At 65.2% G+C, this 114994-nt stretch carries 102 protein-coding genes, 2 tRNA genes and 6 pseudogenes (2 of these 110 only partly in view); 57 read left to right on the top strand and 53 right to left on the bottom strand.

Annotation, left to right across the window (positions count from 1 at the left end; translation table 11 throughout):
• The 4 genes in view from HG421_RS00230 to HG421_RS00245 are tightly spaced (each overlapping or abutting the next) and all read right to left on the bottom strand, a layout consistent with a single transcriptional unit that may run on beyond the window.
• Positions 1 to 170: the start of a Na+/H+ antiporter subunit E gene (locus HG421_RS00230; protein WP_168968203.1), read on the bottom strand. 337 nt of this gene lie to the left of the window's left edge; only the first 170 of its 507 coding nucleotides appear in the window; its start codon is at positions 168 to 170; the stop codon falls past the left edge of the window.
• The gene (locus HG421_RS00235; RefSeq protein ID WP_168968205.1) at positions 167 to 1711 is read right to left on the bottom strand and encodes a monovalent cation/H+ antiporter subunit D; all 1545 of its coding nucleotides are present in this window, start codon (positions 1709 to 1711) and stop codon (positions 167 to 169) included. The genes HG421_RS00230 and HG421_RS00235 overlap by 4 nt, the downstream gene beginning before the upstream one ends.
• Positions 1708 to 2082, bottom strand: a complete 375-nt coding sequence (locus tag HG421_RS00240) for a Na+/H+ antiporter subunit C (protein WP_168968207.1) — start codon at positions 2080 to 2082, stop codon at positions 1708 to 1710. The genes HG421_RS00235 and HG421_RS00240 overlap by 4 nt, the downstream gene beginning before the upstream one ends.
• Complete coding sequence (locus HG421_RS00245) at positions 2082 to 4910, bottom strand: monovalent cation/H+ antiporter subunit A (RefSeq protein ID WP_168968209.1); 2829 nt, start codon at positions 4908 to 4910, stop codon at positions 2082 to 2084. The genes HG421_RS00240 and HG421_RS00245 overlap by 1 nt, the downstream gene beginning before the upstream one ends.
• 169 nt (positions 4911 to 5079) lie before the next feature.
• Between HG421_RS00245 and HG421_RS00250 the strand changes: the two genes are divergently transcribed.
• Complete coding sequence (locus HG421_RS00250; RefSeq protein ID WP_168968211.1) at positions 5080 to 5982, top strand: NAD-dependent epimerase/dehydratase family protein; 903 nt, start codon at positions 5080 to 5082, stop codon at positions 5980 to 5982.
• Between the two features lie 280 nt (positions 5983 to 6262).
• Here HG421_RS00250 and HG421_RS00255 read toward each other — a convergent pair whose 3' ends face one another.
• From HG421_RS00255 to HG421_RS00285, 7 genes are all read right to left on the bottom strand, one after another.
• Positions 6263 to 6748 (bottom strand): DUF962 domain-containing protein, encoded by a 486-nt coding sequence (locus HG421_RS00255; protein ID WP_168968213.1) that lies wholly within the window; start codon positions 6746 to 6748, stop codon positions 6263 to 6265.
• 108 nt (positions 6749 to 6856) lie between these two features.
• Positions 6857 to 8452: a M4 family metallopeptidase gene (locus tag HG421_RS00260; RefSeq protein ID WP_168968215.1), complete on the bottom strand. Its 1596-nt coding sequence runs from the start codon at positions 8450 to 8452 to the stop codon at positions 6857 to 6859.
• 445 nt (positions 8453 to 8897) lie between these two features.
• Positions 8898 to 10664: a peptidoglycan-binding protein gene (locus HG421_RS00265; protein WP_168968217.1), complete on the bottom strand. Its 1767-nt coding sequence runs from the start codon at positions 10662 to 10664 to the stop codon at positions 8898 to 8900.
• Between the two features lie 73 nt (positions 10665 to 10737).
• On the bottom strand, positions 10738 to 11274 hold the full coding sequence (locus HG421_RS00270) for a hypothetical protein (RefSeq protein WP_168968219.1): 537 nt from the start codon (positions 11272 to 11274) through the stop codon (positions 10738 to 10740).
• Between the two features lie 224 nt (positions 11275 to 11498).
• Positions 11499 to 11753, bottom strand: coding sequence for a hypothetical protein (locus tag HG421_RS21125; protein WP_248279443.1), 255 nt, complete (start codon positions 11751 to 11753; stop codon positions 11499 to 11501).
• Between the two features lie 523 nt (positions 11754 to 12276).
• Positions 12277 to 12942 (bottom strand): hypothetical protein, encoded by a 666-nt coding sequence (locus HG421_RS00280; protein ID WP_168968223.1) that lies wholly within the window; start codon positions 12940 to 12942, stop codon positions 12277 to 12279.
• 132 nt (positions 12943 to 13074) lie between these two features.
• Positions 13075 to 14001: a phosphoribosylaminoimidazolesuccinocarboxamide synthase gene (locus tag HG421_RS00285; protein ID WP_168968225.1), complete on the bottom strand. Its 927-nt coding sequence runs from the start codon at positions 13999 to 14001 to the stop codon at positions 13075 to 13077.
• Between the two features lie 207 nt (positions 14002 to 14208).
• Between HG421_RS00285 and HG421_RS00290 the strand changes: the two genes are divergently transcribed.
• Positions 14209 to 14538: a J domain-containing protein gene (locus tag HG421_RS00290; protein WP_168968227.1), complete on the top strand. Its 330-nt coding sequence runs from the start codon at positions 14209 to 14211 to the stop codon at positions 14536 to 14538.
• Positions 14539 to 14633: 95 nt separating this feature from the next.
• On the opposite strand, the gene HG421_RS00295 is transcribed toward HG421_RS00290, so the two are convergent.
• Positions 14634 to 15473 carry an outer membrane protein gene (locus HG421_RS00295; RefSeq protein ID WP_168968229.1) on the bottom strand — a complete coding sequence of 280 codons (840 nt, stop codon included), beginning with the start codon at positions 15471 to 15473 and terminating at the stop codon, positions 14634 to 14636.
• 283 nt (positions 15474 to 15756) lie between these two features.
• Between HG421_RS00295 and rpe the strand changes: the two genes are divergently transcribed.
• The 11 genes and pseudogenes from rpe to HG421_RS00350 all read left to right on the top strand — a co-directional run bounded on the left by rpe (position 15757) and on the right by HG421_RS00350 (position 30983).
• Entirely contained in the window at positions 15757 to 16458 is a 702-nt protein-coding gene (gene rpe, locus HG421_RS00300; protein ID WP_211161763.1) for a ribulose-phosphate 3-epimerase, read from the top strand.
• Positions 16455 to 16946 carry a GNAT family N-acetyltransferase gene (locus HG421_RS00305; RefSeq protein WP_168968233.1) on the top strand — a complete coding sequence of 164 codons (492 nt, stop codon included), beginning with the start codon at positions 16455 to 16457 and terminating at the stop codon, positions 16944 to 16946. Before rpe ends, HG421_RS00305 begins: the two co-directional genes overlap by 4 nt.
• A gap of 260 nt (positions 16947 to 17206) precedes the next feature.
• A pseudogene (locus HG421_RS00310) lies at positions 17207 to 17328 on the top strand (IS3 family transposase); the annotation flags it as partial.
• 120 nt (positions 17329 to 17448) lie between these two features.
• Positions 17449 to 18510: a XopE/AvrPphe family type III secretion system effector gene (gene xopE, locus HG421_RS00315; protein WP_168968235.1), complete on the top strand. Its 1062-nt coding sequence runs from the start codon at positions 17449 to 17451 to the stop codon at positions 18508 to 18510.
• A 375-nt stretch (positions 18511 to 18885) separates the two neighbouring features.
• Positions 18886 to 19488, top strand: coding sequence for a recombinase family protein (locus tag HG421_RS00320; RefSeq protein WP_057661332.1), 603 nt, complete (start codon positions 18886 to 18888; stop codon positions 19486 to 19488).
• Positions 19472 to 22501, top strand: a complete 3030-nt coding sequence (locus tag HG421_RS00325) for a Tn3 family transposase (RefSeq protein WP_168968237.1) — start codon at positions 19472 to 19474, stop codon at positions 22499 to 22501. Before HG421_RS00320 ends, HG421_RS00325 begins: the two co-directional genes overlap by 17 nt.
• A 170-nt stretch (positions 22502 to 22671) precedes the next feature.
• The gene (gene yegS / locus HG421_RS00330) at positions 22672 to 23601 is read left to right on the top strand and encodes a lipid kinase YegS (protein ID WP_168968239.1); all 930 of its coding nucleotides are present in this window, start codon (positions 22672 to 22674) and stop codon (positions 23599 to 23601) included.
• A 575-nt stretch (positions 23602 to 24176) separates the two neighbouring features.
• The gene (trpE, locus tag HG421_RS00335) at positions 24177 to 25652 is read left to right on the top strand and encodes an anthranilate synthase component I (protein ID WP_168968241.1); all 1476 of its coding nucleotides are present in this window, start codon (positions 24177 to 24179) and stop codon (positions 25650 to 25652) included.
• A complete protein-coding gene (locus tag HG421_RS00340; RefSeq protein ID WP_168968243.1) occupies positions 25652 to 26740 on the top strand; it encodes a threonine aldolase family protein in 1089 nt (362 codons plus the stop codon). The genes trpE and HG421_RS00340 overlap by 1 nt, the downstream gene beginning before the upstream one ends.
• Before the next feature lie 5 nt (positions 26741 to 26745).
• Positions 26746 to 27528 carry an SIMPL domain-containing protein gene (locus tag HG421_RS00345; RefSeq protein WP_169708042.1) on the top strand — a complete coding sequence of 261 codons (783 nt, stop codon included), beginning with the start codon at positions 26746 to 26748 and terminating at the stop codon, positions 27526 to 27528.
• 419 nt (positions 27529 to 27947) lie between these two features.
• Positions 27948 to 30983 (top strand): HrpF/NolX family T3SS translocon protein, encoded by a 3036-nt coding sequence (locus tag HG421_RS00350; protein ID WP_248279444.1) that lies wholly within the window; start codon positions 27948 to 27950, stop codon positions 30981 to 30983.
• 152 nt (positions 30984 to 31135) lie between these two features.
• Here the strand turns inward: HG421_RS00350 and HG421_RS00355 are convergent, their stop codons facing one another.
• Both HG421_RS00355 and HG421_RS21130 read right to left on the bottom strand, forming a co-directional pair.
• Positions 31136 to 32503 carry an IS5 family transposase gene (locus HG421_RS00355; RefSeq protein ID WP_168968245.1) on the bottom strand — a complete coding sequence of 456 codons (1368 nt, stop codon included), beginning with the start codon at positions 32501 to 32503 and terminating at the stop codon, positions 31136 to 31138.
• Positions 32504 to 32777: 274 nt separating this feature from the next.
• A pseudogene (locus HG421_RS21130) lies at positions 32778 to 32963 on the bottom strand (IS30 family transposase); the annotation flags it as partial.
• Positions 32964 to 33234: 271 nt separating this feature from the next.
• On the opposite strand from HG421_RS21130, the gene hap3 reads away from it, so the two are divergent.
• Positions 33235 to 33681 (top strand): Hpa3 family type III secretion system protein, encoded by a 447-nt coding sequence (hap3, locus tag HG421_RS00360; RefSeq protein ID WP_168968247.1) that lies wholly within the window; start codon positions 33235 to 33237, stop codon positions 33679 to 33681.
• On the top strand, positions 33678 to 35780 hold the full coding sequence (xopF1, locus tag HG421_RS00365) for a type III secretion system effector XopF1 (protein WP_211161764.1): 2103 nt from the start codon (positions 33678 to 33680) through the stop codon (positions 35778 to 35780). Before hap3 ends, xopF1 begins: the two co-directional genes overlap by 4 nt.
• A 465-nt stretch (positions 35781 to 36245) precedes the next feature.
• Here xopF1 and HG421_RS21470 read toward each other — a convergent pair.
• The 14 genes and pseudogenes from HG421_RS21470 to sctU form a co-directional block, all read right to left on the bottom strand.
• A pseudogene (locus HG421_RS21470) lies at positions 36246 to 36633 on the bottom strand (CesT family type III secretion system chaperone); the annotation flags it as partial.
• Between the two features lie 141 nt (positions 36634 to 36774).
• Entirely contained in the window at positions 36775 to 36933 is a 159-nt protein-coding gene (locus tag HG421_RS21585) for an HrpE family protein (RefSeq protein WP_429001929.1), read from the bottom strand.
• 840 nt (positions 36934 to 37773) lie between these two features.
• Positions 37774 to 38913 carry a pectate lyase gene (locus HG421_RS00380; protein WP_168968249.1) on the bottom strand — a complete coding sequence of 380 codons (1140 nt, stop codon included), beginning with the start codon at positions 38911 to 38913 and terminating at the stop codon, positions 37774 to 37776.
• Positions 38914 to 39061: 148 nt separating this feature from the next.
• Positions 39062 to 39544: a CesT family type III secretion system chaperone gene (locus HG421_RS00385; protein WP_168968251.1), complete on the bottom strand. Its 483-nt coding sequence runs from the start codon at positions 39542 to 39544 to the stop codon at positions 39062 to 39064.
• A gap of 55 nt (positions 39545 to 39599) precedes the next feature.
• Positions 39600 to 40013, bottom strand: a complete 414-nt coding sequence (gene hrpE, locus HG421_RS00390) for an HrpE family protein (protein ID WP_429001905.1) — start codon at positions 40011 to 40013, stop codon at positions 39600 to 39602.
• Positions 39958 to 40200, bottom strand: coding sequence for an HrpD6 family protein (hrpD6, locus tag HG421_RS00395; RefSeq protein WP_168968255.1), 243 nt, complete (start codon positions 40198 to 40200; stop codon positions 39958 to 39960). Before hrpD6 ends, hrpE begins: the two co-directional genes overlap by 56 nt.
• 10 nt (positions 40201 to 40210) lie before the next feature.
• Positions 40211 to 41149, bottom strand: a complete 939-nt coding sequence (gene hrpD5 / locus HG421_RS00400) for an HrpD5 family protein (protein WP_168968257.1) — start codon at positions 41147 to 41149, stop codon at positions 40211 to 40213.
• Complete coding sequence (locus tag HG421_RS00405) at positions 41146 to 41961, bottom strand: 4-hydroxyphenylacetate catabolism regulator HpaA (protein ID WP_168968259.1); 816 nt, start codon at positions 41959 to 41961, stop codon at positions 41146 to 41148. The genes hrpD5 and HG421_RS00405 overlap by 4 nt, the downstream gene beginning before the upstream one ends.
• Positions 41958 to 42218: a type III secretion system export apparatus subunit SctS gene (gene sctS, locus HG421_RS00410; protein ID WP_168968262.1), complete on the bottom strand. Its 261-nt coding sequence runs from the start codon at positions 42216 to 42218 to the stop codon at positions 41958 to 41960. The genes HG421_RS00405 and sctS overlap by 4 nt, the downstream gene beginning before the upstream one ends.
• A gap of 4 nt (positions 42219 to 42222) precedes the next feature.
• Positions 42223 to 42867, bottom strand: a complete 645-nt coding sequence (sctR, locus tag HG421_RS00415) for a type III secretion system export apparatus subunit SctR (protein WP_168968265.1) — start codon at positions 42865 to 42867, stop codon at positions 42223 to 42225.
• Entirely contained in the window at positions 42854 to 43858 is a 1005-nt protein-coding gene (gene sctQ, locus HG421_RS00420) for a type III secretion system cytoplasmic ring protein SctQ (RefSeq protein ID WP_429001906.1), read from the bottom strand. The genes sctR and sctQ overlap by 14 nt, the downstream gene beginning before the upstream one ends.
• Before the next feature lie 42 nt (positions 43859 to 43900).
• Positions 43901 to 44560 carry a type III secretion system protein SctP gene (gene sctP / locus HG421_RS00425; RefSeq protein ID WP_168968268.1) on the bottom strand — a complete coding sequence of 220 codons (660 nt, stop codon included), beginning with the start codon at positions 44558 to 44560 and terminating at the stop codon, positions 43901 to 43903.
• The gene (locus HG421_RS00430; RefSeq protein WP_168968270.1) at positions 44560 to 46482 is read right to left on the bottom strand and encodes an FHIPEP family type III secretion protein; all 1923 of its coding nucleotides are present in this window, start codon (positions 46480 to 46482) and stop codon (positions 44560 to 44562) included. Before HG421_RS00430 ends, sctP begins: the two co-directional genes overlap by 1 nt.
• Positions 46483 to 46490: 8 nt before the next feature.
• Positions 46491 to 47564: a type III secretion system export apparatus subunit SctU gene (sctU, locus tag HG421_RS00435; RefSeq protein WP_168968272.1), complete on the bottom strand. Its 1074-nt coding sequence runs from the start codon at positions 47562 to 47564 to the stop codon at positions 46491 to 46493.
• A gap of 213 nt (positions 47565 to 47777) precedes the next feature.
• Here sctU and HG421_RS00440 point away from each other — a divergent pair, with 213 nt between their 5' ends.
• From HG421_RS00440 to sctC, 9 genes are all read left to right on the top strand, one after another.
• Positions 47778 to 48233, top strand: coding sequence for an HrpB1 family type III secretion system apparatus protein (locus tag HG421_RS00440; RefSeq protein ID WP_168968274.1), 456 nt, complete (start codon positions 47778 to 47780; stop codon positions 48231 to 48233).
• A gap of 33 nt (positions 48234 to 48266) precedes the next feature.
• On the top strand, positions 48267 to 48662 hold the full coding sequence (locus tag HG421_RS00445; protein WP_168968276.1) for a type III secretion protein HrpB2: 396 nt from the start codon (positions 48267 to 48269) through the stop codon (positions 48660 to 48662).
• A gap of 1 nt (position 48663) precedes the next feature.
• Positions 48664 to 49422, top strand: coding sequence for a type III secretion system inner membrane ring lipoprotein SctJ (sctJ, locus tag HG421_RS00450; RefSeq protein WP_168968278.1), 759 nt, complete (start codon positions 48664 to 48666; stop codon positions 49420 to 49422).
• A 9-nt stretch (positions 49423 to 49431) separates the two neighbouring features.
• A complete protein-coding gene (locus HG421_RS00455; RefSeq protein WP_168968280.1) occupies positions 49432 to 50061 on the top strand; it encodes a type III secretion protein HrpB4 in 630 nt (209 codons plus the stop codon).
• A complete protein-coding gene (sctL, locus tag HG421_RS00460; RefSeq protein ID WP_168968282.1) occupies positions 50046 to 50747 on the top strand; it encodes a type III secretion system stator protein SctL in 702 nt (233 codons plus the stop codon). The genes HG421_RS00455 and sctL overlap by 16 nt, the downstream gene beginning before the upstream one ends.
• A complete protein-coding gene (gene sctN, locus HG421_RS00465) occupies positions 50737 to 52065 on the top strand; it encodes a type III secretion system ATPase SctN (protein WP_168968284.1) in 1329 nt (442 codons plus the stop codon). The genes sctL and sctN overlap by 11 nt, the downstream gene beginning before the upstream one ends.
• Entirely contained in the window at positions 52058 to 52567 is a 510-nt protein-coding gene (locus tag HG421_RS00470; protein WP_168968286.1) for a type III secretion protein HrpB7, read from the top strand. Before sctN ends, HG421_RS00470 begins: the two co-directional genes overlap by 8 nt.
• Positions 52564 to 53394 carry a type III secretion system export apparatus subunit SctT gene (gene sctT / locus HG421_RS00475; protein ID WP_168968288.1) on the top strand — a complete coding sequence of 277 codons (831 nt, stop codon included), beginning with the start codon at positions 52564 to 52566 and terminating at the stop codon, positions 53392 to 53394. Before HG421_RS00470 ends, sctT begins: the two co-directional genes overlap by 4 nt.
• Positions 53395 to 53568: 174 nt before the next feature.
• Complete coding sequence (gene sctC, locus HG421_RS00480) at positions 53569 to 55395, top strand: type III secretion system outer membrane ring subunit SctC (RefSeq protein WP_168968290.1); 1827 nt, start codon at positions 53569 to 53571, stop codon at positions 55393 to 55395.
• Positions 55396 to 55473: 78 nt separating this feature from the next.
• Here sctC and xopA read toward each other — a convergent pair whose 3' ends face one another.
• Positions 55474 to 55854 carry a XopA/Hpa1 family type III secretion system protein gene (gene xopA / locus HG421_RS00485; RefSeq protein ID WP_168968292.1) on the bottom strand — a complete coding sequence of 127 codons (381 nt, stop codon included), beginning with the start codon at positions 55852 to 55854 and terminating at the stop codon, positions 55474 to 55476.
• Between the two features lie 377 nt (positions 55855 to 56231).
• Here xopA and HG421_RS00490 point away from each other — a divergent pair, with 377 nt between their 5' ends.
• Positions 56232 to 56801: a lytic transglycosylase domain-containing protein gene (locus HG421_RS00490; protein WP_248279526.1), complete on the top strand. Its 570-nt coding sequence runs from the start codon at positions 56232 to 56234 to the stop codon at positions 56799 to 56801.
• Positions 56802 to 56885: 84 nt separating this feature from the next.
• Here HG421_RS00490 and HG421_RS00495 read toward each other — a convergent pair whose 3' ends face one another.
• From HG421_RS00495 to HG421_RS00505, 3 genes are all read right to left on the bottom strand, one after another.
• Entirely contained in the window at positions 56886 to 58466 is a 1581-nt protein-coding gene (locus HG421_RS00495; protein ID WP_211161765.1) for a hypothetical protein, read from the bottom strand.
• Between the two features lie 935 nt (positions 58467 to 59401).
• The gene (gene avrBs2 / locus HG421_RS00500; protein WP_168968294.1) at positions 59402 to 61552 is read right to left on the bottom strand and encodes a type III secretion system effector avirulence protein AvrBs2; all 2151 of its coding nucleotides are present in this window, start codon (positions 61550 to 61552) and stop codon (positions 59402 to 59404) included.
• 132 nt (positions 61553 to 61684) lie between these two features.
• Positions 61685 to 62842 (bottom strand): ROK family protein, encoded by a 1158-nt coding sequence (locus HG421_RS00505; RefSeq protein WP_168968296.1) that lies wholly within the window; start codon positions 62840 to 62842, stop codon positions 61685 to 61687.
• A gap of 106 nt (positions 62843 to 62948) precedes the next feature.
• Here HG421_RS00505 and HG421_RS00510 point away from each other — a divergent pair, with 106 nt between their 5' ends.
• The 8 genes and pseudogenes from HG421_RS00510 to HG421_RS00540 all read left to right on the top strand — a co-directional run bounded on the left by HG421_RS00510 (position 62949) and on the right by HG421_RS00540 (position 71634).
• A complete protein-coding gene (locus HG421_RS00510; protein WP_211161766.1) occupies positions 62949 to 65612 on the top strand; it encodes a TonB-dependent receptor in 2664 nt (887 codons plus the stop codon).
• Positions 65613 to 65622: 10 nt separating this feature from the next.
• The gene (locus HG421_RS00515; protein ID WP_168968300.1) at positions 65623 to 66411 is read left to right on the top strand and encodes a DUF1868 domain-containing protein; all 789 of its coding nucleotides are present in this window, start codon (positions 65623 to 65625) and stop codon (positions 66409 to 66411) included.
• A gap of 210 nt (positions 66412 to 66621) precedes the next feature.
• Positions 66622 to 66821, top strand: a pseudogene (locus HG421_RS21135) (IS3 family transposase); the annotation flags it as partial.
• 627 nt (positions 66822 to 67448) lie between these two features.
• A complete protein-coding gene (locus HG421_RS00520) occupies positions 67449 to 68027 on the top strand; it encodes an anthranilate synthase component II (RefSeq protein WP_168968302.1) in 579 nt (192 codons plus the stop codon).
• A gap of 169 nt (positions 68028 to 68196) precedes the next feature.
• Positions 68197 to 68829, top strand: a complete 633-nt coding sequence (locus HG421_RS00525; protein ID WP_168968304.1) for a flavin reductase family protein — start codon at positions 68197 to 68199, stop codon at positions 68827 to 68829.
• Positions 68830 to 68954: 125 nt separating this feature from the next.
• Positions 68955 to 69992, top strand: a complete 1038-nt coding sequence (gene trpD, locus HG421_RS00530; RefSeq protein WP_168968306.1) for an anthranilate phosphoribosyltransferase — start codon at positions 68955 to 68957, stop codon at positions 69990 to 69992.
• A gap of 135 nt (positions 69993 to 70127) precedes the next feature.
• Positions 70128 to 70925 carry an indole-3-glycerol phosphate synthase TrpC gene (gene trpC / locus HG421_RS00535; RefSeq protein WP_168968308.1) on the top strand — a complete coding sequence of 266 codons (798 nt, stop codon included), beginning with the start codon at positions 70128 to 70130 and terminating at the stop codon, positions 70923 to 70925.
• The gene (locus HG421_RS00540; protein WP_168968310.1) at positions 70918 to 71634 is read left to right on the top strand and encodes a haloacid dehalogenase-like hydrolase; all 717 of its coding nucleotides are present in this window, start codon (positions 70918 to 70920) and stop codon (positions 71632 to 71634) included. Before trpC ends, HG421_RS00540 begins: the two co-directional genes overlap by 8 nt.
• A 183-nt stretch (positions 71635 to 71817) precedes the next feature.
• Here HG421_RS00540 and crp read toward each other — a convergent pair whose 3' ends face one another.
• Positions 71818 to 72510 (bottom strand): cAMP-activated global transcriptional regulator CRP, encoded by a 693-nt coding sequence (crp, locus tag HG421_RS00545; RefSeq protein ID WP_029218612.1) that lies wholly within the window; start codon positions 72508 to 72510, stop codon positions 71818 to 71820.
• A 137-nt stretch (positions 72511 to 72647) separates the two neighbouring features.
• On the opposite strand from crp, the gene speD reads away from it, so the two are divergent.
• Both speD and HG421_RS00555 read left to right on the top strand, forming a co-directional pair.
• On the top strand, positions 72648 to 73442 hold the full coding sequence (speD, locus tag HG421_RS00550; RefSeq protein WP_007967854.1) for an adenosylmethionine decarboxylase: 795 nt from the start codon (positions 72648 to 72650) through the stop codon (positions 73440 to 73442).
• Positions 73443 to 73608: 166 nt separating this feature from the next.
• A complete protein-coding gene (locus tag HG421_RS00555) occupies positions 73609 to 73923 on the top strand; it encodes a DMT family transporter (RefSeq protein WP_168968312.1) in 315 nt (104 codons plus the stop codon).
• A 60-nt stretch (positions 73924 to 73983) separates the two neighbouring features.
• Here HG421_RS00555 and coq7 read toward each other — a convergent pair whose 3' ends face one another.
• Entirely contained in the window at positions 73984 to 74637 is a 654-nt protein-coding gene (coq7, locus tag HG421_RS00560) for a 2-polyprenyl-3-methyl-6-methoxy-1,4-benzoquinone monooxygenase (RefSeq protein ID WP_168968314.1), read from the bottom strand.
• A gap of 181 nt (positions 74638 to 74818) precedes the next feature.
• Between coq7 and rplM the strand changes: the two genes are divergently transcribed.
• Positions 74819 to 75247: a 50S ribosomal protein L13 gene (gene rplM, locus HG421_RS00565; RefSeq protein ID WP_003483082.1), complete on the top strand. Its 429-nt coding sequence runs from the start codon at positions 74819 to 74821 to the stop codon at positions 75245 to 75247.
• A gap of 2 nt (positions 75248 to 75249) precedes the next feature.
• Positions 75250 to 75642, top strand: coding sequence for a 30S ribosomal protein S9 (gene rpsI / locus HG421_RS00570; protein WP_005990700.1), 393 nt, complete (start codon positions 75250 to 75252; stop codon positions 75640 to 75642).
• A 449-nt stretch (positions 75643 to 76091) separates the two neighbouring features.
• On the opposite strand, the gene HG421_RS00575 is transcribed toward rpsI, so the two are convergent.
• A tRNA-Gln gene (locus HG421_RS00575) sits at positions 76092 to 76166 on the bottom strand.
• 52 nt (positions 76167 to 76218) lie between these two features.
• Positions 76219 to 76295: transfer RNA gene (locus HG421_RS00580), tRNA-Met, on the bottom strand.
• 118 nt (positions 76296 to 76413) lie between these two features.
• Here HG421_RS00580 and HG421_RS00585 point away from each other — a divergent pair.
• The 3 genes from HG421_RS00585 to bfr all read left to right on the top strand — a co-directional run bounded on the left by HG421_RS00585 (position 76414) and on the right by bfr (position 78169).
• Positions 76414 to 77031, top strand: a complete 618-nt coding sequence (locus HG421_RS00585; protein ID WP_168968316.1) for an RNA pyrophosphohydrolase — start codon at positions 76414 to 76416, stop codon at positions 77029 to 77031.
• Between the two features lie 80 nt (positions 77032 to 77111).
• Positions 77112 to 77321 carry a (2Fe-2S)-binding protein gene (locus tag HG421_RS00590; protein ID WP_168968318.1) on the top strand — a complete coding sequence of 70 codons (210 nt, stop codon included), beginning with the start codon at positions 77112 to 77114 and terminating at the stop codon, positions 77319 to 77321.
• Positions 77322 to 77698: 377 nt separating this feature from the next.
• Positions 77699 to 78169, top strand: a complete 471-nt coding sequence (gene bfr / locus HG421_RS00595) for a bacterioferritin (protein ID WP_005990707.1) — start codon at positions 77699 to 77701, stop codon at positions 78167 to 78169.
• A 327-nt stretch (positions 78170 to 78496) separates the two neighbouring features.
• On the opposite strand, the gene HG421_RS00600 is transcribed toward bfr, so the two are convergent.
• The 3 genes from HG421_RS00600 to HG421_RS00610 are packed head-to-tail and all read right to left on the bottom strand — an operon-like array spanning position 78497 to position 83430.
• Positions 78497 to 80803: an ATP-binding protein gene (locus tag HG421_RS00600; RefSeq protein ID WP_168968320.1), complete on the bottom strand. Its 2307-nt coding sequence runs from the start codon at positions 80801 to 80803 to the stop codon at positions 78497 to 78499.
• Positions 80804 to 82765: an EAL domain-containing protein gene (locus tag HG421_RS00605; RefSeq protein WP_168968322.1), complete on the bottom strand. Its 1962-nt coding sequence runs from the start codon at positions 82763 to 82765 to the stop codon at positions 80804 to 80806. It abuts the gene before it with no gap.
• A 38-nt stretch (positions 82766 to 82803) separates the two neighbouring features.
• Positions 82804 to 83430, bottom strand: coding sequence for a DUF4126 domain-containing protein (locus HG421_RS00610; RefSeq protein ID WP_168968324.1), 627 nt, complete (start codon positions 83428 to 83430; stop codon positions 82804 to 82806).
• Between the two features lie 127 nt (positions 83431 to 83557).
• Between HG421_RS00610 and HG421_RS00615 the strand changes: the two genes are divergently transcribed.
• From HG421_RS00615 to HG421_RS00635, 5 genes are all read left to right on the top strand, one after another.
• A complete protein-coding gene (locus HG421_RS00615; RefSeq protein ID WP_168968326.1) occupies positions 83558 to 84295 on the top strand; it encodes a DUF6776 family protein in 738 nt (245 codons plus the stop codon).
• 3 nt (positions 84296 to 84298) lie between these two features.
• On the top strand, positions 84299 to 84748 hold the full coding sequence (locus tag HG421_RS00620; protein ID WP_168968328.1) for a bactofilin family protein: 450 nt from the start codon (positions 84299 to 84301) through the stop codon (positions 84746 to 84748).
• Positions 84749 to 84828: 80 nt separating this feature from the next.
• Positions 84829 to 85215, top strand: a complete 387-nt coding sequence (gene erpA, locus HG421_RS00625; RefSeq protein WP_064507548.1) for an iron-sulfur cluster insertion protein ErpA — start codon at positions 84829 to 84831, stop codon at positions 85213 to 85215.
• A gap of 277 nt (positions 85216 to 85492) precedes the next feature.
• Entirely contained in the window at positions 85493 to 86392 is a 900-nt protein-coding gene (gene nudC, locus HG421_RS00630) for an NAD(+) diphosphatase (protein WP_168968330.1), read from the top strand.
• A 139-nt stretch (positions 86393 to 86531) separates the two neighbouring features.
• Positions 86532 to 87425, top strand: coding sequence for a cobalamin biosynthesis protein (locus HG421_RS00635; protein ID WP_168968332.1), 894 nt, complete (start codon positions 86532 to 86534; stop codon positions 87423 to 87425).
• Between the two features lie 254 nt (positions 87426 to 87679).
• On the opposite strand, the gene HG421_RS00640 is transcribed toward HG421_RS00635, so the two are convergent.
• The 3 genes from HG421_RS00640 to HG421_RS00650 all read right to left on the bottom strand — a co-directional run bounded on the left by HG421_RS00640 (position 87680) and on the right by HG421_RS00650 (position 90716).
• Positions 87680 to 88087, bottom strand: a complete 408-nt coding sequence (locus tag HG421_RS00640; protein ID WP_168968334.1) for a DUF2752 domain-containing protein — start codon at positions 88085 to 88087, stop codon at positions 87680 to 87682.
• 2 nt (positions 88088 to 88089) lie between these two features.
• Positions 88090 to 88470, bottom strand: a complete 381-nt coding sequence (locus tag HG421_RS00645; protein ID WP_168968336.1) for a CD225/dispanin family protein — start codon at positions 88468 to 88470, stop codon at positions 88090 to 88092.
• Positions 88471 to 88793: 323 nt separating this feature from the next.
• Positions 88794 to 90716 (bottom strand): MFS transporter, encoded by a 1923-nt coding sequence (locus HG421_RS00650; RefSeq protein WP_168968337.1) that lies wholly within the window; start codon positions 90714 to 90716, stop codon positions 88794 to 88796.
• A 128-nt stretch (positions 90717 to 90844) separates the two neighbouring features.
• Here HG421_RS00650 and HG421_RS00655 point away from each other — a divergent pair.
• A pseudogene (locus HG421_RS00655) lies at positions 90845 to 90979 on the top strand (MFS transporter); the annotation flags it as partial.
• Positions 90980 to 91099: 120 nt separating this feature from the next.
• Here HG421_RS00655 and HG421_RS00660 read toward each other — a convergent pair.
• The 4 genes and pseudogenes from HG421_RS00660 to HG421_RS00685 all read right to left on the bottom strand — a co-directional run bounded on the left by HG421_RS00660 (position 91100) and on the right by HG421_RS00685 (position 95539).
• Positions 91100 to 92083, bottom strand: coding sequence for an IS5 family transposase (locus HG421_RS00660; RefSeq protein ID WP_168968339.1), 984 nt, complete (start codon positions 92081 to 92083; stop codon positions 91100 to 91102).
• A gap of 346 nt (positions 92084 to 92429) precedes the next feature.
• A complete protein-coding gene (locus HG421_RS00670) occupies positions 92430 to 93020 on the bottom strand; it encodes a hypothetical protein (protein ID WP_168968091.1) in 591 nt (196 codons plus the stop codon).
• Positions 93021 to 93832: 812 nt separating this feature from the next.
• A pseudogene (locus HG421_RS00680) lies at positions 93833 to 94429 on the bottom strand (MFS transporter); the annotation flags it as partial.
• Between the two features lie 234 nt (positions 94430 to 94663).
• On the bottom strand, positions 94664 to 95539 hold the full coding sequence (locus tag HG421_RS00685; protein WP_168968341.1) for a LysR family transcriptional regulator: 876 nt from the start codon (positions 95537 to 95539) through the stop codon (positions 94664 to 94666).
• Between the two features lie 97 nt (positions 95540 to 95636).
• Here HG421_RS00685 and HG421_RS00690 point away from each other — a divergent pair, with 97 nt between their 5' ends.
• Complete coding sequence (locus HG421_RS00690; RefSeq protein ID WP_168968343.1) at positions 95637 to 96827, top strand: MFS transporter; 1191 nt, start codon at positions 95637 to 95639, stop codon at positions 96825 to 96827.
• 248 nt (positions 96828 to 97075) lie between these two features.
• Here HG421_RS00690 and yccS read toward each other — a convergent pair whose 3' ends face one another.
• From yccS to purH, 3 genes are all read right to left on the bottom strand, one after another.
• Positions 97076 to 99289: a YccS family putative transporter gene (gene yccS / locus HG421_RS00695; RefSeq protein WP_169708047.1), complete on the bottom strand. Its 2214-nt coding sequence runs from the start codon at positions 99287 to 99289 to the stop codon at positions 97076 to 97078.
• A 325-nt stretch (positions 99290 to 99614) separates the two neighbouring features.
• Positions 99615 to 100910 carry a phosphoribosylamine--glycine ligase gene (purD, locus tag HG421_RS00700; RefSeq protein ID WP_168968345.1) on the bottom strand — a complete coding sequence of 432 codons (1296 nt, stop codon included), beginning with the start codon at positions 100908 to 100910 and terminating at the stop codon, positions 99615 to 99617.
• A 136-nt stretch (positions 100911 to 101046) separates the two neighbouring features.
• Entirely contained in the window at positions 101047 to 102630 is a 1584-nt protein-coding gene (gene purH, locus HG421_RS00705) for a bifunctional phosphoribosylaminoimidazolecarboxamide formyltransferase/IMP cyclohydrolase (RefSeq protein WP_168968347.1), read from the bottom strand.
• Positions 102631 to 102704: 74 nt separating this feature from the next.
• Here purH and HG421_RS00710 point away from each other — a divergent pair, with 74 nt between their 5' ends.
• From HG421_RS00710 to HG421_RS00745, 8 genes are all read left to right on the top strand, one after another.
• Positions 102705 to 103319, top strand: a complete 615-nt coding sequence (locus HG421_RS00710; protein ID WP_168968349.1) for a CDP-alcohol phosphatidyltransferase family protein — start codon at positions 102705 to 102707, stop codon at positions 103317 to 103319.
• An 85-nt stretch (positions 103320 to 103404) separates the two neighbouring features.
• Positions 103405 to 105159 (top strand): bifunctional alpha/beta hydrolase/class I SAM-dependent methyltransferase, encoded by a 1755-nt coding sequence (locus tag HG421_RS00715; RefSeq protein WP_168968351.1) that lies wholly within the window; start codon positions 103405 to 103407, stop codon positions 105157 to 105159.
• Positions 105156 to 106493 carry a phosphatase PAP2/dual specificity phosphatase family protein gene (locus HG421_RS00720; protein ID WP_168968353.1) on the top strand — a complete coding sequence of 446 codons (1338 nt, stop codon included), beginning with the start codon at positions 105156 to 105158 and terminating at the stop codon, positions 106491 to 106493. The genes HG421_RS00715 and HG421_RS00720 overlap by 4 nt, the downstream gene beginning before the upstream one ends.
• Complete coding sequence (locus tag HG421_RS00725; protein WP_168968355.1) at positions 106490 to 106933, top strand: hypothetical protein; 444 nt, start codon at positions 106490 to 106492, stop codon at positions 106931 to 106933. Before HG421_RS00720 ends, HG421_RS00725 begins: the two co-directional genes overlap by 4 nt.
• Positions 106930 to 108438 (top strand): TIGR04222 domain-containing membrane protein, encoded by a 1509-nt coding sequence (locus HG421_RS00730; protein WP_168968357.1) that lies wholly within the window; start codon positions 106930 to 106932, stop codon positions 108436 to 108438. Before HG421_RS00725 ends, HG421_RS00730 begins: the two co-directional genes overlap by 4 nt.
• Positions 108438 to 109082, top strand: a complete 645-nt coding sequence (locus HG421_RS00735) for a CDP-alcohol phosphatidyltransferase family protein (RefSeq protein WP_168968359.1) — start codon at positions 108438 to 108440, stop codon at positions 109080 to 109082. The genes HG421_RS00730 and HG421_RS00735 overlap by 1 nt, the downstream gene beginning before the upstream one ends.
• Positions 109079 to 109711: a lysophospholipid acyltransferase family protein gene (locus tag HG421_RS00740; protein WP_168968361.1), complete on the top strand. Its 633-nt coding sequence runs from the start codon at positions 109079 to 109081 to the stop codon at positions 109709 to 109711. The genes HG421_RS00735 and HG421_RS00740 overlap by 4 nt, the downstream gene beginning before the upstream one ends.
• Positions 109708 to 110682, top strand: a complete 975-nt coding sequence (locus tag HG421_RS00745) for a phosphatidate cytidylyltransferase (RefSeq protein ID WP_168968363.1) — start codon at positions 109708 to 109710, stop codon at positions 110680 to 110682. Before HG421_RS00740 ends, HG421_RS00745 begins: the two co-directional genes overlap by 4 nt.
• 87 nt (positions 110683 to 110769) lie before the next feature.
• On the opposite strand, the gene fis is transcribed toward HG421_RS00745, so the two are convergent.
• The 3 genes from fis to HG421_RS00760 form a co-directional block, all read right to left on the bottom strand.
• On the bottom strand, positions 110770 to 111042 hold the full coding sequence (fis, locus tag HG421_RS00750; RefSeq protein ID WP_011035757.1) for a DNA-binding transcriptional regulator Fis: 273 nt from the start codon (positions 111040 to 111042) through the stop codon (positions 110770 to 110772).
• Between the two features lie 116 nt (positions 111043 to 111158).
• Entirely contained in the window at positions 111159 to 112103 is a 945-nt protein-coding gene (locus HG421_RS00755; RefSeq protein ID WP_168968365.1) for a DUF3426 domain-containing protein, read from the bottom strand.
• Between the two features lie 214 nt (positions 112104 to 112317).
• Entirely contained in the window at positions 112318 to 112695 is a 378-nt protein-coding gene (locus HG421_RS00760) for a helix-turn-helix domain-containing protein (RefSeq protein ID WP_168968367.1), read from the bottom strand.
• A 144-nt stretch (positions 112696 to 112839) separates the two neighbouring features.
• Here HG421_RS00760 and HG421_RS00765 point away from each other — a divergent pair, with 144 nt between their 5' ends.
• A complete protein-coding gene (locus tag HG421_RS00765; protein ID WP_168968369.1) occupies positions 112840 to 113337 on the top strand; it encodes a hypothetical protein in 498 nt (165 codons plus the stop codon).
• Positions 113338 to 113493: 156 nt separating this feature from the next.
• Here HG421_RS00765 and prmA read toward each other — a convergent pair whose 3' ends face one another.
• Complete coding sequence (prmA, locus tag HG421_RS00770; RefSeq protein WP_168968371.1) at positions 113494 to 114414, bottom strand: 50S ribosomal protein L11 methyltransferase; 921 nt, start codon at positions 114412 to 114414, stop codon at positions 113494 to 113496.
• Positions 114415 to 114836: 422 nt separating this feature from the next.
• Between prmA and HG421_RS00775 the strand changes: the two genes are divergently transcribed.
• A protein-coding gene (locus HG421_RS00775; protein ID WP_429001930.1) for a hypothetical protein crosses the window boundary here: on the top strand, positions 114837 to 114994 show its 5' end (the start). 637 nt of this gene lie beyond the right edge of the window; the window shows 158 of its 795 coding nt (coding positions 1-158); its start codon is at positions 114837 to 114839; the stop codon falls past the right edge of the window.

Raw genomic sequence — 114994 nt, forward strand, 5'->3', positions numbered from 1 at the left:
TCGCGGTCCAGCCGCGCGGCGAAGATCGGCACCACCACGCCCAGCACCGCACCCAGTACCCACTGCTGCGGCCCGAAGCTGTCGCTGAGCAGCAGCCAGAATACGAAGACCATCACGCTCAACGGTGCCGATGGAAACAGCCGGCGTCGCCATGAAACCGGTGCGTTCATGGCTGCCTCCGTAGCGGGGCGGTGGCACGCACCTGCTCGAGGTAGGCACCTGGATCGCGCAACTGCGCGGCGGCGGCATCGGTGTAGCGCATCAGCGGCTCGGCCCCCACCGTCATTGCCAGCAGACCGGTCAGCAACAGGACCGTGGCGGCGGTTTCCACCGGGCGCATGCGGCCACGGCGCGGCGGTTGCAGCCCGGGCGCATCCTCCACCGTGGCGGGCACGCGCCAGAACAGCCGCACGCCGGCACGCGTCAATCCCATCACCACCAGCAGGCTGCTGCCCAGCACCGCGCCCCAGACCGGGCCTACCAGGCCGGCGGGCACGTGCTGCAGCAAGGCGGCCTTGGCCAGAAATCCGGACAACGGCGGCAGGCCGGCCACCGCGACCGCGGCGATCAGGAACATGCTGCCGGGGATCGCCCGCCCCGGCAGTGGCGCCACCACTTCCTTGCGGTCGCTGGCGCTGCCACGGCGGCGCCGGATCAGGTCCGAAATCAAGAACAAGGCTGCCGCCACGAAGCTGCTATGCGGCAGGTAGTACAGGCCGGCGCCCAGTGCGCCAGCATCGTCCAGCGAAAACGCGATGAACAACGTCGCTGCCGAAAACACCACCAGGTAGGACACCATCACCCGCAGCCGCGATGCGGCCATCACCCCGAACGCCGCCATCAGCAGCGTTGCGATGCCCAGCCAGAGCAGGGCATGTCGTCCGAAGCCGTGCAGCGCGCCAGCACCGGCGCCAAACCACAGCGCCGAGACGCGCAAGGTTGCGTACAGCCCGACCTTGGTCATGATCGCGAACAACGCCGCCACCGCGGCCGGTGCGCGCGAGTAGGTTTCCGGCAGCCACAGATACAGCGGCAACAGCGCGGCCTTGCTGCAGAACACCAACAGCAACAAGCCCAGTGCGGCCTTGGCCAGCGGCACGTCCTGCGCCGGCAGTTCGGCGATGCGTTGCGACAGCTCGGCCATGTTGAGAGTGCCGAACACGCCGAACAGCAAGCCCAGCGCAATCAAGAACAGCGTCGACGCGCACACGTTGAACACCACGTAATGCAGGCCCACACGCATCTGCAGGCCGCGCCCGCCGCTGAGCAACAGCCCGTAGGAGGCGATCAGCATCACCTCGAAGAACACGAACAGGTTGAAGATGTCGCCGGTGAGGAAGGCACCGTTCAAGCCCATCAGCTGGAACTGGAACAGGGCATGGAAGTGCGGTGCGCGCCGGTCCCAGCCGGCGCAGGCATGCAGCAGGCAGGCCGAGCCCAGGATCAGCGTCGTCAACAGCATCCATGCCGAGAGCCGGTCGCCCATCAGCACGATGCCCAGCCGCGCCGGCCAGTCGCCGAGCAGGTAGACCAGCACGCCACCATCGGCGGCACGCGCGAACAGCGCGATGACCGCGGCCGCCAGCACCGCCATGCTCGCCCACGCCACGCTGCGCTGCACGCGTGGCCCGTAACGGCGGTGTTCGACGAACAGCGACGCCGACGCACCCAGCATCGGGATCAGGATCGGCAGGATCAGCAAATGATTCATCGCCGTCCCTGCCGCGTGGTCACAGCGGTGGCGGCATCTTCATGCGCGTCCACGTGATCGCTGCCGTTGTCGCTGCGGCTGCGGATCGCCAGTACCAGGCTCACTGCGGTCATTGCGAAGGCAATCACGATCGCGGTCAACACCAGCGCCTGCGGCAATGGGTCGGTGTAGTGCTGCAGATCCACCGGCACACCCTCGCGCAGCACGGGCGGCTGGCCGCTGCGCAGCCGCCCGCCGGCAAAGATCAACAGGTTGGTCGCATACGACAGGAAGGTCATCCCCAGGATCACATCGAAGCTGCGCGCACGCAGCAGCAGATAGATCGCCAATGCGGTGAGGACGCCGATCGCGCTTGCCACTGCCAGTTCCATCAATGCTGCTCCGCGGTGCGTGTCGAACGTTGGCTGGGATCGATTTCGCCGCGCTGCGAGGCGCGCGTGCGAGAAGGTTTGATCGTGCCCATCATCGACAACATCAACATCGCCGCACCGAACACCACCAGATACACGCCGGTATCGAAGCCCAGCGCGCTGGCGAGCTCCAGCTCGCCCAGCAGCGGCACATCAAGATCGAGGTGCCCACTGGTCAGGAAGGGGCGCCCGAACAGCAGCGAACCCGCACCGCTGGCCAGCGCGCACAGCATGCCGATGCCGATCAGCCGGATGTAGTCCAAGCCAAAGCGCGACTCCACCGAGGCGGTGCCCTGGATCACGTACTGCAGCAGCAATGGCACCGCCAGCACCAGACCGGCGATGAAGCCGCCACCGGGCGCGTTGTGGCCGCGCAGGAACAGGAACAACGACACCGTCAGCGTCAGCGGGAACATGATCTGTGCCAGGTCGGCCGGCACCGGCAGCTTGATCGGCGGCCCCGGCATGCGGCGCTCCGGCGCCATGCGCGAGCGCCGCAGCAGCGCATGCACCACCAGCCCGGCAATGGCGAACACGGTGATCTCGCCGAAGGTATCGAAGCCGCGGAAATCCACCAGGATCACATTCACCACGTTGCGCCCGTATGCCTCGGGCAATGCGCGCTGCAGCAGCTCGCCGGCCATGGTGTGGCTGGATTGGGTCATCAACGTATACGACAGCGCCGCCAGGCCGGCACCGCCGACCACCGCCAGGCAGACATCGCGGATCTTGCGCAGGCGTGCGTGCTCGGGCGGCGAACGCTCTGGCAGGTAGTTCATCGCCAGCAGCATCAGCACCAGCGTCACCATCTCCACCAGCAGCTGGGTCAGTGCCAGGTCCGGTGCCGACAGAAACACGAAGGTCAGGCTGACCGCCAGCCCGGTGCCGCCCAGCACCAGCACAGCCAGCAGGCGCTGCCTGTACAGGAACACGCTGCCCAGCGCGCAGGCGATCAACAGCAGCCACACCATCCAGCCCAGCAGCGGCATGGGCGTGGGAGCCGGCCAGGCCGGCAGCGTGCCGCCCTGCAGGAACGGCAGCGCCGCCACCACCACCGCGCTCAGCACCATCAGCATCAGCATGCGCTGCAGCGTGCCGGTGGTCACCGCGTCGGTCATGCGTGCGGTGGCCGCGAACAGGGCGCGCAGGTTCCAGTGGAACAGCGCCTTGCCGGGCGAACGGTTCTGCACCGCATACAGGTCCAGCGTGCGGCGGATCCCCATGTACAGCAGCGTGCCGCCGATCATGCCGGCGATGCTCATCGCCAGCGGCCAGTTGAAACCGTGCCACAGCGCCAGGCTGTAGTCGGGCAACCTGTCGCCGAGGATGGCGCCGGCACCGGCATGCAGCACCGGCGCCACCGTCCATGCCGGCACGATGCCGACCGCCACGCAGATCAGCACCAGCACTTCCACCGGAATCTTCATCCAGCGTGGCGGCTCATGCGGAGTGGTGTCCAGATCCAGCGGGCCTTTGCCGAAGAAGGTGTCGTGCACGAAGCGCAGGCTGTAGGCCACGCCGAGCAGGCCGGCCAGCAGTGCGGCGATGCTGGCGAGTACGCGCATCAGCTGCGGTGCATCGGTTTCCAGCGCCACGGCGAAGAACATTTCCTTGGACAGAAAGCCGTTGAGCAGCGGAATGCCGGCCATGGCCAGCGAGGCGGTGATTGCCAGCGCGCTGGTGAAGGGCATCAACCGGCGCAGATTGCCCAGCTTGCGCATGTCGCGCGTGCCGGTTTCATGGTCGATGATGCCGGCGGCCATGAACAACGAGGCCTTGAACACCGCGTGGTTGAGGATGTGGAACACCCCGGCCACCACCGCCATCGGCGTGGACAGGCCGAACAGCATGGTGATCAGGCCCAGATGCGAGATGGTCGAATACGCCAGCACGCCCTTGAGGTCGTGCTGGAAGATCGCATACCACGCGCCAAGCAGCAGCGTGATCGCCCCGATGCTGGTGACCGTATAGAAGAACAGATCGGTGCCGGCCAGCGCCGGGTGCAGGCGCGCCAGCAGGAACACGCCGGCCTTGACCATGGTGGCCGAGTGCAGATACGCCGACACCGGGGTGGGCGCGGCCATGGCATGCGGCAACCAGAAGTGGAACGGGAACTGCGCGCTCTTGGTAAAGATGCCCAGCAGCACCAGGCCCAGCGCGTACGGATACAGCGGGCTGGCGCGGATGACATCGCCGGCGGCCAGCACCGCGTCCAGCTGGAAACTGCCGACGATGCGGCCGATCATCAGCACGCCACCGAGCAGGGCGAGCCCGCCGCCGGCGGTCAGCACGAAGGCCATGCGGGCGCCTTCGCGCGCATCCTGGCGCTGCGACCAGAAGCCGATCAGCAGGAACGAGCTGATGCTGGTGAGTTCCCAGAACACCATCAATAGCAGCAGATTGCCCGACAGCACCATGCCGAGCATCGCGCCCATGAACAGCAGCAGGTAGGCAAAGAAGCGCGATGCGCTGTCGCGGGCGCTGAGGTAGTAGTGCGCGTACATCACCACCAGTGCGCCGATGCCCAGCACCAGCAGCGCAAACATCCAGGCCAGGCCATCGAGCCGCAGCGAGAACAGCAAGCCGATCTGCGGCAACCATGCATGCGTGCTGGCGATCACCTCGCCGCCCAGCACCGCCGGCGTCAGCGAGGCGAGTACCGCCAATCCGGCCAACGGCGCGGCCGCGGCCAACCACGCAGTGATCGAACGGCGCGCGCGCCAGGACAGCGCGGCGGCAGCGGCCATCAGGAACGGCAGCGCAAGCAGGATTTCCAGCGGAAATGACATGCAGGGAACACAGGATTCGCGAGCAGGCCAGAGAGCTTAACAAATCGTTGACTGACGCCAGTGTCAACGCCGCCGCTGCGCCCGCGCTGCCGGCGTGGCCGAACGGCGACGCATCGGCGTGGCGTACTCGGTATGCTGCAGTCATCCGTGACTCGTACTCTTTCGCCCTGTGACCGCTGCCAATCCCGCCCCAACCACCGCTGCATCTGCGCCACGCGCCCTGGTTTTTGGCGGGAGCGGGCAGATTGGTGAGCGCTTATTGGCCCGGCTGCTCAGCCGCGGCTGGCAGGTCACCGCATGGTCGCGCCAGCCGCGCGCTGCGCGCTCGGGCCTGATCTGGCGGCAAGGCGACCTGGCGGTGCCGGCAGCGGCGGGCGAGAGCTTCGAAGCGATCTTCAGCTGCGGCCCGCTGGACCACTTCGCACGCTGGTATGCCGAAAATCCGGTGCGTGCGCCGCGCATCGTGGCGTTCGGTTCCACCAGCCTGGAGGTCAAGCAGCATTCGGTCGATGCCGCCGAGCGCGATGTGGCGCAGCGGCTGGCGCACGCCGAGCAGGCGCTGTTCTCGGCCGCCCAGGCGCGTGGTGCCACGGCCACGGTGCTGCGCCCGACCCTGGTGTATGGCGCCGGACGCGACAAGACCCTGACCCAGATCGCCGGCCTGGCGCAGCGCACCGGCGCCTTCGTACTGCCGGCCAATGCCACCGGCCTGCGCCAGCCGGTGCATGTGGACGACCTGGCCAGCGCCGCGCTGGCGGTGATCGGCCACCCGGCCACCCAGCAACGCAGTTATGCCGTGGGCGGTGGCGAAGTGCTGGCCTACACGCAGATGGTGCAGCGTGTGCTGGCCGCACTGCCGCGGCCTGCGCGGCTGTATCAGGTGCCACCGGGCCTGTTCGGTTTTGCGCTCACGGCCGCCCACCGCCTCGGTCGCCTGCGCGGCATGAATGCCGCTGCGTTGCAACGCATGCGCGAAGACCTGGTCTTCGATCTGGAGCCGGCGCGTTGCGATTTCGGCTACGCACCACGCGCGTTCCAGCCGTTGCCGGAAGAGCTTGGTATCGGCGAGTGATGTCAGCGAGTACGTGCGCGGGTGTTGGCGCGCGGCGTTGGCCTCTGCCCAGCTGTCGACAACCGCAGCGCCATCGGCGTGCCCGCAAGCGCGCGCGGTGATATGGGCGGATATCACGCCGCGGTGGCTACCGTCGTGCCCAGTCCCTGGTTTGCGCGCATCGATCGATGCGCGGACAGGTCAACCTGGCCTTGCCTGAGATCGACCTGCACTTGCACGGTAGCGGCCTGACGCGGGGGCACTGACCGACTGCCCGCCTGCGTCCTGTCGCCAGGCACGCTCAGTAGCGCCAGCCCAGCTGGCGATAGGCCTTGGCCAGCACCCAGATCGGGCCGATCAGCAGATAGGTCAGGTCGGTCAGAAAGCTTGGCTTGCGGCCTTCGATCTTGTGGCCGACGAACTGGGCGATCCACGCCACCACGAACACCGAGACCCCCGCGGCGAACAGCCCATCGAGCCCGACCCTGCCTTCGATCAGCCGGCACAGGCAGCCAAAGAAAAAGAAGATGGCCAGCATGCCCAGCCCCAGCGGGCGCGAGAGCCGGTTGTAGTACGACCATGCGGCAAACATCGCCAGCGCCGCCCACACTCCGCTGCTGAACCAGGTGCCGCCAACCGGGATGCACCACAGCAGGGCAACCACCGACCACAGGATGGCCGGCACGGCCAGCACGTGGATGTGCTGATTGGTGGCGTTGCGGTGGTCGTCGGAATAGCTGGCGAAATAGCGGTCGATCGCGCGTGCGGTGGTGGTGCGTTCGGTCATGTTCCCTCCCAGGAATGACCCAAGCATACGCGTGCGAACGGCCGTGGTGGCACTGTGCGAGAAACCGGGCGCTGCCACGCGGCCATTGCATGGCAGCGCCGGAGAGCATCAGTTCACCGACACCGCACTCCAGGCCGCTGCCACGGCGCGGTACTGGGTGGAGCTGCCGCCATACAGATCGGTGGCCGCACTCAGCGTGGCACGACGTGCCGCCGCGTAGTTGCTGGAGGAGGTCATGTAGACCGTGAGCGCGCGGTACCAGATGCGGCTGGCCGCGGCACGGCCGATCGCGGTCAATGCGGTATTGCCGTTGCAGACCAGCCCGGCCGGGGTCACGTTCCAGCTGGTTCCGGATCCAAACCCGCTCGGCACCACCGCGCCTTCGGCCAGCAGATAGTAGAAATGGTTGGCCACGCCCGAGCTGTAATGCACGTTGAGCGAGCCCAGGCTGCTGCTGTAGCAATCGGGCGAATCGCCATCCAGGCTGGGCTTGAACATGTAGCGCAAGGCCAGCGTCCCGCTGCTGTTGCCCGGAACGATCTTCTCGCCGATCAGGTAGTTGCCCGGCTGCGCGCTGTTATTGGCGGAGTACTCCACCATCGCGCCCATGATGTCGGAGGTGGCTTCGTTCAATCCGCCCGATTCGCCTGAATACACCAGGCGCGCGGTGCGGCTGGTCACGCCGTGGGTCATCTCGTGGCCGGCCACATCCACCGACACCAGTGGCGTGAATGTAGCGCCGTCGCCATCGCCGAAGGTCATGCAGAAGCAGCTGTCCTGCCAGAACGCGTTGTTGTAGCGGCTACCGTAGTGCACGCGGCTGCGTGCGCCCTTGCCATCGTTGGCGATGCCGCTGCGCGCATGGGTGTTCTTGAAGTAGTCCCAGGTCAGCGCCACGCCATAATGCGCATCCACCGCCGCGGTCACCGTATCGCTGTTGGCGCCGCTACCCCACGCATTATCGGCATCGGTGACCAGCGTGCCGTTGCCGGAGGTGCTGTTGCGCATGTTGTAGGTGGCGCCGCTGCCGCGGCTCAGATCGGTCAACTCGTAACCGCTGCTGCAGCGTGTCGTTGCCAATGCCACGTTGCCCGCATACAGCGAACGCCCGCTGCCGGCGGCACTGGTGCCCCCCGCGCAGGCGGTATGTACGGTGTCCCAGGATTCGAGTAGGCGTTGATCCACCGCATCGACGATGTAATGCATTTCGGTTGGCGTCTGATCGGGCTTGATGCCGCGATAGATCACCTCATACGCAAGGAGTGGGGCACCCTGCCGTGCGTACAGCGCCAGGCTGGCACGCGGCGGCGCATCCTGCGGCACATCGAACTGCGTACCGGCCACGCGCACCGCGGTGTCGGCATCGATGCCAGGCACCAGGCTCGGACGTACCGGCGTGTCCAGGGTCTGGCTCAACTGCCGCATCACTCCGCGCCGCGAATGCACCACCACGTCGCCACCGATCACCGGCAGGCCCTGATACGTGCGATCGAAGCGCACATGCTCGCTGCCATCGGCATCGACGATGCTGTCGCGCGCGATGAAGACATCGGCCGGCGCGCGATGGACCACGGCCGATGCGGTATTGCCCAGCAATGCCTGTGCACGCGACACCGCCGCGTCGGCAGACAGGTCCGCCGCGGTAGCGGCAGCAGAAAACGACAGCGCGCAGCAGATCGCCGCGCCCAACAGATGGAATTGCATGACGACTCTCTCCAGAAAACGTGCAATGCAAAGACCGGCCGCCCCCCAAACAGCCGGTCGCCGATGGCACCTCGGGTGCCGGCAGTTACGCTTGCACAGTCCCGAACTGGACAGTAGTAAAAGTTACAGATCTATCGCGTTCTGTGCGCCCGGCCACTTTGCGCTGCGGACCGCATCGCAGAGATGTGCCCGTCTCAGTGCGCGCAAGGCATCTGTACGATTGGATCCGCGCAATCCCTGTATCGCGTTCGGCAGATTCGGTGGGTGGATGCGCCGACGTGCGTGTGTGTGTCAGGCAGTCGAGTGATTGGCGCGTCTCCACGACTTCAACACGCAAGAGAGTGACGTTTCACTGCTGCCCGGGCACATAAAGATGCGGTCGGTAACAGGCAGATACGAAAAAGCCGGCCAGACAGGCCGGCCGGCTTTCTCGTACATCGCAAGCTCAGCGGCCGCCGATGGCGGCCTTGTGTTGCTCTTCGTGCGCTTGGTGCTGCTGCGACTGGCCAGCCAGCAACTGCGCACTGGTGTGCTCCAATGGCGGGGCAGGCTGGTTCAGATCCACCGCCGCACGGAACCCCGGCGTGGTTCCCATCACGAACGCCTTGCCGTCCTGCACCGTCACGCTTTGCAACTTGTCCGCGCGATCGATACCGTTTTGTTTGGCCTGCAACGTGACATTGGCCGCCGCCTCATCGGAAATCATGCTCGGTAGTCTGTTGCGAATCGCGCTGTGCAACGCATGGTCCGGATGCGTGGCCTCGTTCAGCGACGGCCCCCTCGGTACCGCGACCGGCGCTTCGGTCGCCTTGGCCGCAGTCTGTGCCGCAGTCGCCGACAACGCCGCCCGCGTATCGCGGCCGACGACTCCGTCCTGCTGCAGCCCATGCTGCTTCTGGAACGCCATCACCGCCTCGCGCGTGTTGTCGCCAAAGCGCCCGTCCTCGGCAAGCCGATTGCCCTGCGCGTCGCGTACACCCAGGCGATTCAGGTCCTGCTGCAGCTTGCCGACGTCGCTGCCCTGCTCGCCATGACGCAGCGTGCCATTGCCGGCCGGTGTCGCTGGCTGGGAGTGGCGTGCGCCGGATTGCTGCTGATGCCCCTGATTCCAGAACGCCTCGGGACTGGTCAACTTGCCGTTGGCATCGCGCAGTTGGTAATGCACATGCTGCGCGTACTGGCTGTTACCGTTCGGGCCGCGTCCACCCATCGTGCCGATGGCATCGCCCGCGGACAGCGTCTGACCTTCCTTCACCTTGAGTGCGTCCAGGTGAAGGATCTCGTGCGAATTACCCTGTGCGTCGCGAATCTTGACGGTGCCGTAGTTGCCGCCCGCGAAGGTGACGGTCCCGGACACCGGCGAATGCACGGTCGGGTGCTGCAAGTTACGGCCCGTCTGGCCGCCCTGGTAGTTGAAGTCGGTGCCGCCGTGATCGCGCGCACTGCGATGCTCGCCATAATGACCAGTGACGTGCGGTGCAGTTCCGCTCTGGGGCGGCAGCATCCGCTCCATGGTTGTCTGAAACGAGCTGGAGCCTGCATGCGGGGTTTGCGCAGGTGCTGACGCGGCGTGCTGTGCCGGATGTACTGCTTGCCCGAGCTGGCCGTGTGCAAGGTTGTCGATCAATTCGGGCGTGATATCGCGCTGCCAGCGAGCGAATCGATTCTCGCGGTCGGCCAATCCATTCGGCGGATCGCCACCGTTGATCGCAACGCCCGCGGCATGCGCATCCTGCCTGGCTGCTTGCGGAACATTGTTCTGCCAATACCAGGTGGCGATGCGCGATGCATTTTCAGGCTGAGCAGCCAGATCCGGATGTGTCACCAGATCCAGGTTCAGCGCTTCGCCTGCGGCGCGATACTGGTCCTTGCCGGTGAGCTGGATGTAGCCTCGGCCACGGTAGAGATATCCGTCGCCGGGTTCGGTATTGCCCATGCGTCCGCCGTACATCAGCTCGGCCAGTTTTTCCGGCTGGCCACGCAGCGCTTCCAGACGTGCGTCTTCCAACGCCTCCGGCCCTTCGCGCAGTGCTGACCGCACTTTCGAGCTGACTTGCGACGATCCGCGCGTATAGCGGAACCCTTCTTCAAGCCGGTTGAGGCCCATCGATTCATGGCCGACCTGGGCCATGAAATTTGCCAGCTCTTTGGGGTGGGTGATGCCTGCTGCATAGGCGGACTGCAGCAGCCCTGTTTCTCGATCGGTTGCCATGGTGTAACTCCTCATTTTTCAGCAACATGAAATAACGGACTCCCTCCTTGTCCGCGCCAACCATTACATCCCTTTAATTTGTTTTCTCGCCCGCGGCCTCGTCCAGGGCCGCTGCCTTTTTCAGCGTGGCGGGGTCAAACTCCTGGAATGCCACCATGCCGAAATCGTTCGTGGTGAGCTCCAGCGTGTTGTGTTGTTCGGTCTCGGTATCGGACAGATCACGCACCACCTTGTCCAACAGCCAGGTGCGCTTGTCTGCCGAATACTTGAACGTGAAGTCATCGGCCCAGCGCTCGCGCGATCCGCCGGAGATGGAGATGGTGAATTGACCGGGTTGAATGCGTGAGAACGCATACGGGTCGCCTGCCAGGCCGCCGCAACGGGCACATGGCACGATCTTGCTGTTTTCAGCCGCTTTCTGAAACGCGTCATCGGCTCGTTGGATCAGCAGCACCACTGTGCGTGGCGCTCCCTCGCCGAGTTTCTCGGTGCCGGTGGACGGCGGTGACACCACCAGCAATGCATCGGAACGTCCTTCACCGGTCAAATCGCCGCGGATGGTTTCCAGAGCCTTCGATCCAGCAGGAACGAAGGAGTCGATCGTGCCCATGGGTACAGTCCCTTGTGTCGATGTGGCGGAAGGTGGTGAAGCAGGAGCGGACGGCTGCGACGTCGCAGCGGCTGCAGTGGCCGCCGGCGTCTCGGGCGCATCTGCCGCAGCTTGCGGACCGTTGCAGGCGGCCAACGCAACGGCCAGCACCGGGGCAGTCAGTCGAAATGGATGCAAGGTGGTCTCCTGAAACGTTGGGGGTTGCAGTGGCGATAGCGCGCCGGTCACAGGGCCTGATCGTCTACCTTGACCAATGTCCAGCACGGGCGTTGGGCGAAGTAGTAGACCTGCTGGTCGCCGGTGTCGGGGGTACGGATCAGCACCTGCTGACCGTCGCCTTGTTGGGAGACGACCACTTCGCGCCCGCTGCTGCGCACTGCTGCCAGGTCTGGAATGACGGGCCATTGGATCTGCGCCAAGGGCACCTCACGCGTCACGGGTGCCGGCTCGGGCTGCGCCTCGGGGTCGATCTGGATCATGGTCAAGGGGTCGGCTGTCGCCTTTTCCTGGACTGCGATCTCAGCGCTGAAGCGCTTCAAGAAGGCAGGGAAGTCGGCATCGGGACAGCTGGCCGCCGTTGTGGGCGCGGGGGCCGCGCTTGCGGCTGCGGCAGGTGCAGCCGCCGAGGCAGTGGTCGGCGATTCCGGGGCGGTGGAGGCTGCCGGCGGCGCCGGTGCAGAGCAGGCTGCAAGCGCAAGGCTCAATGCCAGGGCGGGTAGGGACGTACGGAAACTAGCCAATGGATCCTCCTGATCGTATCGGGGCAGTGCATACGCGGGCAGAAGTCTATCGGCGGCCCGGTTGCGTCATGTGAACGCCACAGCCTCCAGCGCCGGCCCGCATTGATGAAGGGCTACTGACCCTGCAGGCCGTGGGCTGCCCCATCAGGTGTGGGTGGGGCGGGCACGCCGTGCGGATGTTCATCGGTCCAACGGTGGTCTTGCAGGCATCGGGTGGATCGCGCATCGCTTCGCCATGCAAGGCAGGACGGCATGGTCCGACTCACATGCCGTTTGAAAAGACGTCCAGTGCCTGTGCATCGATCCATCCCTGTGCGCAGTCGCCAACGTGCCGGCCTTGGGCAGCAGCACGACACAGCGTGCCATCAGCCGGCCTCAGACGCCTGATCGGCCTGTCGCCATAGGTTTCACAAAGTGCACTGTCGTTGCATGCCGCGACACCGCTGGCCGGAATGGTGACCACGTAGTAATAGCGCGGATTCTGCCCGCCACGGGCGATGGCCTGGATGCAGACGAGTTGCCCCTGCGCCAGGTGGGCAGTGGCGGTTGCAGCGCTGCCGGTGGTCGGCACCGCATCGAGTGCCTCGGCTCCAGATGCGCGCCAGACGCCTGCGAAGAATCCATCGTCACCGCACTCGGGTAACACGTCCACATCGTAGAAATCGCCTGCATCGAGGTTACCCGCCGTGCAGCCGGTAGCGGATGTCGCATCGGTACATGTCACGCCACTTGCCCTGATCACCGGGGCAAACCGGTGACTGCCTGCAGCGGGGGGCGGTGCAATGGCGTTTGGCAGCGGGCGGGATGCGGGCTGCGCAGTCACGGCCGCGGCCGGCTTGCCTGCATTGCACGCCACTGATGTGAGCAGCAGCGCAGCAAGCAAGGCATGTTGCAGGAATGCACGACGGCTGTATGAAGGAAACGACATCGTCAAACTCCACCTGCAGTGCGTGGTCCGGTTGCGGCGGCCAGTCGGTGGGCGACGAAGAAGCTCGCGCCGCATCCGATGGCACGGCATTGCCGTGTGATCGGTGACGCGTCCGCTGTCATTTGCTGCGCATCAATCGACCGAAATCCCCGCCAGCCGCTGCAATGCTTCGGCGTACTTCGCACGCGTACGGTCGATCACTTCCGCCGGCAGGCTCGGGCCCGGCGCGGTCTTTCCCCAGTCCAGCGTCTCCAGATAATCGCGCACGAACTGCTTGTCGTAGCTGGGCGGGCTGGTGCCCACGTCGTACTGGTCGGCCGGCCAGTAGCGCGACGAATCCGGGGTCAGCATCTCGTCCATGATGTACAGGCGGCCATCGGCATCGGTGCCGAACTCGAACTTGGTGTCGGCCAGCAAAATGCCGCGCTCGGCGGCAAAATCGGCGGCGAAGCGGTAGATGCGCAAGGTGGCATCGCGCACGCGCTCGGCCAGTTCGGCGCCGACGGTCCTGACCATCGCATCGAAGTCGATGTTTTCGTCATGGTCGCCAACAGCGGCCTTGGTCGATGGGGTAAAGATCGGCTCGGGCAGTTTCTCGGCCTGGCGCAGGCCATCGGGCAGTTCGATGCCGCTGACCTTGCCGGTACGCTGGTAGTCCTTCCAGCCGCTGCCGATCAGGTAGCCGCGGGCAATCGCTTCCACCGGCACCGGCTTGAGCTTGCGTGTCACCACCGCGCGCTTGGCGTACAGCGCCGGGTCCACACCGTCGGGCAGCACCTGCTCGACGCTGATGTCGACCAGGTGGTTGGGCATCAGGTGGTCGGTCTTGTGGAACCAGAAGTTGGACACCTGGCAGAGCATCTCGCCCTTGCCTGGAATCGGATCCGGCAGTACCACGTCGAACGCGGACAGGCGGTCGGTGGCCACCATCAACAGGTAGTCGCCCGGGGGGGCGTCGGCGGGCAGGCGATCGCGCGGAATATCGAAGACATCGCGGACCTTGCCACGGTGACGCAACGGCAGGCCGGGCAGATCGGATTGCAACAGCGTGGTCGACACAGGCACTCCTAAGGACGTCGCAATGACGCTGTCCCCGGGACCCGGCGGGCCCGCGGGTGGGCAGCGGGCCGCGTAGTGTACGGCGCTTCGCCGCGCCCCGCTGGATTTATTGGCGGCAACCGCGCACGCGGTGTGGAGGTCCCGTCAGCCAGGCCGGGCGGGGGTTCGGGTAAGATCGCCAACCTGCCTTCCCCACTCCGATCGCCCATGTCCTGGTACGGAAAACTGCTCGGCGCATTGGCCGGCGCCCTGCTGTTGCGCGGTGCGCCGTTGGTGGGGCTGATGATCGGCCTGGCGATCGGGCACGCCGTGGACGCGGGCTGGTTCAAGCGCCGGGCGGACAATCCCTACGAAGCACTGGGGCTGGAGCCGGACGCCACCACGGCCGAGATCGATCTGGCCTATCGCCGGCTGATGTCGCGCTACCACCCGGACAAGGTGGCCAACGCAGAGCCGGAGGCGCGCCGTCAGGCGGAGAAGAAGGCCAGCCAGATCAACGCCGCCTACGACCGTATCCAGCGGCTGCGCAAGCGCTGAACTCATGTTGCGAACATGACGCCCGACAGTCGCTTCCGGCAGGCGCAGCGCAGCCTGATCGGGCCTGACCGCGGCGGCCCGGCCCGATGCGCGGCTCAGAAGCGGTAGCCGAGGGTCAGGCGGATCGCATTGGTCGAAAAGTCGGTGTCGGTGCGACGCAGATCGGTACCGGCCGGGTTGACCCGCAGGAACGGGTTGGTCGCCGGCGCGGTGCCAGGCCCGACGCGGACGCGGGTGTCTTCGTCCTGCAGCCGGGTGAACAGATATTCCACACCTACCGAGACGTGGTCGCTCAAGCGACGCTGCAGGCCGATGCCGGCCTGGTAGCCATCGGCGCTGTCGCCGCCGCTGCCGGTGAAGCTGTTGGCGGTGTTGCTGCTGGCAAAGCTGTGGTCGAACTCGCCGCGCGCCACGCCGGCGGTGAAGTACGCCAGGTAATCGCCCTGCGCGCCAAACGCATAGCCGACCCGGCCGCGCAACGCGGCGGTGCGATTGAGCTGGCGGGTGAAGGTGTACAGCGCAGGCGTGGTGCTGAAGGCGCTGACGCTGTCGCGGATGTCGTTGCGGGTGTACTCGGCCACCACGCCATAGACCCAGTTGCCGGCCTGCCAGTCGTAGCCCAGCCGCGCCCCGTATTCGGCGCCGCCCTTGTCCTTGCTGCAGCCGCTGGCCGGCGTGCGCCCGGCCGCCGCACCGCCGCAAAAGCCCGGCGAGAACGCATCGGCGCCGGTGGCGGTGCTGACCTGGTCGCCGTCGCGGCCATCCAGATCGGTATCGAAGCCGAAGCGGCCACCGGACACGCCGGTCGGATCGGCGCCGCCGACATTGGCGCCGATGGAAAAGCCGGACCAGTCGGCCGGGCCGGTTTGTGCCCAGGCCGACGGGGCCAGGGCCAGCAGGACGAGAGCAGCGGAAGCGAGCGGGGTGGTTTTCATGCGGTCTCCTTGCATCTGGCGCGGCGCGCCGGTCTGGTACCTACGCGCTCGCGTCCGCTACGGATGCACCGGCGCTCGCATTTTGCGACGCGCGCGTCCGTGCGGATGCCGTCGGGCGCTCGCCAGGGCGCTGCGTGGACGATGCGCACTTGGCCAGGATGCCCTGCGCCGCTACTCCTGCCTCGCCTGGATGCCGGGCAAGGCTGGTCCCCGCCGTCGCTGCGATGGTTGGGTCGAACCTCCGGCCGGGCTCGGCTTTCCTCGCCGGTCCCTGGTTGCGACAATGGGGCTCCTGCATTTTCCCGAGCTGCCCATGCAACCGACGGCCATCGCCCCGTCCATCCTGTCCGCAGATTTCGCCCGTCTGGGCGAAGAAGTGAACGACGTCCTGAAGGCCGGCGCCGACTGGGTGCACTTCGATGTGATGGACAACCATTACGTGCCCAATCTGACCATCGGCCCGATGGTCTGCCAGGCACTGCGCAAGCACGGCATCGTCGCCCCGATCGATGTGCACCTGATGGTGGAGCCGGTGGATCGCATCGTGCCGGACTTTGCCGAGGCCGGTGCCACCACCATCAGCTTCCACCCCGAAGCCAGCCGCCACGTGCACCGCACCATCCAGTTGATCAAGTCGCACGGCTGCCAGGCCGGCCTGGTGCTCAATCCGGCCACCCCGGTGGATAGTCTGGACTGGGTGCTGCCGGAGCTGGATCTGGTGCTGGTGATGTCGGTCAACCCCGGCTTCGGCGGGCAGGCCTTCATTCCGTCGGCGCTGGACAAGCTGCGCGCCATCCGCCGCAAGATCGATGCGCTGGGCAAGCCGATCCGGCTGGAGATCGACGGTGGGGTCAAGGCCGACAACATCGGCGCGATTGCCGCCGCCGGTGCCGATACCTTCGTGGCCGGCTCGGCCATCTTCAACGCGCCCGACTATGCACAGGTGATCGCGCAGATGCGCGCGGCGGTGGACGCAGTGCGATGAGCCCGGCGACGCCGCAGATCCGCACGGCCACGCCAGACGATGTGCCGTTGCTGCACGAGTTGATCACCGCGCTGGCGGTCTACGAGCGCGAGCCCGATGCGGTCACGGCCAGCCAGGACGATCTGCGCGCCAGCCTGTTCGGCGACGGCGCCACCGCGCATGCGCTGATCTGCGAGCAGGACGGCCAGGCACTGGGATTTGCGGTGTATTTCTTCAATTACTCCACCTGGCTGGGCCGCAACGGTCTGTATCTGGAAGACCTGTTCGTGCGCCCGCAGGCGCGCGGCAAGGGGGCGGGCCTGGCGCTGTTGCGGCATCTGGCGCAGCTGGCCGTACAGCGTGGCTGCGGACGTTTCGAGTGGTCGGTGCTGGACTGGAATCAGCCGGCGATCGACTTCTACCAGGCAGTCGGTGCCCGCCCGATGGATGGCTGGACAGTGTACCGGCTCGATGGCGAACGCTTGGCAGCCTTTGCCGCAGGTGCCTGAGCGCAGACGCTGCACTGCACTCAGGCGCCGCGCACCCGCCCGGCAAAAGGAAGGCCGCCCCATCGGAGCGGCCTTCAAGAAAATTGGAGGCTGATCCCGCCTCCGCCCGTCGTCCCTGCTAGGGGATGTAAGCCGGAACCCCAGAAAATTCCGTCACCCCTCACCCCAATTCCAACCCCGCCACGAGCGCATCCAGATCGATCAAGTTGCCGTTACTTTGGAAGGTGTAGTGCCCGTTCAGCAGGATGTGTCGCCACGCCGCCGCTCGCGCCGAGGTATTCGACTACATCGAGATGTTCTACAACCTCAACTGCCGCCACGGTTCAACTGGCGACCTGTCCCATGTAGAGTTGAACGGCGCTACGCGCAACGAGGGTCTTGAGTGTCTCCGGAACCCTGGGCGTATCACCTTTCGCGCTCCCAAACATGACTTCGGTGAACCAACGACATTCATAGAGCTCTTTGCGAGACTTGATTCTGAGGTCACTGTCGGAGATCAAAAATGGGTCTATGCGTTTCAAAGCCGAGCGTGGCAGGTTCACCCGACCACTATGCAAGTCACGCCACAGAGCAGACCACGCCCTCTACGCCTTCATCCTCCGAGGCGCCCATCTCACCCAGCCTGCATGGCTTGGTGGCACTCGGCTCTTCGGGAACGAGGCGGGGGCGCTTCCGGCAGCCAACCCTACAACCGCACGAAGTTCAGCAGGCGGCCTACCAGCTTGGTATGCGACTCAACGGCAGACCCATCGAAGACGCGAGCGACCGTCAACGCCTTGCCGATGCTACAGAGACGGTGCACGAGACACGACTCGCCTTGCACCGTGGGCGAGGCAATGTCGATAGCGATCTGCGGCTCAGCAACGGACGGAGCGCCACTTATAGCTCCCTGTCTTACTGTCTCGGTGAAAATGACGAAAGTTTACTGGCAGGCAGTGCGCTGGCTGCGGGGGCAGGCAATTGTGATCACAATGCAGCGATTAACGCACGTCGGCATGCAGTCCGCATGGAGAATGGCGGGCAGATGATGACCGTACGCGACTACGACCAGACCCACGTCTACGCGCTCTACCGGCCCCCAGGCTCGGCAGAGGCGGAAGAATCCACTGTAGTTCTCGACTCGTGGGCCGACGGTCCGGCCGTTCTACTAAGGGATTCGCACTGGGCCGAAACGTACGGAACATCCACCAATGTAGTTGAACGCTTCGACAAGCCTGATGCAATCGACGCGCTGGCCAGGACAAACGCATTCAGAGCCGAGATCGAGGACCCGCAAACTGAACTCCATGCAAATGCGCGCGACCTAGAGACAGCCTTTCTAGCCAACCCCGCACCTGGCGATATCTGTTCCTCGATGCCGGTCATCGCCCCCGATCTGGCCCGAAACACGCGTCAAAGGTTGCAAGAGCACTCACCGCGGACGCGTGAGGCTCTAGCCGCCGATGCTGCGCGGCAAGCCTATGCACTGGATGACGCACAGCCAATTTCGCCGCGCACAACTGCTGCGATCCTTGAAGATGCAGAACGCCTGGATGCCTTGGGTCGCCCGCCATTGAGTTGGTGAACTTTCATCTGGTACCAACTGGGCTTGGATGTAGCCTGTCTGGCGTCGATGTCAAATAGCCAGTTCCCGGCTGGGCGCAAACGACCGCTGTAGAGCAGGTGATGCCTCCTGCCTGTTCGACGCAACAGTGGGCAAACGGGGGGAGAAATGACCGCCCCACTCAGGCGAACAGCTGCTTGATCGGTTTCAACTACACACCGTTATCGGCCTGATGGCCTAGTGGCGTCAAGGTGCCGGCATGTCGCAAAACAAGTGTTTTGCGACATGTAGGCAGCCTCCCAGCACAAGTGATCGCAGAACCCCGTAAAAAGTGTGCGGAAAACCCCGTCGCCACACGCTACCATGCGGAAACCGGTTCCCGATGGTTATTCGCCTATGTTGGTCGGCTACATGCGTGTGTCGTCGGACTCCGACCGGCAGAGCACTAACTTGCAACGCGACGCACTGCTCGCTGCTGGCGTTGATGCCCGACACCTGTTCGAGGATCGCATCTCAGGCGCGAAGGATGACCGCGCAGGCTTGACGAAGGCGCTCGAATTCGTCCGGCCCGGTGACGTACTGGTGGTCTGGAAGCTCGACCGGCTTGGCCGCTCGCTGTCGCACTTGCTCGCCATCGTGACCTCACTCAAGGACAAGCAAGTGGCGTTCCGCTCGCTGACCGAGGGAATGGATACCAGCACGGCGTCCGGCGAGTTGCTGTTCCATGTGTTCGGCGCACTTGCGCAGTACGAGCGGGCCCTGATCCAAGAGCGCGTCGTCGCGGGCCTAGCCGCTGCCCGGCGGCGTGGCCGCACCGGCGGGCGACCTCTGGCCATCGTCGGCGAAAAGCTGGAGGCCATCATTGCCGCGCTGAACGGCGGGATGTCGAAAGCGGCCGTGTGCCGCAACTTCGGCGTCAAACGCACCACCTTGATCGAAACGCTGGAGCGAGAGGGTTGGCGTGGAACGGGCAGAACGGCCGATGAGCAACAAGAATAAGCTGCTCACCGTCCTCTCGGACGCCGAGCAGGAAGCGCTTTATGGCCTGCCGGACTTCGACGATGCGCAGCGGCTGGAATACTTGGCGTTGTCCGAGGCGGAGTTGACGTTCGCGGCCAGTCGCCCCGGCCTCCATGCGCGGGCCTATTGCGTCTTGCAGATCGGCTACTTCAAGGCCAAGCACGCCTTTTTCCGCTTCAACTGGAGCGAAGTCGAGGATGATTGCGCCTTTGTGCTGAGTCGCTACTTCCACGGCGAGGACTTCGAACGCAAGACGATCACCAAACATGAGCACTACACCCAGCGCGAGCGCATCGCCGAATGGTTCGGCTATCGGCTCTGGGCAGCCGATTTTCTGCCACAACTCGCGCAGCAGGCCGCCCAGATCGCACGCCGCGACGTGACGCCTAGCTTCGTCGCCGCCGAGCTGATCGTCTGGCTCAACGAACGCAAGATCATCCGGCCCGGCTACACGACTGTGCAAGAACTGGTGAGCGCCACGCTGTCGGCCGAACGTCGGCGCTTAGGTGGCCTGCTGGCCGAAGTGCTGGATGATTCGGCCAAAGCCGCGCTATCCCAGCTTTTGGTACGAGACAACACGCTGTCCGAATTGGCGGTGCTCCGGCAAGACGCCAAAGATTTCGGCTGGCGTCAGATGGCCCGTGAACGCGAGAAGCGCACCATTTTGGAGCCGCTGCACGGGATCGCCAAGACGCTGTTGCCCAAGCTGGGCATCTCGCAACAGAACGTGCGTTACTACGCGAGCCTGGCGAACTTCTATACCGTCCACGACCTGCGAAACCTCAAGCCGGACCAGACCCATCTCTACCTGCTGTGCTACGCTTGGCTGCGCTATCGGCAACTCACCGACAACCTGGTCGATGCCATGGCCTATCACATGAAGCGACTAGAGGATGAAAGTCGTGCCGGCGCCAAGCAATCCTTCGTCGCCGAGCAGGTACGGCGTCAGCAGGAAACGCCACGAGTCGGACGCCTGCTGTTGCTCTATGTCGACGATACGGTGGCCGACACCACACCGTTCGGCAACGTGCGGCAGCGGGCGTACAAGATCATACCGAAAGACGCGCTTCAGCTCGTCGGCCATCGTATGAGCATCAAACCAGCGAGCAAGCTGGCCCTGCATTGGCAGGCGGTGGACGGGCTGGCCGAACGCATGCGCCGTCATCTGCGACCGCTGTATGTCGCGCTCGACCTTGCCGGCACCGACCCCAGCAACCCGTGGCTGGCAGCACTGATCTGGGCCAAGAGTGTGTTCGCCAAACAGCAGCGCCTGTCGCAACGTCCGCTCGTCGAATGTCCAACAGCGACGTTGCCGAAACGGTTGCGACCGTACTTGCTGACCTTCGACGCCGACAGCAAGCCGACCGGCCTGCACGCAGACCGCTACGAGTTCTGGCTGTACCGCCAGGTCAGGAAGCGCTTCCAGTCGGGCGAACTCTATCTCGACGACAGCTTGCAACATCGGCACCTCTCTGACGAGTTGGTGTCGCTCGATGAGAACGCCGATGTACTGGCTCCGATGGACATCCCGTTCCTGCGCGAACCGATCGAGGCCCAACTCATTGCACTGACGGCAGAACTGCGAACGCAGTGGTTGGCGTTCAACCGTGAGCTGAAGCAGGGCAAGCTGAAGCACCTCGACTACGGCAAGGCCACGCAGACGCTGACGTGGCGCAAGCCCAAGAGCGAGAACCACAAGGCGCATGAGCAGGCACTCTACGAGCAACTGCCATTTTGCGACGTGGCCGACGTGTTCCGCTATGTCAACGGTCAGTGTCAATTCTTGTCGGCGCTCACTCCGTTGCAACCACGCTATGCCAAGAAGGTGGCCGACGCTGACAGCCTGATGGCAGTCATCATTGCCCAGGCAATGAACCACGGCAATCTGGTCATGGCGCGTACCAGCGACATCCCGTACCACGTGCTGGAGAGCACCTACCAGCAATACCTACGGCAAGCATCGCTGCACGCGGCCAACGACTGCATCAGCAACGCCATCGCCGTGCTGCCGATCTTCCCGCATTACTCGTTCGACCTAGGCGCGCTGTACGGTGCGGTCGATGGCCAGAAATTCGGCGTCGAGCGTCCGACCGTGAAAGCGCGCTACTCGCGCAAATACTTCGGCCGCGGCAAGGGTGTCGTCGCCTATACGCTGCTGTGCAACCATGTTCCGCTCAACGGATACCTAATCGGTGCTCACGAATACGAAGGGCACCACGTGTTTGACATCTGGTATCGCAACACGTCGGATATCGTGCCAACGGCGATTACCGGCGATATGCACAGCGTCAACAAGGCCAACTTCGCCATCCTGCACTGGTTCGGACTGCGCTTCGAGCCGCGCTTCACCGATTTGGACGCCCAATTGCAGGATCTGTATTGCGCCGACGAACCGGCGTTGTACGAGACGTGCCTGATCCGACCGGTCGGCCAAATCGATCGGCAACTCATCGTCAGCGAAAAGAGCAACATCGACCGGATCGTCGCCACGCTGGGCCTGAAGGAAATGACTCAGGGCACCCTGATCCGCAAGCTATGCACGTACACCGCGCCGAACCCGACGCGGCGCGCCATCTTCGAGTTCGATAAGCTGGTGCGCAGCATCTACACATTGCGCTACCTGCGCGACCCGCAACGGGAACGCAGCGTGCACCGCTCGCAGAATCGCATTGAGTCCTACCACCAGCTACGCTCGACCATCGCCCAGGTCGGCGGCAAGAAGGAGCTGACCGGGCACACAGACATCGAAATCGAAATCAGCAACCAATGCGCACGGCTGATGGCCAACGCCATCATCTACTACAACTCGGCGATCCTGTCGCGCCTGTTGACGAAGTACGAGGCCAGCGGCAACGCCAAAGCCGTGCTGCTGATCACGAAGATGTCACCGGCGGCGTGGCGACACATCCTGCTGAACGGGCACTACACCTTCCAAAGTAACGGCAACTTGATCGATCTGGATGCGCTCGTGGCGGGGTTGGAATTGGGGTGAGGGGTGACGGAATTTTCTGGGGTTCCGGCTTACATCCCCTGCTATGGCCTTCCATGCTCCGGGTCGGCGATGACACAGGCATGACAGCCAGGGCAGTGCGCGTATTCACGATTCACGCATCGACCCGCTGCTAGCCTGCCGCCACCCTCATTCCACAACCGGCAGTGCGCATGGCTCCGTCCCACTGGCGATTGATCCTCAACGGCAAGTCCACCGACAACGAGGACGTGCGCCAGGCGGTGCGCAGCCTGCGTGAGCGCGGCGTCCAGTTGGAGGTGCGGGTCACCTGGGAAGAAGGCGACGCCGAGCGCTATGTCGCCGAAGCGGTGGCCGACGGCGTGCACACCGTGGTGGCCGCTGGCGGGGATGGCACCCTGAGCGAAGTGGCCGCCGCGCTCGCCCATCACCAGGGCGATGCCGCCACGCTGCCCTCGCTGGGCCTGGTGCCGCTGGGCACCGCCAACGACTTCGCCACGGCCGCGAACATCCCCATCGAACCCGTCGACGCGCTCGCTCTGATCGCCAGCCGCCCGGCGCAGGCGATCGACCTGCTGCGCCTGGACACCGCGCACGGGCCGCACTGGTGCGCCAATGTCGCCAGCGGCGGGTTCGGCACCCAGGTCACCGTGGAAACCGACGAAGGCCTGAAGAAGATGCTCGGCGGGCTGGCCTACCTGATCACCGGCATGTCGCGGCTGGGCCGGATCGACCCGATCAGCGCACGCTTCAGCGGCCCGGACTTCAGCTGGGAAGGCGAGTTCATCGCGCTTGGCCTGGGCAACGGGCGCCAGGCCGGCGGCGGCCAGGCGCTGTGCCCGGACGCGCTGGTCGACGATGGCCTGCTCGACGTCACCATCGTGCCCGCACTCAACGGCGAGGTGGCCGCCACGCTCGGCACCCTGGTGACCAGCGGCAAGCAGGCGGCGCTCGAACGTGTGGCCGTGCGCGCCCGGCTGCCGTGGCTGGAGATCGCCTCGCATCAACCGCTCACGCTGAACCTGGACGGCGAGCCGGAGACCGCGTTGCAGTTCCGCATCGACTGCGTGCCGGCGCGGTTGCGGATGCATTTGCCCGCCCGGTGCCCACTGGTTGGTAGGTGAGGCTGGGAACCGGGAATCGGGAATTGGAAGAGCGTAGTGGGCTGTGCCGATACGCGGGTGCCCGCACGTCAACGCCGCCAGAAGCGCAATAGCGGCGTCACGATCGGAGCGACGACCAGCACGCGGCTGAAAGCCCCTCTCCCGGCGGGGCGATGAGGCACGGCTTGCGCGCCATTGGCGCGCGCCTCGGAGCGCTCGCGCCGCTGGCGCGGGCTGGGGCGCGGAGCGAGGGGTTGGGGTGAGGTGCCTGCGCCGCCATGAAAGCCGCCGGCATGACCCGGGCTCCAAGCAACGCCTCCTGCGGCGCACGCACCAACACCCGGCCAGGCAGCAGGACGCAGGTTGCCCGCCTCTGACGGCAATCAATGCGCACACGCACCGGACCACCCCAGGCCCGTCTTCGCAATTCGAACCGTGTTCGCCCCGGCCTGCTGCCCTGGGCGTGCAGTTGCGCTACAGTAGGCGCGTGTCCGGCCTGACGACCCCACGCTCCCTCTCTTCCGCTCGCCGCTGGTGGCGATGGTGGCCCGTTGCCGTCGTCCGCCCCGCCACAGAGTCCCGGAAGGAAAGTCGTCTTGATCACTGCAGAGCAGTTCCAGCGCCAGGCCGCTGAAGGTCACACCCGTATCCCCGTTGTCCGCGAAGTGCTGTCCGACCTGGACACGCCACTGTCGGTCTATCTGAAGCTCGCCGACGGCGCCTATACCTATCTGTTCGAATCGGTCGAAGGCGGTGAGCGCTTCGGGCGCTACTCCATCATCGGCCTGCCGGCGCGGCGCGTGTACAGCTTCCGCGGTCACACGTTGGAAGTCAGCGAGCACGGCGAAGTCATCGACACCCGGCAGGTCGCCGACCCGCTGGCCGAGGTCGATACCTTGCGCGCCGAGCATTCGGTGCCACGACTGGACGGATTGCCCGGCTTCACCGGCGGGCTGGTCGGCTGGTTCGGCTTCGAGTGCATCCAGTACATCGAGCCGCGCCTGGGCAGCGGCGACAAGCCCGACGAACTCGGCACGCCCGACATCCTGCTGATGCTCTCCGAAGAGCTGGCGGTGTTCGACAACCTCAAGGGCCGTCTGTACCTGATCGTGCATGCCGACCCACGTCAGTCGCAGGCCTATGTACGCGCCAACCGGCGTCTGGACGAGCTGGCGCATCGCCTGCGTCAGGGCGGTGCCGGCTATCCGCAGGCGCAGATTTCCGACGCCATCGACGAATCGGATTTCCATTCCTCGTTTACCCGCGAGCAGTACCACGCGGTGGTGCGCAAGGCACAGGAGTACGTGCGCGCCGGCGACATCTTCCAGGTGGTGCCCTCGCAGCGCTTGCGGGTGCCGTTCCGTGCGCGCCCGGTGGATGTCTATCGCGCCTTGCGTGCCTTGAATCCATCTCCCTACATGTATTTTCTGGATGTCGGCGGCACGCAGGTCGTCGGCTCCTCGCCGGAAATCCTGGCGCGCCTGCGCGATGGTGTGGTCACCGTGCGTCCCATCGCCGGCACCCGCCCGCGCGGCGCAACGCCGGAGCTGGACAAGGCGCTGGAAGAAGAATTGCTGGCCGACCCGAAAGAACGCGCCGAGCACGTGATGTTGATCGACCTGGGCCGCAACGATGTCGGTCGCGTGGCCGAGCCGGGCACGGTCAAGGTGGGCGAGCAGTTCGTGATCGAACGCTATAGCCACGTCATGCACATCGTCAGCGAGGTCACCGGCACGCTCAAGGCCGGCCTGAATTACAGCGATGTGCTGCGCGCCACCTTCCCGGCCGGCACCGTCAGCGGCGCGCCGAAGATCCGCGCGCTGGAAATCATCCGCGAGCTGGAGCCGGTCAAGCGTAACGTGTATTCCGGCGCAGTCGGCTACATCGGCTGGCATGGCGATGCGGATACCGCCATCGCCATCCGTACTGCAGTCATCCAGGACGGCTACCTGTATGTGCAGGCCGGCGGCGGCGTGGTCTACGACTCCGATCCCGACCTGGAATGGCAGGAAACGATGAACAAGGGGCGCGCGTTGTTTCGCGCGGTGGCCCAGGCCGCCAAGGGGCTGTGATGGACGGGCAGGGCAGCGCTGTGCGCATCAGTTTTCGCAACGACTACAGCGAAGGCGCGCATCCGCGTGTGCTGCAGGCAATCGTGCAGGCCAGTGCCGAGCAGAACGCCGGCTATGGCACCGATCGGCATAGCGAGCACGCGGCGGCATTGATTCGCACGGCCATCGCGCAGCCGCAGGCCGCGGTGCATCTGCTGGTGGGCGGTACCCAGACCAACCTGATTGCGATCAGCGCATTTTTGCGCCCGCACCAGGCGGTGATTGCGGTCGAAGCCGGGCACATCGCCACGCACGAAACCGGCGCCATCGAGGCCACCGGCCACAAGGTGCTCACGGTGCCGGCGCTGCACGACAAGCTGACGCCTGCCTTGATCGCGCCGGTGCTTGCGGTGCACGGCAACGAGCACATGGTGCAGCCGCGGCTGGTCTATCTCTCCAACAGTACCGAGAGCGGCACCATCTACACCCGCGCCGAACTCGAAGCGTTGTCGCGCTTCTGTCGCGCACACGATCTGCTGCTGTATCTCGATGGTGCGCGGCTGGGCGCAGCGCTGACTGCCAACGGCAACGATCTGGATCTGCCGACCATTGCCGCCCTCACCGATGCGTTCTACATCGGCGGCACCAAGAACGGTGCGCTGCTCGGCGAGGCCTTGATCGTGATCCATCCCGACCTGCAGGCCGATCTGCGCTACCTCATCAAGCAACGCGGCGCGCTGTTGGCCAAGGGCATGGTGCTGGGTGCGCAGTTCGCCAGCTTGTTCGAAGACGGCTTGTTCTTCGAACTGGCCGCGCACGCCAACGCCATGGCGCAGCGCCTGCGCGCCGGCCTGCTGGCCGCGGGCGTGGAATTTGCCAGCGACTCGCCGACCAATCAGCAATTCATCGCCGTCACTGCGCAGCAGGCCGAGCAGATCGCACGCCGCTACGACGTCGAACGCTGGGAAACGCGCAGCGATGGGCGGCTGGTCATTCGCTTCGTGACCTCGTGGGCGACCACAGCTGATACTGTCGATCGTCTGTGTGCGGATGTTGCTGCGCTGTTGCGAGATCCCACACTCGGGGCCATTTCCAGGGCACAAGGATGATGACGCTGAAAAGACGCGCAGCCTGGATGCTCGCTGGTGCTCTGCTGTTGCCCGCGATGGCATCGGCGCAGATCGATACCTTGCCATCGCAACCGCATTTGCTGGTGAAAGGGCAGGCATTGCGCACCGTTGATCCGGACCGGTTCATCATCGATCTCAAGGTCAGCAAGACCGAACTGCAACCGGATCTGGCACGCAAGTTTGTGGAGGAGCGCGCACGCGTGGTTCTGGACGGATTGCAACGCAACCATGTGTTGAAGGATTCGCTGTATGCCTCCGCGTTGTCGATCGCGCCGCAGTCACGTTATGAAGCGGGCAAGTCCGTCTTCGAAGGCACCCGGGTGGAGCGCAAGATCCGCGGCACATTTACGTCTTTGAAGGATGTGCGCGCCTTCCTTGGCGGCCTGGATGCCAACGAAAACGTGCAGGTGCTGTCGATGCAGACCGGCTACGCCGATGCCGCCGCCTTGCGTGCAGAACTCAAGCGCGAAGCCGCCACGCAGTCGCGCGAATCTGCGCAGGGGCTTGCGGCCGCCTACGGTGTGCGGCTTGGCGGGATCTACAGCATTTCCGATATCGCCCCCAGCTTTGCCTACGGTGTCGAAGCAGGCACTTGGTCGGCGCCCAATGCGCCAAGGCCAGGCTCGGTGGTCTCTCCGCCATCGCCGCCGGCCCCGCCGCCGCCGCCCGCGCCGGCCGCTGGCGTGCAGGGCGTGGGCGAAAGCCTGCTGACCGGCACCATCACCTATACCGAAAACATCTATGCGGTCTTCCTGATCGCGCAATGAGTCCCTTGCCATGCTGCTGATGCTGGATAACCAGCATGTAAGGGTAGTGGGGCCCAGGGAAGCCCGTGGAAGCATCGATAGATGAGGATTCCTGGGCTCCCAGGATCCATCGTGGTCCGGCTGGGTCCATGGTAATCCGGCGAATTTGCGGGTGTCGCTGCAGGTATCACATATGAATTCGGGACAGCGACGAAGGCTGTATGGAAATGCATCATAACTCTGCTCGGATCCAGCCATAGCCTTGCGCCCACAGGCCGATTTCTGCGCTTTTTTCGCCAAAATAGTTCATCCGGGCATGCATCCTGCCTGGGCAGCGGCGAACATTTGTGCTCGCCGCCCGAGACATGTCTCTGTCATGGCATGTGTATTTCGTCAGATCAGCGGCGTTGCCAATGCTTTGTCAATGCGAGGTCGCCTACATGTCGCTCAACACGCTTTCGACCGGGAGCAGCGCAGGTCTGACTCTCCCTCTAACGGATGAACCGTCCTCTCTGGAGTCGCCCGGATCCGACTCTGGTATGACCGACTCCGATTTCCTGGTGGGGATGGATAATCTATTCTTGCAGCAGATCTACCGCATGATAGGCGCTGCATACGGCAATGTTCCAGGCGATGATCCGACCGTCGACACGCCTGGAACGCCAGCACCCTCGGCTGATGATATTCAAGCCAGTCAGCCGATCGAGAAACGCACGTCTTGGCCAACGCCTTCGACAGGGTTCGACGCCAAGGACGTCAAGGGATCCACGCTACCGCCCGCGGTTGATGGGTCATCGGTGACATGGGATGGCGGTACGCTCACTGCGTCTGAGCTTCAGATTGTCTCCACGCTCAATCAGCACAAGGACAAGATGCCCCTCGAGTTTTCAAAGCTCGACGACAAGATCAACGACCCATCTACGCCTCCTGACTTGAAGAGTGCACTGCAAGGCCTGCAAAAGGATCCCCGCCTGTTCTTTGCCATCGGCTCGCAGGGCGACGGCAAATGCGGCGGCAAGATCAAAGCTCAAGATCTTTGGGATTTTGCGGATCACCATCAACAGGTGACCGATCTGGGCGGAAAGAACGCTGAATTCAATCCCAAGAATATCAAGGGAGACACGCCACCGCCGCAGGCAGAAGGCTCAACGGTCACATGGGACGGCGGTACCCTCACGAAATCTCAGCTGGAGATCGTTTCCACGCTCAATCAACACCGTGACATGACGCCGATCGAGTTCGCCAAGCTCGACGAAAAGATCAACGATCCCGCCACACCGCCCGACATGAAGAAGGCGCTGCAAGGCCTGCAACACGATCCCGGGCTGTTCTTCGCCATCGCGTCCCAAGGGCACGGCAAGCACCATCAAGACGATCAGGGCAAGTGCAATGGCACGTTGATTGCGGACAACCTGTACGATTTTGCCGATCGTCATCCACAGGTCACTGCCATGGGGGGCAAGAACGCGACCTACAACCCCGAAAAAATGCAAGGAAGCGACCTGCCGCCGCCGGTCGATGGCTCTTCGGTCACGTGGGACGGCGGCACGCTCACCCAGAATGAACTGGAGATCGTCACCACGCTCGATCGCCACAAGGACAAGCTGCCGCTGGCGTGGACCGATCTCGATGCGAAGATCAACGATCCCGCGACACCGCCGGATCTGAAGAAGGCATTGACGGAACTGCAGAAGGATCCACGGCTGTTCTTTGCGATCGGGTCGCAAGGCGATGGCAAATGCGGTGGCAAGATCAAGTCCGGCGATCTCAGCAAGTTCTCGGCCGGTCACTCGCAAGTAGCGGAGTACGCCAACAAGCAGGCCAAAGGCTACACGCAGAACTATGTTGCCTCCGATAGTCCGGAAAAGACCCAACCGACAGTCATGACCGAAAGCGATGCAATGCGCGAGTTCTATCGCTACTCGGACTACCTGCCGAAGGATCTGAATCAGGAGGCGTTCAAGCAACTCGTCGAAGGCGACAGCGATATTCAAAAGTGCCCCCCACAAGTGATCGCTGCGGCACAGTATTTTCGAGAGCACCCCGATCAATGGAAGGCGCTGGCAGGAGACTCGGGCTCGATGAGTACCCCGGACTTCCTGCAAAAATCTGCTTCGCAGATGCATCTGACAGCATCCGAACTGAAAACGCTGGACACGATCAGTGGTCATCAGGATGCGTTCTTCGGCGACGGCAAGGAGGTGACCCGCGACAAGCTCGACTCAATCGCCAAGGACGATAAAGCTGATCCTGCGGTTCGCGATGCCGCCAAGCAGCTATTGGCCGATCCGCTATTGTTCGGGTTGTTGAATAATTCGATCACCGGCTACAAGAAGCCGCACAGCTTCTTTGGCGGTGGTCATGTCGTCGACTCGGGCAAGATCAGCAAGGAGGACTTCCAGCAGTTCTACGAGCATATGACGGCGGCCAACAAGACCGTTGAAAAATCGCCCACGCACGCGGCCACATCACCCGAACAGCAGAAGGCCTTCGCGGACATGGTGATGGGCAAAGCCGATCAACCGGACATCAAGAAGAAGAAGAAGGATATCGGCACCCTCGGCAAGGGATTGCATGAGTTCCTGAAATGGGACAGCAAGATCCTGGATTGGGCCTCGGTCGGACTGAGTGCACTGAACGGCATTCCCGTCATCGGCGAATTTGCCGATGCAGCAGCGGTGGCACTGGAGGGCGAAGCGCAGGCTGCACAGGTGCTCGATACGGCACTGCAGGGCGGCGACATGGGGCTTGCGTGGAAACTCGCCGGCATCAACATGGCTGGAGCGGTCGTTGGTGCAGTCGGTGGGCCGGGCGCCAGGATCGCAGCCAAAGGGGCTGCCAAGGGAGCCGCGGAGAGTGCGGCCAAGGCAGCGAGCGAGAGTGCGACCAAAGGCGCCGCTGAGGGAGCGGGAAAGGTCACGACCGAAGGAGCAACGAAGGGCGCTACCGAAGGAGCAACGAAGGGTGCTACCGAAGGAGCAACGAAGGGTGCTACCGAAGGGGCAACGAAGGGCGCTACCGAAGGAGCAACGAAGGGTGCTACCGAAGGAGCAACGAAGGGTGCTACCGAAGGGGCAACGAAGGGTGCTACCGAAGGGGCAACGAAGGGCGCTACCGAAGGAGCAACGAAGGGTGCTACCGAAGGAGCAACGGAGGGTGCTACCGAAGGAGCAACCAAAGGAGCAACCAAAGGCGCAACCAGGAAAGAGAAAATCGCCGCCTTGGCGAAAAATCATGTCGTAGGCGGAACCATCGGTATATACACCGACCTGCTGAAGGTTCCTGTGATGGCGGGCCTACATTACGAAGAAGTGCAATTGGACAAGGAGAGAGACCATGGCGACATCCGCGAAAATCTGGAAGACGCGGGCGGATTGCCGCTAGGCAAGCAGACCATCCCCGGGTCCATTGCAGACAACTTCGAGGCGGACACGAAGGAGAACCTCAGGAATTTGAGGGGTGGCCGGCTCAGGTAACGGCGGCGCCTGGCTTGAGCGTCTACTGTGAGGGGAGCAGAGGGCGATTGCCAGGATTGCCCTCTGCGTTGGCGTGCCGGTCACTTGATCTGCAAGCGCGCTCTTCCAGGCCACATCTGGCAGCTGCGGTAGTCGTCTCTGAAAAATCCTTTTCAGACGCCAATTGCGAGCTGTGACCGATCCATGGCGCCCAGGGATAACTGCGACATGGCACGGATCCAGGCACGCAAAAGCGCGATCCAGCGCATCAACCAGCGCAGGTTGTAGCCGGCGGCGCAGCCCAGGACATGCAGTGCATCGCCTTGGGTGCCCTTTAATCTGCAGCGGCGCAGCCGGCAGTCGTCTTTCAGATGGCCGATCACCGGCTCCACCGCTTGCCGTCGCTTGATCCAGTGCCACTGCCGGCGCGTCAGCGTCTTGGCTTTCCCACGGTGCAGCACCTGTACCCCATCGACCTCGCGCCCGCGATAGCCCAGGTCCACGATCGCTACCGTCGGGGCGACAGCCACGTCTTGCAGCAATCCGCGTGTCTGCTCCAGTTGCTCGGCCAAGGTATCGCCGTCGTACGGATTGCCAGGGAAACTCCGCGCACCCACGACCAATCCCTTGCAGGCCGTCACCGCAATGCCGACCTTTACGCCAAACTCGTACGGTTGACGCGCTTTGCCCTTGCCGATGCATTCCACCTCCGGAGCATGCAACGCATACAGCTTGTGCTTGTCCTTGGGGTGTTGCGTGTACAGGCGTTGCGCACGGTCCAGCCACACAGCGATGCGCTCGCGCACGCTGTCCTCCACTGCGTCTAGCTTGCGCTGCATATCGCGCACCACGCGCCCCAACACTGTGCGTTGGCGCCGCAGCGCAGCTCGCATGCGCTTGAACTGGCGCGCATGGGCATAGCGGCCCGCCTTGCGGCTCAAGGCAGGGCCTTGCCGTGCGTAGGTTTGCCGAAGCGCAATACCGTGGCGCTTGGCCAGCAGCACCAGCTTCTTGCGTGCCACCTCCAGCAGACGGCTATCGGTCGGATAGGCGATTGCCTTTTCCTGCACCGTGGTATCGACGATCACCCGCGACAGCTCGCGTGCATCCACCGCCCTCATCGCGTGCGCCGCATTGATCGTGTGCGCCAGAACCTCTTCCATCCCAGCTTCGCCCAGGCGCTGACGCCAGCGCGTCAGCGAACTGGCATCGCATGGCAGACGCGTCTGGAACACCACCTCACCGGTGAAGAACTGCCAGTACGGATTCTCCAGCCAGCGCTCGCACACCGCTTCGTCGGACAGGTCATAGGCGTGCTTGAGGTACAGCAAACCGGTCATCAAGCGCACCGGCAAGGCCGGACGCCCACCTCCGGCGGGCGTGGCCGGCAAGTGCGAGCAAAGCGCCTGCTCCAACGCGGCCCACGGCATCCGTTGACTCAACTGCGCCAGCGGATGGCGCAGATCGATCTGGTTCTCCAGGCGCGAACGAAACAACTCCTCGGCGGGGGTGTCTTCGGCAGCAGGGCGGCGTGTACGCATGGACGGAAATTGCAAGAAATCAGCCCACAGCGTAGCGAAAACTGGTAGTTCCGGCACGCCTGCGCGGCCGGTGAAGCCTTGCTGTGACTGGGATGGTGGGGATTTTCAGGGACGACGCGGTAGACTCGCTCGCTCATGCGCGTGTGCTGATCGAAGTGAGGTCTGAACAAGATTTCAGATCGCGGAGATTACGCCATCCTGAACGCCATGCTCGCACGTGTTGCTGATGACTCAACCTGGCGATTGCTTGGTGGCGATTGAAAATACAGCGGTCTCAATATTCAAGTGCAACACGTGATTTGAATTGGAGAATGTCCTTCTCGAGTGCCGCGGCCGGCGTCATCCAGTTTAATGTCTGTCGCGGCCGCACATTCATCAGCTTGGCGACACGATCGAGGTACTCCTGACCGGCCTGCGTCAGGTCCACACCCTTGGCCAGGAATTGCCGCAGCAGGCCATTGGCAGGCGTGCTCAGCCGCGCTTGCGTGCGCCGCTGCAGACCGTCGAGGGTCCGTGTCTGTCGCCGCGCCGTTCGGCCAATGATCTTCCGTTTGCGCGCACCTGCAAGACGTATGACACGGGTCTCGGTTGCGCGCTTGCTACAAGACCAACTTCGTGTGCGGCGCGAGTGGTTCGCAGTGTCTGGCTTGAGCGTGCATCCCCAGCCAGACACTTAGGTCTTACCGAACTGGTGTATTGGTAACTCATCGCATTTCTCTGGAGAGACTCAGATGACGTTGGAATCAGAAAATCACCACACAGCGAACACAGCGTTTTTCATCGGCCTCGGCACCCGCCTTGGGTTGCCCGGCGAGCTTGCACAGCGACTAGGCGCTGGAGAAACCATTCTCGGACCTGCGGGCATGCTGTGCCGTGTCCACACGCAGATGCAGCAGGGCGAACTGACAGCGTTTCCGGAAGTGATCCTGCCAATGGCCGCACGCGAGCTCGGCGGCGATGAGGTGGTGACGCTGCTGGCGCTACAGGAGCAATTGCTCACCGAATACGGCTGGCGGCTGGCGCTGTCGGATCTTGGCCTGCTGTGCGTCTGCCCGCTGCTGCGCGTGCGCACGCCCGACGATGTGGCCGCCGCATTGGAACGCGGGCAGGTGGTTGCCCGTGTGGTGCTGGACGCGCTGGTGACACAGGCCGGTAGCACGGCGGAGGTGGCCTCGTGAAGCTCACCAACAACACCGGAACCTCTATCGGCAGCGGCGCCACGTCTTCTGCGCATGCACGCTTGACGCAGGGCGAGGAGGACGTTCCTCCCACACAGACGCCCTTGCCGACCGGCACACTTGCAGGCTTGCCTTCGGGGCAGTTGCTGCGCAGCCGTCGCCCACAAGTATTACGTCGCGTGACCACTGGCGCGACTGACGCCGAAGCCTCGCATGGCGCATCACATCGCTCGGAGTCCTCGCAGTCGTTGGCGTCGACGAATGCAACGTTTTACACTCCGCCGTCCAGCCCCACGTCCCTGGTCTTCGACGCGCATGGCGCATCGCATCGCTCGGAGTCCTCGCAGTCGACGGATGCAACGTTTCACACTCTGCCGGCAAGCTACGCGTCCTCGCTCGTCGATGAGCCGCATGCGCCTGAGGCCGCAGCGACCTATGCGCAGCGCAGCGCCGTGGCAGCTGCTGAGTTGAAGGGGCAGCTACGTACGCGCCTGGACAATCTGCACTTCGCGGAGCCATCACAGGAGCAGGAGGAACTGCAGGCCGCGTATCTGCAATGGGCGGACGCGCGCGTGGACGAACGCATCGCCGCATTCGGGCCGGATGCCGGATACCAGATTGTCGGCGATATGAAGACGGCAGGCGCGAAGGCCGCGTGGCCGATCGCCTACGAGTGTCTCAGAGCCTTCATCATCGGCGCTATGCGGACCCCGTTCGGCCTCTTGGCGGGCGCTGCCTACGACGGCGCGCGCGCGCCAGGGTCGGAGACACTGAGTACCACGGCGCTGTCCGGCGTGGCGGCGGGCACGATGTCCTATATCAGCGATACGTTGCTGATCCCGGCGATGGATCGGCGCGCGCGTGTCGCCAACCTGCCGCGGTTCCAGGCCATCGACCCCAAGATCCTGGTGCCCGACCCGCCGCCGGTCTTGCTGAAAATCGATGGCGAAAACAAGCGCTTCACGCGTCCCGGAGAGGGCGACAGCGAAACGCTTCCCGAGCTCAAGGCACAGGTCTACGACCTACGTGCAGGTGTTACCCAGTGGCAATCCACGCTGGACGACAAGTCCCTGGACACCTTGCTGCTCAAGCCGACGATCAACGCAGGGTTCAATGCGGCGCGGCGGACCTCCGACGACCCGGGCACGCTCACCCCGGGCGGCCAACTGGGCTTGAGCGCGCTCGCCATCGGCGGGGCAGGGGTCGTGCAGAAGGCAATGCTCGAAACCGGCAAGGCGGTTGCGCGTAGTGGCCAGATGCGCGTCCCCGGCCTGCTTGGCGACCAGCAGCGGCTGAATCTGTTCGCGCTGGCGTTGCCGGACAAGACGCGTCGGCCCGCGCACTGGTCAGACGCTGTGCATTTCCCAAACTATCTGCTGCAAACCGGAATGGAAGGCCTCGGGTTGGCCAGGCAGGCCTTGAGTACCACCAATGCGATCACCACGGCGGTCCGCGACTTGCTGGTCCGGCACATGGTCAGCAACGTGATGGTCAGTTTCGCCTCGCTCGGTGCCGCCCGCCTGATCGCTTCGCCCTTGCGCGGCGGCGACGCAAACGGCAGCGTTACCGGCGAGGGCATCGATTCCAACGCGACGATCGTGCAACAGGCAGCGCAGACCTTCTTCAACGATACGCTCTGGAATGCGCTCAAGGCCAAGAACGGCAGCAACGCCACCCAGGCGACGCGACTGGATCAGGCGCGCGCCGTTAGCGCCGCCGGCCACCAACGCACCATCGCACGCACACTGCAGGCGCTGGCCCAACCCATCGACGCGGCCATCGCGCTGTTTTCGGCGCCGACATCGCAGGAGATTGCGCAGGCCTTGGAGGAAGGGCAGCCGCTTGCGCCTGCAGCGGGGCCGCTGGCGGGAAGACTGCGTGAAGCGCTGGAGGAATTGCGCACGGAGATCGGCACGCAGTCCGTGTCGATTGCGACCGTGGGCACCGCACTCGATCGCCTGCGCGCCGGGCAGGCGTCGATGTTCAGCGGCGTGCCAAGCAACGACCTGACGCATACACTCAGGACCGAACTACAGAGACTCAAGGATGTATTGCACGACAGCGAGCAGCTTCGCCAGTGGGAAAATGGCCGGCCATAAGCGATCAATCCTGTAGGTCATCCACTGCATGGCGCAAGCCGCAACGACAGACGCAACCACCGTTGCGTCTGTTGCCCGTTGGCGCTCCCGGTGCGGCGCCGCGCGACTGCTGTAGCCTGCGATGTATTTGCACAGTAGAGCCTTCCGGGTGGCCAGCACCTGTTGGGCGTGCGGGAGTTGCGTTGGCCGAGTCAGCCAGGCGCAGCTCGGGGCTGGCATGGGTGCGTGCGTCATGCTCCAGGCGATGGACAGGCAGCAGCGCTGCACGTTCTGGTGTAGCTGCCTAGCGCGCCTCGATCCGGGTGCCGCGAAGAACGGCCCCGCAATGCATGTGCCGCGCCTGCCAGTACAGTGGCAGGCGATCAATCGCTGTGGTCCTTCTGGACAATGCGGTCGTCCCGATGGCCTGGGATAGGGCGGGGCGGGCAATCGCCCTCGTCGGCGCATCGGCGTTCGTGCTTGTGTGCGCAGCCGGAGATGATTTTCCATCGCGATTCTTTCAAACATGTCGTCGTGCGCGATGAAGATGGTGTTGTTCCATCAACGACCATGGTCGGTGGAATCTGCGAGCAGATCGCAGATCCATGCGCTAGCGATGTCGTCACGTGAAAGAACGCGCATTGATCGAGATGATGACCCCGGCATCACTCAATCGGCGTGGCGCCTGACCATGCGCCTACGCCGGCAGATGGGGTTCCGGCAATCGCCGGAAGACTATCGATCTCCGTCAAGCAGGAACGAGGCCGTAGGAGGTGCGCAGGTACAGTGCATCTTCTTCCTGCGCCTGCTGTGCAGCATCCTCGGCCCGGGCTCCGGGCACGCGCAAATAGGACGCAAACCCCACCCACAGCACGCATCAGCTGGGTAACGTCTGGACATCCAGCCGGTCCCTCGTTTCGCTCATCTGCCGGGCGATCACCTCGGATCGGGTGGTGCGTATCTGCCGGGAACACGCGCAGGGCCAGCGACTAGCCCTGCGTCATGTCAAGGACCGTTACTGACCGACCAGGCTTTTTGCGTTGTCGCCGGCCTTGCCGATGTACTTGTTGACCGTTACATTGTAATCAAGGTCGTTCTTGAGCATGGTGATTGTGTCGTTCATGTGCTTCTGATCGACGTTGGATGCGCCGAGATCGTCGAGCAGCGAATCGATCTGCTGGCTTGCCGCAGGCGTTGCAGGGGCATCGGGAAGTCGACCGTGGCCGGCGATCCGCTGCAGCTCATGTTGCTCCACAGCGGGGTATTGGCCCATGAGTAGCGGCTCATGCTGCCCCATGAATGGATGTTCGCCTACATGCAATAGGTGATGATCCAGAGATGGATCTCCGCCGCGTTGAGCCACCCCATGGTGCTCCATGGATGGATCGTCGACGCTCCTTCGCGACCTGCCGGGACGCGTGCCCAGGGATGACCTCAGCCCTGATAGCTCCGGCGATTGAGGCGTCGCGCCACTTGCAAAGCTGGGCGTTGAGGGAGATTGAGACGCGTTGCCCCTGTCATGGATGTTATCCGATTCAGCTGCGGAGGGTTGGGGCGACCCGGATAATTCGGAGAGCGAAAGTCTCATGTCTGTTCACCTTCATTCAAGATGTTTGAAGTGGCTAGCGTGAGTAGGAAGGCTTTCCTCCCCCGCGCACCTACTTTCCCCCCGCGTGCCGCTATCGATGACGTAGATCTGGAAGATCTCGACGTCAACCCGAAGCGATGCAATGTGGTACCGCGGTCTGATGGTCGTAAGAGTCAGGTCGGCTCGCGAGCCGGAAGGAATCTATGAAAATCCCTCGCCGACAGCCCGTTGGCTCGCTTGGGGTTCCTACCAGTCCCTGTTGACTTCGATCTGAGTGTGCTGGTGGCAGGGCCGCGAGCAGGGAAGCGAAAACGCGGTAGCGAACACGTGGTGTGTGACGGCGCACGGCGCAGGCCGGTTGACGGATGCTGCAATCAGACACAGCATCCGCCGGGCAATCGACGCACAGTGCGACCAAAAGCGGCGTCAGCCGCTGTAGGCTTTATGGCCGACACTTTTCGCCCCGGTGGCCTGCGACGCGTTGGGGGCAATCACCTCGTTCGGTGCATCGGTCGTGAGGTTTGCCAGTGTCACCGTCGAGTCGGGTGAGTCGGTGCGGAACACCGCTTCCTTGACCTGGTTGAACTCGCAGTTCTCGACCCGAAGGTTCGTGTCGATATCGGTATGTCCGCCATTGGTACGGAAGACCTTGCCGGCGCCCTCGACAGTGTCGCCCGACATCACGACATCGGCAGAGGCGTTGTCCTGCACGACCTTGTCTGAGGCATTCTTGAACGTGCAATTGATGATCTCGACCTTCGGCCGGCCCCCGACCTGCGGGCTGGAACCTGCAATGCCGGCATCATGCTCGCGGTTTCCCTGGCCATCGATGGTGACAGCATCCTCGCTGACATCTTCGTTGACGCAGTTGACCATCTTGCCGCTGCCGATGAAATGCACACCGTCGCCACCGCCTTTCATATGGACGTTGCAGAGGCTGCCGCCGTCCTCGACGACGAACAACGGCTGCTGGTGCTCGTTCTGTGAGCCATCACCAAGCGCAGGCCCGCCGATATAGGTCTGGCCTTTGCCATCGAAGACTTCGCCCTTGTGCACCACGATGGTCTTGTTCTGGACGCCGGGCGGCGCGGTGACGACCTTGCCGGTAGGAAGTGGCGCCTGCGATCCGGCTGAGCCCTGCATGCCCGGAGTGCCGCTGCTTGCTGTGGGCGTTCCCGACTGGGTCGGAGTGGTAGTGGATGTGCCGTTGTAGGTTTCCGTTCCATTGCTGCTCCCTCTTCGGGAGGCATCGCTGCCGTTACTACCGCTGTTCCCATTCCCATTCCCATTGCCGGCACCGCTTCCGTTTTGCCCGCCGGAATTGGCGGAAGAAGGCGGGTTCGATGACGGCATCGACGGCGATGACGATGGCGCCGGATTGATGTCGTTTGGCGGCTCAGGGCTATTGGACGGTTGATTGCCACTCTGCAGCATGTCGCTGAACATGCGTTGCAGGCAGTACGCCACCATGCTCATGATCACCGCAGTCAAGGCTTGTTGCTGCGAGGGGGAGAATGAGGACGACTGTAGTTTCGCTGTGTTATTTGAGGAAATGGCGAGATTCATTTGAAAATGTCCTGTGCGAGTGCAGTACGGGCCGAGTCACGCAGACGGGAAAGGCTACTCTGCCACCGGTGGCGATGCGCCGAGACGCCGTGGATGCAGGGAGCTGCTACCGATTGCTGACACAACCGGTCCGATGCGGAGTTGTGCATCACGCGCGCAGCCATAGATAATTTCCTGTCGCGATTCCTTCGAACATTTCGTCGTGTGCAATGAAGATGTTGTTGTTCCAATAACGACCATGCTCGGCATAATGGGCGAGCAGGTCGCAGATCCATGCGCCGTCGACGTCATCGTCCAGCGGGACGCGCACGATCAGAACGATCACGCCGGCATCGTTCAAGCCGAGTTGCGCCTGGTCCTGCGCGTACACCGACAGGTTGGCTTCCAACAACAGCCGAAACACCGTCAGGGTCCGTCCTGCAGGAGCAAGGCCATAGGAGATGCGTAGGTAGAGTGCTTCTTCCTCTGGTACTTGCTGTGCTTCGTCGTCGGCCTGGGCTGCGGGCATATGCAGATAGACTTCAAACCCGTCCACCCACAGCACGCGTTTGCTGAGCACCCCCTGCACATCCGGCAGGTTCAGGGCTTCGCACATCTGCCGGACGATCGCTTCGAATCGGGTGCTACTCATCTGTAGTATGACATGCGCAGGGCCATGCACCGGCCCTGCGTCATGTCAGGGCCCATTACTGGCCAACCAGCTGCTTCGCGTTGTCGCCTGCCTTGCCGATGAATTTGTTGAGCGCTACGTTGAAGTCGAGTTCGTTCTTCTTCTCGGTCAGGTAGTTGTTCATGCGCTCCTGTGCTGAGGTTGAATGGCCAATGCCACCCATCAGACTATCCATCTGATTGTCCGAAGTATGGGTGCTCATATGATTGTCGAATCTGCTTGAAAAGTCTGATTTAAACAGATCCCCGCCCTGGCCCAATCGCGGCCCAATCGATTGTAAATCTGACATATAAATACTCCTTAGCTGATATGAACTAACGTGGAGCGCCTGTCGGCGCGTTTTGCTTGACCAACGTGGCCAAGAAACTCGATGATCAAGGCATGCTAGCAATGTGCGCGACGATGTCGCGCGCGGCGTTGATGCCGTCATGCAAGACGGTGAAATTGTTGCGCGTAGCTTGATCGCTCGCTGCAGACCAGTGCACACGGAGTTGTTGCGCTGCTGTGTGCAGCGCTACATCGATATTGCGCAGTCGCTCACCGGAGAGATCCTCCGCCTTGGTCTGCAAGATCTTGCTCATATCCTGGGTGACCATATCGGTCATGGTATCGAACATAGTGCAGTTCTCATGGCGCCGCTTGCTGCGGCAGGAAAGTCAGGTGCTTGGTGCCGTCCGGCGTCTCGACGTAATGCAGCCCGTCGGCGAGCAGGGCTGCGTCGTAGTTCGCGGGGGGCTTCACGGACAGGTCTTGCTGGCTGATCTCAACATGCAGCGCGCGGATCTCCGGGCCCAGATCGCTGCGTAGATCGGCGATGCGTCGGGCCGCACGCTCGGCGTTGGCGCTGCTTCCGGTAATCGAAAAAACGCCACTACCGTCGTAACGCACGCTGAGGTCGCGGTCCGCCAAGGTGTCGCGCAGCGTTGCCAGTACCTCGTCCACTACCACCACATCGGCCGTGACCGCTGGATGGTGCCGGTGCAACTGAGCGCGCAGGCGGGCTGCGTCGGCGCTGCTGGTCACCAGGCCTACCACCCGCACGCGCGTGCCAACTTGCTCCACACGCGCTTCGCGCAAGCCAAGTTGCTTCAGCAAGGGTCTGACCTGATTGGCCTGGTTGTCCAGATGCTGCGGGGGGGCAGCGTCGGAAAGAAACGCCGGTTGCAGCGAGGGCAACAACGCTGTGGCGGCCAGCGCTAGCACGGCGCCCACCACTGCACGCACTGCCTTTCGCCTAGGCGCGGGCGGCGCAGACGTCGGGGCTGGGGAAAGCAGCCGCTCAAGCAATGCCACATCGTCTGGCCATTCCGCCGCAGCATCACCAAGGCACAGCACCAATGGACCAAAGCGCACTGGATGTAGCGCGATAAACGATGTAGTTGGCAACGCGTCGCCGCGATAACGCACTTGACCATCATGATCCACCTCGATGATAAGCGAGCAACCAGGCCAGTCTTCGATCCGGATATCGGCTTGGGGATTTGCACCCAGCGTGTAACATCCTGGCTGCAAATCTAGTCGTGCGCCGGCATGGATTCCTGTCAGGACGCGAAGTTGCATGGTCATGCGCGAATCTCCTGGACGGCCCGCTCCGGGTGCTCGATCAGCAGTGTGTTCAAACGTGTGATGGCGCCAGAACGATCACGGTGTCTGCGCGGCTTTTCTGCGTTAAGCAGCATCAGCGGCAGCAGTAAATGGAAATTGCGCAGCGCTGGCGATGGAACAGGTTGCGCAGGTATCAGTTCCGTCAGCAGCTTGCGTAACGCCTGCAGGTTCTCGGCAGGAGCGCTTGCACTGCCGGAGCGCAGGTGCTCGCGCATCAACCTCCAGACCATGGTCATCAGCGGTGCCGCGGCAGGATGGGCAATGCGGATCGCGCGAAGTTCGACGAGCGCAACGGCAAGCGCGCGCCGCCTGAGCATCGGGTCGGCGGCGCGCATGGTTACGTAGCGGTCGAGAACGCCGTCGACGCTTGCGCGCACGCTATCGTCCAATTGCACCGACGAGGCGCCTTGCCATGACCCTGCCTGCGGATCGCCAGCGTGCGTGTTTGCGCCATCGCCGTGCTGATCGTCCTGGCTTTGCCCCTGGCCCTGTGGCTGCGCGATTGCGATGCTGACCCGGCCGCGCAGCGCCGACACGCGTGCAGCTTCGGCTTCTTCCTGTTCGGTGGGGTCCAACCCGTCGTCCATACCTTCCAGTGAATGCAGGCCACGTCGCCGTTTGCGCGGCGGAGCGGGGCGTAAACGCGGTGCATGCGTTGCGGCGTCGGCGACCGCAGGCGCGCTGGCGTGCGCCGCATCGGAATGCCTGTGCGAGGCGGTACGTGCATCCGGAACCGATGGCGGCACGGCACCGGGTGTGATGCGCCGGATCATGGAAATGCCGCCTGCATCAGCGCCTGGCCGAACTGCATGATCGCCGAGGCGCCCCACGGCGCGGCGACCGCAATGGCGGCCACCACTACCACCAGCTTGAGCGCGAACGAGATCGATGCATCCTGCAGCGACATTACCGCCTGAATGAAGGCGATCAGCAATCCGGCCAGCGCGGCGACGCCGACCACCGGCAACGACACCTTGAGGCACAATAGCAAGGCCTCGGAGGTGAATCGCACAAGATCGTCGTGGTCCATAGCGTCACCGATAACTCAGAACCAAGCCGTGGATCAGCGTGGACCAGCCATCCATCGCCACGAATAACAGCAGTTTGAATGGGATCGCCACATTGGTCGGCGTCACCTGCGAAAGCCCCATCGCCATCAACGCATTGGCCACCACCAGGTCGATGACGATGAACACCAGATACAGCAGAAAGCCGATGCGAAACGCTTCGGTCAGTTCGCTGAGGGTGAAGGCAGGTGCCAGCACGAGCAGGTCGTCCGGCTTGAGCGTGTCGGCCTTGTCCTTGGGCCAGATCTGCTGCGCGGAGCGCATGAAAAAAGCTTTTTCGCGCTCGCGGGTGTGCTTTAGCAGAAACTGGCGAAACGGCTCACGGCAGGCGTCCAGCAGCACCACCACACGGCTGTTATCTGAGCCTGCACTGTAGTTCTGCGCGGCCTTGAATGCCTCCATGCCCACTGGCGCCATCACAAAGCACGACACCAGCAACGCGACGCCGTTGAGGACCATGTTCGGCGGTACCTGCTGTACGCCGATGGCATTGCGCAGCAGGCCGAGCACGACCACGATCTTGGTGTAGGAGGTGATCACCATCGCTGCGAAGGGCAGTAACCCCAGCAAGATGACCACCAGCAGTAGCGAGCCGACGTCAGGCATCTGCATGTGTGGCCTCCGACATGCTGAGAATCTGTACCCCAAGATGTTCTCCCACTGCCAATAGCCGGCCGATGCCGATGGTCTGGCCATAGACCACCAGGCGGATGTCGGCCTGATCCACCGGTACCGACAGTTCGAGGACCTGACCGGGCTGCAAGCCCGACAGCGCCGAGAGCGGTAGCGCGAGCTGGTCCACTTCCAGCTGTACCGGCAGTTCAAGGGCTGCGACATCGGTGGTGGACGCTGGGAGGTCGGACTCGGAGGGATCGTGCTGCATAGTGGGGGTGGTCTCCAGAATCATCTGTTGCGGGTCCAGGCGCACCGGAGCGCGCAACACTGCGCCGCCCGGTATGCCCCAGAGCAGTTCGCCCCGGCGCACCGGAGCCGAGGCAATGCCGTGCAGCAAGACATCGCCTGGCCGTAGCGATTGCAGCAGCGCTGCCGATGCGGTGCGCCCGCCGATACGCAGGCGCGTGTTCACCAGCAGTGCGGACAGCCAGGCTGGCAACGGCGTTGGCGTTGCCAGCGCGGCGATGGCCGTTTGCAATGCGGCAAGGAGAGACGGGCTTGCCGTCTGCGCGATCGCGTCGATGTCGCCAAGCGTGATGCCGATGCCGAGTGCGTCGGTTTCTTCCGCATCGCGCTCGAAGGCGACGACTTCGGCAATGCCCAGCCCGAGCGGTACGAAAGCGCTCAGGCAATCGCTCAACAACACCCCGGCAATCGCAACGCGCAATGCGTCGTCGTCTTCGTTCAACAGCAGCGCCAAGCCGTCGCGTGCGGCGATCCGCAGATCCATGCTGCCGCTGTCCAACTGCAGCTGCAGCCGCGCCGCTTCCGCAGCGTGGATGCAGCGGCAGTGCGTGGTGAAGCCGCAGCGGCGTGCGGCACGCGCATCGCCGAGCAATCTGCCCAGCTGCGCGCGCGCGGCCGGTACCTGCCTCAGTGCCTGAGAGAGGGCACGTGCCGGTGGAACTAGGCCTGGATCGGTTGGCAAGACGGGATCCCTCCTGACGGCTATGCTGACGCGTGTGCGGCGTCAGACAACCTCGATGCTGACCTGGAGCGTGTCACTCAGCGTGGCCTTCAGTGCGGTAGCCAGGCGCTTTTTTCCGCTGCAAAGTACCTCGCGTGCGTCGGGCGAGCTGGTGTTGAAGCGAAGCGATAGCTGGTCTGGCGAAAGCCGCAGGAACAAGGTGGTTTGCGCAAGCAGGTCGTGGTTGATGTCCAGCCACGCCTCCCAGGTACCTGCACCGCGCACCTGCGTGGCGTTGCAGAACTCGGCCACGCGCAGCGCGATGTGATTGATGGCCATCTGCGCACGCTGAGTGCGGACCCATTCGGTAGCGATCTGCCGCCCCAGCGGGTCGCTGTCATTGCCTTGATCGATGTGTCGATGCTGACCCTGGTCGAGACACGATGACGGCTCGCTTCGTACCGGCGCAGGGTCATGCTGTTCATTGGGCACATCCGCATCTGCATCCGCAGCATCCCCAGCGTCGGAGCGCAGCGGATTGCCGTCGCACTCCTGCGCCAATAGCGCGTTGGTTACCGCCAGCTGCGCGCCATTCAAACGTCGTCGTAGTTGCATAAAGTTGGCGCGTTGCGCCAGCCGCAGCGGCGTTTCCGGAGCCGCCGGCCGCAGCGGTGCACCGGTGAGCGGCAGGATGCGCACATGGCGGACGGGCGGCTTGCGCATCAGGCCACCACTCTGCCGATCGGCTGCAGCTGCACCTCCGCGCCCAGTTCCTGGAACGAATACACCTCCAGCCAACCCAGTCGCGCCTCGATCATGCGACGCACGTAACGGCGCACGTCCATCGATGCGACCACCGCGAGTGGATGCCGCGCCTGATCGCCTACGATGCGCTCCACCTGCTCAACGAGCTGATTGGCCTGCTCCGGCGGAAGGGCCAGGAAATTGCCGGCCGGGGTGGCGCGAATGGACTGCCGGATCAGTTGCTCCACCGCATGGTCGAGCATCACTGCGGGCAGCTGCCCAGTGCCTGCGGTCGCGGTATGCGCAAGATAGCGCCCGAGATCGCAGCGCACGTACTCGGTGAGCATCAGAAGATCCTTTTCCTTCGGACCCCACACCACCAGACTCTCCAGAATGCTCTTGATGTTGCGCACTGGGACGCGTTCTTCCAGTAGCCGTCGCAACACGTCGGCGATGCGCTGGGCCGGTATCGCCTTGTTGACCTCGGCGACCAGCCCGGGATAGTCCGCGCCCACCTGTTCAAGCATCCACTGCGTTTCCTGGATGCCCACGAACAGGTGCGCGCGCGCGTGCAGCGGGGAGATGGCCTGCTGGGCCAGCGCCTGCTGCATGTCTGTGGCGTCGTTCAGTTCGGCACGGGTCTCGGGAACGTCGTGGATCAACACTTCGTATTGCAGGCCCTGCAGGGCTTCGCTCTGCCATATCGCGATTCCCGGGAACGGCAACCCCAGCAGCTCGACCAACCGTCTGCGCTCGCTTTCGATCGCCTGATCCAGCAGCGTCGAGTCGAGCCGTGCGGCCAGCTGCGGTGAAAGCCGCATCGACAAGGGCGAGGCAAAATCCGGTGCGCTCTTGCGGATATGCGGCGCATCCCCTTTGGCACCTTTGCGGCTGGTCGATGGCAGCGCGGGCTGATCACTCCCGCTGATGTCGCGTTGCTTGCGCCAGATCGTGTAGCCCCCGGCACCGACCGCCGCTGCCAGCAGGAGGAACAGCACCGCCGGAAAACCCGGCACGAACGCAAAGCAGGCCAGCAGCACGCTCGCTGCCATCAAGGCACGTGCGTTGCTGGTGAGCTGGCGGCCGATGTCGAGCCCGAGCGAGCTGATCTTGGTTTCGTTCTCGTTGGCGACGCGGGTGATCATGACACCGGCCGCGACCGAGATCAGCAGCGAAGCGATCTGCGACACCATCGCATCGCCCACCGACAGGATCGCAAAGCGGTTGGCGGCCTCGCCCGCGCTCATGCCGTGGTAGGTCACGCCCACCACGATGCCGGCAAGGATGTTGACCATGGTGATCACCAGGCCGGCGATCGCATCGCCCTTGACGAATTTCATTGCCCCGTCCATGCCGCCGTGCAGTTGGCTTTCGATGGCCAGGCGGGCGCGTTTGCGGCGTGCTTCGTCTGCGGTCAGATTGCCGCCACGCAGGTCGGCATCGATGCTCATCTGCTTGCCTGGCATCGCATCCAGGGTGAAGCGCGCGCCGACTTCCGCAACGCGCTCGGAACCTTTGGCGATCACGATGAATTGCACCGTGGTGATGATGAGGAACACCACCAGGCCCACCACCAGATTGCCGCCTACCACCAGCTCGCCGAAGCTCTCGATGATGTGGCCGGCCTCGGCATGCAGAAGGATGGATTTTGTCGATGCGATGTTCAGCGACAGCCGCAGCAGCGTGGTGAACAGCAACAACGAGGGAAACGACGACAGCGAGATGGAGTCGGGCACATACATCGTGACCATCAGCAACACCACGCTCAGCGTGATGTTGATGCCCAGTAGCGTATCGATCAGCGGGGTGGGCAGTGGCAGGATCATCAGGCCGATGACCGCAACCACCAAGGCGGCGACCGCCACCTCGCCGCTGTAAGTGAAATACCGTGTCGCGCGCATGCGATCTCCTAGCAGGACAGCGGGCTGTTGCCGTCGTCGTGGTTGCGGCCGAGTTCATCGACCCAGCGCAACACCACCGCTACCGTCTCGAACAGCGACTCGGGTACTGCATCGCCAAGTTCGACCTGATGCAGCGCACGTGCCAGCGGCGGATTGGCAACGATCGGAATACCGTGGTTGTGCGCAAATGCGCGCAGTTCCAGCGCACCGTCGTCCACGCCCTTGGCAACCACCTGCGGCAAGCCGAAGCCGTCCGGTTCGTAGGCAAGTGCGACGGCGTAATGGGTCGGGTTGACTACCATCACCTTGGCCTTGGCGACACGTTCGCGCGGGTCGCCGAAGACCAGTTCCTTGGCGAATTCCTTGCGCTTTCCCTTCACCTCGGGGTCGCCTTCGCTCTCCTTGTGTTCGCGCTTCTGTTCGTCCTTGCTCATGCGTTTGTCGCGAATGAATAGCCAGTGTTGCACGCTCCAATCCGCCGCGCCAACCAACACGAAGACCAGTACCGCCAAGGCGCATAGCGTGCCCAGCGTACGCCAGCCAATCTGGGCGATGTCAGACGTAGGCTCGTAGGCAAGCCCGACGATCATCGGCATGAGCCCGCGTATCCCGAACCACAGCACCACGCCGATCAACAGGGCTTTGATGCCCAACTTGAGCAAGTCGATGAGACTTCGCAACGAAAAGAGTTTTTTGACCCCGTTCACGGGATTGAGCGAATCGAACTTGGGCGTCACCGGTTTGAGCGAGGCATTCAGACCTGTCTGGAGGAAGGTGCCGATCAATCCGGCCGCCAGGCAGACTCCCAGGAACGGCAGCATCAGCAACAAGCCCTGCATGCAAATGTTACCGAGCGCGCGGTTCATGGCTGTCGCATCGCGCGTATTGGCGGTGAAATCGAAGCCGATCGACATCAATGTGCGCATGTGTTCGACACAGTAACTGCCGGCCAGTTTCATCACCAACAGGGCACCGAGCAGCACCGTAGCTGCGGTTACGTCCGGGCTGATCGGGATTTCCCCGTCCCTTCGCGCGTCCTGCAGTTTCTTTTCGGTCGGCTTCTCGGTCTTCTCATCCGACATGGTGCTCTCCGCCCGCCGTTGCTGCGTGCCGATTGTGGGTGAGCCATTGCCAGACAACCGGCTTTTGAGGCGAACGGGTGCGTAGGTCGGCGAAGTCCGCAAGGTTTGTTCGCCACAGTATTCCGATGTTCGCTTCTGAAAGGTTCTGCTCGACGCGGACGCGTAGCGTTATGCGCGCATGCTATCCACGGCCATTCAATGACGAGGTGCAGTATGGAAAATATAGAATGTCCAGGCGCGGTCGTGAGCGGTCTGATCGAGCTGATCACGGTCGGACTGACCCACGAAAAAATCGACGAGGCCGCAGCGGTGCTGGGCGCAGTGCGGGTGCTGCGGCCGGAGTTGAAGGCGCTGGATACCTTCGATGCGTGGATTTCGATCAAACGCGGCAATTATCTGGAGGGTGCCCGCCTGCTGCGTGAGCTGGAGGCCGATGCGGCTTCCAAGCCGTTGTGCAAGGCTCTATACGCCTGCTGCCTGTTTGCATTGGGCGACCAGTCGTGGCATGGCGTTGCAGAGGGGCTGATCGAAGAGGACGCCGATGCCGACGCGGTCGGCCTGGTCAAGGCGCTGTCCGGACGCTACACCCCGACACCCGCGCCGGTGGAGGCGCAGATCGAATCCCCATTACAGATGGAAGTTCCCAACGCGCAGTATCTGCGTGCCTGAGCATCGCCAGACCCGACCCTGCCGGAGCATGTCATGACGCTCATTCCACCCGTCCCGCCGATCACCGCAAGTAGCGGTGTTTCCACGCAAGCGTTAACGCCGACGGCGGCGGCACCGAACCAGGCCCTGGTCAACCGCTTTCAAGCGTTGATGCAGTCTTCAAGGCCGTTGCCGCCCGCCATGCAGCGTGTGGGAGAGCCCAGCATGATGAGTCGGGTGATCGATGTGCAGAACGATGGCGTGCGCACCGTGGCCGAGCATATCGATGCCTTCAGCATGCAGGCGCCAGCCATGAATCTGCAGGAAATGACGGCGCAGCAGATAAAGCTGATGCACGAGCTGACGATGGTCGGCTTCAACCTCAATGTCAGCGTCGGCGTGGCGCAGTCGGGCAAGAACGCCGTGCAGACATTGTTCAAGAACCAATAGCATGCGCGCGCTCAGATGCATGGTGGTACTGGTGGCACTGCTGCTGTCTGCCTGCAGTCAGCAGCTGTATTCCGGGCTCACCGAGAGCGATGCCAATGACATGCTTGCGGTACTGTTGCGCGCCGGTGTGGATGCGGAAAAGGTCACGCCGGATGATGGCAAGACCTGGGCGGTCAATGCACCGCACGATCAGGTGTCCTACTCGCTTGACGTGCTGCACGCGCACGGCATGCCGCATGAGCGGCACGCCAATCTCGGCGAGATGTTCAAGAAGGACGGCCTGATCTCCACACCTACCGAAGAGCGCGTGCGTTTCATCTATGGTGTGTCGCAGCAGCTGTCGCAGACCTTGTCGAATATCGATGGCGTGATTGCGGCCGACGTGGAAATCGTGCTCCCCAACAACGACCCGCTCTCGGCATCGGTCAAGCCCTCCAGCGCCGCGGTGTTCATCAAGTTCCGCGTTGGTAGCGACCTGACCAGCATGGTGCCGAACATCAAGACGTTGGTGATGCACAGCGTGGAAGGACTCACCTACGAAAACGTGAGCGTCACGCTGGTGCCGGGCGGCGCGGAGAACGATGCATTTGCCGCATCGGCGCCGCCACGTTCCTGGCCGTGGCCATGGCTGGTCGGCAGCGCGCTGGCGCTGTGCGTGGCGGTTGCTGCGGCAGCGCTGTATTGGTTGCCGAGCGCCGATCCGCGCCGCTGGGGCGGCTGGCAGCGCCTGCGCGCGTTGACCAGAAAAAATGCCGGGTGAGGTCAGCGGATGGACAACGCACGTATCGACAACACAGTACGGTGCATTCAACGCTGGACGGCCATGCTGGCGGCATTGGCGCAATCACTGGATGCTGAGCGGGTCGCCCATTGGCTTGGTCAGGTTGCGGCGATGGGCTGGGCGCAAGCGCCTGCGCATCGGCGTTTGCGCGTGATCCAGGCCTGGTCGGGGTGGTCGGGCTTGCCGCTGGCGGCGCTCGACCTGCCGGCTAGCACGCTGGTCCTGCTCACACCCGCGTCGCTGGCGAAGGTGCTGATCAGCCGCGCCCTGTTCTCGCGCGGATTGGCGCTGCGCCGCTGCATCGAACGCGAGCGCCTGGACTGGTTCGAGCAGCGGGTGGGGCCAGCGGTGCTTGAGCATGTGCGCCAGCGTGCGGTCACCGGCCTGCCCATGTCGCTGCTGCCGCGCGATGCCGATCAGCTGGCGTGGATCGGCGATGGCTGGCGTCGGATGCAGGCCGATGGTGTGTGGCCCGATCCCTGCATGGCCAAGCTGCTGGCGCTGTCCCTGCCGCTGGGCGCCGCGCAGGTGGCGCCTGTCGCCGCAGACGGCCAGAGCGCTGCATTCCTGCAGGCGCTTCCCGCCCTGCTGCCGGAGCTGCCATGCGTCTGTGGCTGAGGTCCACACCGGAGGCGGTCGGCCTGGATTGCGATGTCATTCCGCGCGAGGCCTTGGCCTCGATGCTGGCGCTGGATGCGGCAACCGCGCAGGTGCACGCACGTTGCGCGCAGACCCTGGCCGAGGCTCAGGCGCGTGCACAGGCGCTGATCGACGAGGCGCAACAGCAGGCCGAGGCGATCCTCAACGATGCCCAGGACAAGGCCGAGCGCAGCGCACGCCTGGGCTATGCAGCCGGGCTGCGCCATCAGCTCGACGCGTGGAACGAGCGCGGCCTGCGGCATGCCTTCGACGCCGAGGCAGCCGCGCAGCGCGCACGCGAGCGCCTTGCCGAGATCGTCGCGCGCGCCTGCGAACAGGTCGTCCACGGGCACGATCCCGTCGTGCTGTATGCGCGTGCCGCACAGGCATTGGAGGGCGCCATGGACGAGGCGAAGGCCCTGCGGGTGAGCGTGCATCCGGATGCGTTGGACGACGCACGGCGTGCCTTCGATGCGGCCGCGGCGGCCGCAGGCTGGAGCATGCCCGTGGAGCTGTGCGGCGACGCGAGTCTGGCCCTGGGCGCCTGCGTGTGCGAATGGGATACCGGCGTGTTGGAGACCGATCTGTGCGATCAGCTGCGCAGTCTGCGACGAGTCATTCGCCGGGTGTTGGCCACGCCGCAGGCGGTGTCGGATGCTTGCTGAGATGCCGCTGCTGGAGACGATGCTCGAGCGCGAATTGGCCGCGCTCGCGTTCGGCCGCCGCTACGGCAAGGTGGTCGAAGTGATCGGCACCATGCTCAAGGTGGCCGGTGTGCAGGTCAGCCTGGGCGAGGTGTGCGAGTTGCGCCAGCGCGATGGCAGCGTGTTGCAGCGCGCCGAGGTGGTCGGCTTCAATCGCAATCTTGCCTTGCTGGCGCCGTTCGGCGAGCTGGTCGGGTTATCCCGCGAGACGCGTGTGATCGGACTGGGGAGGCCACTGGCGGTGCCGGTCGGATCGGCGCTGCTGGGACGCGTGCTCGATGGACTGGGCGAGCCGGCGGACGGACAGGGACCGGTTGCCTGCGATACCTGGATACCAATCCAGGCACAGGCACCCGACCCGATGCGCCGGCGGTTGATCGAACACCCCATGCCGACCGGGGTGCGGATCGTCGATGGCTTGATGACGCTGGGCGAAGGCCAGCGCATGGGCATCTTTGCTGCAGCCGGCGTGGGCAAGAGCACCTTGATGGGCATGCTCGCGCGCGGCACGCAATGCGATGTCAACGTGATCGTGCTGATTGGCGAGCGCGGGCGCGAAGTGCGCGAGTTCATCGAGATGATTCTTGGCGAAGAGGGCTTGGCACGCAGCGTGGTGGTGTGTGCGACCTCCGATCGCTCCTCCATCGAGCGCGCCAAGGCCGCCTACGTCGGTACCGCCATCGCCGAGTACTTTCGCGATCAGGGCATGCGCGTTCTGCTGATGATGGACTCGCTGACCCGCTTTGCCCGCGCGCAGCGCGAGATCGGTCTGGCCGCCGGCGAGCCGCCGACGCGGCGCGGCTTTCCGCCATCTGTGTTCGCCGAGTTGCCGCGTCTGCTCGAACGTGCCGGCATGGGCGAGAGCGGCTCGATCACCGCGTTCTACACCGTGCTGGCCGAGGACGACACCGGCAGCGATCCGATCGCCGAAGAAGTGCGCGGTATCCTGGATGGGCATCTGATTCTCTCTCGCGAGATCGCTGCCAAGAACCAGTACCCAGCCATCGACGTGCTGGGCAGCCTGAGCCGGGTGATGAGCCAGATCGTGTCCGCACAGCAGCGCCAGCACGCCGGCCAGTTGCGGCGCCTGCTGGCCAAGTACAACGATGTGGAGACCCTGCTGCAGGTCGGCGAGTACCGCCAGGGCAGCGATGCAGTCGCCGACGAAGCAATCGCCAGGATCGATGCGATTCGCGATTTTCTCAGCCAGCCCACCGATCAGCTCAGCGACTATGAATCCACGCTGGAGCAGCTTGAAAGCGTGATCGACGATGCGTGATTATGCGAACACCTGGACAATATTGCAGCAGCTGAAGACGCGCCGCTGCGAGCGTATGCAGGAGCGCCTGAGCCAATGCAAGCATGCGCTGGAACAGTGCGAGTGCGAACGGGCCAACTGCAGTCAGGAGGCCGACGCCTGCGCCACGCGCCTGGCCACGTTCGACGCTGCGCTGGTCGACAAGGCCGGTGCGGGCGAGCCGATCGGTATCGACACCATCCTGCAGCACCAGCGCTTCCGCGCAGTGCTGCAAGAACGCTGCCGCGCTGCCGAACAAGCGCTCGCGACGGCCGGGCAGGCGCTTCAGAGCGCACGCGACGAACTCGCGTCCGTGCAGCAGGCGGTGAGCAAGCTGCAGGCACAGGCACAGGAGTATGCAGAAAAGGCTGCCAGTGCGCGCCGTGCCCGGCAGGCGCAACGTGAAGCGGCAGAGGAAGAAGAAGCGATCGAAGCGTTGGTGGCACTGAGCGCGCATCGTGCCGCACGCGGAGTGGCGCGATGAACGACACCGCCGACGCGTTGCTGGCGCTCTCATCGCAGGGTCTGTCGCTGGTGACGTTGCTGGCGCTGTGCGGGGTGCGTGTGTTCGTGATGTTCTCCGTGCTGCCGGCAACCGCGCAGGACAGCCTTCCCGGGATGGCGCGCAACGGCGTGATCTATGTGCTGAGCTCGTTCATCGCGTATGGGCAACCGGCCGACGCGCTGGAGAGGATCCAGGCGGCCGGCCTGGTGGGAGTTGTGTTCAAGGAAGCCTTCATCGGCCTGCTGATCGGCTTTGCCGCATCGACGGTGTTCTGGATCGCCGAGAGCGTGGGCCTGCTGGTCGACGATCTGTCCGGCTACAACAATGTGCAGATGACCAATCCGCTCAGCGGGGAGCAGAGCACGCCGGTCTCCACGGTGTTGATGCAGCTGGCGATCGTCTCGTTCTACGCGCTGGGCGGCATGTTGATGCTGCTCGGCGCGTTGTTCGAATCGTTTCGCTGGTGGCCGTTGAGCCAGCTCTCGCCGGACATCGGGGCAGTTGCCGAGTCGTTCGTCATCCAGCAGACCGACGGCATGATGGCAGCAATCGTCAAACTGTCCGCGCCGGTGATGTTGGTGCTGGTGCTGGTGGATCTGGCCATCGGCTTCGTGGCGCGTGCCGCCGAAAAGCTGGAACCGTCGAATCTAAGTCAACCGATCCGTGGAGTGCTTGCATTACTGCTGCTCGCCTTGCTGACCAGCGTGTTCATCGCGCAATTGGGCGAAGCACTGGGCTTCCTGCATTTCCAGCAGCAGCTGCACGATGCCGCCACCATGAGCGGCAAGGCAGGCGCATCGCGTTGATCTTTGTTGAGACTTCCCCAGCCATGCGCTGCCTACACTGAGCGCACGGCCGCTGGATGTCCGGCCGACGCGTTGGTGCGCGGCTCGGCGGCATCCAGCACGCACTCCCGGCCGGCGCCTGCATGTCAGGCGCCGCCCTAACGACTTCTTTCACTGCCTCGCAGAGGGAACGCCATGGCATACGCCCGTCCTCCAGTTCACCGCCACCGACGCGCGCCGTTGGCCGCCGCACTGCTGCTCGGCCTGCTGCCGCTGGTGCCGCCGCATGCCAATGCCGCGCAGGTGCCGTGGCATTCGCGCACCTTCAAATACGTTGCCGACCACAAAGATCTCAAGGAGGTGCTGCGCGACCTGTCCGCCAGTCAATCCGTCACCACGTGGATCTCACCGGAAGTGACCGGCACGTTCAGCGGCAAGTTCGAAGCCAGCCCGCAGAAGTTCCTCGACGATTTGTCCGCAACGTTCGGCTTCGTCTGGTACTACGACGGTGCCGTGCTCAGAATCTGGGGCGCCAACGAAACCAAGAATGCGACCTTGAATCTGGGCGCGGCATCGACCGCTGCGCTGCGCGATGCGCTTGCCCGCATGCAGTTGGACGATCCGCGCTTTCCGGTCCGTTACGACGAGGCGGCGCACGTGGCGGTGGTGTCCGGCCCGCCGGGGTATGTGGATACCGTCACCGCGATCGCCAAGCAGGTCGAGCAGAGCGCACGCCAACGCGATGCCACCGAGGTGCAGGTGTTTCAGCTGCATTATGCCCAGGCGGCCGATCACAGCACCCGCATCGGTGGTCAGGACGTCCAGGTGCCGGGCATGGCCAGCCTGTTGCGCAGCATGTACGGTGTGCGTGGCGCGCCCATTGCGGCGCTGCCCGGGCCGGGTGCGAATTTTGGGCGGGTGCAGCCGATTGGCGGCGGCTCGTCCAACACGTTCGGCAACGGCGGTCAGGGCCAGAATGGCGGCGGCAGCAACGCGAGCATCCTCGGATTGCCTGCGTCGTGGTTCGGTGGCGGGTCGCCGTCCGATCGGGTGCCGGTCAGCCCGCCGTTGCCGGGCAATGGCAATGGCGCCAGTGCGCCGGCCAGCGTGTGGCCGGAGATGAGCCAGGCCCGCCGCGATGGGCCGCTGTCGGTGGACGCCGGCAGCGGTGGGGAGTGGGCCTTCGACGCGCCGGTGATCGAGGCCGACCCGCGCACCAACGCCATTCTGATCCGCGACCGCCCCGAGCGGATGGCCGCCTATGGCACGTTGATCCAGCAGCTCGACAACCGCCCCAAGTTGCTGCAGATCGATGCCACCATCATCGAGATCCGCGATGGCGCCATGCAGGATCTCGGCGTGGACTGGCGTTTCCACAGCCGGCGTGTCGACGTGCAGACCGGCGACGGGCGGGGCGGTCAGCTTGGCTACGATGGCACCTTGAGCGGTGCCGCGGCGGCAGGTGCCAGCACGCCGTTGGGCGGTACCTTGACGGCGGTTCTGGGAGATGCGGGGCGTTACCTGATGACGCGCGTGTCGGCGCTGGAGCAGACCAACAAGGCCAAGATCGTCTCCACCCCGCAGGTGGCGACGCTGGACAACGTGGAAGCGGTGATGGATCACAAGCAGCAGGCATTCGTGCGTGTCAGCGGCTACGCATCCGCAGACCTCTACAACCTGTCCGCCGGTGTGTCGCTACGCGTCTTGCCCAGCGTGGTGCCGGGCTCGGCCAACGGGCAGATGCGCCTGGATGTGCGTATTGAAGACGGGCAGTTGGGCGCCAATACCGTCGATGGTATCCCCGTCATCACCTCCAGCGAGATCACCACGCAGGCCTTCGTCAACGAGGGGCAGAGCCTGCTGATCGCCGGTTATGCTTCCGATAGCGACCAGACCGATCTGAACAAGGTGCCTGGGTTGTCCAAGATTCCACTGGTCGGCAACCTGTTCAAACATCGCCAGCAGAGCGGGCAGCGGATGCAGCGGTTGTTTTTGCTGACCCCCCACATCGTCTCGCCCTGAGCAACGGGTAGGGGGCGCCGTTGATGCTGAAGAACGTGCAGGCTGCCGCATCATGCGGCAGCCTGCACGCCTCGCCTATCAGGCCTGGCCGCTGAGACCCGAAAAACCGGAGTTGAAGCCGCTGCCCATACTGGTGCCAAGCGAGGCGCCGGCGCCCGTGCCGGTACCGCCCTGGTTCTGCATCAGCTGCATCACGATCTGCATCAACATCTGCGTCAACGGACTCAGGCCCTGTTGACCGTCCTGCGGTTGGTCATTTCCGCTGTCCTGAGTGGCATCGCTGCCCTGGCTCTGCTGGAGCAGCAGCATGATGAACATGGCGAGCAGTTGATCGAGCTGCTGCTCGGAGCCAGCCGAGGGCGAAGGCTGACTGGCATCCTGGGCTTGCTGGGGCCCGATGCCCATGGTCTGCGAGGTGCTGGTATTCGACCAATTATTGGTTCCGATGGATGGGTCCATGGTGATTCCCGTTTCATGTGAGTGAACTGGATACATCGCGGATTGCCACGAAGCTGCGTCGGCAAGATCGCAACGGGAGCGCTGTGCCGCCCCCGACCGCAAGGTAGAAGAGGCAACTGGGAAACATCGGCCAGGACGCGAAAGTGCGCCTTTTCTTGCGAACCTGGCCGCTGAAGAAATTTGAGGAAAACACTGGATGGAACCTATGTAATCGCGATGCCTACTTCGATTTCGCTTATGTCAAAGGCGCTTCGTCGGAGGTATGCATGCGTGTGAAAATCGCCGTTATGGTGCGGCGCTCGAGTGGAGCGATGGGCCGACCTGAGTGCGTGTCGCTTCGCTGGGTTGCTGAATCCAACGACGATCAGGTGACAGACATGACAGATACCGAGACGACCAAGTGTTCGTCCGTGCACGGCATGCGTATTTGGCGTCCCCGGCATTGGGCTACGCTCTCAAATAACTTGCGTGTTAGCGAGCGATGGTACGCATTCCGGACCTGGCCTGCTGTGGCGCCTGGGCGACACGTACTGATTGCAGCGACACTGTTGTGCGCAGCGCCGCTCGCACGCGCAGACTGCTTCGAAGATGCTGCCGGTTATCAACATGTCAATCCGTGGGTGCTGCGCGCCATTGCGTGGCAGGAATCGCGTGGCCGTGCCGATGCCATCCATCGCAACCGCAACGGTACGATCGATTATGGAAAAATGCAGATCAATTCGATCCATCTGCGGCGGCTTTCCAGTTACGGCATTTCCAAAGACGCATTGATGCATCCTTGCATCAGCGTGTATGTGGCGGCATGGCGACTGCGCGAGATGACCAATAAGTACGGAAATACCTGGGCCGCTGTGGGTGCCTATCATTCCGAAACGCCCGCCGAGCGCGATAAATATGCGCATGCCATCCACGCGATTCTGATCAGGCGCGGTGTGCTTGTGGAATGACGCTGTTGCGGGCGCAGTAGCGCGTGTAGCACAGCACGTCACCGCGCCCGCCGGGTCGCGAGCGCGGTGACCTGAGTGCTGTGCTTACCCAGGCTGCACGCGGGATGCTTCGGCTTCGCGAACTGCAGCCTCGGCCTGCCAGGTGGCGCCGATGATCTTGTATTGCATGCCGGCGGCCAGGCCGGACATCGTATTGGCGAGCAATGCGCTGCGTGCGGACGACAACCCGACCCAGGCGCCAATCATGTTGATGGCGGTGCCGAGCGCGATATTGGAATTGATGGCAGCCGTGCGCGTGACCGACTGATCCATGACCCGCTCGTAGTCCTCGCGCTTGGCCTTCCATGCAGGGTCCAGGAACTGCTGCGTCCCAGCTTCCTCGGCCTCGTGTTGGTTTACGTTGAGCCAATCCGTTGTCTCCATGGCGGCATTCAATGCGGCTGACACTGCGGACTGACGGACGATCACATTCAGTGCCTGGCCCGTATCCAAGGGTGAGTGCATCCCGGCCCAGCGCTTCCTGGCCGCTGTAAAGTCCGGCGATGCCAGCTCGTGCGATGCTAGGTTGGTCAGCACGTTTGCCATGCCGTAGAAGCGTCCAGCGGCGGTGAAGTGCGGGCCGCTAATGCCGCCGTTGGTGGGGCCGCGCATTCCCACCATGCGAAATGTCGCCTGGATGGTATCGCGCGCCATGGCATACGCGCCTATCTTTACATCGCTGGCCAGCAGCCTGGCCGCCGTCTCAGGTTCGCCAGATGCCTTGCCGGCCGCACCCACGGCGATATTGCTCAGGATGCCGGCCAGCGCGAGGCGGGTGACCAGATCCGAGTAATGCTGCTGCTCGGTTCTCTTGTTCTCTTGTTCGTCGCCGGACAATGCATCCCATTGTTCGAGACTGAGATTGTGGAAGCCTCGCGCGGCCGCATCGGGGTTGCGCTGCTCGCGGTTGCTCCGCAGCGTATGCAGCGCCATCTGCAGCGTGCCGGAGACTGCCTGCATGGCGACGACCGCCTCGGGCGGAAGCTGGCGAAGCGCGGCAAACAATCCTTCGCCCAGCAACTCGCGCGCGAACGTGGCCGGCCCTACGGCAGCGGCCTGGTGCACCAGGTGCCCCAACGCAGCGCCCAGGTATTGCTTGTCGACATTGATGGGCAGTACGCCGCGCGCCGCAGCCATCACCGCGGTGGCGGTGGGTCCAAGGACGGTGCTTACGCCATGCGCTGCGCCGGATCGTATCGATGCAGCCAGCGCACCCATACGCTCGATGCGTGAGGGTGCGGTAGTGGTTGCAGATGTGTGCACGTGCGGATTGTGTGGTTCGGAGTGTGAAGGAGGGACGGAAGGATCGAACTCTGCAAAAGACTCTTCGGCGTCGAAGAAGCGTTCGCTGTCGCTGTCGCTGCCATGCAGTATCGACGCGCCGGATTCATGCAGCAGGGTATTCTCACCGGGGTTCCGGTTTGGGTCGTGTGTATTGCCAGATCCTTCGCCGTGGTCCGAATTGCTGCGTCGTACAGAAGGCTTACGAATCAGACCCGACAGTGCATGGTCCACTACAGGAGGCGGTGTTTCGTTGCGCGGTTGTAGTGGCTGTATTTCGATTGCCACTTCTTCAAGTGTCAATCGCGTTGGCTTGGAAGTGCTAGCTGAATCGATCTTCGTCACGGCATGTCCTCGCTGTGGGAGAAATGGCGGCGCACCGCCGCCTGGGCTTGCGGGGCTGTCGATGTGCGGCGTCGATTGCCGGCACATCCTTCATGGGCGCACAGCGGTGCCAGCCGCGATTGCAGTGCACGGATCGCTGATGGCAGAGCTATGCCTCGATCAACGCGAGACCACGGTCGACACGCGGCACGCAGACACCGTCTTGCGTACCGCCATCGGCGGTTCGGGCAAAAACACAGTGCGAACTTCTCTGCGTGCAATCGAAGCGCTCAGGCGGGCCCTTGCATTCATGGCCACCTTGTGAGGCGTGCGTCATCGTCGTCAGTGACTCGAAAATGCCATCAAGCCGGAGATTCGGGACGCATCAACTGCGAAATGATCATTCCATAACGGAATATGGGATTCCGTGTGCGGATGGAGTTGCGGATGACCTACCCGGCCACGGTTTCTTGTATCTGGCCGGCCCGATGGCTTGCGTGTGCCGCGGACAGCATCCAACGCCCTTGCCGCTCGTGTTCGAATGTTCCAGATTATTGCTTTCTACGCTAGGCCGACGTTCCGATTGTAGGGGTGCTTCTATATCGGATCCTGCGTCCAGGCAATGACACGGGCCCGGGCGTTGTCGTCGTGCGGCAGCCTGCCTCAAGGTGGGGAGATGATCGAACTGCTGGATGGCCCTGTGCGCGGGCTCCCTGATCGTACGGAACGGCAGGGAGCGCGCCGCCTTGGATTGGCCCACCTTTCTTCCAGTGCCCAAGACACACCGATGTCACGCACCAACTCCTTGCTGCTGTCAGGCGAGCGCTCGAACGCGGTGACAGCGCCTGTCGTGGTCGAAAGACGCGCCTGTGATCTGTGGCTGGGGGCATAGCCTCCAGCCCACAGGCGCGGCGGCATGCCGGTAACGCGTCTGGCACAGCGGCGCTTGACCAGCCTCAATCCTCTGGTTCGATCTGTTCGGCCTGCGCGTTGAGGTGGTGGGTCAGCGGTGCTCCGCGGTACCGCTCGTCCAATCGTCCCAGCGATTCGGCGCGAGCATCCACCGCGCGCCGTGCCGCAGGATCGTGCTGGAATTCTGCACTATGGTCCAGGACGCGGCCTTCGCGTACTGCCGCCACCAGGACCGGATCGACCGGTGTCGATGCCGCGCGGAATTCGCGGGTGCGCTGCTCCACGATCGCCGCATCGCGCGCGGTATCGATGGGAGTAGCTGGCGGTAGGTCCAGTTCCATGCCGGTATGGCCACGCGCCAGCGTGCGGTTTTCCAGCAGCGCAAGCAGTTCTTCCTCGGGCTGGTCAGTCAACAGGCTTTCGCCGGCATCGCGAAAGGCACCGGCGGTGGCGCGCTGGATTCCAAAGGCTTCGTCGCTGAGTTTTTGGATCTCGCCGAAGTTGCGCCACAGGTAATAGTCCTTGTCGTGGTTGGCGCGCGGCAGCGAGAAATCCTCATACCGGTAGCCGGACGAAAATGCCGCCTGCGCGTAAGCAGAGCCCGGCTGACGCAAGTGTGTGCGTGTCAGTTCCATGGCCTTGCCCGCAGCGCTTTGCTGATCGATGGCCACCGCCTCCACGATAACAGGGCGCATCTTGTTCCAGCTTTCCAACCATTGCACTGCGGTCTCGGCCAGCCCCTCGGGACCATCGTCCTTGCCTGGGAAGAAATCGCGCAGCTGCTGGTTGGCCAGCATGCCCTGGCTGAAGACGGGTACCACATTGATCTTGGCCAACAGCCGGTGGAGTGCGGCACGGCGGGGTGCATCCTGGGAGTGCAGCGGATTGATCTGGTAGTGCTTGTACAGATTGGACACGAACTGATCGAAGCCGCCCGTGTAGTACTTGGCGTATAGCTTGATCGCTGCCCCCTGGCGCAGATCCGGCCGGCGCATCAGCAGCATCGCCACCGCCTCGGCGGTGTCTTCCTTGCAATCCAGCGCCACCGACATCGCCTCCGGCTTCTGCAACGCGCGCTCCAGCGCCTGCTCCACGGCGGCAATGGTCTGATCGGTCTTGATGAAGTTGCCATCGGCCGGGTTGCGGATCACTAGCGGCATATCGCGCAGCTGGGCAAACGGCACCTGCGAGACCAATCTGTTCTGCGGGTCGTCGGTCATGCGGCCGATGCTGAAGTCGTGCAGCAACACTGGCACGCCATCGGCACTGACTTCGACATCCAGTTCCAGATTGCGATACCCCTGTGCGTAGGCGCGATCGATGGCGGCAAGCGAGTTTTCCGGAATGCCGGCGTGGTTGTCGAACAACCCCCGGTGCACCATTACGTCCTTGCCCAGCGCCCGCGTGCTGGGCGCCTGGAAATACGTGTCGTGCACGAGCTCCTTGCGGTGCTCGCGCAGCAGCGCCTGCTTGCCGGCAACCAGATGATGGTCGTTGGCCTTGAAGAACGCCGCCCCGCCATCGCGCGCCGGCACCTCGTGGCCGTGATAGCGCGCGGCTTGCTGCAACTTGCGACGCGGCTGCGTGGGTGTGGCAGGCTGCAGCCAGTCCGGCGTTGCCAGCCCAATGCCGCGCAGATCCAGCACCTTGCGCAATGCGTTACGCGCTGCATCGCTGAAGGTATCGCCAGGCGCAAACGCGCGCTGCAGATCGAAAATGATGCGGCCTTGCTGCGCATCGACCAGCACCGGGCCTGCCGCTGCACTGGCGCTCTCGGGTAGCGCCTTGGCCATGGCTTTGAACGCGGCTTTATCCAGATACACCGGCTGTAGCTCTCCAGCTGCAAGCTTTGCAGCAATGCTGTCCTTCTCGGGCGCGATGCCGGCTTGCGCGAGGTGGGTGGCCAGCTTGCTTTGCAGCGCTTGCACCGTGATCTGTCGTGCCTGCACTTCAGCCAGCCGTTGCTCCGAAAACTTGGCGTCCAGCGCCACCAACGCCTGCTTGCCGGCCATCGCGCTGTCGGTCAATGGCACCAGCTGTGGTGCGACGGCAGCCTGGCGACGAGGCCGTGCACGCAGTGGCGGGTTGCTGCCTGGTGCGTGCGGCACCTCCATCGGGGTGATTGCACTGGTATTGGTTGGCGTTGCCGGCGCGGTGATGTGCGTGGCGGCTGGTTGCACATGAGCGATACGCATGACGACCTCGAGAGCACTGCGGGCGACCAGTAAAGCGCGTGCCATATGACAATTCGCAACCGAGGCGAAGTATGCCGCTGCGGTGCGAAACGATGCCCCTGGCACGGCGCCTCATGTGGATCGGTGCCTGCGCTAAAACAGCGTTTCCTTGAACGGCAGCATGGCCGCGCCCAGCACCGTGGCATGTGCCTGCACCTGCCCGACCAGCAACGCCGGATACGGCGATGCAACGCCGCGTCGTGGCGCGGGCTCGAAGGCGATGCGCGCGATCAGCCGCTGCGCAAGATCGGTCGGCAGGCGTGCGCCGAAGACGATGACGCGCGGGTCGATCAACGCGATGATCGCTGCCACAGCCAGCGTCACGGTGGGTTGCACCATCTCCAGCCAGGCATCGATCTGCGGCCATGCCGCATCGTAGTGCTGCAGCATGGTGTGCAGGTCCGGCAGCACATGGCCATCGGCGACCAGTGCCTGGCGCAGGCTTTCCAGCGTCGGCCGCGCACTGCCGGTCATGGCCGAGATGCGCCCCAGTTCGCCGACATTGCCGTGCGCGCCGCGGTGCACGCTGCCAGCGGCGATCACGCCAGCGGCGAACCCGTCGGCGATCGACAGATAGACCAGATCCGGCCATTGGCGGCCGACCCCATACACGGCTTCGGCCAACGCGGCGCAATGGGCGTCGTTGTCCATCCAGACCGGTAACTGCAGGCGTTCGGAGATGAACCGGTCCAGCTCGACCTGCATCCATTCGGCGGCCAGCGTGAGCGGCGGGTTGACCCGCGCGCCGTCGCCGATGCGTGGGCCGGTCATGCTGACGCCCACCCCGAACAGCTGCTGCCGGTCTACACCGGCCGCCTGCAGCAATTGCTGCACCAGCTCCGGCAACCGCGCTGCGACCAGATCCAGCGTCAGCGGGAACGCGGTGAGCTGGCGCATGCCGCACACCTGCCCGGCAAAGTCGATCAGCACCACCGCGATGCCATCGACCATCACTGAGACCCCCACGCTGAACGCGTAGCCGGGCACCAGGCTCAGCTGCACACTCGGTTGGCCGCGACCACGCCGCAGCGACGGGCCGAGCTGGAGCAGGCCGTGTGCGACCAGCGGGTCGATGATGCCCTTGGTGCCGGGCACACTGAGCCCGCTGGCGCGCGGCAGGTCGGCACGCTCCACCTGGCCGGCGCTGCGGATCAGATCCAGCAACGCACGCTCGCTGGAACTGGCCGCCTGCCCGTCGCTGCGACGGCGGTAATGCGAACGAATGGCTGCTTGGGCGAAGAAGGAAGACATGGCAGGACAAGAGGACGGTTGCTGTCACACAAGCTTAAATTAAGCAAATTAATTTAATCCGCCTGCGGCTACCACGTTGGGGCCGCCCGACATCGCGGATCGTGCCATGCGCCTGTTACATGCCTCTCCCCCTGCCCATCTGTCTGTGCCCGGTCCGGCCGGCGTTCCCCAGCCTCGCACATTGTCATTCGCGCTGGGCATGGCCCTGCTGTGCTGGATGCACGCGCCGGCGCAGGCCGCCGAGGCGCCCGCCGATGCCTCGGCGCATACCCTGGACGCCGTGCAGGTCCGCACCTCCTTCCAGTCGCAGAACACGCGTGCCATCGCCACCAAGCAGGCTGCGCCCACCATCGTGGATTCGGTCGCCGCCGACAGCATCGGGCAACTGCCGGATTTCAACGTCGGCGATGCGCTGCGCCGGGTCACTGGCGTGAGCACCGTGGAGTACCAGGGAGAGCCGCGCTACGTGACCGTGCGCGGCCTCAACGGCAACTACAACAGCATGCTGATCGACGGTTTTGCGTTTGCCAGCAATGACATCGGCAGCCGCCAGGCGCTGATGGATGTGCTGCCGGCGAACTTCGTCGACCGCATCGACGTGGTGAAGTCGCTGCTGCCGGAAAACGATGGCGGCGCGATCGGCGGCGTCACCAATCTGGTCACCGCGACGGGCTTTGCCCGGCCAGATGGCCTGCTCACCGCCTCGGCCAAGGGCGGCGCCAACCTGATGGGGAGCCGCTATGGCGGCCGCACACCGGTGGGCGAAGGCGAGCTGAAATGGGGCAGGCGTTTCGGGCGCGACGGCGCGTTCGCATTCCTGGGTGCGGCCAGCTTCTGGCGCCGTGAGATCTCGGTGCCGCAGCAGGAAAACGGCGGCGCCCTGAACTGGTACAACGCCGACGGCACGCGCGCGCCGGTGCCCTACGGCGGAGTCGGCGACGCGGTGCCCAGCGAACGGCGCTGGTACAACTACGACAATACCCGTGAGCGCCGCGGCCTGACCGCGCGCGTGGATTGGCAACCGGACGGCCCGCTCAGCGGCCATGTGTCCGGCTACGCGTTCCGCCAGCGCGAGGCCTCCGACCGCGATACCCAGACCGCCCAGGTGCAGACCAGCGCGCGCCTGACCCGCAGCGGCCCGCAAAGCGGCACGCTGGACAACCTCAACCAGCTCGTCGAGTTGGGGCAACTGCGCTGGAAGCGCGGGCTGTCCGGCGTCAACGGCGAACTACTGGCCGAGCTGCCCGCGCAATGGCGCGGCGCGCTGCGGGCAAGCACCTCGCGCGCCACGGTGGACAACCCGCAGACCTGGGACCGCTTCCAGCAGAACCGCCTGGCCTATGGCTTCGACTGGAGCGGCGACCTGGCCGCCTTTGCGCCCGTGAACCCGGTGCTGGCCGACGACCCGACCCGCTACGCCAACCTCAACCACCAGCAGGAACGCACGACCTACGCAGAGCGGGTGAGCGACCTGCAACTGGAGCTACGTCGCAACATGGACGAAGGCAGCCAGGGGCTGGGCCTGGCCTGGGGCCTGCGACAGGTGCGCACGCACATGCAGACCGCGTTCCAGCGCACTACCTGGAGCAGGTTGCCGTATGCGCTGGACGATGTGCTGGGCAACCCGACCTGCGCCCTGGGCTGCAACATGCCGATGCTGACCATTGACCCGGCATCGGCCGACGCACGCTGGGACGCGGTTGCCGGCCAGGCGCGCGGCGTGGTGGACACCTCCGCGCAGAACAGCGGCACTTACGACGTGGATGAGCAGGTACGCGCCGGCTTTGCCCAGGCGCAGTGGCGCGGCGAGCGCTGGCGGTTGGCCGGCGGCGTGCGCCTGGAGCAGACACGCTTCGGCAGCAGCGGCCAGCAATTGAGCGGAACCACGTGGACCCCGGTCAGCGCGCAGCGTACCTACCGCAATTGGCTACCATCGTTGGCCGGCCAGGTGCAGACCAGCGCCAACGGCACCTTGCGCTTTGGAGTGTCGCGCTCGATCGGGCGACCGCGCCTGGATCAGATGGCGTTGAACGGCGGCGTGCTCACACTGAGCAGTACCCCACCCACGCTCAACCAGGGCAACCCGGACCTGCAGCCGCGCCGCTCGCAGAATCTGGATCTTGGCCACGACTGGACCTTCGACGACGGCGGCAGCCTGCTGTCGATCGCGCTGTTCCACAAGACCATCGACAACGAAATCTTCCGCTACGGCCAGCTGCAGGACATCGACGGCCAGCAGGTGCTGGTCACCCAGCCGCGCAACACCGACCGCCCGGTGCGCATGCGCGGCGCCGAACTCGGCGCGATCAAGGAGCTGGGCGCGTGGCTACCCGCGCTTGCCGGGCTGTCGGTCGGCGCCAATGTCACCGTCCTGGACGTGGACTACCCGGTGGTGCTCGGCGATGGCACCCGCACCACGCTGGACGTGCTGCCGCAGCAGCCCAGGCAGCTGTGGAACCTGACCCTGAACTACGCCCGCGGGCCGCTGCGCAGCACGCTGGCCTGGAATCGCACCGGCGAACTGTGGGACGACCGCTACCCCAACTACAGCAACCAGCAGGAGTTCTACCGCAACCGCTACCAGCAACCGCTGGACCGCATCGATCTGAAACTGGCCTGGGACGTATCGCCAGCGGTCGCCGTGAGCCTGGACGTGCTCAACCTGGCTGGACAGGGCTACCAATACCGCATCGGTCGCAATCAGGAATACGTGCAGTCGGCCTGGAAGATGGCCCCCACCGTGATGCTCGGCGTCAACATCAAACTCTGAGGAGCTGTGCATGTCGTCATGTCTGGATACCCCCTTCAGCCGCCGCCGGCTGCTGGCCGCCGCTGCAGGCACCGCGGTGTTGGCCACCGCCCTTCCCACGCTGGCCAAGACACCGCCACCGCCGGATGTGGGCCGCAAGTTCCTGCACTCCAGGCGGCCGATGCCGTTTGCCGGCAACACGTTCGTTGGCCATCTCGATCAGCAGGGCGAGGGCTATGACAGCTTCGACCGCGTGCTGGACATCTACCGCGAATTGCCCGAGCACCGCTTCGCCAGCAAGTTCGCGCCACTGCCGCCCAGCAGCTATCACGTGACCTTGCTGGGCGGGGTCAACGAGAGCGACCGCGCGCATGGGCCGTGGCCGAGCGATCTGACGCGCGACCACGCCTTGGCGGACATCAACGTCGACTATCTGTCGCGGCTGAAGGGGCGCGTTGCGCCGCCGCTGGGCGCTTGCAGCTTCCTGGTCAACCCAACGGCGGCCAGGACCGGCAATAACGACAATCTGCTGATTCCGTTGAAACCGGCAGATACGCAAACCGCGCAGCGCCTGGAAGCTGCGCGCCAGGCGCTGATGCACCTGACACGCCTGCAGCGCCCGGACTACGTCAATTACCAGTTTCATATCTCGTTGGCCTACCTGTGCGAGACGCTCGATCGCGCAGAACAGGCGGACTATCGCGCCGCAGTGGGCGCGTGGCTCAAGCGGCTGGCGGCCGCAGGCCCGATCACGATCCCGCGGTTTCATTTTTGCACGTTTGCCGATATGTACGCGTTTCGAACGCTGCACGAGGTGTGACGCGCAGGCTTGGGAGTGAAAAATTGGGAGTGAAGTGAGGTGCATGATCTGGCCAAGCCGCAACGGGCGATGTTTGCGGCTGTCAGTTGCCCCCCCGGCATTGCATGCTTCCGATGACAGCCATGGATCGGAAGATGCCGGCGCGTGCACGCGCCGGCATCTGCGTTTTTAGAAATCCCTCCAGGACACGCGTGGGCACGGGGCAAATAGCCCGGATCGGGTTGCCTGGTTCACTCGGATCAAGGCGTGGTTTACACCAGCGATGATTGGCAGAGCTTCCTTGCGCCCCATGACTTGATATGCAGCATGATTCGGCGTGGCAGCTGCCATGGCACCGCCGCGGTGGAGACTTTTCTCTGCCTGCTCGAACAACAGCGGACCAAGCACGGATCTATCCCACCGGCGGGGCGCCGCTTGAGATCGCATTGGCACGCGAGCCAGCGCGCTTGCACAACGCGTTGGCGATGGCGCATCGCCTTATGTTCTGCGACACCATCGCGCAGACCATCACCCGTTTGCGTCAGGGGGCAAGACGGGCAACTCCATCGAGCGGGCGACGTCGCACATGCGGCATCCTGGAGAGCTACCGGAACGTCGCGGCCCTGCACGGCTTCGAGCTGGAGACGGCGGGCGTACTGCGGGGTGATCACCATGGTCGGGCGCGAAGCGATGACCAACGGCGTGATGCCGCCTGGTTGGGGCCGGGGACTGCGATCAAACGGCGTGCGTGGGACGAGGTGATGGGGTTTGTCTCAGGATCGAACGGTCCGATCTCCTCCGGGCACCTTGCTTGACGGTGACGCAGTTCGAGCGCGGGAGCCATGGGGGGCAATCGCTCGTCCGGATCACCAGCCCCAGGCCGATGGGTGCGGTGATCCGTTTGGGGAGCTGAGAGCAAGCCCGTGCGAAGATATGCAACGGCTTGCACCTGCTGGCACCGGCATCTCGTGCATCGAGGAAAAACGCAGGTATTGGAGCGGGTATCATAGGTTCGTTCGGGCAAGATGCCATTTTAAAAACAAATAGATAGGCCTGATATGTTGCTCATGCTCGATAACTACGACAGCTTCACCTACAACCTCGTGCAGTACCTGCAGGCGCTGGGTGCCGAGGTCACGGTGGTGCGCAACGATGCGATGAGCGTCGATGAGATCGCTGCGCTCAAGCCCGAGCGCATCGTGATCTCGCCCGGCCCCTGCACGCCCAACGAGGCCGGTATCTCGTTGCAGCTGATCGAACGGCTGGGCCAGTCCACGCCGATCCTGGGCGTGTGCCTGGGACATCAGAGCATCGGCCAGGTCTATGGCGGCGATGTGATCCGTGCCGGCAACATCATGCATGGCAAGACCTCGCCAATCCGCCACGAAGGCAAGGGCGTGTTCGCCGGCCTGCCGGACAGCTACGAGGCCACACGCTACCACTCGCTGGTAGTGGACAAGACCACGCTGCCGGAGGCATTGGAAGTCACTGCCTGGACCGAAAACCCGGATGGCTCGATGGAAGAGATCATGGGCCTGCGCCACCGCCAGTTCCCGGTGGAAGGCGTGCAGTTCCATCCCGAGTCGATCCTGACCCAGCATGGTCACGCCCTGCTGAAAAACTTCCTGGAGCGCTGATTGCGATGGTGCACGCAGTTGCCAGCCGCGGCGATGCAGCGCCCGGTCGTGTCGATGCGAAGCAGACCGGCGACCGTGCTGCCGCTGCATCGCTGCGCCCAATGCTGCGCCGTCGGCGAATGACCTTGCCGCTACCGTCTCAAACGCTGTTGCCTGGATCCGCATGCCCATGAGTACCCTCGACGACAGCATCCATTTCTACGCGCCGGCCCAGGGCCACGGGCTGCCGCACGACCCCTTCAATGCCATCGTCGGTCCGCGTCCGATCGGCTGGATCGGTTCGCGCAGCGCCGAGGGCGTGGTCAACCTGGCGCCCTACAGTTTCTTCAACGCGTTCAACTACACCCCGCCGATCGTGGGGTTCGCCAGCATCGGCCGCAAGGACAGCCTGCGCAACATCGAGGCCACCGGCGAATTCACCTGGAACCTGGCCACCCGCCCGCTGGCCGAGGCGATGAATGCCAGCGCGGCGATGGTGCCGGCGGAGGTCGACGAATTCGTGCTGGCAGGGCTGGACGCGGCACCTTCGCGGTTGATCGATGTGCCGCGCGTGGCCGCGAGCCCGGTCAGTTTCGAATGCCGGCTGAGCCAGCTGGTGCCGCTGCAGAGCGCAGCCGGCGAATCGATCCAGACCTGGCTGGTGCTGGGCGAGGTGATCGGCGTGCATCTGGCGCGCGCCGCGCTGCGGGACGGGGTCTACGATCCGGCCGCCGTGCAGACCATCCTGCGTGCCGGTGGTCCGGCCGATTATTTCGAAGTGCAGCCGCAGGCGCGCTTCCGCATGCGTCGGCCCGGCCAATGACCGGCTGACCACGCCGATTCGGTCCTGCGCACCTGGCGACTGTTGCCAGCCATGCGTGGTGAAACCTGCGCGACACACTGCAGGCCCCACCTGCAGCCGTTTTCCTTATGTCTATGGCCGTTCCCATGCCCATCACCCCGCAAGAAGCCCTGCAGCGCACCATCGAACACCGCGAAATCTTCCATGACGAAATGGTGGACCTGATGCGCAAGATCATGCGCGGCGAAGTCTCCGACATGATGGTCGCCGCCATCCTCACCGGGCTGCGGGTCAAGAAGGAAACCATCGGCGAAATCGCCGGCGCCGCCACGGTGATGCGCGAGTTCTCGCGCCGCGTGGAGGTGAGCGATCGCCGGCACATGGTCGATATCGTCGGCACCGGTGGCGATGGCTCGCACACCTTCAACATCTCCACCTGCGCGATGTTCGTGGCCGCAGCAGGTGGCGCCAAGGTGGCCAAGCACGGCAATCGCAGCGTGTCATCCAAATCCGGCAGCGCCGATGCGCTGGAGGCGCTGGGCGCAGTGATCGAGCTGCAGCCCGAGCAGGTGGCCGCATCGCTGGCGCAGACCGGCATCGGCTTCATGTATGCGCCGGTGCATCACCCGGCCATGAAGGTGGTGGCGCCGGTGCGGCGCGAAATGGGCGTGCGCACCATCTTCAACATTCTCGGGCCGCTGACCAATCCGGCTGGCTCGCCCAATATCCTGATGGGCGTGTTCCATCCGGACCTGGTCGGCATCCAGGCGCGCGTGCTGCAGGAGCTGGGCGCCGAGCGCGCATTGGTGGTGTGGGGGCGCGACGGCATGGACGAGCTCTCGCTCGGCGCCGGCACGCTGGTTGGCGAACTGCGCGATGGCCAGGTGCGCGAGTACGAAGTGCATCCGGAAGACTTCGGCATCGCGATGTCGGCCAGCCGCAACCTGAAGGTGGCCGATGCAGCCGAATCGCGCACGATGCTGCTGCAGGTGCTGGACAACATCCCCGGCCCGGCCCTGGACATCGTCGCGCTCAACGCCGGTGCCGCGCTGTATGTGGCCGGTGTGGCCGACAGGATTGCCGATGGTGTCGCGCGTGCGAGGGCTGTGCTGGCCGATGGCTCGGCGCGCGCCAGGCTGGAGGCCTATGTGGCCTTCACCCGCCAGATCGCCGCGCAGGCGTGATCGCGCGCCGCCGCAAAGGTCGGGTGTGCGGCCGCATCCCCGCCACCCACCGGGTGCGCCGCATGCGCCGGCACGCCAGCGCAGCGCGCTGTGGCCTTCTTGACCGATAATGCCGGCCCGCCAGGACCCCACACGATGAGCGACATCCTCACTACCATCCTTGCCCGCAAGGCCGAAGAAGTCGCCGAGCGCAGCGCGCGCGTGCCGCTGGCCGAGCTGGTCGCACGTTGCGCCGATCTGCCGCCCACCCGTGGCTTTGCCGCAGCCATGCAGGCCAGCATCGCGGCCGGCGAGGCGGCCGTGATCGCCGAAGTGAAGAAGGCCAGCCCCTCCAAGGGCGTGATCCGGCCCGATTTCCACCCCGCCGACATCGCGGTCAGCTACGAATTCGGCGGCGCCAGCTGCCTGTCGGTGCTGACCGACGTGGACTTCTTCCAGGGCGCCGATGCCTATCTGCGCCAGGCGCGCGATGCCTGCACGCTGCCGGTGCTGCGCAAGGATTTCACCGTAGATCCCTACCAGGTCTACGAAGCGCGTGTGCTGGGGGCCGACTGCATCCTGCTGATCGTCTCGGCGCTGGAAGATGCGCAGCTGGCCGAGCTGTCCGGCCTGGCCATGCAGCTGGAGCTGGATGTGCTGGTGGAAGTGCACGATATCGACGAGCTCGAGCGCGCGGTGCAGGTGCCGGTGCCGCTGATCGGCATCAACAACCGCAACCTGCGCACCTTCGAGGTCTCGCTGCAGACCACGCTGGACATGCGCGCGGCGGTGCCGCGCGACCGCATCCTGGTCACCGAAAGTGGCATCGTCACCCCCGACGACGTGCAATTGATGCGGCGCAACGGTGTGAACGCGTTTCTGGTCGGCGAGACCTTCATGCGCGCGGCCGAGCCGGGCGAGTCCTTGCGTCAGCTATTCTTTGCGCATGACTGACTCGTTTCCCGCCCCGCGCGAAGACGCACCGCTGGTGGTCTTCGACTTCGATCACACCCTGTACGACGGCGACTCCGGCAGCCACCTGTTTGCCTGGTTGATCAAGCGCAACCCGTTGCGCCTGCTGGTGGCGCTGCTGGCCTCGCCAGTCCTCGGCCCGATGGTGGCCATGCTGCCCACCCGCCGCCGCGGTGTGTCCGGCTATGTCTGGATTGCCACCTTCGGCCTGCACCGCGCGCGCGAGTTCAACCGCTTCATCGATGCCTACGTGCTCACGCATGAGGCGCAGATCCGGCAGCGCCTGCTGCCGCATGCGCTGAAGGTGTTCACCGAACATCGCGCCGCAGGCGACCGCGTGGTGGTCGCCACCGGCGCACCGCCCGAGCTGGCGCGCGCCATTCTTGGCTTCGTGGCGCATCAGGACGTGCCGGTGATCGGCAGCCTGGTCGGCCCGCGCCTGGGCGCGGTCACTGCGCGGCGCCACTGCCACAACGAAGAAAAGATGCGCATGCTGCGCGAGCGCGGCTATGCCGACATCGCCATCGCCTATTCGGACAGCACCGCGGACCTGCCGCTGCTGAAGGCTGCGCGCGCACCGGTGGTGGTCAATCCCAAGGCCAATCGCGAGGACCTGTTCCGCCAGGTGCTGCCGGCGGGCACGCCGATCCTCAACTGGGGTTGCCGCGACCGCGGCGGCAAGGCGCTCTAGACCGCGCTGGCCCCTTTGGGGCAGGTGCGGAAGTAGCCACAGGACGCAGATGGACCTCGGAGCGGGCGCGAGTGCCCACACCGGCAGGTGGCGACACATCAGTCCCTCAAGGCGCGTTCCAGGCGAGCGCGACTGGATAAACGGTCGATGCGGCAACCGCATCGACCGTTGGTCTTCAGCCGTTTAGCGCGTGCCGTACAACACGACGGTCTTGCCGCGTGCATGCAGCAGGCCATCGGCCTGCAGCTTCTTGAGCACGCGCCCGGCCATTTCGCGCGAGCAACCAACCAGGCGTGCCAGTTCCTGCCGGGACACGCGCAGCTGGGTGCCCTGCGGGTGGCTCATCGCCTCCGGCTCCTTGGACAGGTCGTGCAGGGTGCGCACGATGCGGTCGGTCACGTCCAGGAAGGCCAGGCGGCTGGCTTTCCTTGTGGTGTCGAGCAGCCGTTTTGAAAGCTGAACACCTAGCGCGTAAAGGATACGCGGAGCATCCGGCGACAAGCTGGTCTGAAACAGCTGCTGCAGGCGCTCATAGCTGATCTCAGCCAACTCGCACTGGGTGCGGGTGCGCAGGATCACTTCGCGGGTATCGGATTCGATGAACAACCCCATCTCGCCGACGAACTCGCCGCTGCCGAAGTAGCCCAGCACCAACTCACGATCGTCATCTTCCTCGGCAATGATGCTCACCGAGCCACTGATCACGTAGTAGAGGGTGCCGGCCGGATCTCCGGGCCGGAACACATCGGTCCGGGTCGGATAGCGCCTGCGGTGGCTGTGGGCCAGAAAACGCTCGATCGTGCCCGCGTCCAGCGCCAGAGAAGGGGTAGCGTTACGTACCGTCGTAGTCACAACCGTCGTGTTTCCTGGGCTCATGGGAGTTCCGCGTGTAATTCCTGAAGCTTAACGGCATGAGTCATGCAAGGTAAACCATTCTCAATGACGGCATTTCGTTGCTGGGATCTTTGGCTCATAATTGACTCCTTTCCCGCCTTCCAAAAGGACAGACCGACGTGGTCAAGCCGTTGCCTCGCCTGAGGCTACAGGGGTTCAACAACCTCACCAAGGCGTTGAGCTTCAACATCTACGACGTCTGTTACGCGCGTACCGAAGAGGAGCGCCAGCGCTACATCGAGTACATCGATGAGCAGTATGACGCCGACCGGCTGACGCAGATCCTGACCGATGTGGCCGAGATCATTGGCGCCAACATCCTCAATATCGCACGCCAGGACTACGATCCGCAGGGTGCATCGGTGACGATCCTGATCTCCGAAGAGCCGGTGATCGACAAGAAGCAGGCCGGCAAGGAGCTGATCTCCGATGCCGTGGTCGCTCATATGGACAAGAGTCATATCACTGTCCATACATACCCGGAGACCCATCCGCAGGAAGGCATCGCCACCTTTCGTGCCGACATCGACGTGGCCACCTGTGGCGTGATCTCGCCGCTGAAGGCGCTGAACTACCTGATCGAGAGTCTGGAATCGGACATCGTGATCATGGACTACCGCGTCCGTGGCTTCACGCGTGACGTGAAGGGCAAGAAGCACTACATCGATCACAAGATCAACTCGATCCAGCAGTTCCTGGCCAAGAACGTGAAGTCGCGCTACGAGATGTTCGACGTGAACGTCTACCAGGAAAACATCTTCCACACCAAGATGCACTTGAAGGACTTCGATCTTGACCAATATCTGTTCGAAGAGCGCGCCAAGAACCTCTCGTTCAAGGAGCGCATGAAGATCGAAACGCTGCTCAAGCGCGAGATCGAAGAGCTGTTCCACGGACGTAACCTGAGCGAATAAGCGCAGCGAACGACGTGCCGGCCTGCCTGCTTGCAGGTAGGCTCAAGATGCAGGGCGGGACGGCCCGCCACGCGATGACCTCGCGTTCCACAGCCGACGGCGGCCCAGTGTGCAGACACTGGGTCGCTTTTTTTTTTGTCCGTTTTTTCTGTCGAGGAGGACCGCAATGCCCTGGATCTATCTCGTAATGGCCGGCCTGTTCGAAATCGGCTTCGCCATGGGCCTGAAATACAGCGACGGCTTTACGCGGCTGTGGCCCACCGTGCTGACGATCGGACTGGCCGGCATCAGCCTGTGGCTGCTGACCCAGGCACTGAAGACCATTCCAGTCGGCACCGGCTACGCGATCTGGACCGGCATCGGTGCATTGGGTGTGACCATTGCCGGCATCGCCCTGTTCGGCGACAGCGCCTCGTGGTCGCGGCTGGCCTGCATCGGGCTGATCGTTGCCGGCGTGATCGGATTGAAGTTGATCAGTTAGTCAGCCCGCTGTGCAGGTGGACGCCCCCGACGTTCGCCAATCCCGAATCCCGAATCCTGGCTAGAGCCGATACGCCACCGTCTTCATCAGCCTGGAGGCCAGGGCCATGGCGCTGGGGATCGGGGGGGGCAGGATGCGGGCGCCGGCCTGTTCTGCGTGGTCGGCGTGGCGGGCTTCGTCGATCTTCATCACGCGCAGGATGGCGCGGCTGCGCTGGTCGATCTCCGGCAGGGTTTCCAGGTGCTCGTCCAGGTGGGCTTCCACCTGACGCTCGGTTTCGACCACGAAGCCCAGGCTCCAGTCGTCGCCGCGCAGTCCGGCCAGTGCGCCGAGCGCGTAGCTGCCGGTGTACCAGAGCGGGTTGAACAGGCTGGGGCGGCTGTCCAGCTCATGCAGGCGGTCGGCGCACCAGGCCAGGTGGTCGGTCTCTTCCTGCGCCGCTTCGAGCAGGTGCTGCTGGGTCTGGGCGTCGCGGGCGACCGCGGCCTGGCCGAAGTACAGGCCCTGCGCGCAGACCTCGCCGACGTGGTTGATGCGCATCAGTCCGGCAGCATGCGCACGCTGGGCGGCCGTCAATTCGGCGTCCGGGGTGTCGGCGGCGGGATTGGGGCGCTGCGCGGGCGGGTTGCCGAACACCGTTTCCAGCGCGCGCTGGGCTTCGATCAGCAGCCGGTCGAGCGGGTTCTGCAGTCGGATGGGTGAGGTCTGGGTCATGTCAGGATTCTGGCCTTCGACCGCGCCGCTGCCAACCGCCAGCCGCTGCCTGGCTGGTCAACTTGCGCCGCGCCGGGCTGTCCCGTACAATCCCGCCTCTTCTGTTTCGCCTTCACAACGCGTGGCAAAGTTCCAGCGGTCATTGCCGCTGCAATCCGCCCGACCACTCAAGAGCTTTCTCATGACTACGTTCACCGCCAAGTCCGAGACCGTCCAGCGCGACTGGTATCTCGTTGACGCCGCCGGCAAGACGCTCGGCCGTCTGTCCACCGAACTGGCCCGCCGCCTGCGCGGCAAGCACAAGCCGGTTTATACCCCTCACGTCGATACCGGCGATTACCTGGTGGTGATCAACGCCGAGAAGATCGTCGTCACGGGTAACAAGCTCAAAGACAAGAAGTATCACCGCTTCACCGGCTACATCGGTAACTTGAAGACCGAGAGCCTGGAGCAGGCGCTGCAGCGCCATCCGGAGCGCGTGATCGAAATCGCCGTCAAGGGCATGCTGCCGAAGGGCCCCCTGGGCCGCACCATGTACCGCAAGCTCAAGGTCTATTCGGGTGCCGAGCATCCGCACGCCGCCCAGCAGCCGCAAGTTCTGGATATCTAATCATGGCTATCACGCAAAACTACGGCACTGGCCGCCGCAAGTCCTCCACCGCTCGCGTGTTCCTGCGCAAGGGCACTGGCAAGATCACCGTCAACGACCGTCCGCTGGACGAGTTCTTTGGCCGTGAGACCGCGCGCATGATCGTGCGTCAGCCGCTGGAGCTCACCAAGAACACCGAAAGCTTCGACATCCTGGTCACCGCGTCCGGCGGCGGCACCACCGGTCAGGCCGGTGCGATCCGTCTGGGCATCGCCCGTGCGCTGGTCGAGTACGACGAAACCCTGAAGTCCGAGCTGCGCAAGGCTGGCTTCATGACCCGCGACGCTCGTGAAGTCGAGCGTAAGAAGGTCGGTCTGCACAAGGCCCGTCGCGCGACCCAGTTCTCCAAGCGCTGATCCATCGCGTTCGCATTGCCCTGGTCCGCCGGGGCAATCGCTGCAGAAGCCCGGCATGCCGGGCTTTTGTCGTTTTGGGGCTTGCGGTGCGCGTGCTCGGTCGCCATCGGTGACACATCCGGGCTGGGTCATGCGATTGCTTGCGGGCAGCAGTGGCTGCGCGGGCTGAATTGAAGCGGCACCGCTCACGGGCTCATCAAGCGGGCTGTCGCTGGATGCGCCTCATCGCGCATGGCGGTGCCGCGGGTGCAGGGTGCGCTATTGATGGATTCCGGTGTTCGCCGGTCGTCCGATGCGGGATCAATCCGGCCTGCAGGCGCGCGCGGTGCGTGGCCCGTTTCGTCTGGCACGAGTTGGGCGCCGAATGGCTGTCGCGCCTGATTCGATCCAGCCAGCGTCGATCGCCGGCAACAAAAAAGGCCCGATCTTTCGATCGGGCCTTTGGTGTCTGGCTGCCCCGGATGGATTCGAACCACCGAATGCCTGAGTCAGAGTCAGGTGCCTTACCGCTTGGCGACGGGGCAATAAAAACGTGTTGTCCCAGAGTATCGCATGCCTGTGCAGGCCTGGATACCTTGGTGGCTATGGGTGGACTCGAACCACCGACCCCAGCATTATGAGTGCTGTGCTCTAACCGGCTGAGCTACATAGCCTAGGGAGCCGGCAATTCTCACGATGCATCCGCGTGTTGTCAAGCATTTCGTTTTCAGCTTGTGAGCCGGGCGTCGCCGTGGCAGAGTCGGTGACAGTAGATTTTCAGGAGTCCGCATCGTGATCGATCCGGACGGTTTCCGGCCAAACGTCGGCATCGTGCTGATGCGAAAGGACGGTCAGGTGTTCTGGGCACGTCGTGTGCGCAGGGACGGCTGGCAGTTCCCGCAAGGTGGCATGAACACCGATGAGACCCCCGTTGAAGCCATGTACCGCGAGTTGCGCGAAGAAACCGGGTTGTTGCCTGAGCATGTGGAATTGCTCGGTGCCACCCCCGGGTGGCTGCGCTATCGCCTGCCAAGCCGTGCGGTGCGCCGCAACGAGCGGCAGGTGTGTATCGGCCAGAAGCAGGTCTGGTTCCTGCTGCAGTTCACCGGCGACGATTCCCATCTCAGGCTCGACCACACCGATACCCCGGAGTTCGATCACTGGCGCTGGGTGGATTTCTGGTATCCGGTCGAGCACGTGGTGATGTTCAAGCGCGGCGTCTACGCGCGTGCGCTCCGCCATCTGGCACCGCTGGCGCAGAGTCTGGCCGGGCCGGCTGCGGTCGGAGCGATGCCGGAGCGTGCGCTGGAGGCGTGGTTGCCGGGCAGCAGCGCAGCCGGTCACGACAGCCCGCGCAAGCGCCCACGCAAGCGGGGCGGGCCCCGGCAGGTCCGGATTAATAATGATTAACGTTTGGAATTGACACCTATTCTCGTTTGCGGTGCAATCAGTGCCGGTCCTCTCCGGATCGCCAGCACCCGACCGATACCGTGTACGTCTGCATCTGTAATGGGGTCACCGACCACCAGATCCGCGAAGCGGCCGAAAACGGCTGCGCCAGCCTGGCCGAGCTGACCATGCGGACCGGTTGCGGGGCCAACTGCGGGTCCTGCCTGGACATGGCGGCCGACCTGTTGAGCCAGGCACATGCGACACGTGCCTTGCCGTTGCCGCTACTGGGGTTGGCCAGCGCCGCCTGAGTTGCTGCGCACGGCGCGATGCCCGTCAGATGGGCGTCGAATGGCCTGTTACGACGGCCTGCTGCAACGTTCCGAGCCGGAAGCTTCGTTGGGCTTGAGCGTCGCCGCCGGAGACAATTCCTGAGGATGCTGCCTGTGCCCGGTCGCCCTTCATCTCGCTCGACCGGTGCCTTTACGCCTTGCGCGGTTGTCGAGCGGCGCGCGCTGCCGATCCTGCCAGGACTTTAACTGCGGCAGATGGTGGATCAATTCCGTCTGTCGATGGTTGCGCCCAGGGTCGCCTGCCAGGTATCACGCAACTGATCACGATTCGCGTTCCTTCATGTGCCGCGCCAACGCGTTAGAGTGCGGCCGGCTCACTGTCTCGGAGACATCGCATGAAGGGCGATACCAAGGTCATCGAGTACCTCAACAAGGTGCTCTACAACGAACTCACTGCGATCAACCAGTATTTCCTGCACGCCAAGATGCTGAAGAACTGGGGCCTGAAAGAACTGGCCGAGCATGAGTACAAGGAATCCATCGACGAAATGAAGCATGCGGACAAGTTGTCCGACCGCATCCTGTTTCTCGAAGGGCTGCCGAATTTCCAGGCGCTGGGCAAGCTACGCATCGGCGAAAACCCCACCGAAATGTTCCGCTGCGATCTGGCGCTGGAGCGCGAGGCGGTGGCGGTGCTGCGCGAGGCGGTGGCCTATGCGGAGACCGTCAACGACTATGTCAGCCGCCAGCTGCTGGTAGACATCCTGGAGTCGGAAGAAGAGCACATCGACTGGCTGGAAACCCAGCTGGATCTGGTCGCGCGCATCGGCGAACCGAATTACCTGCTGACCAAGCTGGACGACTGAAGGCGCATCTTGCCGGGGTGAGCGTTGGGCCGTGGGTGGCGCATGCGCGTGTCATGGCTGATCGTCACCGCGCTGGTGGCTGGTTGTCGGTAGTTCGTCTCTTCGGGCGCCGTGCTTGTCGAATGGCTGCGCGTGGCTTCGCCCGTACCCTCACCCCAACCCCGCTCCCGCCGGAGAGGGGCGAAGCGTTTTCGCCGGTGGAGGCTTGGATGCCTTCGGTGCGGACGCGGGTTTTGAGCAAGGCGTCGATTCGGTGAATGCGCAATTGGTCGAGTGCGCAGTGGCCGGCGCTCGGCTGTTGCTGTCGCCTCGATGACGCTCGTTCGATTACTGGCGCGTGGTGCCGGTAGCGGCCTGCAGGCGGGCCACCTGGCCCAGCAGGGCCAGGCGGGCGCGGGCATATTCGGCGATCACCAGCGCCACCATCACCGAGGGGCGCTCGATGGTGCCGGTGCGGGCGGCCAGTTCGATCCGGCGCGCGGCGTTGGAAACGGCCTGGGCGCCGACGTTGGCGCTGGAGGATTTGAGGGTGTGGGCCAGGTCGCGCAGCTGCATGCTGTCGCGGTTGGCCGCTGCCGCTTCCAGTTGCTCGATGATGCCCGGGGCATCGTCCAGGAACAACTGCAGGATGGTGATGGTGTCTGCGCCAGCGACCTCGTACAGCTCGTCGATGACGCTGCTGTCCAGGATCGGCAGCGCGCGGGCCTGGGCGCCGGCGCTGGCGCTCTCGGGGTCGGCCGGGGTCGCGCCGCTGGTCGAGCCGGGCAGCAACGGCTGCCGCGGTAGCCAGCGCTGCAGGCAGGCATCGAGTTGTTCGCGGGCGACCGGCTTGGAGAGGTAGTCGTCCATGCCGGCGGCCAGGCAGCGTTCGCGGTCGCCGGCCATGGCGTTGGCGGTCATCGCCACGATCGGGATCGGGCGGCCGCCGCTTTCGGTTTCCATCGCACGCCAGCGCCGGGTGGCGGCGTAGCCGTCCAGCACCGGCATCTGGCAATCCATGAAGACCATGTCGTAGCGGGTGGATTCCATGCGGCTCAGCGCCGCTTCGCCGTCGGTGGCGGTGTCGGCGTCAAAGCCCAGCACTGCCAGCAGCTTCTGCGCGACCAGCAGGTTGACCGGGTTGTCCTCGACCAGCAGGATGCGCACTTCGCGTGCGTTGGCCATCGGCAGCGGCAGCGGCTCGGGAATCATCGCCGACACGGGCGCCGGCGCATGCACGGGCCGGGTTTCCGGCGGCAGCACCAGCGTGCGCAAGACCTCGTCCGGGCTCTGGCGCGGTACCAGGGTGGCGTGTTCCTGCAGCTCGCCAGGCACTGGTTCGTCGCCGTAGAGCCAGACCAGCCGGGAACCGCCCATGTCCTCGGGACGGGCCAGCGCGCGATGCACCGCGCGCGCGCTGTAGCGCAACGTGTCGTGGTCGGCGATGACACAGCGGAAGCCTTCGGTCTCGCTGTGGCGGCGCACGCGCTCCAGCGCTTCCTGGGTGGTCTCCATCAGCACATGCGCCACGCCCCAGCCGTCGAGCAGGCGCTTGAGGCGCTGTTGCAGGCGTGCATCGGAGCTGATGACCATCACCCGCGCGGCGTCGACGCCGGTGGCCTGCTGCAGGTCGCCGATGACCTTGAGCAGCGGAATCTCGAACCAGAACGTGGCACCGCGCCCAGGTTCGGACTCCACGCCGATGCGCCCGCCCATCAGGTCGATGATGCGCTTGCAGATCGCCAGCCCCAGCCCGGTGCCGCCGTACAGGCGGGTGGTGGAGGCATCGGCCTGGGCGAAGGAACGGAACAGGCGGGCCTGCTGGTCGGGCGCGATGCCGATGCCGGTGTCGCGCACCTGGAAACGCAGCAGGTGCTGGGCGCGGGTTTCGCCCAGGCGGCGCAGCTGGATATCGATGCTGCCGCGCTCGGTGAACTTGATCGCGTTGCCGATCAGGTTGCCCAGCACCTGGCGCAGACGGATCGGGTCGCCGCGCACCAGCAGCCGCACCGAGGGCTCGATGTCCAGGCCCAGGCGCAACTGCTTGCCATCGGCGGTGCGTTGCAGCAGTTGCACCACGCCGTCGAGCAATTCGCGCAGGTTGAAGGTGGTGATTTCCAGTTCGAGCTTGTTGGCCTCGAGCTTGGAGTAGTCGAGGATGTCGTCGACGATGCGCAGCAGCTGCAGCGAGCTGCCGGTAGCGGTCTGCAGCATGTCGCGCTGGTCCAGGCTGAGCTGGCCGCGCGCGATCAGCTCGAGCATCGGAATGATGCCGTTGAGCGGGGTGCGGATCTCGTGGCTCATGGTGGCCAGGAACTCGCCCTTGGCCAGCGCGGCGGCTTCGGCGGCCTGCTTGGCGCGTACCAGTTCCTGTTCGAGCTCACCGTGGCGTTGCAGCTCCTGTTGCAGGCGCTCGCGGGCCAGTTCGGTCTCGTCCAGGCGCTGCGACAGCTGCCGCTGGGCGCGGAGGCTGCGGTGCGCGGCAACGGCGGCGCACACTGCCAGCACAACGGTCACCGTGGCGGCAGCGGCGGTGACGCTGCGCCAGGGCCCCTGCACGGCGCTCCACTGCAGGGCTGCGCCGGTGGCGGTGGCGATGGCCGCCACGATGGCCAGACTGCTCCAGGCGCGAAGGCCTCCCGCCTGCGCCGTCACTCAGAGCACCGCGTTCGTGAAGTCGAAGTCCAGTTCCTTGCCGACGGTCTGCACCAGGTTGCCCTGGATGAAATCCACGCCGCTCATCCACATGGCCGCGGCGGCCTGCGGATCTTCGATGCGCTGGCCGATGATCAACAGGCCGCGCTGGTGGGCGATGTCGATCACCCCGCGCAACTGGTCGCGCACCGTGGCATTGCCGTGCGCATCGGCAAAGCGATTGGCCATGCGCACGAAGCTCAGCGGCAATTGGCTGAGCAGGGCATTGGCTTCGTCGCCCGGCTCGAACTGGCTGAGGCAGAACTGCACGCCGGCCGGCATCAGCCTGGCGCAGAACTGCTGCACCGTGACTGCGTGGATCAGAGCATCGTCCAGGCGCAGGTCCACGATCAACGATTGCCCGGCCACGCCGCGCTCGGACAGCGCCTTGAGCAGCCAGTCGGCGAACGCGTCGCGCGCCAGGGTGCGCGGGGATTGCGAGACGAACAGCCGCAGCGGCGGGCTGGCGTGCTGGTACAGGTGCAGCAGCCCGAGCGCGTGGTCCATGACCTGCTGGTCGAGATCGGCGATGCGCCCGGCCGCCTCGGCGGCGGGGATGACCTGGCCAGCCGACAGCAGCGTGCCATCGGCCTGGCGCAGCCGCAGCAGTACCTGGTACTGCGCGGTGTCGCCGCCGGCCACCGCCACGATGGGCTGGTAGGCCAGTTCCAGCTGGCCTTCGACCAGGCGCAGTTGTTCCTGCTGCTCGGCCTGGCTGGGCGCCAGATAGGTCTGCACGCCGTCGCTGCGCAGGCGCGCCTGCAGTGCAGTGCGTTCGACCGCCTCCAGCGCGCTGCCGGTGTCGTCGAAGCCCAGGCTCAACGGCGCGGCGCCGATGGCGCAGCGCACGTGCACCGATTCTTCCTCGCGGACCGCAAAGGCATTGGCGGAAAGCCGCTCGCGGATGTCCAGCGCGCGCTGCTCCAGGCTGGCTTCGTCCATCTCCACGCCCAGCAGCAGGAAGCTGTTGTCGTTCAAGCGCGCTAGCGGATACGGGTGCGCGGCACTGGCCAGGCGATGCCCGGCCTGGGTCATCAGGCGCTCGTAGGCGGCGTAGCCGTAGCGCTCACGCAGGCCGAGCGCGCTGGCGATTTCGATGAAGAACAGCCCGCCGGCCTGCTTGCGCTCCAGCGCCTCGCCGAGCAGGTCCATCACGTGGCCGCGCGTGGGCAGGCCGGTTTCCGGATTGCTGCGCGCGCTGATCTGCTCGCCGGCCTGCTGCAGTGCCTGCTGGCGCGCACGGCGGATACGGTTGGAGACCGCCGCGATGAGATGGCGTGGGCGGATCGGTTTGGTCAGGAAATCGTCGGCGCCGCTGTCGAGCACTTCGAACTGACGCTCCGGGTCCGGGTCGCCGGTCAGGAACACGATCGGCAGCAGCTGCTGGCCGGGTTGCTGACGAATCAGGGTGGTCAGGCGGATGCCGTCCAGCTCGGGCATGTGCAGATCCATCAGGATCAGGTCCGGATGGTAGTCCTGGATCGCCTGCGGCACGCTGGCGGCGGTCATTTCGACTTGCGCATGCATGCCGGCGCCATGCAGCACGCTCTGCGCGAACAGGGCCTGCGAGCGGTCGTCTTCGACGATCAGCACGCGATACGGCGCATCGGCCGCGATGGTGTCGCCGCCGTCGGACGTCGTTGCAGGCGCCGCAGCAGGCGGCGGCGCAGCCGAGGTGCGCGGGTTGGCGACGGCGGCCGCGGCCCGCACCGGCGCAAGCGCCGCCGCCTGGCTGGGCGCGGCGGCCGTGGCAGGCGCGGGAATGATCGCGGCGCTCACCGGGGCGGCGCTCTCGGCCGCGCTGGCAGCCTCGTCGGCCCAGCGACGCCAGTAGTCGGCCGGCGGCGTCTCGGCGCGCAACGGGCGATGACGCGTGGCGGTGTCGTCGCGGGTGGTGAAAGGAACCGGATCTCGGGCGGCCATCGATACTCCCTGCAGTCGCGATGATTATGCGATGAACTTCACGATAGCGGGGAGCGGCGTGCAGCCGGCGTGCTTGCCGCACGCATCGGCGCGACCAGCCGGCGCATGCCCCGCCACAGCAATCGCCACACCCACCACACCAACAGCGCGGCCAGCACGCTGGACCCCACCGCCAGGCTCAACGCCAGCCATGGGTGCGCCAGCGCCAGGGCCAATGCGGTGGTGGCGATGGTGTCCTCGGCCAGCGAGGCGACCCAGTTGCTGGCCGGCTCGGGCGAGGTGTTGAGCAAGGCGCGGCTGCCGGCCTTGAGCGTGTGGCTGGTCAGCGCCACCCCTGCACCGGCAGCCAGCACGCCGGTACTCAGGTCGCCGTCGGGCGACAGCGTGGCCGCGGCCAGGAATGCGCCGGCCGGCACCCGCGCCAGGGTCTGCAGCAGGTCCCAAGCCGAATCCACGCCGGGGATCTTGTCGGCGAAGAATTCGGCCACCGCCAGCGCGCCGGAGGTGCCCAGCACCCACCACGACTGCGCCGGATGCAGGGCAGGCGGCAACTCGATCCACCCGAGCAGGCCAGCCAGGCCGACCCCGAACACGGTGAGATAGACGCGGATGCCGGCCAGCCAGGCCAGCAGGATGCCGATCACGAACAGATGGGCCTCGCTCATGGCGTGGTTTCCTGCAAACAATTGCGGAACTATGGGATAACCGCCGGTCCAGCGCCAGCACGACGATTGTCGGGGCTCTGGCACACTACGCCGCCGACCAACGCCGGCCCGTCCGGACCCGATGCCCATGAGACCAACCGCACGCGTTCAGATCGTCCAACGGGAGCCGGGCGGCGGCTGGTCCAGCGGCCGCTGGCTGTGGGGCCTGATCGCCCTGCTGTGGCTGGCATCGCTGGGCGGCGTGTGGTGGATGGCCACGCGGACGGCAGCGCCTCGCCTGGCCCAGTCCGAGGCAGCGTTGCAGCAGGCGCAGCGCAGCCAGGCCCAGCAGCGGCGGCAGATCGCGCAGTTGCAACAGCGCCAGGTCAACCTGGCGATGTCCGACAAGATCAGCCGCGCCGCCAATACCGAAGTGCAGGCCTCGCTGGCCGAACGCGACGAGCAGATCGCCGCGCTGCGCGCGGATGTGGCCTTCTACGAGCGCCTGGTGGGCTCCACCGCGCAGCGCAAGGGGCTCAACGCGCATTCGGTGCAGTTCACTGCCGAGGCTGGCGGCACCTGGAATTACAGCGTGGTGCTGACCCAGAACCTCAACCGTGGCGCGATCAGCCAGGGCCAGCTGCGCTTTGCGGTGGAAGGCGTGCGCGCCGGCAAGCTGGTGACGGTGAGCTGGAACGAGCTGCACCAGAAACCCGATGCCGCCGGTCAGCCGTATTCGTTCCGCTATTTCCAACAGCTGGACGGCAGCGTGATCCTGCCGAAGGATTTCACCCCGCAACGTGTCAAAATCTCCCTGAGCGGCGATGGGGCGCCGGTCAATCAGACATTCGATTGGAAAGTCGCCGGCAATGGCGCGGGGGAGTAGCTCATGTTCGGAAACAAGTCCAACCGTGGTGCGCAGACCGTGGTCGATACCTTGATCGGGCCGCAGGTGGTCATCCGCGGCGACCTGACGTTCAGCGGCGGCCTGTATGTGGAGGGCCGCATCCTGGGCAAGGTGATTGCCGAGGACGGCGCCAGCGCCATCTTGACCGTGGCCGAGCAGGGCAGCATCGAGGGCGAAGTGCGCGCGCCGGTGGTGATCATCAACGGCCAGTTGACTGGCGACGTGCATGCCGCCGAGCGGGTCGAACTGGCCGCCAATGCGCGCGTGCAGGGCAATGTGCATTACCAGGTGGTGGAGATGAGCGCCGGTGCGCAGCTCACCGGGCGCCTGATCCATGCCGCCGCCGCAGGCGCCACCGCGGCGCTGCCGGCCCCGGAAGGCCATCGCGCCGAGCCGGCCAAGGCCGCGCAGCCCGAAACTGCCGACGCCTGAGCCCCGCTGCAGCTGAAGCGCGAGCGTGTGGCCGGCATATTCGGCTTGAAGTGGAGCCGCCCGGCCCCCATGCTGACGGCATGAGCACGCTCGTTTCGCTTCCCACTGCCGCCCCGGCGCCGGACTACCAGTCCATCGACCGGCCGTTGAACTTCTCCGGCGCTGCCGCCGCCAAGGTGCGCGAGCTGATCCAGGAAGAAGGCAACGCCGACCTGGCGTTGCGCGTGTACATCCAGGGCGGCGGGTGTTCCGGCTTCCAGTACGGGTTCGAGTTCGACGAGAACCGCGCCGAAGACGATCTGGCCGTGGCCACCGACGGGGTGACGCTGCTGGTCGACCCGCTGAGCCTGCAGTACCTGATGGGCGCCGAGGTGGACTACACCGAAAGCCTGACCGGTGCGCAGTTCGTGATCCGCAACCCCAATGCCAAGACCACCTGCGGGTGCGGGAGCAGCTTCAGCGTGTAGGGCGCGGGTGCTGGCGTGGATGCATGTGGCAAGCGTCCACGGCGGTGATCGATCCGGCGGCTGAGTTCACTCGGCAAGACTGCTGACCTGTGTGTGCTTGCGTTGGCTGGGTGCGCGCCGCTGTACCAGCGCGGCAGGGCCGCACTGTCCGCAGCCGCGTGCAGTGCACCGATCGCTCGCAGCCATCGCGTCGGCGTCTGAACGTGCAGCCTGGAGTGTGCGACGACCGTGCACGGCATGGTTGCGGGTGTCGCCGATTATCGGCAGGCTTGCGCCGATGTCAGAATCCACTCTTCCGTTGTCCGGTTTCGCCTTCACCCACGCGCCACTGGATCGCGGCGATGCGCTGCGCGACGACCCGGCTGCCCTGGCGCAGATGTGGGCGCAGGGCCATGTGCTGTTGATCGATGCCAAGGGCACCGCCCTGGCCGATGCGCAGGGGCAGCCGCTGTTGCTGCGGGGCGCCGCGCTTGCCGATGGGCCGGAGGCGGCCATCTTCCTGGGGGTGCGCGATGGCCAGGGCTGGTTCTGCCTGTCGGCCGACCCGCTCGACCTGAAGGCGCCGCAGCGGGTGGACCTGCGCCAGGCGGCAGCCGAATGGCCGGCAGACATCGCCACTGCGGTGTCGTACGCGCGGGCGATGTTGCATTGGCAGGCGCGCACGCGGTTTTGCGGCGTCTGCGGCGGGGCGATCGTATTCCGCCGTGCCGGCTTCATCGCCCATTGCACGCAATGCCAGACCGAGCACTACCCGCGCGTGGATCCGGCCATCATCGTCGCGGTCAGCGACGGGCGGCGGCTGCTGCTGGGCCGCCAGGCCAGCTGGGCGCCGCGGCGCTATTCGGTGATTGCCGGCTTCGTCGAGCCGGGCGAATCGCTGGAGCAGACCGTGGCGCGCGAAGTGCACGAGGAGACCCGCGTGCGGATCCAGCACTGCAGCTATCTGGGCGCGCAGCCGTGGCCATTTCCCGGCGCGTTGATGCTGGGCTTCAGTGCGCATGCGGCTGCCAGCGAGGTGCCGCAGGTAACCGGTGAGCTGGAAGACGCGCGTTGGGTCAGCCATGCCGAGGTCGGTGCAGCGCTGGCCGGGCAGGGGGGAGACGAGGGCATCGGCTTGCCTCCGGCCATCTCGATTGCACGCGCGCTGATCGAGCACTGGTATCGCAGCCATGGCTGAGTGCCTGGGCGTCGCCCCTTGCGGCCCGCTCGCCTCAGCGGTCGCTGTGCAGCGCGCTGTTGCGCCTGCAAACGGCGCAAAGACGTCGTTGCAGTCCGGTTGCGTCTGCTCGGCTAGACTTGGCTGAGGAGGGACACCCATGTTCACCACCCTGGTTGCCGTCGTCGTCGCACTCACGCTGGGTCATCTGGTGCCGGCGCAGGTGGCCAGGCTGCGGCGTTTCGAGTGGTTCGGCCACTGGCTGCGCCGGCTGGACAGCGTCGCCGCCGGGCGCGGTGCGTGGCAAGGCCGCTACGGCGTGCTGCTGGCGCTAGTGCCGGTGCTGGTCGTGGTCGCGCTGCTGCAATGGGCGCTGGACGATGTATGGCACGGCTTCCTGTCGCTGCTGTTCGGCGTGGCGGTGCTGGCCTGGACCTGGGGCCCGCGCGATCTGGATCGCGATGTCGAAGCGGTGATCGATGCCGATGCGCCCGGCGCGCGACGCGAGGCGATTTCGCACCTGCAGGCGGCCGGCGGCAGCGTGCATGAAGATGCGCCGTCGCTGGTGGAGGCGGTGGTGGTCAACGGCCTGCGCCGCTGGTTCGCCGTGCTGTGGTGGTTCCTGCTGCTGGGGCCGGTTGGCGCGGTGCTGTATCGGCTGACCGCCCTGGCGGTGGAAAGCCCGCTGGCGGTGCTGCTGCCACCACGCAACCTGGCTGGCGCGCGTTGGCTGCTGGCTGCGCTGGAATGGCCAGTCGCGCAGCTGATCACCGTATCGATGGCGTTGGTGGGCAATTTCGACACGGTGTTCCGGGCCTGGCGCGAAGCGCACGGCAACCGCTGGACGCTGGAGCCGCATTTCCTGGGTGCGGTGGCGCGCGCCAGCGTCAGTGCCGACCTGCGCGAGGAAGCGCACGACTACACCGATTCGGGGCTGGTGCCGGTGTGGCGCCGGCTACCGGAAGTGCGCGATGCGATGAGCCTGGTCTGGCGCGTGCTGCTGCTGTGGATGGTGGTGCTGGCGTTGCTGGTGATTGCGGGGTGGGTGCGGTAGTGCTGTTCCTTCAACCTGCACTTGAGTGTTGGTCTGCCGATTATTTTTGCTGCATCAACTTGGATCCGATAGAGACGCCGGTCTGGAAAACCGAGTGCAGGCGCTACCACCACCCATTTCTATGTGAAAGACGATCCATCTCTTTCCATGATGCTGCTGTCAGTCCTATGCCACTGAAGCCGCATTTGTTTTTGGTCTGCTGATAGCGATCCAGTTCGCTTCTTTACTGGATATGCCAAAGCCGATCAGGGCGATCACCCCGGCGCAAGCAGCGTAAACGGGAGCCAAGGCAGATTGCGTGCAATCCAGAATCCAGGCAGTAGCGTGATCCAAAGCAATGGTGAACTCAACGCACGCGCTATGGGCTGGAATATCGCCGGTTGCCAGCCGTGGTGCCAGAGCACGACAAACGGTACCAATGCCAATAGCCCGACTGCCAGTGCATTCATTCCGAACGCGCTCACCAAGTCCCCGTGCACCAGCGCATGAAGTGCGCGGGTAATGCCGCATCCCGGACAGTAAAAGCCGGTGAGTGCATGGAAGGCGCAGGGAGGAAAGGGATTGCCGGGGAGATTGGGATCAAATTTCCAAAAAATCCATGTGCCGGCACCAGCTGCTACTGCAGCTGGCGCCAACGAGAGATAGAGCAGTCTTTTGGACACGCTTATCGTGAACTCTCGATTTGTTGCTGCATTTCGAGGATTTTTGCTCTATAGCCGTCAACGCCAAGGCTGGCGATGGAGACCACCCACAGGATCAATCCGAGCGCGAAGATCGCGGTTGTCACCCAGGCGAGGACTTTCGCGGTATTTGAGGCCTTGATGGCGCCCTGGATGTCTCCGGCGTTGAGCAGCGGATTTACTTTCGCAGCAAAGACAATCGCCACAATGCCGGTCACGATGCCGGGAATGGTCCAGCACGAACAGCAGATCAGCACGCAAAGCACCGTCATGACGATTGACCAGACCAGATGATTCCTGATCGGCTGGAGAGGTGGCGTCGACATGGCGGGAGGTGGTTGGATCGGCGGCGGGATGGCACTCATGGTGAAGCTCCTTGGGTGGTAAACAACGGCAAATGGTTCGTGTATCTGCGGCTCGAGTACGTGGGGAGATTGAACGGCGACGCTGCGCGGCAATGACAAGCATCTGCGGTAACGACACGGCCTTGCTGCGGCAGCGCAGCAGCGCGCGGCCGGAATGCGCGGCAGCTACCGATTGCGGCAGACGGCCCAGGCAAGTGATCGAGCACAACGACGTCCCCCGGTACGACCGGCCGCGCCCGCTTGGCGAACGCGGCGGTAAAGCGTGCAGTGGCGCACAGGCTACTCGCGGTGCGCGATGGACGCAAAGGCTGCGCCCATGCGGCTCACGGCCGGTCCTGGCGCAGCGTGCGCACCTGGTGTTCGAGCAGCGCGGCGCTGGCCTGGTCGCCGGCGATGGCCGGGCCGGCGACCACCTCGATCTGCGCGCGCATCCGGCGCGGCACCCGCATGCGGCCCAGGCGCGTGTCGCGCCGGCTCCACATGCTCGACCACATGCCACGCAGCGCCATCGGAATCACCGGCACGTTGCGCCGCTGCAGGATCTTTTCGACACCGGATTTGAACGCGGCAATCTCGCCATCCTTGGTCAACGCACCTTCGGGGAAGATGCACACCAGCTCGCCATCGGCCAGCGCCGCATCGATGCGGTCGAAGGCCTGTTGCATCAACGCCGGGTCTTCGCGTGCGCCGGCGATGGGAATGGCCTTGGCAGTGCGGAAGATCCAGCGCATCACCGGGATGCGGAAGATCTTGTAGTACATGACAAAGCGCACCGGGCGCGGGATCACCGCCGACAGGATCAGCGCGTCCATGTAGCTGACGTGGTTGCACACCAGCAATGCGGCGCCCTCGTCGGGCACATGGGTGTCGATGTCGCGCGCGCGCAGGCGATACAGCACGCTCACCAGTACCCAGCTGAGGAAGCGCATCAGGAACTCGGGCACCAGGGTGAAGATCCACAGCGCCACCAGCGTGTTGGCGATCGCCAGCGCCAGGAACACCTGCGGAATGCTCAGCCCCGGCATCGGGATGCGGTGCCCGAACAGCACCACCTGCGGCAGCTGCAGCGCGATGCCGATCACCGCCGCGGCCACGATGAACAACGCGTTCTGGATGTTGAGCCCGGCGATCACGCGCGAGAGTTCGGCCTTGGGCGTGCGGCTCTGGATCAGCGCGAACAAAGGCACCACGAACAGACCGGTGAACAGGCCGATGCCGACCAGATCGACGATCAACCGCACGCTGCCGGCCTGCTGCACGAACTGGCCGATCGACAGATCGCTCACCGGCGCCGCGCCGGGACGGGCGAGGTACAGGTCCAGCAGGAAGGCGCTGATGCCGAATGCGCCCAGTGGCACCAGGCCGATCTCCACGGTACGCCCGGACAGCCGTTCGCACAGCAACGAGCCGACGCCGGTGCCGATCGAAAACAGCGCCAGCGCGAACACGTACAGGTCCTGCTGGCCGCCGAGGTTGAGCTGCGCATAGCCGGGCAACTGTGCGGTGAGCACGGTGCCGACGAACCAGAACCACGACACGCCCAGTACCGCGTTGCGCACTGCCGGCGTGCGCCGGGTCAGGCGCATGATGGCGCGCGATTCGGGGATGGGGTTCCAGTTGATCTGCAAGTCCGGCGCGCCGGCATCGACCTTGGGAACCAGGCGCGCCACCAGGTTGCCGGTGACGGCGATGACGATCACTGCAGTGGCCGCCGCCTCCGGGCCGTGGCTGCCGGCAATCTGGAAGATCAACCCGCCGAAGATCATGCCGCACAGGATCGAGATCGAGGTGCCCATCTCGACCAGGCCATTACCGCCGGTGAGTTCCTCCGGCTTGAGCACCGAGGGCAGGATCGAATACTTCACCGGCCCGAACAGCGTGGATTGCAGCCCGGTGCAGAACAGCGCAACCAGCAGGATCACCATGTTCTCGGTGATGAAGCCCACCGCCGCCAGCGACATGATCGCAATCTCCATCGTGGTGGTGATCACGATGAGCTTCTGTTTTTCCAGCTTCTCGGCGATCTGCCCGGCCAGCGCGGAAAACAGGAAGTACGGCAGGATGAACAGGGCCGGCGCCAGGTTGGTATAGAGCGTACGCTGCGCCGCGTCGATGCCCAGATAGAACAGCAGGCCGATGATGGCCTGCCGATACACGTTGTCGTTGAACGCGCCCAACGCCTGCACGGCGAAGAACGGCAAGAAGCGGCGCTGCCTGAGCAGGGCGAACTGACTGTGACCGGACATGCAGTTTCCTTTGCGAACGCGCGCAGCCTAGCAGGCTTGCACGGTGGGTTGGTGGATGCTGCTAGGCGCGCTTGGAACATGCCGCGTCACTGCCCCCACTGGGGGTCTCTCCCAACCATACTCCTGTCATGGCCGTCCAATCGGCTGCGCATCCACCACTGCCGCGCCGGCTGGTGCTGCAGATGGCGGCGGCCTCAGGGCTGGCGGCGGCGAGCAAACATTGCGCGCAGCCGTTGCTGGAGACGTTGGCGCAGGCGCTCGGGACCTAGGGAAACTCTGATCAACACCACCAGCAGACATGAAAAGCCGTCCAGAGCCGCGTATTTTGCGTTCAAACCCTCGATTTTTGCCGTTTTCGGCGCATTTGCTGCCAGTTGCCCAAACTACGGGCGCACGTCGACCACGGCAGGTAATAAATGCTTACGCTTCAGCCACAGGTTCGACAGCGCAAACAGCGTCAGCACCTGCGCGGTGTTCTTCGCCAAACCGCGATAGCGCACCTTGACGTAGCCGAACTGGCGTTTGATCACCCGAAACGGATGCTCCACCTTCGCCCGCAGGCTGGCCTTGGTGTACTCCCTACGCTTGGCTCGCTTCGATTCACGTTTGTTCTTGATCTGCCTCAGCTTCGAGCGCTTCTCCGCGATCAGGTAGCGCAGCTTGCGCTTGCCCTTCATCTCATCGCGCTTCTCAAGCCCGGTGTAGCCGCTGTCCCCGCACACCGTGCCTTCCTTGCCGTGCAGCAGCTTGTGCGCTTGCGTGATATCGGCCACGTTGGCCGCCGTGCATTCGACGTGGTGCACCAGCCCGGAGTCGTCGTCCACCCCGATGTGCGCCTTCATCCCGAAGTAATACTGGTTGCCCTTCTTGGTCTGATGCATCTCCGGATCGCGCTCGCCCTGCTTGTTCTTGGTCGAGCTGGGCGCAGCGATGATCGTGGCATCCACGATCGTCCCGCCGCGCAAGCTATGCCCCTTGCGCCACAGGTGCGCGTTGACCCGATCGAACAGTTTGCGCGCCAGATCGTGCTGCTCCAACAGATGGCGGAAGTTGAGAATCGTCGTCTCGTCCGGCACCTCATCCAGCCCGCCGATCTTGGCGAAACGGCGCATCGACACCGTGTCGTACAGGGCTTCTTCCGCTGATGGATCGCTCAGCGCATACCACTGCTGCAAAAAGTGGATGCGCAGCATCGTTTCCAACCGATACGGCTGGCGCCCCGGCTGCCCGGACCTCGGGTAGTGCGGCACGATCAGCGCCAGCAAGGCCTTCCACGGCACCACTTGATCTATCTCGGCCAAGAACACCTCGCGCCGTGTGCGCTTGCGCTTGCCATTGCACTCCGCGTCGCCGAAGGTCAGTTGCATCGAAATCGTCTACTCGGGTCGTTGATCGATTGTGGCAGATCAGGATGGATTGTTCAGAGTTTCCCTAGGTGCGCAGTGACGGGGAAATGGCAACTGCCGCGCAGCTGGCCTACGCGGCGGGGCTGCTGTTGCTGGTACCGCCGGGCGACCGGTTGGAGCGGCCCGGGCTGATTGTCGGAGTGTTTATGCAGTCCGGAGGGTTCTAACGAACTGGCTCTTTTCCGCATGAATCCCAGCAAACCCTCTTACATGGCCTTGCTCGTCTGCTCTGGCGGGAGCGCCGGTATCGTCATCGATACCGGCGCCCCGTGATCCAGCGGCGGGAAGACTGGATCCTCTCGATAGTTCAGTGCTCCGGCGGCACGACAGGAGGCCGGGGCAGTGAATCCAGCTGGGTTGCTGCTGCCAGAACCGATTCCACTGCGGACTGGTGCGCGGGAGTATCGGTATCCATTCCGTACGTTTCCTGAATCATCCGTGATGCGATTTTCCGTCGTTGCTCTTCAGGACAACGGGACAATACCTCGCGTACTCGGCTAGCGAATTCGGGTGAGACAACTTGTGGTTCTCCATATTTTATCCATGACGTGGGTTCCTTCTGCTTCTCCCTCAGATTCGCGGCAGTGGACTGGCTCCTGTCCGGATGCAGTAACGGAATCCAGTGCTCAAGGGTTTCTTTCAGGGACTCAGCGCCGCCCTTGTCCATTGACCAAGGATTTTTCTGAATCGTCGCTCCGCTCCATGCGCTGTCTTTCAACCGAACAGCTGGACCGTTGGCCCAGGCATCCATGACCACGGTCGAACTAGGGTCGCGACCTCCTCGCCGTAGTTCGTTCCAGGCGTGCCCTGCTTGGACCGGGATCTCATGACCTTCGTTGGTCACCTGCTTCATTGGCACGTAAGCGCCAACGGTCTCACTCAACTCGTCGGCAGCCATGTGTGGAGCGTGGACGATAGCGCAGAGGGGAGCGGACTGATCGCAGAGCGCCGCTCCCATCACGACAGCCGTTGCAACGTTAACGGCTTCGTCCGGTGCCATCCTTGCGACCGACGATCCGATCCCGTTGTGGCTGTGCGAGGGAATGTCGTCCGCCTTCACATTTCCCCGGCCATGCTTGAGCAGCAGGCGGACGTCGTGAACGGTTTGCCCGGCTGCCGCGAGTCTTGTCGGACTCGTGACCTCGTCACCTACGACATACGCCCCCATATGGTAGGCGGCCTGTTGGATCTGGTGTTGCTCCAGAGCCGCATCTCCGCCTGTTCGCAACCTCTCCGGTCGCGTACCCAAGGCGACCCTCAGCGCTGACAGCTGCGGCGATTGCGGTAGCGAGTTGCTTTCAACGACGGGCGCAGTGGATGCTCGCGACGACCCTTCGCTATCGTATGAGGAATGCGTGCTATATGAGGGGCTTGCATTCAATGTGTGGGGTTTGGATGCGCAAAGTCCCATTATCTGTTCACCTGTAGTCGAGTGATTGATCGCCGCATGACAGTATGCGTAGGAAAGTTGCCTGACCGCCGGGGCGGAATACTTGGATTGAAAAAATTAAAGTGTGGGAGGTAGTCGCTCGCCTGATGGGTGCAATGCAGTCACGTTGAGCTGCTCCAATATCTTTCGGCTGCGCACGTGCGCGGTGCCCTGCAGTTGCGAGCATTTTGCCGAGGAAGCGAAGCCACGCAGCCGCCGCCGGGGCTTGAGGGTCGACAGGGAGTCACGCGAAATGCAGCCATTTGTTTTCGTAGCACATTCTTGGGAACCAGGCGCGCCACCAGGTTGCCGGTGACGGCGATGACGATCACTGCAGTGGCCGCCGCCTGCGGCCCGTGGCTGCCGGCAATCTGGAAGATCAACCCGCCGAAGATCATGCCGCACAGGATCGAGATCGAGGTGCCCATCTCGACCAGGCCATTACCGCCGGTGAGTTCCTCCGGTTTGAGCACCGAGGGCAGGATCGAATACTTCACCGGCCCGAACAGCGTGGATTGCAGCCCGGTGCAGAACAGCGCAACCAGCAGGATCACCATGTTCTCGGTGACAAACCCCACCGCCGCCAGCGACATGATCGCAATCTCCATCGTGGTGGTGATCACGATGAGCTTCTGCTTCTCCAGCTTCTCGGCGATCTGCCCGGCCAGCGCGGAGAACAGGAAGTACGGCAGGATGAACAATGCCGGCGCCAGGTTGGTATAGAGCGTACGCTGCGCCGCGTCGATGCCCAGATAGAACAGCAGGCCGATGATGGCCTGCCGATACACGTTGTCGTTGAACGCGCCCAACGCCTGCACGGCGAAGAACGGCAAGAAGCGGCGCTGCCTGAGCAGGGCGAACTGACTGTGACCGGACATGCAGTTTCCTTTGCGAACGCGCGCAGCCTAGCAGGCTTGCACGGCGTGCTGGTGGATGGGCGATGCACGCGCCAGGATGTCCGGGCCGAGGCCGTGCGTACGCCGCCCGGGCGGCCGGAGCGGTGACCGACACGCCTGCACACGCGGCCGGCCGGTGGGCTCGCTGTCCGGGATCGGCAGCACTGCATGGAGTGGCCCTGCCCGCGCTATCGGTACCCGTGCACCGCCGCCGCGTTAGGCCGTGCTGGCTGCGCGCAGCAAGGCCACGAAGGCGCGCGCGGCCGGGGTGGGGTCCGGCCGCCACACCGCATAGGTCTGGAACACGAAGCGCTCGGTCAGGGCGACGGTCACCACCTCGCGCATGGCCGCGGCCATGGTCTGCGGCACGATCCCCACGCCCAGGTCGGCGGCGACCAGCTCGCGCATCAGGTCGGCGTGGGTGACCTCGTATTGCCGGCGCTGGTGCAGCTTGGCGTGTTCGAAGGCCATATCGATGATGCCGCGCACGCCGGCGCCGGCCACCAGCCCGGCCATCGGCTCGTCTTCCAGCTCGGCCAGCGCCACCCGCTTGCGGGTGGCAAAGCGGTGGCCGGGCGCCACGATCAGCGCAAGCGGTTCTTCATGCAGCAGCAGCCGCTGCGCCGGCACCGTCACCTGCGGGCCTACGCCGACCAGGGCCACGTCCAGGCGGCCTTCGCCCAGATCGTGCAGCAAGACCTCGCTCATGGCGGTGCGCAGATGCACGTCCACGCGCGCGTGCGCGGCGCGGAACTGGCGCAGCAACGCCGGCACCCGCACCGTGCTCAGCGAGGAGATCTGCCCCAGCGTCAGCTGCCCGCGCACGGTGCCCAGCGCCTGCGCCATTTCCTCGTGCAGGCGCTCGGCTGCGCGCAGGGTCTGGCGGGCGTTGTGCAGGAACACCTCGCCGGCGGCGGTGGGCCGGACCTGGCGCGGGCCGCGCTCGAACAGCCGCGCGCCCAGCGCTTCCTCGATCTTGGCCACCTGGTGGCTGAGCGCCGATTGCACGGTGTTGCAGCGGCGGGCGGCGGCGGTGAAGCCGCCTTCCTCGGCCACGGCCACGGCAAATTCCAATTGGCGCAGGGTCAGCATGCAATCTCGAAATGCGATGGGAGCAGTGAAAACAATACATTGGAAAGATGTCAATGCGCTGCCCACACTGCGCCCATTCCATCTGCAGGCCAAGGCCATGACCACCGACTCCACTCTCCATTCACCGCTGCCGCGCCGCCTGGTGCTGCTGATGGCCACCGCCACCGGGCTGGCAGTGGCCAGCAACTACTACGCGCAGCCCTTGCTGGAAACCCTGGCGCAGACCTTCGCCATCCAGGTCCGTAGCGCTGGCGCGGTGGTGACGGTGGCACAGCTGGCGTATGCAGCCGGCCTGTTGTTGCTGGTGCCGTTGGGCGACCGGCTGGAACGGCGCAGCCTGGTCGTTGGGCTGTTCGTGCTCAGCGCGCTGGGCCTGCTGGTGAGCGCCAGTTCGCACAGTTTCGCGATGTTGCTGGTTGGCACGATCGTGACCGGCGCCAGCTCGGTGGCGGCGCAGATCCTGGTGCCGTTTGCCGCCACCCTGGCTGCGCCGCAGGAGCGCGGGCGGGTGATCGGCACGGTGATGAGCGGCTTGCTGCTGGGCATCCTGCTGGCGCGGACGGCGGCAGGGCTGCTGGCCGGCGTGGGCGGCTGGCAGACCGTGTACTGGATCGCGTCCGGGCTGCTGCTGGTGACTGCGGCATTGCTGTGGCGCGGGCTGCCGCGGCATCCGGGCAATGCGCAATTGTCCTACCCGCACCTGGTGGGCTCGGTGCTGACACTGCTGCGCGACGATGCGGTGCTGCGTTCGCGCTCGGTGCTGGGTGGGCTGATCTTTGCCGGCTTCAGCATGTTCTGGACCACGCTGGCGTTCCTGCTGTCCGGGCCGAGCTATGGCTATGGCACTGCGGTGATCGGCTTGTTCGGCCTGATCGGTGCGGTCGGTGCGCTGGCCGCCAACCGCTCCGGTCACTGGTCCGATCACGGCCATGGCGACCGCGTCAGCTGGGGCGGGCTGGTGATGCTGCTGCTGTCGTGGGGGCTGCTGGCGTTCGCGCCGCAGTCGATGGCGATGCTGATCGTTGGCGTGCTGCTGCTGGATATCGCGGTGCAGGGCGTGCACATCGCCAACCAGAGCGTGATCTATCAACGCAATCCGCAGGCGCGCAACCGCATCACCTCGGCCTATATCACCTGCTACTTCATCGGCGGTGCAGTGGGTTCGACGCTGAGCACGGCAGTGTATGCGCAGGCCGGCTGGCCGGGCGTGGTGGTCGGTGGCGCGCTGCTGGCGGTGGTGGCATTGGGCTGGGTGGCGCTCAGTGTGTCGCGCGGCACCTGGAAATGAGTGCCTTCGCAGTGTGCCTGCCGGGCCGCCGATGGGGGGCGGCCCAGGTATACGATCACCGGTTGCGCGGTCGTTCGTGGTGCAAGCATCCGACGCAGCCATGTCTGCACCAGGTGCCGACAACGCAACGGACCGCGCAGCGAGGACACGGAGCGCCGGCAGTCTTCAGCCAGGTGCTGACGGTGCCAAGGCGCTGATGCGCGCCGGCCCGGTAGCGCCGGTTCCCGACGCTGCCTTTCGGCCGTGGGCTACGCGCGCTGCAACGCCGTGGGAGCGGCGTTGTCGGCCGGTGCCTCGGTGACCGCCAGTGCTGCAGCGCGCAGCTTGGGCAGCAGGCGTAGGGTCAGCGCCAGCTGGTCGCGCACCAGGCGCTGCTTGGGCGGCAGTTGCACGGCGTGCTGTTCGAGCGCTTCGGCCATGGCCAGTTCTTCGCTTTCGTCGTGCAGCGGCAGCGGCCGGCGCTGGCCCAAGGCAGTGGCAAGCGCACCGAGTGCGCGCTGCAGATACTCGCCGGCCCGGGCGATGCTGGCATCGTGTCCGCCCTCCAGCGCGGCGCGGTGCGCGCCCAGTGCGGAGAGATAGCCGAGCAAGGTGTTGGACAGCGCCAGGAAGCGGAACCCCGCGTCCAGGTTGCGCCGGTAGCGGCCCGGCTCGCGCAGCATGTTGGACAGGGCGACCGACAGCGCGGCATCGGCGTTGTGCATGTCGCGGCGTGCGATGCGGTAGGGCAGATCGTCGCGCATGCCGCTGGCATATTGCTCCAGCACCTGGGCCAGGTAACGCGCGCAGCTGGCCAGCACCGTGGCCATCACCTGGTTGAGCCGGCGGCCCTGCCAGTCCGGCAGGATCAGGAACGAGGCCGCCGCGGCGATGGCGCAGCCGATCACCGTGTCGATCAGGCGCGGCCAGATCAGCACGAACCCATTGCCGAGCAGGTTGAAGCAGAACAACGCCATCACCGTGATGCCGGCGGTGGCCAGCATGTAGCGATCGGTGCGGGTAATGAAGAACACCAGTGCGGCGACCAGCGCCAGCAGCAGTTGCACTTCGGTACCTGGAAACAGCTGCATCAGCGCCCAGGTGGCGACCAGGCCGATCAGGGTACCGGCAATGCGCTGCACCAGCCGCAAGCGGGTGGCGCCGTAGTTGGGGCGGCAGACGAACGCGGTGGTGAGCAGGATCCAGTAACCGTTGTCGGCATGGATGGACTGCATCACCGCATAGCCCACCACCAGTGCGATGGCCATGCGCAGCCCGTGCCGGAACAGCACCGAGCCCGGAGTGAGTTGCTGGCCCAGGCGCGCGGCCATTTCGCGCAAGGTGTGCGGGGACGAGTCGCGCAGCCGGGTATCGAGGTTGTCGCTGGTGGAATCGGACTGCGCCGCTTCGGACAGGCGCCGTTCGATGCTCTGCAGGTTGGTGACCAGCAGCTCCAGCGCGCCCAGCAGGCGGGCGAGCGCCGGGTCGGCGCGCGCATGCAGGTAATCCAGCGACTGGCGCAGGTCGTCGGTGGCCAGGCGGCTGTTGTCGCCGTAGTCGAACAGCTGGCGCAGGCGGATCGCCTCGCCCAGCGCCGCGCAGGCCTTGCCCTGCAGCGCGAGCAGGCGCTGGCAGCGGTACAGCACGTCGCTATGGAAGAACGCGTCGGTCAGCGCCTCGTACGGGTAATGCGAGGAACTGGCGCGCTCGTGGAATTCCTGCGCCATGTAATACAGCCGGAAATACAGGCCCGACTGCACGCCCGGCCGCCCCGAGCGACCGAAGCGGCTCATGATGGCGGTCTTGGCGGCGTTGAGCGCGCCGACCACCTTGGCGTTTTGCTCGGCCAACGCCAGCCGGCGCGCATGCAGGTCGCTTTGCCGCACCGGTTCGAACAGATCGGCCTTGCGCCGCAGATACAGGCCCAACTCGAAGAACAGTCGCGACAGCCGCTCGCGCACCGGGCGGTTGGCGAACAGGATGGTCCACAGGATCGACAGCACGCCGTACCAGCCGGCCCCGATCATCAGTAATGCCGCACCGTGCCAGGCGATGCGCGGATCGTGGCTGCCATGTTGATCCATGCCGATCATGGCGTAGATCGACAAGGCCACCGTGGCCTGCGCGATCGAGACATAGCGCTCGCCGAGTGCGCCGAGCAGGGTCAGCGAGAACGTGGCCAGCGCCATGCCGATCACGAAGGGCAGCGGGTAGGGGAACAGCAGCGTCACGGCCGCTGCGGCAGCGGCAAAACACAGCAACGACAGCAGCACCGATTTGATGCGGCCCAGCCAGTTGTCGTCGGTCTCGGCAATGGCGCTGGCGATGATGCCCAGGAACAGCGCCGGCACCGCGGTCAATTCCTGCCGGTGCCAGCACACGCCCAGGGCCACCGACAGTGCGATGAAGACACGCAGGCCGTAGCTGGCCTTTTCATGGGCCCACAAGCGGCTGAGGCGGGATTCGAAGGACGTGGTGGCCACGGTCTCGGCAAGGGCAGGCGTGACCGGCATTATTGCCGCACGCGCACGCTGCCGGTGTGGACAGGGGCTAGTCCTTTGTCAGTAGCCGGCATGGGGGCGGACTGCAGCGGCGTGCGCGATTGCGCCGCAGCCCCGCTGCACGGCCGCTTACCGCGCTTGGTGACCTTGCAACCTGTTGAACACTGCCTTCTCGACGACCACCAGCCAGCTGTTGCTCTATTCGGCCGACAACCAGCGGATGTCCGTGCTTGCCCCCATCCGCCCTTCGGGCACCTTCCCCCGCCAGCGGGGGAAGGACGCGGTTTAAGCGGGGGAAGGATGCGGCCTAGCCCTGCGCGTCGCGTTCGCGCGCGATCGCACGCCAGCCGATGTCGCTGCGCTGAAAGGCGTTGGGCCAGTGGATCGGCTGCAGGCCGGCATACGCGGCGCGCTGCGCGTCCTGCACGCTGTCGCCGAGCGCGGCCACGCACAGCACGCGGCCCCCGGCGCTGAGCACCTGACCGTCGCCATCCAAGACGGTGCCGGCGTGGAAGACCTTGGCGCTGGGGGGCACCGCATCCAGGCCATGGATGACCTCGCCGGTGACCGGCGTTTCCGGATACGGTTTGGCCGCGATCACCACGCCCAGCGACGGACGCGGATCCCACTGCGCTTGCGTGCGGTCGAGCGTACCGTCGATGGCCGCTTCGACCAGATCCACCAGGTCCGACTGCAGGCGCAGCATCACCGGCTGGGTCTCCGGGTCGCCGAAGCGCACGTTGAATTCGATCACCTTGGGCGCGCCGTGCGCATCGATCATCAACCCGGCATACAGAAACCCGGTAAACGGCACGCCGTCGGCGATCATGCCCTGCACGGTGGGCTCGACCACTTCGCGCATCACCCGTGCATGCACCTGCGGCGTCACCACCGGCGCCGGCGAGTAGGCACCCATGCCGCCGGTGTTGGGGCCGGTGTCGCCATCGCCGACGCGCTTGTGGTCCTGGCTGGTGGCCATCGGCAAGGCGTGTGTGCCATCGACCATGGAAATGAAGCTGGCTTCTTCGCCATCGAGGAATTCCTCGATCACCACGCGCGCACCGGCATCGCCGAACGCATTGCCCGAGAGCATGTCGCGCACCGCGTCTTCCGCCTCGGCCAGGGTCATCGCCACGATCACGCCCTTGCCGGCGGCCAGGCCATCGGCCTTGACCACGATGGGCGCGCCTTTGTCGCGCACGTAGGCCAGTGCCGCGTCCACCTCGGTGTGCACGGCGTAATACGCAGTGGGAATGCCGTGGCGGGCGAGGAAATCCTTGGCGAAGGCCTTGCTGCCTTCCAGCTGCGCGGCCTTGGCGGTGGGCCCGAAGATGCGCAGGCCAGCGGCATGGAAGCGATCGACCACGCCCAGCACCAGCGGTACTTCCGGCCCGACCACGGTGAGCGCGACGGCTTCGCGCTGCGCCAGCGCCAGCAGGCCATCCAGGTCATCGACCTTGATCGCCACGTTGCGGCACTTGGCCTCGCTGGCGGTGCCGGCATTGCCCGGCGCCACCAGCACCTCGCTGACGCGTGCGGATTGGGCGATCTTCCAGGCCAAGGCGTGTTCGCGGCCGCCGGAGCCGATGACGAGGATTTTCATGGAGGTACCGGGAATGGGGAATGGGGATTAGGGAATGGGAACAGCAAAGTCCCTGGTTCTGCGGGCCGTACGATGTGGAGTGGCATAGGGAACCGCTCTTACGATTCCCGATTCCCCACTCCCCATTCCCGGCACGTCAGTGCCGGAAGTGGCGCACGCCGGTGAACACCATTGCGATGCCGTGTTCGTCGGCGGCGGCGATCACTTCGCCATCGCGCATCGAGCCGCCCGGCTGGATGACCGCCTGGATGCCGGCTGCCGCTGCGGCATCGATGCCGTCGCGGAACGGGAAGAACGCATCCGATGCCATCACCGAGCCGGCCACCGTGAGCTTGGCTTCCTCGGCCTTGAGCGCGGCGATCTTGGCGCTGACCACGCGGCTCATCTGCCCGGCGCCCACACCAATGGTGCGGCTGTCCTTGGCATAGACGATCGCGTTGGACTTGACGTACTTGGCCACGCGCCAGGCAAACAGCAGATCGCCCAGTTCCGCCTCGCTGGGCGCGCGCTGGGTGACCACGCTCAATTCGCCCAGCGACATGCCGCGGTTGTCGGCCGATTGCATCAACAGGCCCGAGCCGATCCGCTTGGTGTCGTAGTTGTTGAGGCCATTACCGTGCGGAATCTTGAGCACGCGCACGTTGGCTTTCTTGCTGGCGTATTCCAGCGCGCCGGCCTCGTAATCCGGCGCAATCAACACTTCGACGAACTGGCGATCGAGAATGGCCTTGGCCGTGGCTGCATCCAGCGTCTTGTTGAAGGCCAGGATGCCGCCGAAGGCGCTGGTGGGGTCGGTGGCATAGGCCAGCTCGTAGGCATCGCCGCAGGCCGCGCCCACTGCCACGCCGCAGGGATTGGCGTGCTTGACGATCACACAGGCCGGCGCGTCGAACTGGCGCACGCATTCCCACGCCGCATCGGCATCGGCCAGGTTGTTGTAGCTCAGTTCCTTGCCCTGCAACTGCTGGAAGGTGGCCAGCGTGCCCGGCACCGGATACAGGTCGCGGTAGAACGCGCCGGACTGATGCGGGTTTTCGCCGTAGCGCAGGTCCATCACCTTGATGAAGTTGGAATTGATCTGCGCCGGGAACGGGCTGCGCGTGGGCACGGTTTCGGCGCTGTCGGCCACCGCCGAGAGATAATTGCTGATCGCCGCGTCGTACTGCGCCACGCGGTTGAACGCGGCCACCGACAGCGCAAAGCGCTTGGCCGCCGACAGCTGGCCGTTGTTGGCCTCCAGCTCGGCCAGCAGGTCGGCGTACTGCGCCGGATCGGTGGCCACGGCCACGCGCGCGAAGTTCTTGGCCGCGCTGCGCAGCATCGCCGGGCCGCCGATGTCGATGTTTTCCACCGCCTCGGCCAGGGTGCAATCGGCCTTCACCGTCACCGACTCGAACGGATACAGGTTCAGCACCAGCAGGTCGATCGGCACGATGCCGTGCTCGGCCATCACTGTTTCATCGATGCCGGCACGCCCCAGCAGGCCGCCGTGCACCAACGGGTGCAGGGTCTTGACCCGGCCATCCATCATTTCCGGGAAACCGGTGAGATCGGCGACGTCTTTCACCGGCAGGCCGGCCTCGCGGATCGCCTTGGCGGTGCCGCCGGTGGACAGCAGCTCGACGTTGCGCGCCACCAGCGCGCGGGCTAGGTCGATCAGGCCGGTCTTGTCGGAAACGGAGAGCAGGGCCCGGCGCACGGGCAGCAAATCAGTGGCCATCGGTGGGAGATGTCGAAGCGGAGCAGCCGATATTGTAGGCTGCGCCAGCGCTCGAATGGACTCAACACCCCCGTATGGCCTCGATCTATGCATTGAAGGGACGCTTCCAGGCGCTGTTGCGGCCCATGGTGGGCGCGCTGTATCGCGGCGGCATCACCGCCAACCAGGTGACACTCACCGCGGCCGCGGTGTCGCTGCTGGTGGCAGCGGTGGTCTACCGCGCCGGCGCCAACTTGCCCTGGCTCTACCTGCTGCTGCCGGTATGGATGCTGCTGCGCATGGGCCTCAATGCCATCGACGGCATGCTGGCGCGCGAGTTCGGCCAGCAATCGCGGCTGGGCGCCTACCTCAACGAAGTATGCGACGTGGTGGCCGATGCAGCGCTGTACTTGAGCCTGCTCGGCGTGTCGGGCGTGGGCGCGCACTGGCTGTGGCTGTTTGCGCTGCTGGCGGCGCTGACCGAATACGCCGGCGTGCTTGGGCTGATGGTCGGTGCCAGCCGTCGCTACGACGGGCCGATGGGCAAGAGCGACCGTGCCTTCCTCATCGGCGCGGTGGGGTTGGGCCTGGCCTGCGGACTGCTGGGGCCGCGTGGTGTCACCTGGGTCGCCATGGCGCTGTGCATTGCCTGCCTGGCCACGGTAGGGCGGCGGGTGCATGCCGGGCTGGCAGAGGCGCCGGCCGGCTGAGCGCGCCGCGGTTGCCCACCAACTCTCCGGCCGCGCCGTCATCGGCACGACCGCTGCCACCATTGTTCTCTTTCAGGATGATCCCATGAGTGAGGTTGTAGAGCGGCAGTTCGCCAGTTTCGATGGTGCCTCGCTGTTTTATCGGCATTGGCCGGCAGCGGCATCGGGCGCGGCGCCCAAGGCGGTAGTGCTGCTGCATCGCGGGCATGAGCATTCCGGCCGGGTGGTGCATCTGGCCGAGGAGCTGGATCTGCCCGATGCGCAGTTCTTCGCCTGGGATGCGCGCGGCAATGGCCGCTCGCCGGGCGCGCGCGGCGATGCGCCCGGCTTCGAGGCGCTGGTGCGCGACCTGGACAGTTTCATCGCCCATCTGGGCAGCGCGCAGGGCATTGCGGTGCAGGACATCGCGGTGATCGCACAAAGCGTGGGCGCGGTGGTGGCGGCGACCTGGGTGCACGACTACGCGCCACCCCTGCGCGCGCTGGTGCTGGCCTCGCCGGCGTTCAAGGTCAAGCTGTACGTGCCGTTCGCACGCGCAGGGCTGACGCTGATGCATGCGCTGCGCGGCAATTTCTTCGTCAACAGCTACGTCAAGCCGCAGTGGTTGACGCATGACGCGCAGCGCGTGGAAAGCTACCGCAGCGATCCGTTGATCACCCGCCCGATCTCGGTACGCGTGCTGCTGGGCCTGTATGCGGCCGCAGATCGCGTGGTGGCCGATGCGCAGGCGATCACCGTGCCGACCCAGTTGCTGGTGTCCGGCGCGGACTTGGTGGTGCATCGCGGCCCGCAGGACCGCTTCTACGAAAACCTGCGCTCGCCGATCAAGCAACGGCACTGGTTGCCCGGGTTCTTCCACGACACCCTGGGCGAGCGCGACCGCGCGCTGGCGATCGCGCCGATCCGCGCGTTCGTGCAGGCACGCTTCGAACAGCCGCCGATGCGCGCCGACCTGCGCGATGCGCATCGTGCCGGGCCCAGTTTCGACGAGGCCGAGCGGCTGGCCTGGCCGCCGCAACGCAACAGCCTGCAGGATCTGCGCTGGCGCGGCGTGCGGGCGGGTCTGCGCCTGGGAGGAACGCTGTCCGAGGGCATCGCGCTGGGCCTGCAGACCGGTTTCGATTCCGGCAGCACGCTGGATTACATCTATCGCAACCAGGCACGCGGACGCGGCCCGCTCGGGCGCCTGATCGACCGCACGTATCTCGATGCGATCGGCTGGCGCGGCATTCGCATCCGTGGCGCGCACCTGGGCGAGTTGCTGCGCGATGCCGCCAGCCGGCTGCGCCAGGCAGGCCAGCCGGTGCGCGTGCTGGACGTGGCCGCCGGCCATGGCCGCTACGTGCTGGAAGCGTTGGGCAGCGGTGCGCAACGCGCCGATGCGATCGTGCTGCGCGACTTCAGCCCGCTCAACGTGACCCAGGGCAGTGTGTTGATCCGCACGCTGGGCGCCGACGATATCGCCCGCTTCGAACACGGCGATGCCTTCGACCCGGCGGCATTGGCGGCGGTGCAGCCGGCGCCGACCCTGGCGGTGGTGTCGGGCCTGTACGAGCTGTTTGCCGACAACGACCAGGTGGCGCGTTCGCTCGCCGGCCTGGCCGCCGCAGTGCAGCCGGGTGGCTATCTGCTCTACACCGGCCAGCCATGGCATCCGCAGCTGGAGTTCATCGCGCGCGCGCTGACCAGCCATCGCGATGGCGTGGCATGGGTGATGCGCCGGCGCAGCCAGCAGGAGATGGATGGCCTGGTGGAAGCGGCCGGATTTGCCAAGCTGGCGCAGCGCATCGATGCATTCGGCATCTTCACCGTGTCGCTGGCGCAGCGGATCCAGGCATGACGCCAGGCGCGCGTCCGACCGGCCGTGCCGCGCTGTGGCTGGCAGTGCTGGGGCCGTTCTTCTTTCTCAGCTACGGTCTGGCCAATACCCTGGCCGGGCGCGCGGGCAGCGTGCCCTCGGTGGTGTTCGACTGGGAACACGGCATGCCGTTCTGGCCGTGGACCATCGTGCCGTATTGGTCGATCGACCTGTTCTACGCCGCCTCGTTCTTCGTCTGCCGCACCCGGCGCGAACTGGATACGCATGCGCTGCGCCTGCTCAGTGCACAGCTGCTCTGCGTCGCCTGCTTTTTGCTGTGGCCGTTGCGCTACAGCTTCGTGCGGCCGGAAACCGACGGCGTATTCGGTTGGCTGTTCGCGCTGTTGCTGGGCTTCGATAAACCCTTCAATCAGGCGCCATCGCTGCACGTCGTGCTGCTGGTGGTGTTGTGGGTGCGCTATGCGCAGCAGTTGCCCGGCATGTGGCGCTGGCTGTTGCACGGCTGGTTCGCGCTGATCGGGGTGTCGGTGCTGACCACGTATCAGCATCATTTTCTGGACATCCCCACCGGGCTGGCGGCCGGCTGGCTATGCGTGTGGCTGTGGCCCGAGCGCATTGCCGCGCCCTTTGCACAGGCGCGGCCGGCGCGCGAGGCACGCCGTTGGCAGCTGGCTGCGGCGTACCTGACGGGCGCGCTCATCAGCGCGGCGCTGGCGCGATGGAGCGGCGGCGCCGGGTGGTGGGCGCTGTGGCTGAGCCTGTCGCTGGGCCTGGTCGCGTTGAACTACGCAGCGCTTGGCCCGCTCGGCTTTCAAAAACGCAGCGATGGACGCCTGAGCCTGGCCGCGCGCTGGTTGTTCGCGCCGTATCTGCTGGCCGCCTGGTGCAACGCGCGGGTGTGGACGCGCCGCGACCCGCTCCCGCGCATGGTCTGCGATGACGTCTGGCTGGGCCGCATTCCACTGCCCGCACAGCGCGCCGGGTTTGCTGCAGTGGTGGATCTCAGCGCCGAATTGTCGCTGCGCGCAGCACGCCCGCACGACCAGGTCATTGCGATGCTGGATCTGGTGCCGCCGCCGCCCGCCAGCCTGGCGGCAGCCGCAGACGCCATCGAAGCCGCCCGCACCCAGGGCGCGGTGCTGGTGTGTTGCGCGCTGGGCTATTCGCGCAGTGCGGCCAGCGTTGCAAGCTGGCTGGTACGCAGCGGCCGCGCCCGGGACGTGGATGCGGCCATTGCGCAGCTGCGCGCAGTGCGCCCGACGATCGTGCTTGGGCACGCCCATCGCGCGGCCATCGTGGCGGCGTGCGGCGGCCATGACAGCGACGACACCGTGCCGGAACGGAGACCACGATGAACACCTCCCTGATGACGCTGGCCACCATGCGCGCGGTGCTGCGCCAGGGCGCAGCGCTGGATCGCTTTTCGCTGGTGCTGCTGGCTGCGGCGATCGCCCTGCTCGGCGTGGCCGACGCGCCGCCGTTGATCCAGGTCGGCTATGCATTGAGCGCCGCGGCCGGCGTGGTGCAACGCTACTGGGCGTTTCGGGTGGGCCTGGATGCGGACCTGCTGGAGGGCACGATCGCGCATCTAGGGCACGGCGGCAGCGAGCAGGACGCCGCGCAGCAGCTCGATGCGGCGATGCAGGCCATTGGCCTGGTGGCGACACCGCCATCCAGCCGCGACTGGGCAGCGCGCTGGAACGGCATGCGTCGCCTGCTGCGCTGGCAGCTGGCAAGCGTGATGGCGCAATTGCTGTTGTTTGCGGCCGCATTGGCGTTGAGGATCTTTCGATGAGCAGCACGCAAGGCCCCGGGCAGTGCGAGCCGCTGCAGGCCACACCGGCGCAGCTGGCGCTATGGCAACGGCTGCGCAGTGACCGCTTTGGCGAGGACGAACAGGCGCTGCCGGCCTTCATCCGGCGCGTGGCCAGGCAGGCGCATTGCAGCGTGGCACAGGCGCAGGAACTGGTGGAAGAGTACCGGCGGTTCTGCTTTCTGGCCTGCACCGACACCCACGATGTCACGCCCAGCCCGTTGGTCGATCAGGTCTGGCACACGCATCTGACCGACACCCGCGAATACTGGCAGCGGTTCTGCCCGCAGGTGCTGCAGACCACGCTGCATCATCCACCCGGTCGCGGAGGCGCGGGCGACCAGGCGCAGTTTCAGGCGCAATACCAGCGCACGCTGCAGCGTTATCGCCTGCACTTCGGCGAGCCACCGGCGCAGTGGTGGCCGCCAGTGCGCCTGCACCTGCCCGCTGCGGCTGCAGCGCGCGGCGACAGCGCCGAAGCCACCTTGCAGGCCTTGCGTGGCACACCGCGGCGATCCGGGCCGCGGCGCGGATCGCCGCGCGCAGTGATCGGGTGGGCCATCGCCGCGGTGGTCGTGGCGATGGTCTGCCGCTCGGCCAATGGCGATGCCGTGTCACTGCTGCACTGGCGCGGCGTCTATTTCCTGCCGGTGTTCATCACGCTGATCGGCCTGGCCTGGTCAATGGCGGCGTGGTTGCGGCGGGTGCTGCGGCGCGGTCGCACCGCCGGAGCCTTGGAGCCCGGCGAGCTGGCCTATCTGAGCGGCGGCGCCGCTCGCGTGGCCGACCTGTGGTTCACCGAGTTGTTGGTGCGCAATGCCGTGTCTCTGGATCGCGATGAAGCGCTACCGGCCCGTCAACGGGTGCGCTGTCATCCGCAGGTGGCAGTGCCGCCTGCGCTGCAACCGGCGCTGCAGATCCTGCGCAGCACGCAGGACCCGGTGCTGGCCCTGCGCGCGTTACGCGCGCTGGCCGCACCGTTGCAGCAGTGCCTGATCGACAAGGGCCTGTGGCTGAGCCAATGGGCGTCGTACAGGGTTCGCCTGGCGTGCACCGTGCCGGTGGCGCTGGTGTGGCTGCTTGGCCTATGCAAGCTGATCATCGGCGTGCAGGGCCATCACCCGATCGGGTATCTGCTCTGCCTGCTGGTGCTGGTCACGCTGCTGGTGCTGGGATTTGCGCTGGTGCCCGTGCGCCGCACGCTGACCGGCGATGCGCGCCTGCAGGCGCTGCGTCAGGCACAGCCGCGCGATGCCGCGCGTATCGGCGGCGATCCCGGCAATGTTGGCGACGCATTGGCGCTGTACGGCACGGTGGTGTTGATCGGCACGCCCTGGGCGGACTACCACAGCCTGCGTGGGCCGCATGGCCACGGTGGTGACAGTGGCAGCAGCAGTTGCGGCGGTGGAGGTGGGGGCGACAGCGGCGGTGATGGGGGCGGCGACGGTGGTGGTGGCTGCGGTGGCTGTGGCGGAGGAGGCGACTGATGCAACGCGCACGGCAACGGCAGCAATGGCGGCGACGCTGGGCACGCGCCTTGCGCGGGCGCGGGGCCACGCCCAATGGCGTGTCGTGGGTGGGTATCGCCTTTGCCGCCGTGGCAGGGCTGATGTTCTACGTAGGCGTGAGTGCTCCCGCACGCGAAGGGGTGATGCCATTGCTGCTGGCCGTGCTCGGCCTGCAGGGGCGGCTGTGGTGCAATCGCATGGATGGTGTGCTGGCGCGTCAGGCGCACATGATTTCGCGCGCGGGAGAGGTCTACAACGACGCGCCGGATCGCCTGTCCGACGTGCTGGTGTGCGTGGGCCTGGGGTATGGGCTGCAGCCGGGCCTGCCGTGGGCTGCGCAGTTGGGATGGGCTGCGGCGCTGTGCTGCGTGGCCACCGCCTATGTGCGCATGCTGGGCCTGGCCTGTGGCACGCCGGAGCCGCGGCAGGGGCCGATGAGCCGTGTGCAGCGCATGCACTGGTTGTCGCTGGCGGCCCTGCTGGCGGTGCCGCTGCAATGGATCGGCCAGCCGCGTAGCGCGGCCTGGTTGCTGAGCGGCGCGCTGGCGGTGTTGATCGCCGGTGCGTTGCTGACGGTGGTGCTACGGCTGCGCACGATCGTGCGCACATTGGAGCAGACATGATTGCCCGCTTGATCGCACGCGCCTGCAGCGGCGCCATCCGCACGCTCACCGGTGCACGCGCGTTGTGGCGTGGCTGCGCGCCATCCAACGAGCGCCGCGTGTATTACGGCAACCATGCCAGCCACGGCGATTTCGTGCTGATCTGGTCGTCGTTGCCGGCCAGCCTGCGGCATGAAGTGCGCCCGGTGGCCGCGGCCGATTACTGGCAACGCACTGCGCTGCGGCGTTATCTGATCCATGCGGTGTTCAATGGCGTGCTGATCGAGCGCGATGCGGCGCGGCGTACCCGCGACCCGATCGACTGTCTGTGCGATGCAGTGGATGCCGGCGATTCGCTGATCCTGTTCCCCGAGGGCACGCGCAATCCCGACGAAGGCGTGCTGCCGTTCAAGAGTGGGCTGTATCACCTGGCGCGGCAACGCCCGGAACTGGAGTTCGTGCCGGTGTGGATCGACAACCTCAAGCGGGTGATGCCCAAGGGCAAGTGGCTGCCGCTGCCGCTGCTGTGCACCACCACCTTCGGTGCACCGTTGCGGCTGGATGCCGACGAAGACAAGGACGCGTTTCTGGCGCGTGCGCGTGAGGCGCTGCTGGCGTTGTCACCGGACCAGCTGGAGGCGCGCGCATGAGCCTGTCTCTGTACAGCGGCCAGTTGCAGCAGTCTTCGATGCATCAGCAGACGCTGTGGTTGTTCAGCGGCATCGCACTGGTCCTGATCATTGCCACGCTGATTTCCGAAACGCTGCGGTGGCGCGCACGCGAACGCCCGAGCGCAGTGCTGGACAACCTGGTCGCACGCATTCGCGCGTGGTGGGTCATGGCAGGGGTGGTCGGGATCGCGTTCGTCTTCGGGCGCGCCGGGGTGATCGGCTTGTTCGCCTTGGTGTCGCTGTTTGCGCTGCGCGAGTTCATCACGCTCACGCCCACCCGCCGCGGCGATTACTACGCGCTGCTGGCGGCGTTCTACATCGTGCTGCCCTGGCAGTACGGGCTGGTGTGGACCGGCTGGTACGGCATGTACACGCTGCTGATTCCGGTCTACGCGTTCCTGGTGCTGCCGATCCTGGCCACCATCGGCGGCGACACCACGCGCTATCTGGAGCGCACTGCCAAGGTGCAATGGGGCCTGATGATCTGCGTGTTCTGCATCTCGCACGTACCGGCCTTGTTGAACCTCGAGATCCCTGGCTATGCCGGGCGCAACCTGCTGCTGATCGCGTTCCTGGTGATCGTGGTGCAGTCCTCGGACGTGTTGCAGTACGTCTGGGGCAAGCTGGCCGGCCGGCACCTGATCGCGCCGAAGCTGTCGCCGTCCAAGACGGTGGAGGGGTTCATCGGCGGCGTGCTGTCGGCCAGCCTGCTCGGCATGGCGCTGTGGTGGATCACCCCGTTCGCGCCCTGGCATGCATTCGGGCTGGCGCTGGTGGCCAACCTGATGGGTTTCTTCGGCGGGCTGGTGATGTCGGCGATCAAGCGCGACCGCGGCATCAAGGACTGGGGCCACATGATCGAAGGCCACGGCGGCGTGCTCGATCGCCTGGACTCGGTGTGCTTCGCCGCCCCGGTGTTCTTCCATCTGATCCGCTATGGCTGGGCGTAGAGGCCGGAGCACACCATCGCGCACGTCAACTATCAGCGATGCAGCGCCGCCCTTACGATTCCCGATTCCCCAATCCCGACTCCCTGCTTACGTCAGCCCATACTCTTTGAGTTTCTTGCGCAACGTCGCCCGATGGATGCCCAGCATCGCCGCGGCGCGGCTCTGGTTGCCTTCGCAGTGGTTGAGCACTTCGACGAACAACGGGATTTCCATTTCGCGCAGCACGATCTCGTACACGTCGTCCGCATCGCTGCCGTCCAGGTCGCGCAGATAACGGCGCACGGACTGCGCCACGTGTTCGCGCAGCGGCGACTTGGGGGCGCCACGACTGCTGTCAGGGCGGGAGGGGGCTGCGTTCAAAGGAAGTTCCCAGTGTCACGAAGCCGGGACGCGTGGCCGGCGAGGGGGAGTGAGTCTAGCGCGTGACCTCCGCGCTCGCCACGCCCATGTGGCCATCGGCCGCAGGTTGCGCTCGCTTAGCGGAAATCGAAGCTGAAGGCGGCTGTGCTTGCGGCCGGTTCACGCACGCGAAACGCCACCTGCACCGCCTGGCCGGGTGCGAGCGTGTCCTGCTCGGCCGGCGCCTGCCCCAGGTACTCCTGTGGGGCCAGCACGCGCGTGCCGATCACCCGCCCATCGGCGTCGGACAGCGACAGCTGCAGCCAGGGCCAGGCCTGCGCCCAGCGCGCATCGTTGCGGAAACTGGCCTGGATCTGCAGCACGCCGGGCATCCCGTGCATCGGTCGCACCTCGCGGTTGAGCAGGGTCAGCGCGGCCGGTTCGCGCCATGCCGGCAGGCTGCAGCGCAGCACCGTGCAGGTGGCGCTCACCAGCGGCCGCCAGCGTGCATCGCCGGCCAGGTGCGCGCGGTCGGCAATGACGATCTGCAGCGCCAGCACGCCCACCAGGCCGACCAGCAGTGCCCATTGCCGGCCGCTGGCGCGCAGCCGCGGCCGGCTGAGACCACGTCGCGCAAACGCCGGGGCAGTGGGCGTGGGCAACGGTAGCAGCGGCGTGGCGCCAGGCGCTTGCGTGCCGGCATGGATGGCCGCGGCATCCGGTTCCCAGGTTGCATCGGCGTCGGCCGCAGCGGCGTCGTGGCCGGTGGCCGGCATCGTCTGCTGCGTCGCCTGCTGCGTCGTTACCGGACCTGCGGCGACGCCGGCTCCTGGCACAGCCTGCACGCCGTCACCGCGCGCGGTGTCCGGCACGCCAACGTCGGGGGCTGGTGCCAGCGGCGAGAGCGGTGCGGGAACCGGCTGCTGGGCAGGAGCTGGCGGTAGCTCGGCCACCGGCGCGGGCGGCGCCTGCTCCGGCGGCTCGGTGGGCGGCACCGCCGGCGTCGGAATCAGCGCAGGGGCAGCAGGCGTGGCACGCAGGAACGTGGCCAGAGGGCGGCGCGGTGGCGGAGTCTCGGACATCGGCAGGCGTGCAGCGAAGAAGACCCTATTCAACCACGCGCGCCTTCAGGCGCGAACACCACAAAGCGAGCCGTGCCGCATCGCATCGCATCACTGCATATCTGCCAGCTGCAGGACCGCTGGCAACATCCAGCAACCGACGCACGCTCCAACGATTCCCGATTCCCGATTCCCGATTCCCGATTCCCGAATCCCGAATCCCGAATCCCGACTCTCACCGCCGCCGCCGCGTCTTCCCCTCGGCCTGCAACAGATCCAGCAGCCCGCTGCGTTGCCGCGGCGCCAGGGTGTCGAAGCGCGCCAGCAACACGCGCTGCTGGTCGTCCAGGCGGCGGTACTGCGCCGGCTCTTCGGCGATGGCCGACACCGGCGGGCCGAACACCCGTTCGCCGCGGCCGGTGGCCAGGTATTCGAAGGCCATGCCGCTGCGCTTGGCCAGGCCGATCAGGTTCTCCACCGACGGTGCGGTGCCCTCGGCCATTTCCCACTGCGCCACTGCACTGCGGGTGACGCCCAGCTCGCCGGCCAGGGCTTCCTGGGTCAGCTTGGTGAAGCTGCGGGCTTCGCGTACTCGTTCGTACAGCTTGCTCACACGGCACCGATCGTGAGGTGGACAGGGCCGGGAGATATAGCCCTAGCAGCGCTCGGGGATAGTTCGTATGTCTTTCATATCGGCATATGTTTGCGATACTGTCGTGCCGCCATTGATGACCAGATCACAGCGAACTCAAGGAGGATGTTCATGGTCGAGCCTGTCACTCCCCCAATCCGCCGCAGGTCGGCACAGACGCCCCCGGCGCCGGCGCCATGGCGGGCCGATTCGCCGCTGGATCCGGCGGTGCAGCGGTTCCGGGGTGCCGCCTGTTACCAGGTGTGGCAACGCGGGCAGCACTGGACCGCTATCGCCGAGGGCGCGCACTGGTCAGCGGCGCTGGCGCCGCGTGGCTGGGCGCTGCGGTATCGGCAGTGGCCGCTGCTGGGAGTGGGCGGCCTGCTGGCGGTGTTGGCCGCCGGCGTGGCGCTCGCCGGCGCCCAGGCATGGTCGCTGAGCGCCTGGGCGGTGCTGCTGGTGGCCGAGCTGGTGTTGCGTGTGCGGGCAGGCCGGCACGCCGCGCGCTGGCGCGGCGACGCTTTGCTGCGCGCCGGCTGGCAACCGGTGACCCGGCTGCGTGCGATCAGCGTGAACGATGCGGTGACCACCGCGCAGATCCGCGCCGGCCGCCCGCAGCGGTAAGCGCCTGGCGCACGTCAGGCAGGTGATGCGCCGAGCCTGCGTTGCGCCCGCTGCCGGGGGTGAGCCGGGGCGCCAGCGTAGGCCTGGCGTTGCCGGCGACAGTTGCTGCGCACTCGGGTGGCACTCGCCCCAAGGCACGTGCGTGCCCTGGCTGGCTCAGTGGCGGCGCACGCCGTCGATGCGCATCCAGTCTTCCTCGCGTTCGCAACGCAATTGCTCGAACCAGGGGGCATAACGTTCCAGCAGCTCGTCTTCCTGCCCGTGCAGGATGCCGGACATCGCCAGGCGGCCACCCGGGGCCACGCGCGCGGCCAGCAGTTCGGCCAGCGCATCCAGCGACTTGGCGAGGATGTTGGCAACCACCACCGGGTAGGTCTGCACCGGCTCGTCCTCCGGCGTGCAGGCAATCAGGTGTGCCTGAAGGCCATTACGCTCGGCATTTTCGGCCGTGGCCAGCAGCGCCTGGGGGTCATAGTCCACCCCGACCGCACTGGCAGCGCCCAGCTTGAGCGCGGCCAGCGCGAGAATGCCCGAGCCGCAGCCGAAATCGAGCACGCGCGCACCTTGCAGTTCGCCGGTAGCGGCCACGCTGTCGAGCCAGCGCAGGCATAGGGCGGTGGTCGGGTTGCTGCCAGAGCCGTAGGCCAGGCCCGGGTCCAGCCGCACCACGGCCGCATCCGGGGCGTTGGCCGCCTCGGGCAGCTCCTGATCCCAGGGCACGATGAAGGTGCGCGTGCCAAATTGCATCGGCTTGAACAGATCCATCCACGCGCGGATCCAGTCGCTGTCTTCGACCATGCGAAACGCCACCCGGCCCCAGTCCAGCTCCGGGTCGAACCCTTCCAGTTCCACCAGCACCTGCAGCGGGTCGCTCTGTCCATCGAACAGCGCGGTCATCTGCAGTTCCTGCCACAGCGGCGTTTCGCCCACGCCCGGTTCCAGCAGGGCGTGGTCGTTGCTGCCATCGGTATTGGCGTCGAGCAGGGTCACCGCCAGCGCGCCGACCTCTTCGAGTGCGGTCTGGAAGCGGGGCTGGGCGGCTTCGGAGCAGGGCAGGGTCAGTTCAAGAAACGGCATCGTGGCGATCGGTAACAGTGAAGGCGTGCATCGTAGACCATTCGCGCCGGCCCGCTGCCGCCTGCAGGCACCGCTGCGCGCATGCCGGCCAGGACGCTGGTTGCGTTTGCGTGCAACCAAACATGCGTGGGGCGCCACCCACATCCATCGCGCGCAGCGCCTCACCGCATGGATGTTTCACCCTTGGAGATCCGCGCGGCGGCGCCCGCTTGGTGGCGGCTGGCTGCACGGCCGGGTGCTAGACTCCGCGCCGTCGCTGCGGGTGTGTCCGTAGCTGGGTTGCCGCTGTCATGCCGCTTGCTCGTGCCCGCCATCTCTGGCTGTTGCTCGCTCCCGCCGCACTCGCGGCGGCAGGGTGGTGGCAGCTGCGCGCGCCACCCACGGCGGTGGTCACCGACGCCGCGCCGCTCGGCAACGGCGTCATGCACGTCGCAGCTGCCGCGCCTGCAGCGCGCACACAGCGTGAACACGGCAACGCCCTGCATTTGCGGTATCGCGATGCGGTGGATGCGCAGCCGGATCTGTACCGCTACGCGCAGCAGTTGCAGCAGCAGGTGCACGCCGGCGATGCGCAGGCCGG

Origin of the sequence: Xanthomonas campestris pv. badrii, assembly GCF_012848175.1 — a bacterium.
In the GTDB taxonomy this organism is placed as follows: domain Bacteria; phylum Pseudomonadota; class Gammaproteobacteria; order Xanthomonadales; family Xanthomonadaceae; genus Xanthomonas; species Xanthomonas campestris_C.

Bases quoted from the DNA above. Each gene is read 5' to 3' on its own strand.
- HG421_RS00270 (WP_168968219.1), bottom strand. From the start codon at position 11,274: ATGGGCACGATCGACTCCTTCGTTCCTGCTGGATCGAAGGCTCTGGAA.
- HG421_RS00510 (WP_211161766.1), top strand. From the start codon at position 62,949: ATGCGCCTGTTACATGCCTCTCCCCCTGCCCATCTGTCTGTGCCCGGT.
- HG421_RS00340 (WP_168968243.1), top strand. From the start codon at position 25,652: ATGGACGGGCAGGGCAGCGCTGTGCGCATCAGTTTTCGCAACGACTAC.
- hrpD5 (WP_168968257.1), bottom strand. From the start codon at position 41,149: ATGACCATGCAACTTCGCGTCCTGACAGGAATCCATGCCGGCGCACGA.
- HG421_RS00445 (WP_168968276.1), top strand. From the start codon at position 48,267: ATGACGCTCATTCCACCCGTCCCGCCGATCACCGCAAGTAGCGGTGTT.
- HG421_RS00735 (WP_168968359.1), top strand. From the start codon at position 108,438: ATGCAACGCGCACGGCAACGGCAGCAATGGCGGCGACGCTGGGCACGC.
- HG421_RS00645 (WP_168968336.1), bottom strand. From the start codon at position 88,470: ATGAGTGCCATCCCGCCGCCGATCCAACCACCTCCCGCCATGTCGACG.
- HG421_RS00615 (WP_168968326.1), top strand. From the start codon at position 83,558: ATGAGACCAACCGCACGCGTTCAGATCGTCCAACGGGAGCCGGGCGGC.
- HG421_RS00455 (WP_168968280.1), top strand. From the start codon at position 49,432: ATGGACAACGCACGTATCGACAACACAGTACGGTGCATTCAACGCTGG.
- HG421_RS21125 (WP_248279443.1), bottom strand. From the start codon at position 11,753: ATGATCCAGATCGACCCCGAGGCGCAGCCCGAGCCGGCACCCGTGACG.
- HG421_RS00240 (WP_168968207.1), bottom strand. From the start codon at position 2,082: ATGGAACTGGCAGTGGCAAGCGCGATCGGCGTCCTCACCGCATTGGCG.
- prmA (WP_168968371.1), bottom strand. From the start codon at position 114,414: ATGCCGTTTCTTGAACTGACCCTGCCCTGCTCCGAAGCCGCCCAGCCC.
- HG421_RS00620 (WP_168968328.1), top strand. From the start codon at position 84,299: ATGTTCGGAAACAAGTCCAACCGTGGTGCGCAGACCGTGGTCGATACC.
- sctR (WP_168968265.1), bottom strand. From the start codon at position 42,867: ATGCAGATGCCTGACGTCGGCTCGCTACTGCTGGTGGTCATCTTGCTG.
- HG421_RS00260 (WP_168968215.1), bottom strand. From the start codon at position 8,452: ATGCAATTCCATCTGTTGGGCGCGGCGATCTGCTGCGCGCTGTCGTTT.
- HG421_RS00610 (WP_168968324.1), bottom strand. From the start codon at position 83,430: ATGAGCGAGGCCCATCTGTTCGTGATCGGCATCCTGCTGGCCTGGCTG.
- HG421_RS00235 (WP_168968205.1), bottom strand. From the start codon at position 1,711: ATGAATCATTTGCTGATCCTGCCGATCCTGATCCCGATGCTGGGTGCG.
- HG421_RS00725 (WP_168968355.1), top strand. From the start codon at position 106,490: ATGAACACCTCCCTGATGACGCTGGCCACCATGCGCGCGGTGCTGCGC.
- HG421_RS00720 (WP_168968353.1), top strand. From the start codon at position 105,156: ATGACGCCAGGCGCGCGTCCGACCGGCCGTGCCGCGCTGTGGCTGGCA.
- sctU (WP_168968272.1), bottom strand. From the start codon at position 47,564: ATGTCGGATGAGAAGACCGAGAAGCCGACCGAAAAGAAACTGCAGGAC.
- purH (WP_168968347.1), bottom strand. From the start codon at position 102,630: ATGGCCACTGATTTGCTGCCCGTGCGCCGGGCCCTGCTCTCCGTTTCC.
- HG421_RS00265 (WP_168968217.1), bottom strand. From the start codon at position 10,664: ATGGCAACCGATCGAGAAACAGGGCTGCTGCAGTCCGCCTATGCAGCA.
- HG421_RS00520 (WP_168968302.1), top strand. From the start codon at position 67,449: ATGTTGCTCATGCTCGATAACTACGACAGCTTCACCTACAACCTCGTG.
- hap3 (WP_168968247.1), top strand. From the start codon at position 33,235: ATGACGTTGGAATCAGAAAATCACCACACAGCGAACACAGCGTTTTTC.
- xopE (WP_168968235.1), top strand. From the start codon at position 17,449: ATGGGTCTATGCGTTTCAAAGCCGAGCGTGGCAGGTTCACCCGACCAC.
- rpsI (WP_005990700.1), top strand. From the start codon at position 75,250: ATGGCTATCACGCAAAACTACGGCACTGGCCGCCGCAAGTCCTCCACC.
- xopA (WP_168968292.1), bottom strand. From the start codon at position 55,854: ATGGACCCATCCATCGGAACCAATAATTGGTCGAATACCAGCACCTCG.
- sctC (WP_168968290.1), top strand. From the start codon at position 53,569: ATGGCATACGCCCGTCCTCCAGTTCACCGCCACCGACGCGCGCCGTTG.
- sctS (WP_168968262.1), bottom strand. From the start codon at position 42,218: ATGGACCACGACGATCTTGTGCGATTCACCTCCGAGGCCTTGCTATTG.
- HG421_RS00650 (WP_168968337.1), bottom strand. From the start codon at position 90,716: ATGTCCGGTCACAGTCAGTTCGCCCTGCTCAGGCAGCGCCGCTTCTTG.
- HG421_RS00320 (WP_057661332.1), top strand. From the start codon at position 18,886: ATGTTGGTCGGCTACATGCGTGTGTCGTCGGACTCCGACCGGCAGAGC.
- HG421_RS00540 (WP_168968310.1), top strand. From the start codon at position 70,918: ATGACTGACTCGTTTCCCGCCCCGCGCGAAGACGCACCGCTGGTGGTC.
- HG421_RS00525 (WP_168968304.1), top strand. From the start codon at position 68,197: ATGAGTACCCTCGACGACAGCATCCATTTCTACGCGCCGGCCCAGGGC.
- sctJ (WP_168968278.1), top strand. From the start codon at position 48,664: ATGCGCGCGCTCAGATGCATGGTGGTACTGGTGGCACTGCTGCTGTCT.
- nudC (WP_168968330.1), top strand. From the start codon at position 85,493: ATGTCAGAATCCACTCTTCCGTTGTCCGGTTTCGCCTTCACCCACGCG.
- trpD (WP_168968306.1), top strand. From the start codon at position 68,955: ATGCCCATCACCCCGCAAGAAGCCCTGCAGCGCACCATCGAACACCGC.
- hrpD6 (WP_168968255.1), bottom strand. From the start codon at position 40,200: ATGTTCGATACCATGACCGATATGGTCACCCAGGATATGAGCAAGATC.
- HG421_RS00740 (WP_168968361.1), top strand. From the start codon at position 109,079: ATGATTGCCCGCTTGATCGCACGCGCCTGCAGCGGCGCCATCCGCACG.
- HG421_RS00765 (WP_168968369.1), top strand. From the start codon at position 112,840: ATGTTCATGGTCGAGCCTGTCACTCCCCCAATCCGCCGCAGGTCGGCA.
- HG421_RS00670 (WP_168968091.1), bottom strand. From the start codon at position 93,020: ATGGCTGCCGACGAGTTGAGTGAGACCGTTGGCGCTTACGTGCCAATG.
- sctL (WP_168968282.1), top strand. From the start codon at position 50,046: ATGCGTCTGTGGCTGAGGTCCACACCGGAGGCGGTCGGCCTGGATTGC.
- HG421_RS00385 (WP_168968251.1), bottom strand. From the start codon at position 39,544: ATGAGTAGCACCCGATTCGAAGCGATCGTCCGGCAGATGTGCGAAGCC.
- avrBs2 (WP_168968294.1), bottom strand. From the start codon at position 61,552: ATGCGTATCGCTCATGTGCAACCAGCCGCCACGCACATCACCGCGCCG.
- crp (WP_029218612.1), bottom strand. From the start codon at position 72,510: ATGAGCCCAGGAAACACGACGGTTGTGACTACGACGGTACGTAACGCT.
- HG421_RS00325 (WP_168968237.1), top strand. From the start codon at position 19,472: ATGAGCAACAAGAATAAGCTGCTCACCGTCCTCTCGGACGCCGAGCAG.
- HG421_RS00355 (WP_168968245.1), bottom strand. From the start codon at position 32,503: ATGCGTACACGCCGCCCTGCTGCCGAAGACACCCCCGCCGAGGAGTTG.
- HG421_RS00490 (WP_248279526.1), top strand. From the start codon at position 56,232: ATGACAGATACCGAGACGACCAAGTGTTCGTCCGTGCACGGCATGCGT.
- HG421_RS00470 (WP_168968286.1), top strand. From the start codon at position 52,058: ATGCGTGATTATGCGAACACCTGGACAATATTGCAGCAGCTGAAGACG.
- coq7 (WP_168968314.1), bottom strand. From the start codon at position 74,637: ATGACCCAGACCTCACCCATCCGACTGCAGAACCCGCTCGACCGGCTG.
- HG421_RS00255 (WP_168968213.1), bottom strand. From the start codon at position 6,748: ATGACCGAACGCACCACCACCGCACGCGCGATCGACCGCTATTTCGCC.
- HG421_RS00635 (WP_168968332.1), top strand. From the start codon at position 86,532: ATGTTCACCACCCTGGTTGCCGTCGTCGTCGCACTCACGCTGGGTCAT.
- HG421_RS00745 (WP_168968363.1), top strand. From the start codon at position 109,708: ATGAGCCTGTCTCTGTACAGCGGCCAGTTGCAGCAGTCTTCGATGCAT.
- HG421_RS00605 (WP_168968322.1), bottom strand. From the start codon at position 82,765: ATGGCCGCCCGAGATCCGGTTCCTTTCACCACCCGCGACGACACCGCC.
- purD (WP_168968345.1), bottom strand. From the start codon at position 100,910: ATGAAAATCCTCGTCATCGGCTCCGGCGGCCGCGAACACGCCTTGGCC.
- trpC (WP_168968308.1), top strand. From the start codon at position 70,128: ATGAGCGACATCCTCACTACCATCCTTGCCCGCAAGGCCGAAGAAGTC.
- HG421_RS00505 (WP_168968296.1), bottom strand. From the start codon at position 62,842: ATGTCTTCCTTCTTCGCCCAAGCAGCCATTCGTTCGCATTACCGCCGT.
- sctT (WP_168968288.1), top strand. From the start codon at position 52,564: ATGAACGACACCGCCGACGCGTTGCTGGCGCTCTCATCGCAGGGTCTG.
- HG421_RS00555 (WP_168968312.1), top strand. From the start codon at position 73,609: ATGCCCTGGATCTATCTCGTAATGGCCGGCCTGTTCGAAATCGGCTTC.
- rplM (WP_003483082.1), top strand. From the start codon at position 74,819: ATGACTACGTTCACCGCCAAGTCCGAGACCGTCCAGCGCGACTGGTAT.
- HG421_RS00380 (WP_168968249.1), bottom strand. From the start codon at position 38,913: ATGAATCTCGCCATTTCCTCAAATAACACAGCGAAACTACAGTCGTCC.
- rpe (WP_211161763.1), top strand. From the start codon at position 15,757: ATGGGGCTCCTGCATTTTCCCGAGCTGCCCATGCAACCGACGGCCATC.
- HG421_RS00440 (WP_168968274.1), top strand. From the start codon at position 47,778: ATGGAAAATATAGAATGTCCAGGCGCGGTCGTGAGCGGTCTGATCGAG.
- HG421_RS00245 (WP_168968209.1), bottom strand. From the start codon at position 4,910: ATGTCATTTCCGCTGGAAATCCTGCTTGCGCTGCCGTTCCTGATGGCC.
- HG421_RS00660 (WP_168968339.1), bottom strand. From the start codon at position 92,083: ATGCAACTGACCTTCGGCGACGCGGAGTGCAATGGCAAGCGCAAGCGC.
- HG421_RS00305 (WP_168968233.1), top strand. From the start codon at position 16,455: ATGAGCCCGGCGACGCCGCAGATCCGCACGGCCACGCCAGACGATGTG.
- HG421_RS00710 (WP_168968349.1), top strand. From the start codon at position 102,705: ATGGCCTCGATCTATGCATTGAAGGGACGCTTCCAGGCGCTGTTGCGG.
- HG421_RS00405 (WP_168968259.1), bottom strand. From the start codon at position 41,961: ATGATCCGGCGCATCACACCCGGTGCCGTGCCGCCATCGGTTCCGGAT.
- HG421_RS00290 (WP_168968227.1), top strand. From the start codon at position 14,209: ATGTCCTGGTACGGAAAACTGCTCGGCGCATTGGCCGGCGCCCTGCTG.
- HG421_RS00730 (WP_168968357.1), top strand. From the start codon at position 106,930: ATGAGCAGCACGCAAGGCCCCGGGCAGTGCGAGCCGCTGCAGGCCACA.
- bfr (WP_005990707.1), top strand. From the start codon at position 77,699: ATGAAGGGCGATACCAAGGTCATCGAGTACCTCAACAAGGTGCTCTAC.
- HG421_RS00295 (WP_168968229.1), bottom strand. From the start codon at position 15,473: ATGAAAACCACCCCGCTCGCTTCCGCTGCTCTCGTCCTGCTGGCCCTG.
- yegS (WP_168968239.1), top strand. From the start codon at position 22,672: ATGGCTCCGTCCCACTGGCGATTGATCCTCAACGGCAAGTCCACCGAC.
- HG421_RS00515 (WP_168968300.1), top strand. From the start codon at position 65,623: ATGTCGTCATGTCTGGATACCCCCTTCAGCCGCCGCCGGCTGCTGGCC.
- HG421_RS00690 (WP_168968343.1), top strand. From the start codon at position 95,637: ATGACCACCGACTCCACTCTCCATTCACCGCTGCCGCGCCGCCTGGTG.
- sctN (WP_168968284.1), top strand. From the start codon at position 50,737: ATGCTTGCTGAGATGCCGCTGCTGGAGACGATGCTCGAGCGCGAATTG.
- HG421_RS00685 (WP_168968341.1), bottom strand. From the start codon at position 95,539: ATGCTGACCCTGCGCCAATTGGAATTTGCCGTGGCCGTGGCCGAGGAA.
- HG421_RS00755 (WP_168968365.1), bottom strand. From the start codon at position 112,103: ATGTCCGAGACTCCGCCACCGCGCCGCCCTCTGGCCACGTTCCTGCGT.
- hrpE (WP_429001905.1), bottom strand. From the start codon at position 40,013: ATGACGGCATCAACGCCGCGCGCGACATCGTCGCGCACATTGCTAGCA.
- HG421_RS00350 (WP_248279444.1), top strand. From the start codon at position 27,948: ATGTCGCTCAACACGCTTTCGACCGGGAGCAGCGCAGGTCTGACTCTC.
- erpA (WP_064507548.1), top strand. From the start codon at position 84,829: ATGAGCACGCTCGTTTCGCTTCCCACTGCCGCCCCGGCGCCGGACTAC.
- HG421_RS00715 (WP_168968351.1), top strand. From the start codon at position 103,405: ATGAGTGAGGTTGTAGAGCGGCAGTTCGCCAGTTTCGATGGTGCCTCG.
- HG421_RS00280 (WP_168968223.1), bottom strand. From the start codon at position 12,942: ATGTCGTTTCCTTCATACAGCCGTCGTGCATTCCTGCAACATGCCTTG.
- sctP (WP_168968268.1), bottom strand. From the start codon at position 44,560: ATGCGCAAGCCGCCCGTCCGCCATGTGCGCATCCTGCCGCTCACCGGT.
- HG421_RS00430 (WP_168968270.1), bottom strand. From the start codon at position 46,482: ATGCGCGCGACACGGTATTTCACTTACAGCGGCGAGGTGGCGGTCGCC.